Consider the following 113,728-nt stretch of genomic DNA (forward strand, 5'->3'; position numbering starts at 1 on the left):
CCGGGTTGGACGAGGACGGTGAGAGCCAAGGTCGCGAGACCGTGGTGGTGGAGGTCGGTGGCAAACGCCTCGAAGTCTCCCTCCCCGCCTCCCTCAGCCTCGCCGGTCCCCCCGCCCCGGCCAACGCGGGCAAGACCAAGCGCAAGAAGTCGAGCAGCGCCGGCGCAGCGGCCACCGGCGAAACGCTGGCCTCTCCGATGCAGGGCACCATCGTCAAGACGGCGGTCGAGGAAGGCCAGCAAGTCGAGGAAGGCGACCTCATCGTGGTGCTGGAAGCCATGAAGATGGAACAACCGCTCAACGCCCATCGTTCAGGAGTCATTACGGGACTGACGGCCGAGGTCGGCGCGTCCGTTGCCTCGGGCGCCGCGATTTGCCAAATCCAGGGCTGAGGGACCGGCCATTCCATAATCAGTAAGCCGCGCACCCACTGGGCGGCTCACGGGAGGAGAGCGACGCCATGGCAGGACCCACGGTTCGCAGAGACGCCGAGCCGGTAACCGAAAGAGCCGTCAGCAGCCTGGGGGGCTACGACCACGTGTCCACGGTGGCCGTCGATGTGCCACCCGACCGGAGCGCTGTCCACTTCACCCAGGCCATGATGAGCTCCCCACCGGGCTGGGTCGTCGGGCTCATGAAAACCCGAGACAAGCTCGTCAAGCCCTTCGGCCTGAAGGTGGGCCATGTAACGGCACCCAAAACCGTCAAATCTGGCGAGCGGCTCGGCCCCATGCGGGTGCTGACCGTCTCCGACGATGAAGTGATGGCGGGCAAGGACGATAAACACCTCAGCTACCGCTGCGTCTTCGTCGTACGCGAGGGCAAGCGCGGCCCGGAGGGTGTCTGCACCACCGTGGTCCGCTACCACCGCCCGGCGGGCCGGATGTACTTCCGTACGATCGAGCCCTTCCACCACATGATCCTGGCGGGCATGGCCAAGCGCGGAGCAGCCTGAGCCGGCCCCGCAACCGGCACAGCCCACAACCGGCACAGCCCCGCAACCGGCGCCGCTCAGCGGCCGGTTCGGGGTGCCGGCGCGGGGAGCCGGTTCGGGGCAGGGCTGGCCTTACAGGTCGAACTCCGAGGGGTCGATGCCGACCGCGAAGCACGCCTCGCGGACCGCGCCCTGTTCCGTCGTGTCGAAGTTGCCGTCCGCACCGCCGATGACGATGCCGATCTGGATGACGGCGCGGGCCTCGGTGGGCTTCTTGTTCACCTTGCCGATCGTCTGCAACACGCCGACCTTGCCCATCGCGAAGTCCCGGGTCAACTGGCCGACGTACTCGTCAAACCGTCGCTGGAGCTCGTCGGCGGGGAAGTTCCGCAGGACGTCGTTCGAGGTGATCAGCGAGGACACGCGCTGCCGCTCGGCCGGGTCAACGGAGCCATCGGCCGCCGCCACCAGTGCGCACATGGCCATGCTGGCGTCCCGAAAGGCCCCGCTTTTCAGTTCGGTCTTCTTGGCTTGCAGCTGGGTCTGCATCGTCTGGGCGGAGTCCTTCAACTTGTCCCACAGGGCCATGAGCTGTCTCCTCGCGCGATACGTCAGGGGCTGACCACACTAGATCCACAAGGGGAACCTCCGAACAGACCACAGAAGTTCCCCACGGGCCTGTTGGGCCTGTTGGGCCTGCTGGTTCTGCTGGGCATTTCGAAGCTGGGGCCGCGTCATCGTGCTAGCGGGTCGAGCCGAAGCGGCCTGACCCTGCCATCCAGCATGGCGCCCAATCCCTCGACGGCACACAGGTCGGGCCGCTCGGCGATCTGTGTGGGCATGCCGGTGCCCTCGGACAGCAGATCGTCGAAACCGGTCAGCCGAGCGCTGCCGCCCGCGACCATGATTCCCCGGTCGAGGAGGTCGGCGACCAGATCGGGTGGGCAGCGCCGGAGTACGGCCCGCAGGGCGTCCAGTACGCCCGCGAGCGGGGAGCACACGATCGCCCGTACGTCGGCGGTGTCCACCCGCACGGACTTGGCGAGCCCGGTGGACACGTCCCTGCCGTGCACCTCGGCGCCGCCGAGCGTCGGATCGGTGTCCTTCAACGCGTCATGCAGCGGGTGCCCGGACTGGCCCGGCAACAGCAGTTCATGCCGGATGCGTGCGTATTCCACCACGGCCCGGTCGATGATCTCCCCGCCCACCTGCACCTTCTCGGCGGCCACGATGGACCCCAGCGACAACACGGCGATGTGTGTCGTGGTCGCGCCGCACACCACGATCATCGTCGCCTCCGGCCGCTCGACGGGCAGCCCGCAGCCCACGGCGGCGGCGATCAACGTGTCCACCAACTCGACCCGGCGCGCACCAAGGCCGCCCAGCGTTTCGGCGGCGGCGCGCCGGGCGAGCGGGTCGGCGTCGTGCGAGACGCAGATGGCGGCGCGCAGCAGCGGCTTGCGGCGCCAGGCGCGGCAAACCTTGTCGCCGACGAAGAACCGCAGCATGCGCTGGGCGATGTCGATGTCCACCACGGTGCCGCCGCTGACGGGCCGCACGACGCGGATGTGCTGGGGGGTGCGGCCGGTCATCTGCTCGGCGAGTGAGCCAACGGCGATCAGTGAACCGGTGCGGGTGTTCACGGCGGCGACCGTTGGCTGATCGACGATGAGCCCGCCATCCTTGAGATAGACCCGCGTGCGAGCGGCGCCGAGATCGACGGCGACGGAACAGCGGCGCAATAGCTCAAGGCTGAGATTCACGGGGGGCGCTCCTTTATCCAGTTCATCCCGGGCGGGTCAGGACCGCCCGCCCGGCGGTCCTTCCCCCATGGTCCGAGCCCCCGCACTGCTCCGCGCGCTGAACTACTCCGCCCGTATGACCCGCCCCTTGCGCCATCTGACTGCCCGCCAGCTTCCGCGCCTGCCGCGGCACCCCACATTCCCCGCCCCGGCGACCCACCCTCGCCGACCCGACGTCCCACTCCCGCCGCCCCCGCCGCTCCCGCCACCCCCGCCGCCCCGGTCCTGCCCCGAGCGACCCACCCACCGGGCGCGGCTCACCCGACGCATCACTCCTTCGCATCCGCGTAGCAGGCCACCACCGAGGGGGTCAGCGGGAAGCGCACCGGTGTATCGCCGAAGGCGATCGTGCCCGCGAGGTCCGCCGCGGTCTGGATCGCCTCGTTGACCGCAGTGGCCTCCTGCGCCGGGCAGTGCACGATCACCTCGTCGTGCTGGAAGAACACCAGCTGGGCCTGGAGCCCGGACAGCTCACGCCGCAGCGCCGCGAGCATCAAAAGGGCCCAGTCCGCGGCGCTGCCCTGGACGACGAAGTTCCGCGTGAACCGCCCTCGGGCCCGTGCGCTCGCACCAGCGCCCCGCTGCGTCCCAGCCGCCTGCGACGGATCGACCAGCTCTTCCTGCGGCAGCCCCGCCTCGTCAGAGCCCGGGTCCGCCCCGCCCGATGCGGGTGGGCACGTGCGCCCCAGCCAGGTCCGTACGAGACGGCCTTCCTCCCCGGCGCGCGCCGCGTCGTCCACGTACCCCACGGCTGCCGGGAAGCGGCGGCGCAGATCCGCGAGGTGCTTCAGCGCGTCCCCGGAGGTCTGCCCGTAGATCGCGCCAAGCAGCGCCAGCTTGGCCTGCGCGCGATCGCCCGAGAACCCCCGGTCGGACAGCGCCGCATACACATCGCGCGCGCTGCCCGCCACCTCCATCAGCCCCCGGTCGCGCGAGACGGCGGCCAGCACCCGGGGCTCCATCTGCTCCGCGTCGGCCACCACGAGCCGCCACCCCGGGTCGGCGACCACCGCGCGTCGCACCACCTTGGGAATCTGCAAGGCGCCCCCACCGTGCGTGGTCCAGCGCCCCGAAACGGCCCCACCCGGCAGGTACTCGGGGCGGAACCGGCCCTCTCGCACCCACGACTGGAGCCAGGACCAGCCGTGCGCCGTGTGTAGTCGATAGAGCTTCTTGTACTGCAACAGCGGCTCCACAGCCGGATGGTCGATGTCCCGCAACTCCCATGCGCGCGTCGAGCCGATCCGTATGCCGGCTCGGGCGAACGCCTTGACGATCTCGGCGGGCAGGTCCGGCCGCACCCGGCTGCCGAACGCCTGCGAGACCTCGTCCGCCAACTCCGCCAACCGCCGCGGCTCCAGGCCACCCGGATACCGTTCGCCCAGGAGCTCATCCAGCAACTCCCGATGCACATCGGCCCGCCAGGGCACCCCGGCTTGCCGCATCTCGGCGGCGATGAGCATGCCCGCCGACTCCGCCGCGATCAGCAGCCGCAGACGCGCCGGGCACCCGGTGGCCTCCGTACGAGCCAACTGGTCCGCGTACACCGCGAGCAGCGCCTCCAACGGGTCGGTGCCGGGCGGCAGTGGCACCGGGCCCGCCTCGAACAGCGATGGCTGGGTGTCGGCCGTACGCACCGGCGGATCGTCGGGCACCGGCAACCCATGCAGCCGCGCCCACGCCGCCGCGAGCGAACGCGGCTGGCGCCCCCACTGCCCCTCATGGCCGAGCAGCAGCGTCTCGGCAACCTCCGCGTCGTAACACCGCTCGACCCGGATGCCCGCGTTGAGCAACCGGCCATAGATCTCGGCGCTGGAGCGCCACACCCACCGCGTCACTTCCGGCTGCTCGCGCACCGCCGCCACGATGTCGCGCGCGACGCGGACCGGACCGCTCGCCCGCCCCGCCTCGTCCAGGGGGCAGAGGCGAACACCCCCGTCGTCCGCCTCTGCCACCGCCCATCTCATGCTCATGAGTCTTACAGGGGGGTCTGACAATCGAGGTCTGGCAAGCGGGGCCCGGTGATCGAACCCGGTGATCGAACCCGACGATCGGGTCTGGCGCACCAGTTAGAAATGGGACTCATTTTCATATAGCGTATGGCCGCGTACCGTCACCGAGAGCCCTGGAGACCGACGAGCGATGGCCGTCCCCAAGCGCAAGATGTCCCGCAGCAACACCCGGCACCGCCGCTCCCAGTGGAAGGCCACTGCCCCACAGCTCGTGCCGATCACGGTCGATGGCCGCGAGATCCGGGTCCCCATCCGCCTCGTACGGGCCTACCAGCGCGGGCTCATCCAGCCCACGGACTGACGCCCATGACCACCCCGCCGCCACCCGGCCGCACTCGGTCGTCGCCCTCGCCCTCGCCCCTGCTCCCGGTGACCGTCCTGTCCGGATTCCTCGGTTCCGGCAAGACCACGCTGCTCAACCACCTCCTCAGCAACCGCGCTGGGCTGCGCGTCGCCGTGATCGTCAATGACATGAGCGAGGTCAATATCGACGCCGCGCTGGTGCGGGGTGGTGGCGCCGCGCTCTCCCGTACGCAGGAGCGGTTGGTGGAGCTGACCAATGGGTGCATCTGCTGCACCCTGCGGGACGATCTCCTGGTGGAGGTGGATCGGCTGGCCCGCGAGGGCCGGTTCGACTACCTCCTGATCGAGTCCAGCGGCATCTCCGAGCCGATGCCGGTGGCTGCGACGTTCGCCTTGCTGCCCGATGACGGCCACGACGGCCACGACAGCCATGACGGTGCCACGCTCAGCGCTGTGGCACGGCTCGACACCATGGTCACGGTGGTCGATGCGGCCGGCTTTTTGGCCGAGCTGGTTGGCGGCGACGAGCTGGCCGAACGCGGCCTCGACCAGTACGAGGACGATGAGCGCACGGTCAGCGATCTGCTCATGGATCAGGTCGAGTTCGCCGATGTCATCGTGGTCAACAAGCTCGACCTGGTGGACGCGGACCGGGCCGCCGAGCTGACCGCCACGCTGGCCCGGCTCAACCCGGTAGCCCGTATCGTCCCCGCCCGGTTCGGCCGTGTCGCCCCCACGGCACTGCTCGGCACCGGCCTCTTCGACCTCGAACGCGCCCAGCAGTCGCCGGGCTGGGTGCGGGAGTTGAACGGTGACCACGTCCCGGAGACCGAGGAGTACGGCATCTCCTCGCTCGTCTTCCGAGCCGACCGGCCGTTCCACCCGGAACGGCTGTGGGACTTCGTCACCGGCGGCCTCGACGGCGCGTACGGCACGGTCCTGCGCTCCAAGGGCTTCTTCTGGCTCGCCTCCCGCCCCCGGGTGACCGGCCTGTGGTCCCAGGCGGGCGCGGTCGCCCGTTTCGAACCCTCCGGCGTACGCGCTGCCGTACCCGCCGGCGTGCGCGCCGTCGCTTCCCTGCACCCCGCCGACCTCCCGAGCCGTGAACAGCCCGGCGGTCAAGAGCTGGTGTTCATCGGCACGGCCTTGGACGGCGAGGGGCTGCGTGCGGCGCTGACCGGCTGTCTACTCACCGACGCCGAGTGCGCCCACGGCGCGGCCCATTGGGCGACGCTCCCCGATCCGTTCCCTGACTGGGCCACCCACGGCATCGACGCCCCCCGTGAGCCCGTAGCGGGCTTGCCGGCGGCCAACCAAGAACGCGACGCCCAGACGAGGCAGGCAGCCATCGTCTGAGGTGTCGCACACGGCCGCGGTGCCCGCCCTGCCTGGGCGGACACCGCGGGCGGGATCGGCCCCGGCACCGGAGTGGGGGCCGATCCCGCGCGACGGGCCGCGGACCGTGGGGAACGGTCCACGGCCCGTCGCACGCGTCTGCTGTCTTCGATGCCGGTACGCCCCGGCCCCGGCCCCGCCCCTGGCACCGGCCCCGCCCATCGGCCCCCGGCAAGCAAGCGCCCGCCACCGACCGCCGTCAGTGGACGTACCAGCGAGGCGGTCGGCGCGGGCAATCACCTGGCTACCAGCTCGACTTGCGCACGCCTGGCAGATAGCCGGCGTGCGCCTGCTTGCGCAGATTGACCCGGGAGAGGCCGAAGGCGCGGAAGTAGCCGCGCGGGCGACCATCGGAGCTGTCGCGGTTGCGCAGCCGGGTGGCGCTGGCGTCGCGGGGCTGGCGGCGCAACTCGCCCTGTGCTGCGAGCCGTTCCTCAGCGCGCGCGTGCGGGCTGCCGATGATGGCCTTGAGGGCCGCGCGGCGGGCGGCGTAGCGCGCGACGACGATGCGCCGCTGCTCGTTCTTTGCGATCTTGCTCTTCTTCGCCATCAGACCTTCCCTCCTCGGGCACGGATGCGGGCCACGGCGGCCTCGATGCCCAGTGTGTCCACCGTCTTGATGCCCTTGGTGCTCAGCGTGAGCCGTACGAAGCGGTTCTCGCTCGACAGCCAGTAGCGCTTGCGCTGGATGTTGGGATCGAAACGGCGGGAGGTGCGTCGGTGCGAGTGCGAGATGGAGTTACCGAACGTTGGCTTACGTCCGGTCAGTTGGCAGTGGGCGGACACGGCTCAGCGCCTCCTTGTGTGCTGCGGCCCAGGTAGAGCCCTAATGAAAATGGAAATCATTTCTGTATAGTAGCCCCTATGGCCCGCAACGAGCTACGCCCTGTGATCAAACTGCGCTCCACCGCCGGCACCGGCTACACGTATGTGACGCGCAAGAACCGTAGGAACGACCCCGATCGGCTCCAACTGCGCAAGTACGACCCGATCGCCAGGCGCCACGTCCCCTTCAAGGAAGAGCGCTGAACCACCCTTCGGCCCCAACGGCCCCCGCCCGCCTGCGCGGCGCCCCCTTCGTCACCCAAGGAGTCCCAGCCCATGAAGCCCGGCATCCACCCCTCGTACCACCCGGTCGTCTTCCGTGACCGGGCCGCCGACTACGCCTTTCTGACCCGGTCCACGGCCACCAGCGAGAAGACCATCGAGTGGGAGGACGGCAACGCCTATCCCGTCGTCGACGTCGAGATCTCCTCGGCGAGCCACCCCTTCTACACCGGCACCGCACGCGTACTGGACACCGCTGGTCGCGTGGAGCGCTTCGAGCGCCGCTACGGCAAGCGGGAGGCCCGCTGATGAGCGAGGCCGCCGCCCTGCCGGTGGTGATCGTCGGTGGGCTGCACGCGGATGCCCGGCGATCGACCGTCGAACGGTTGCTGCGCACCGTGCCCAGAAGCGTCGCCCTCCATCACGACCTGGCCACGGCCGATGCGGGCACCGTGCGGCGCACCGTACGAGACTGCGTGGAGACGCTTGACCAGGGTGAAGCGCCGCTGGTGAACGACTGTGCGTGCTGTGCGCTGCGCGAGGACCTAGTGCCCGAGTTGGAGCGGCTCGCCGATGGCGGGCTGTGCCGGTTGGCCATCGTCGAACTGTGGGACTCGGTCGAGCCCAAGGCGATGGCCGAGGTGGTGGCCGCGCACGGCGCTGCCGGGCTGCGGTTGAGCGGCGTCATCACGGCCGTTGACCCGGCGTTGGTCCTGCCGTACCTCGCCTGCGGTGACGATCTCGCCGATACGGGCCTGGCGGCGGCAGCCGCCGACCAGCGGACGGTGGGCGACACCTGGGCGCGGCAGGTGGAGTACGCACCCGTGCTGGCCATCGTGCCCGGCGCGGAGCTGACGGCGGACCTGGCAGGCGCCGGCGCGAACAGCGCTGAAGGGGTGCGGGGCGTTGACCCGACCGGGCTCGCGCTGCTGTCCCAACTGCATCCGATGGCCCTGCTGGTGCACGCCGACGCGGACGATGACCTCGCGGCGGTGGCACTCGCCGGCTTCGACGTGGAGGCGGCGGCCGGGCGGCAACACCCGGCGTGCGCGCTGCTGCCCCAGGAGGCGGACGCGGACGGCGTCTCGACCCTGGTGTGGCATCGGGTGCGGCCTTTCCATCCGGAGCGGCTGTTTGCCGCTTTGGAGGACCTGACCTGTGCGGCGGCCCGCAGCCGGGGCCGGTTCTGGCTCGCGGACCGGCCGGACACCCTGCTGTCCTGGGAGGCGGCAGGCGGCGCGCTGTGCGTGGAGGGCGCCGGGCCGTGGCTGGCGGGGCTGCCGGACGCGGCATGGGAGATGGTGCCGCCGATGCGTCGGGTGGCCGCCGCGCTGGACTGGCACCCGGAACACGGAGACCGCGCGCAACATCTGACGTTCACCTCGCCCGGCCTCGACCGCGAGGGTCTCGTCTCGTTGCTTGAGTCCTGTCTGCTGACGGACGCCGAATACGCGGCGGGTCCTGCGGCTTGGCGTTCGCTGTCGGGGGCGTTCGATGAACTCCTTGACCCGGTTCTCTGAATTCGCACTCTTTTACCCGCGTTGCGCGTTCTCATGCCGGTGATACGCGTCTCAACCAAGAGCTCCATTCACAACCGCATGTGAATGTGACCGCACCGGGTGAGCTCGCATCCGCACTCCCGGTGATGGACTTACCCATTCCGGCCGTTGCGGCTCCACTCATGCCCCACCGATTTCCTGTGGCGCGCACAGGAACGCTTGTGCTGGCTGTGGCGCATGACGCCACCACGCGGAGTGCGCGCCCCGTACTTACCGTTCCGACCGCGGCCGACCACGGCCGGCCGCGGCCCCCACGCCTGCGCGCATGGGGCCTTCGTGCCGCTGAATTAGCCCGAACTCTCCCGAAAGGACCGCTCTTTCCCATGGCCCGCGCCCCGCATCCACACAAAAACTTGAAGCCCAAGCCCAACCCGTTGGACGTGCTTGGCGTCACTTATATCGACTACAAGAACACCGACCTACTCCGTAAGTTCATTTCCGACCGTGGCAAGATCCGCAGTCGTCGGGTGACGCGGGTGTCCGCCCAGCAGCAGCGGCAGTTGGCGCGGGCGATCAAGAACGCCCGCGAGATGGCGTTGTTGCCTTACGCCTCGCGGTGATCATTCGAGTACGCGGTGTGCACGTGCATCCGCTCATGCATCGGCAGATGAACGGGACTATGATCCGGGGTAGTTGACGACTGCAATCACCCACGGAGTGTCCTGTGCACCAGGCGTATAACGGCATGGCGGCGACGGACCTTCCCGGGGTCGTCTGGCAGAAGAGTAGGCACAGCAATTCGCAGGGTTCCTGTGTGGAATTCGCGAAGCTGCCGGGTGGAAACGTAGCCATGCGTAATTCCCGCTTCCCGGATGGCCCGGTGCTCGTCTACACACCGGCCGAGATCGAGGCGATGCTCCTCGGTGCGAAGGATGGGGAGTTCGACCATCTGACGGGCGATTGACCGGTCCGGGACGATGGGGCCCGGCCAGGGACGCCACACCCGTGGGGCTGCTGATTCCCCGCGTTGCTGGGGAATCCGATGGAATCCCGTACGGCAGCTGACCTTCCCCGTGGGGTAGCCGGGCGATTCCCGTCAGTGGTCTGGCGAATGCCGGGAGGCGGCCCAGCGGTTTTCCCTCCATGGTCTCCTACTCGGCCTGTTGCCTGGGCTACTCGGGCTGCCTGGCCTGCTCGGGCTGTTGCCCGGCCTGCTCGGCCTACTCTGTGGCCTAGCGGCGGTTTCGCGGGCCGTGGTCTTTCTCGTACGCCGCCATCCCGTACCGGCCGGCCCGCGACGCCCGGCCCCTGACGGCGCCTGTTCCGCGCCGCACGTCCCGCGGCGCCTGTCGCGCGCCACTCGCGGCCCGCCCTATGCGAGCACGCCGAGTGCGAGCCCGCCCACGTGGCCCGCCCCAAGTCGGCCGGAGCCGGCGTTACTCCGCGCTGCTACCGGTGGCCAGGGCCTGGCTGCTCTCGGTGGTCGGGCCCCGGGAAGGGTGGGTCTTGGGGTTCGGTCGGGGCTGCGCGGCGGGGGCTTCGTCGGGGCCTCGGTCGCTCGTTCGGACGCGCTGTGGCCGGCTAGGTGGACGTCTGCCCGGCGCGGTCCGGCGCAGATCATAGACAGCGAGACGGCGGTTTACACCGGGCATGCCCCGCCGTGTGTCTACCTCGGGTAGACGGGTTCGGACGTGGTGCGCCGCGTAGTCAGCCCCTGGGCACCGCCGTGACGCAGCCATCTCGCGGGCGGTGCGGTACGCGGAGGCGTCAACGCCGTGCCGGTCCACCCCATCGAGGGGATGCGACCGTAGCCGTGTCAGCCCGTCGGGGGACTGCCACCGCTGGTGGATCAGCCTGCCGGAGATCCAGCCTGCGCCGGCAGGGCCGGCCCTCGCTGAGGCACGCGACCTTGCCGGTGGACGGGATTCCGGGAGGCCCGTGTCATATGCGCCACATGCGTAGGGGCCTGAACCCACGCGTCCCGCCGCGACCCGTGCGCGCCTCGTACGCCGTATGCAGGCGCGTTAGTCCTCGTCCCGAGGTAGCCGAAAAAGCGCCCAGACGACCTTGCCCCGCAGCGTCCCCGCCAGGGGATGCCAGCCCCAGCTGTCGCTGAAGGACTCGACGAGGTAGAGGCCGCGGCCGGATTCGGCCGCCCCGTTGAGCTCGGGAAACATCGCCGTGTCGCCAGTGACCGGACTGACCTCGCTCGGATCGCGGACGGCACAAACCAGCCGCGAGGTCCAGCGCATCAGATGGAGCCGTACCGCTGGCTCGATGGTGGCCATGGGGCCGCCCCCGTAGCCGGCCCCATGGCCCGCTTCTGGGGGAGGCCCCGCCGCGCGGTCCTCACTCGGCAGTGCGTGTCGCAGTGCGTTGGTGACCAGCTCGGATACGACCAGCGCCACATCGTCGAAGAGTCCGGGCAGGTCCCAGCCGTGCAGCGTGGTGCGCGTGAACTCGCGAGCGCCCTTGACCGCGTCGTAGCGGGCTGCCAGCGCGCACGAGGCGGAATGCGAGAGCGCCGAGGGGTTGATGGGAGGCAGGCCCTGCCATAACGGCTCGACCATGGTCGATCCTTTGGTCCCCATGCGAGGCACTCCTGGCATTCGTGGCCGTGACGACCCTGGCTGGATCTGCAAAAAGCGTGCACGTGCGCGAGCTCCAGGATTCCCAATGACCGGGCCAGATGCAAGGGCAGATGCACGTGCACATGGCCGGTTTGCGACGGAGTGGACGTGTTCGCGAGGAATTCTTCCTGGGGCCACTTGTGTCCATCTCATGCCTGGGTAATGAGATGGGCACTCAACGGAGCCTAAAAGTGGCAGACTTCGCGGCCGGGGGTCCGTGGGGGACGCACCCGCGAGGGTGCGGAACGTACAGGGAGGGTCACGGAAATGGCCACAAGCGAGTCGAGTGGATCGGTTGTACGCCGCATCCTCCTGGGCTCTCAGCTCCGGCGGCTGCGTGAGTCGCGCGGCATTACGCGTGAGGCGGCTGGTTATTCGATCCGTGCTTCCGAGTCCAAGATCAGCCGCATGGAGTTGGGCAGGGTGAGTTTCAAGTCACGCGACGTCGAGGACCTGCTCACGCTCTACGGGGTTGCGGACGATGCGGAGCGCGGGGCGCTGCTAGGACTCGCCCGGGAGGCCAATGTGGCGGGTTGGTGGCACAGCTATGGCGACGTACTGCCCGGCTGGTTCCAGACCTATGTGGGGCTTGAGGGTGCTGCCTCGCACATCGGCGTCTATGAGGTGCAGTTCGTTCATGGACTGCTGCAAACCGAGGGGTACGCGCACGCCGTCGTCACGCGGGGCCAGCGCAATGCCTGCACATCCGAGGTGGACCGGCGGGTGGCGCTCCGTTTGGAACGGCAGAAACTCCTGGTGTCCGAGCGGGCACCGGACTTTCACGCCGTACTCGACGAGGCGGCGCTGCATCGACCGTATGGCGATGCCACGGTGATGCGCACCCAACTCCAGCATCTCTTGGAGGTGTCGGAACAGCCGAACGTGACGCTTCAGGTGATGCCGTTCAGTTTCGGTGGCCACTCAGGTGAGAGCGGGGCGTTCACCATGCTGAGCTTCCCGGAGCCCGATCTGCCGGACATCATCTATTTGGAGCAGTTGACCAGCGCGCTGTATCTGGACAAGCGCGAAGAGGTCGCCCAATACGAGCGGGCGATGGAACGGTTGCGTGCCGACAGCTTGTCTCCGGCCAAATCGAGAGATGTGCTGAGGGCCCGTCTCCAACTGATGTGAGTCCTCACTACGATGACGAAGCATCAGGAGCTCCGCCCAGTCACCGGGTGGCCAGCCGCCTCCCGGCCTTCAGATAAGGGATGGCATGTCCTACTTCTCCGAGTTGGCCTATCAGTACATCGACGGTGAGTGGCGGGTCGGGAGCGGCTCGTGGGACATCGTGGACTTCAATCCGTACAACGGAGAGAAGCTCGCCTCGATCACCGTCGCCACCGTCGAGGAGATCGACCAGGCGTACCGTGCCGCCGAGCGGGCGCAGCTCGCATGGGCGGAGACCAACCCGTACACCAGGCGCTTGGTGTTCGAGCGGGCGCTGCGGATCGTTGAGGATCGTGAGCAGGAGCTGGCCGAGGCCATCACGGCGGAAGTAGGTGGCACGCAGTTCAAAGCCGGGTTCGAACTCCAGATCGTGCGGGAGTTCCTGCGCGAGGCCATCCAGCTCGCGCTGCGCCCCGAGGGACGCATCCTGCCGTCTCCGATCGACGGGAAGGAGAACCGTGTCTACCGGGTGCCGGTCGGTGTCGTCGGCGTCGTCAGCCCGTTCAACTTCCCGTTCCTGCTGTCCATCAAGTCGGTCGCGGCGGCCATGGCGTTGGGGAACGCGGTCGTGCTCAAGCCGCACCAGAACACTCCGGTGTGCGGTGGCGGTCTGGTCGCCAAGGTCTTCGAGGAAGCCGGCCTGCCGCCCGGGGTGCTCAATGTCGTCGTGACCGACATCGCCGAGATCGGTGACGCGCTCATCGACCACCCGATCCCGAAGGTCATCTCGTTCACCGGCTCCGACAAGGTCGGCCGGCACGTGGCCACCGTCGCCGCCGCCGGATTCAAGCGCTGCGTCCTCGAACTCGGCGGCGACAGCGCGCTGCTCGTCCTGGACGACGCGGACATCGACTACGCCGTGGACGCTGCCATCGTCAGCCGCTTCGCGCACCAGGGCCAGATCTGTATGGCCGCCAACCGGGTGCTCCTCGACCGGAGTATCGAGGCCGAGTTCACCGAGAAGTTCGTCGCCAGGGTCAAGGCCCTCAAGGTCGGTGACCCCCGCGACCCCGCGACCCATATCGGCCCGCTGATCAACGAGGGCCAGGCCGAGACCATCACCGGCATGGTCGATCAGTGCATCGCCGACGGCGCCACCGCGCTGGTCCGCGGCAGTGTCAACGGCACGCTGGTGGGGCCGACGGTGCTCACCGATGTGCCCGCCGACTCCGTCGTGTACGGGCAGGAGTTCTTCGGCCCTGTGGTGATGCTGATCCCCTTCGACGGTGACGATGAGGCGATCCGGATCGCCAACGAGACCGACTACGGCCTCAGCGGCGGCGTACACACCGCCAACATCGAGCGCGGCGTACGGGTCGCCCGGCAGGTGCGTACCGGAATGATGCACGTCAACGACGCCACCGTGCACGACGAGCCGATCGTCCCCTTCGGTGGCGAGAAGTCCTCCGGTGTGGGACGGCTCAACGGCGAGGCCATGGTGGAGTCCTTCACCACCACCAGGTGGATCTCGATCCAGCACGGCCGGAGCACCTTCCCGTTCTGATGCCCGCGCGCTCCCGCGTGACGACGGGAGCCCAAGACGGTCGCAGCGGATTGCGGCGGGTGGCGGGCGAGGGATGGGGACATCCAGACGGGTCGCGGACGTCATTGCGGGCAGGCCAGGTCGCGATTGCGGACAGTGCCTGGCTGTGATCGCGGACCGTGGCCGGCGGGGTTCGCGGTCAGCACCTGGCGGGGATTGCGGACGGTCCATGGCTGGGATTGCGGACAGGACCTGGCGGGGATCGCGGACAGTACCTGGCTGGGATTGCGGACAGTACCTGTCCGCAAGGGCGTCTAATGTCATCTTCAACGAGGTCGGACACCGAACCGGCCCCCGTAGGAAGGCAGACCCCATGCCCACTTTCGTGGATGCCGAACCCCGTGGCGACGAGTGCACCGCGCTGCTGAACTACCTCGCCGCGCAGCGCGGTGGCATCCGGCGGGCCCTCCTCGGGCTGAGCGATGAGCAGGCGGCCCAGAAGGCGACCGTCAGTGAACTGTCCCTGTCAGGGTTGCTCAAGCACGTCGCCGAGGTGGAACAGGGCTGGATCATGGGCACGCTCGCCGGGCGACCGGAGGAGACCGTGCAGCGAGACTACGAAAACTGGCACGAGTCCTTCGCGCCGGTGGGCGATGAGACGGTGCAGAGCCTGCTCGCGTACTACGAGCGGGTCGCCCGGCAGACCGAGGAGTACATCACCTCGCTGCCGGACCTGGACGTCGTGGTGACGCTGCCCGAGGCCCCTTGGTATCCGCAGGACCGCGACCGTTCCGCGCGCTGGATCTTGCTGACGATGATCCAGGAGGTGGCCCGGCACGCTGGGCACGCGGACATCATTCGTGAGGCGATCGACGGAAAGACCGCGTTTGTCCTGGTGGACGAGGCGGGGGACGGGGCGGTGTGAGCCGGGTGACCTCGCCGGGCGGGCGTCAGGACATGACCTGGCAGCCCGCCCAGCGGTCGGCGGGACCAGCTCGGTTCTACGGGGCGCTCTCGCCCAGCTCCTCGCCTTCCAGCTCCGCACTGCCCAGTTCTTCACGCAACTCGTCCGCCCGGTGCAGCGCGTCGCGCAGCGCGACGCGGTCCGCCTCCGTCAGTACGATCTCAGCGGCCCGCCCGAGCAACGTCCTTGCCAGCTCCGGCTGATCCAACCGGATCGCCATATCGGCGCGTAGCACCAGCGCGGCCAGCAACTCCACCGCCGATGGACGCACCCCCGCCGCATCCGCCGCCGCGTCGCTGACGTCAGCCCCGCTGTCAGCCGCACTGCCGGCCCCACTGCCGGCCTCGGCGGCATCGGCCGCCGCCAACGCGCGGTCGAGCAAGCGCGCCGCCTGTCGGTGGTCTCCCTTCGCGTCACCGAGCAGCGCCGCCAGGTGCAGAGCGCGGGCGAAGGCCCTGGTGGGGGCCTCGCCGTGGGCGACGCTGTCGCCGTTCGGCTGGCCGATGCGCAGGCAGTTGCCGCCGGGGTCGGTCACCAGAAACTGCCGTACGCCGTACGTGGTGTCCCTCAGCGGCCCGATCCGAGGGATGCCGCGCGTGGGGACCCTCCCGTACGCCGCCTTGAGGCCGCTGCGGAACGCCTGATGCATGCCGTCCACATCGTCGGTCGAGATCAGGCACGTGCCGTACGACGCGGCCGGGTCATGGCGGCGCATGCCGAAGAAGTGCAGGTCTATCGCGCCGCGTTGGACCACCGCGTACGGATTGGGTTGGGTTTGCTCGAAGGTGACGTCGAAGCCGAGTGCGCGGTAGAAGGCGAGGATCTCCGGGACCGAAGGGCACGGCAGCATGGGTGTGGTCGTCTCCGTCATGCCGGTGAGCCTGACAGCCGTTGCCTTGCTAGTCAAAGTTGAGTAGCCCGTAGCGTACGACTAGCCTGGGTCGTGGAAGATCGAGTGGGTGGGCTGGGCGGAACGGAGTGGCGGGCTGATGTCGGCGATGCGGTTGTTGGTGCTCGGGGCGGTGCGTCAGCATGGGCGTGCGCACGGCTACATGGTCCGTAACGACCTGGAGTACTGGGGCGCGCACGAGTGGTCCAACGCCAAGCCCGGGTCGATCTACCACGCGCTCAAGCAGATGGCCAAGCAGGGATTGCTGCTCGCCCATGACGTCGCGCCCAGTACGGCGGGTGGGCCGCCGCGTACCGAGTACGAGGTGACCGAGCAGGGGGAAGAGGCCTACTTCGCGCTGCTTCGGGAGGCGCTGGGGAGTTGGCGGCCCCAACTCGACGTGCTGAGCGCGGGTGTTGGGCTCATCGTCGACCTGCCGCGCGGTGAGGCGATCTCCCTCCTCAAGCAGCGCCTTGAGGGCCTTGAAGGCTGGCGCACCACGGTGACCGACTACTACACCCCGGCCGATGGGCCCGAGTCGCTTGGCCATATCGGCGAAATCATGGAGCTGTGGGTGACCACATCGGACAGCGGTGCGGCCTGGACGCGCGCCCTGATCGAACGGCTGGAGAACGGTGCGTACGTGATGGCGGGTGAGGGCGAGCCGTTCAAGGGTGTTCTCCCGGAGGGCGTCGAAAACCCGTACGCCAACGGGCCCCACCCGGGCGACGGCAGTTAGACGAGCTCGCCCGCTCATCTCCTCCGTTCATCAATCTCCGCCATCGCCGTTGCTAATCAAGTTTGACTAATTGCTTGGATGGGCAGTACCTTCCTGTCGTAGTCAAGTTTGACTATTGGGCACCGGGTGCTCATCCCGGAGTCGGCTGCTGAAGGAGATGGCATTGACTGACCGCGATCACGCGATCGTTGTCGAGGGACTACGGAAGAACTACGGCACACACCGAGCGCTCGACGGGCTCGACCTGACCGTGCCGCGCGGCACCGTGCGCGGTGTGCTCGGCCCGAACGGTGCCGGCAAGACCACCTGCATCCGTGCGCTCGCCACGCTGCTGCGCCCCGATGGCGGCCGGGCCGAGGTCGCCGGATTCGATGTGCTGCGCCAGCCCAACGAGGTTCGGTACCGGATCGGCCTGTTGGGTCAACATGCCGCGGTGGACGAGGAGTTGAGCGGCCGGCAGAACCTGGAGATGTTCGGCAGGCTCTACCACCTCGGCGCGCGGCGGGCCGGGCAACGTGCGGACGAACTCCTGGAGCAGTTCGGGCTTGCGGACACCGGCCGGAAGGCGATCAAGCAGTACAGCGGCGGCATGCGGCGCCGGCTCGACCTCGCAGCCGGGCTCATCATGCGGCCCCAGGTCCTCTTCCTCGACGAGCCGACCACCGGCCTCGACCCGCGAGGCCGCAGGGAGGTGTGGAACGCGGTGCGCACGCTGGTCGGCGACGGAACGACGGTGCTGCTCACCACGCAGTATCTGGAGGAGGCCGACCAACTCGCGGATCGGATCTCGGTCATCGACCACGGCCGTGCCATCGCCGATGGCACGGCCGACGAGCTGAAGTCGGCCATCGGCGGGGACCGCATCGACGTGGTGCTGCACCGCGCGGACGAGCTGGCCGCCGCCGCATCCGTCGTGGGCATGGCGGCCCGCGCCGATGGCGTCGAGACCGACGCGGACAGCCTGCGGGTCAGCGCGCCCGTCGTGGACCGGGTCGCCGCACTGACCGAGACCGTACGGGCGCTGGCCGCGGCCGGGATCGAGGCGCGGGACATCGCGCTGCGCCGCCCGACCCTGGACGAGGTGTTCTTGCATCTCACGGGGGCGCGACCGCAGGAGCCCGGGGCGGTGGACGAAGGGCCGCCACCGGGCAAGGCGGCTGGGCCAAAAGCGGGGCAGGGCAGCCAGGGGACCAGCGGTCGGGAGGCGACGGTATGACGATGACGAGCGCAGTGGATCTCTCGGCCATGGCGCGGCCCACCGGTCGCGCCGCCCGGTTCGGCTGGGCGCTGGCAGACGCGTGGACCATGACCCGGCGCGAACTGGCCCACTGGGCGCGGCAACCGGTACAGCTCGTCGTCGGGCTGGCCTTCCCGGTGCTCATGCTGGTGATGTTCGCGTACTTCATCGGCGGCGGCATGCACGTCGCCGGGGGAGGGGACTACAAGGAATTCCTGTTCCCCGGGATGCTCGCGCTGACCATGGCGTTCGGGCTTGAGGCGACGATGGTCTCGCTTACCGCGGACCTCAACAAGGGCGTGGTGGACCGGTTCCGGGCGATGCCGATGAGCCGGTCGGCCGTACTGGTCGGGCGATGCGCGGCCGACATGATCGAGTCGCTGGTCAGCCTGCTGATCCTGCTCGGCGCCGGGCTGCTGATGGGCTGGCGCTGGCACGGCGGCTTTGGCGCGGGGGTCGCGGCGATCGGGCTGCTGCTTTTGCTGCGCTTCGCGATGCTGTGGATGGGGATCTACCTGGGCATGGCCGCGGGCAAGCCGGAGCTGGTGCAGACGGTGCAGATTCTGGTCTGGCCGATCGGCTTTCTGTCCAATGCGTTCACCTCGACCGACACCATGCCGGCCTGGTTGGGCGCGATCGCGGAGTGGAACCCGATGTCGGCCACGGCGACGGCGGTCCGCGACCTCTTCAACAACCCCGGCTGGGACAGCGACGCATGGGCGTCCGACCACGCGGGACTGCTGGCGGTGGCCTGGCCGCTGGTGCTGGTCGCGGTGTTCTTCCCGCTGGCGGTACGGCGGTACCAGCGGCTGAGTGGCTGATTGGCTGAGCGGGTGATCGGCCGAGTGGGTCGGTGCTGGGTGCTGGGTGCCGGGTGCTGGGTGCTGGGTCGCGTGGCGGTGCGCGGCGCGGCCTGGCCCGGCGCGGTGCGGCTGCGGTGCTCGGCCGGCGCGGCCCGGTGCGGCTGCGGTGCGGCTGTGGGGCGGATGGCGGGCGTCCGCGGGGGCGGGTGAAGGGGTTACGTTGCGAGGCCCTTCTTGATCGCTCGGGTGAAGCGGACCACCCGTTCCGCCTGGACGCGGGCCGCCGTACGCGCGTTGTCGTCGATGGAGGTGTCCGGGCCGCCGACGTGGGAGGTGCCGTACGGATTGCCGTCGATGAACTTCGCCGGGTCCGTATATCCGGGGGCGACCAGGATGCCGCCGAAGTGGTGGATGGTGTTGTAGAGCGCGAGCAGCGTGGACTCCTGGCCCCCGTGGGCCGTGGCGGATGCGGTGAAGCCGCTGTACACCTTGTCGGCCAGTTCTCCCTGCTGCCACAACCCGCCGAGCATGTCGATGAACTGCTTGAGCTGCGAGGTGACATTGCCGTACCGGGTGGGCGAGCCGAAGATCACCGCGTCAGCCCAGAGCATGTCGTCCGGCACCGCCTCGGGGATGTCGGCGGTCGCGTCCGCGTGCGCCGCCCAGGCGGGGTTGGACTCGATCGCCGCACGCGGGGCGAGCTCGGTAGCCCTGCGCAGCCGCACCTCAGCGCCCGCCTGCTCCGCGCTGTTCGCGATCGCCTCCGCGAGTGCGTGGACCGTACCGGTCGATGAGTAGTAGATGACGGCGACGTTGACGGATACGGGTGTGCTCATGGTCCGCTGCTCCCTCGGTCTGCGCTCCCTGTGCCGCAAATAGACAATACGGGCATATGGGAAATAAGGCCCGTCTTTTCGTGTGCCGGGGCGTGCTGCGCGTCCGGGTGTACGGGGTGTCACACGTCCGGTCGCAGGACCGTAGCGAGGTCTTGCTCGTCCTCACCCGGCGCGCCCGTGTGAGCGAGCGAAATCCCCGCCCACCAGGGCCGACGCACCGGGCCTGGCCCGAGGCGAGCTGTGCCCCGCTGACGGCCTATCGTGGACCCATGGATGACGTTGATCTGATCCGTATCGTCTCTCGCTCGTCGCCGATGGCGCTGGCCCAAGTGGAGCGCGTACGCACCGAGTTGAGCGCGCTGCGGCCAGGCATCCGTACCACGGTGGTGCCGGTCACCACCTCGGGCGACAAGTGGATGGGCGACCTGTCCAAGCTCGGCGGCAAGGGCGCGTTCACCAAGGAGGTGGACGCGGCGCTGCTCGCGGGCGAGGCCGATCTCGCGGTGCACTGCATCAAGGATGTGCCCGCTGACCGGCCGCTACCCGCCGGCACGGTCTTCGCCGCGTACCTCAAGCGCGACGACATCAGGGACGCCCTGGTGCAGCCCGACGGGCTGACCCTGGACCAGCTTCCCGAGGGCGCCCGCATCGGAACCTCGTCGGTGCGCCGGGTCGCCCAGCTCGCCGTCTCGCACCCGCACCTCACCTGCGTACCGATGCGCGGCAACGCCAACCGGCGGCTGGAGAAGCTGGTCGCGGGCGAGGCCGATGCACTGCTCCTCGCGGTGTCTGGCCTGGAGCGCATCGGTCGCCCCGACCTGATCACCGAGATCCTGCCGGTCGAGACGATGTGCCCGCCGATCGGCGCGGGCGTCCTTGGCCTGCAATGCCGGGAGGACGACACCGCAACGACAGAGGCCGTCGCCGGGCTCGGAGACCGGGACACCTGGCGCGAGACCACCGCCGAGCGGATGCTCCTGCATGTGCTCCAAGGCCACTGCAATTCCCCGATCGCGGGCTTCGCCAGGGCCGAACGCGATGGCCGCCTCTCACTGCGGGCGCGCGTCTTCACGCCGGACGGCAAGGTGGTCCTGGACGCCCACGAGTGGGCAGGCCCCCTTGACCCCGCGACGCTGGGCACATCGGTGGCCGTCGCGCTGCTCCGGCAGGGCGCACGCGAGCTGATCGACACGATCCCGCACTGAGCGGTTTCGTATGGCGGGTACGGGTTGCGCCGGAGTGGGCCGGGTGCTTCAGCGTCTCCGGTCGCTCGCTCGAAGCGTTGGGCGGCCGGGCGGCCGAAGCGAGTCAGAGCGCCCAGCGGCGGCGCGAAGAAATGTGCTGAACGTGTGCGCTGCCGTCCGGGTCACGGCGATAGCCGAACCGGTGTTGCGCGGGTCGGCCCTGTTCGTTCCACCACTGCCAGGCCTCTTGGACCCGTTGCCAGAGCTCGGGTGATCCGCCGTAGGTGACCGTCGAGGCCCCGGCGAGCGGGGTACGAGCCCAGGTGCCGTCAGGCTGCTGGAGCTGGAGGGCCATGGCGCCGGTGTCGGCGTCGGCGTGGTAGACGAGTTCGGCGCCGGGCAGCTGGAAGGCGAGAAGCAGCCGGAACGAGTAGTGCTCGCGGATGTCCTGCGCCGTGACGGTGGTGGGCCGCGTATCGGTGGCGGGCTCATACGGGGCGCGGTCCTTGACCGGGTAGGTGGCGGCGTTGCCGCGCGCGGCCATGAAGCGGCCACCCGTGGAGGTGAAGCTGCCGCACGCGCGTTCCCCATCGACCCTGACGCGGACGAGTCCCCCCTCGATGCCGAGGGCGATGTCCGTCAGGATGAGGCCACCGTCCCGGGTCCGCTCGATCCACGCCGCCGGGATGCGGGGCACCGAGCAGGTGGCGATGATGCGGTCGAACGTGACGTCGTCCCGAGCGGGCAACCCTTCGCGTGCGTCGCAGGTCGTGAGGTGCGGCTCATAACCGAGCTGAGCGAGGCGCGTACGGGCGGTGGAGATCAGCTCCGGATCGACGGTCGGGTGGGTGGAGAGATGGGGTGGGGTCGTCACTCACGTGGATACGGCCTTCGGGTAACTGGGCGGTCTGACGAGCGTGTTGGGGCTGTTGGGGGTGCTGGAGGCGGCGGAGCCGTGGTCGGCGGCCGGGCCGATGTCCTCGGTGGGGGTGATCTGCCAGCCGTAGGTGACGGTCGCGGTGTAGTGGAGGTGGCGGCCGTCTGGGTGGTGGTGGGCCGCATGGTCGCGGCACCAGCGTTGAGCCTCGCTGTGCTGCCCGGTCGGCCCCTCGGCTTCCGGGTCGGGTGACCGCTCGCCGCAGGTGGCGCACGTGGCACGGACGGTATACGGCGCGGCACCGGGGTCGGGCTCGATGGCCATGCCCACGTACCGGTAGGTGCTGCGGGTCATGACACCGCTCCTTCGATGGTGCAGCGGGCGCGTTGCGCGCAGGCGCGGTGGACGGTGAGCGGGCGTTCCATGCGGTCGTCGGGGTGGCGGCGGCCGAGCGCCGTCACGGCTTGCTCCCGCTTGAGGACGTTGTCGCAGAGCTGGCATTGCAGGGGCAGGGCGTCGCTGCCGTGTACGGCCAGGATTGCGACGGTCAGTACCCCCGACAGCAGATGCGGATGTGTGAGGAAGCGCCCCGACCCGGTGTCGGGCATCCGCCAGCGCAACCCATGGCCGGTGCGGGTGTGGGCGGGAGGTACGCCGACGTAGGTGGTGCCGGTGTTGGGCTCGGTGGGCAGGACCGTGGCGTGGGGCCGCAGCCGGTCCCACTGCGCCCACGGTGCCCAGCGGGCCTGCTGGGGCGGGACGAGCCAGTACGCGGTGTCGGTGCGGGCGTCGATGATCGCAGCCGAGTCCTCGACACCGTCCAGGGCGCCAAATGCCCAGTCGGCAACGGCTGTTGAGGTCCGCACGGCATCCCAGTGCCGCCCCGCCGGCAAGGTCATGACGTCGGGGCAGGGCGGCGGTGCCCAGTTCAGTTCCCGCACGCGGCGCCTCCGGTGGCCCGGCTGGCGCGGGCGGCGCGGTTGGCGCGGACGGTGGTGATGGCGTCGGTGAGGTGTTCCGCGTCGGTCAACAGTCGGTCGGGGGTCGGGGCGACCCGCCACCACACGAGGTCGGTGCGGGTCATCCCGGGAACGAAGACGTAGGAGTCGGCGTCGCCGGAGATCGTCATGGTGCCGTGGTCTGGCAGGCCCAACAGGGCGGGCGCGTGGGGTGCGGTCAGCCACGTCATCTGGGCGCCGATGTCCTCTTGGATCACCGCCCCACCCGCGTCACCGAGTTGAACCAGGACACGGTCGCCGAGGTAGGTCGGCAGGGTCAGCGTGTGCCAACCCAGTTCACCGACCCTGGTCCAACGCACCCCACCGCCGGGCGGAATCCAGTCGTGGGGCGAGGGGGTGGGTGTGCTGGCTTCGGGCGGCATGGCGCAGCCTCCGGTGTCATCGACAGTAATCGTGCGATGACTGACCGTATTGCCGAGTGAAAACTGTCTCAATGTCAGATGGCTGCGTCTTTTCGGTGTTGTGACAACGGGCGTTACAGCGGCACTCGCAGCGCCGTGGCCAGTGAACGCATTTCCGGTGTCAGCGTCCGCCGCCCGTCGATCACATCGGACATGATGTCCTGCGCATAGCGCTGCTCTTTTAGCCACTCTGGAGCGCGTTGGGAAATGTCGAGCAGTGCGTCGAAAGCCTCCCCGTACTGGTGAAGCATGAGGTGAGCTTTCGCCACATCGAGCCGGTGCCGGTCAAATTCTGTCCCTGCCACGGGGTTTGCCGCTGCTACGCGCTCGGCAGTGTTCAGCACATCGTCCGGTCGGTGCAGGACAATGCCCCTCTCTGCCTTTTTGTAAGCCACCGTGTATGGCCCCCAGGTGGCGAGCCGCGTGCCACCCGCTGGCAGTTCGCGCCCCGTCAGAACCGCGGCGGAGCGCGCTAGTTGCATGGTGTCGTGTGCTTCGGCCGTGCGTGCGTTGCGAAGGCTGGCGGCGGAAGCCTGCACCAGCAACCAGCCCCATGCGGCCAGTTCATCAGGTGTTGCCCGCGACATGCGCGGTTCGACGTCGTCGGCCCAGCGAATGGCGAGCGCGGCAGACTCCTCGAATCGGCCCTGCCGCACAAGCAGCCACGACCACGTGGTGATGATCGACGCAGCGCGTAGCCTGTCCGGGGCGTCGTCCAGCGCTCGCTGTAGCGCTGTCTCTGCTGCCGCGAACTGGCGTACTTGGGTGAGCGTGCTCCCTGCGATTTGCAGGAGGTAGGACCGTGCGCTGCGCGCCTCGTGATCGGCGTCGTCCAGCGCGTCAGCGTCCCGAAGTGCCGGGCCGAGTAGCGTAGACAGGTCGAGAATTCGCTTGGCGAAGTACGCGGCACGGATTTCGTGCACCGACGCGATGACTCCTGCCGCAGACGGCTCCTCGTCGATCTGTTGCGGGGGCGCTTCAATAGCCTCTTGCACTGGTCGCCATGTGTCAGCCGTAGATTCTCCCTCGGAACTGCGCTGAGGGATCAAGCTGCTGGTGGATATGCGAAGCGCCGCGGCCAGACGACGCACGGTCTCCATGCGTGTGTCACTGACGGCCTGTTGCTCCAATTTTCTGATGAGGGAGAGTGAAACGCCGGAGGCATCGTGTAGTTCCTGCTGAGAAAGTCCGCGCCTTTTTCGGACGCGTTGCAAGAGAGTTCCAATGGCCAGGTTCTCGGTCATGCTGTGACTCCTCGCTCGCGAGTTGCGCCACCTGAAACGGTACTCTCCACTGGGCGCGGTCGCTGGCGAGTGAGCCGCTACACACCGCTCCACTCGGCGAACTTTCGCAGCGGGCCGGCGACGCGCTGACGCGCTCTCAGAAGGGTGCCTACCGTCTGGTGCACCTCGGGGTGATACCGCGTCAACTGCGGGGCAACTCGGCGCGCATCGACCAGTGATGCCAGCGACTCGTCATGCCGCGCAGTCCATGCCTCCGCACTGGCCTTGCGGATCAGGAAACCCGCGACTCTGGTGGGTTGGTACGAAGCGGGCAGACAGACCTGCGACGCGACCCGCACTGCTGCCTCGTGGTCATCTTGGAGCATGGCCATGTCGAGACGGCCTAGGGCAACGTTCAACTCGCCGAAAGCCAGGGCGTAGCGGCTGCCGGGCGGGTTCGCTGCGGCGTCTGCCCGCGCCCCTGCCTCCGCCATCTCGGCGGCTTGTCCGAGCCAGTTCTCCGCCGAAGCGTGGTCCTGCTGCACTGCGGACAGGGCAGATGCGCGCAGCAGCAGAGTGCCGCACACGGCAGAGGTGTGGGGGTCGCCATCCTCGTCCAGGTCACGCAGCGCTTGCCTCATCAAAGCCACCCCTCGATCAGGTCGCGACGCTTCCGCATGTGTGATCACCGCCCGCTCGTACCGCTCCACGGCGACCTGCCGGGGATCGCCGGAGTGAGGTGCGGCGGCGGCCATGCGCGAGAGGGCGAGCCGGGCGAGACCCATATAACCGAGCCGATAGGCGAGGATGGCCGTGGTGCGTGCTGCCTCCGCTTGGAGGTAGTGCGCCCGTTCCCGGTCGTGGCCCGGCGTGGAGTGGGTCTGCACTGCGGTGGCCGTCGTGGCGATCACCTCGGGCAGCGCCTCGGCTACCTCACCGAACTCGCCCTGAGCACGTTGTCGGGAGAGCGCCGCCACCCGCGCGGCCACCTCATCCAGCGGCTGCGTTGGAATGTCGTCGTCCGGTGGGATGTCCCACGCGTCGAGGGCGCTGCTGATCGGTGTCAGCAGTCGATCGAGCTGGTCCTTCTGAAGCATGTGGATGTACGGCTGGCCGTGCAGGACAGAGAGAGTCACTCCGAGCGCACGGGCTACGGCGGCCATAACCGAGGGGCTGGCGGGCTGCTCGCCTTTTTCGACGCGGGAGAGTTGGCTGGTGGAAACGTGTGACCGCGTGCTGAGTTGGGCCAGGGTGTAGTCGCGAATCAGGCGGATCTCGCGAATGCGAGCGCCCGGGTGCTTGTCTGTGGTGTCGGGCATGCTGACTCCCCATTGCGTGCTGACACTCGCAATGTACGCCCGGTTGGCAACCGATTCCGCGCCTTTGAGACCGCAGCGGAATCGTAAGCGCGGGCCGCGCAACGGCGGTCTTCTGCCTGCCTGGTCCACGTACCACGGGTGAGAAGCAGCCAGAGCCGGGAGCGGTTAAGGCCAATCCCGCACCCGCGGGGACCACGACCAGCTCGACACCGGCCGCCTGCCGCTCACCGGACCACCCCCGCACCCGCGGGGACCACAGCGCCTCGTTGACCTCGGTCCACAGCGCGCCGGGACCACCCCCGCACCCGCGGGGACCACGATCTTTTCCAGCGCGACCAGGCGCGCGGCGAGGGACCACCCCCGCACCCGCGGGGACCACCCTTCGCGACCTGCGACGCTACCGCGCCCCACCCCGGTTTTTACTCACTTCCGCGAAGTCCGACAAAGCGCATGCAACCGCCTGGCTCTCCCTGCGGATTCGGCCAACAAGCCACCCCTAGGAAAAAATTAGGAAGAAAACCACCCCGGCAAGACAGCGCCCCGGCCCGCATTCCCCCGACACCAAGCCTCACCCCGCGCTCGCCAGCGACAGCTTCGCCGCGAAGCCGAGGAACGCGGCGCCCGCGCCTGCCGACAGGCTTGCCGTGAGCCGCTTGCGGCGGCGGAAGGTCGCCGCTAGGAACGTGCCGCTGAAGATCAGGATCGTCAGGTACGTGATGCTGAAGAGCTGCGCCCAGAGGCCGAGTACGACGAACGACAGCGCGGGGTGCGCGTAGTCCGGGTCAACGAACTGCACGAAGAAGGAGATGAAGAACAAGATCGCCTTCGGGTTGAGCAGGCTCACCACGAACGCGCGCCGGTACGGCCGCTCGGTCTGCTGCCGGCCCCCGTCTGCTGCCTCGGTGGCCTGCGTGGAGGTGGCGCCTGCCGCTCCATCTGAAGTCGCTGTCGCCCCCGCCGCCCCCGGCGCTTCGGCCGCCTGCTCGGTGCGTCGCCGCCACAGCGCCCACGCGCCGCGCAGCATGCCGATCGCCAGCCAGGTCAAATAGCCCGCGCCCGCGAACTTCACGATGCTGAAGGCCACGGGACTGGCCTTGAGCAGTGAGGCCACGCCGCCCGCCGACAGGACCATCAGCACCGTGTCGCCGCACAGCACACCGCCGGCCGCCCGGTAGGCGGTGCGCGGGCCGCGTCGGGCGGCGACGGAGACGACGTACAGCGAATTCGGCCCTGGCAGCAGGATGATCAGTGCGAGACCCGCGAGGTACGTCGAGAGATCCGTTATTCCGAGCATGCGTCGCAGGATGCCATCCAATTCGAACGGTGCCCAAGCAGTTTCCGATATCTGGACTTGCACCTCACGCGGCGTGAGGAAGCACCGTGGGCGGCGTACCGAAAAGCGAGGAGAGCGGGCAGTTCGATGAGCCATTCCGTGGGACAGGTCGCCGCGTTTGCCGGGGTTACGGTGCGGACGTTGCACCACTACGACGAGATCGCGCTGCTGACGCCGAGCGCCCGCAGCCATGCGGGTCACCGGCGCTACGACGATGCCGATCTCGACCGGCTCCAGCGGATCTTGTTCTATCGGGAGCTCGGCTTCCCGCTCGACGAGGTGGCGGTACTCCTCGATGACCCGGACGCGGACCCGCGGGAACATCTGCGCCGCCAGCACGAGCTGCTGACCGTCCGGATCGACAGGCTCCAAAAGATGGCCGCCGCCGTTGAACACGCCATGGAGGCGAAGAAATTGGGCATCAACCTGACTCCGGAAGAGAAGTTCGAGGTCTTTGGGGACGCCGACCCCGACACGTATGCGGACGAGGTGGAGCGCCGCTGGGGCGGCACACAGGCGTACGCGCAGTCGCAGCGCAGGACCGCCGCGTACTCCAAGGACGACTGGCTGCGGATCAAGGCCGAGGAAGGGGGCTGGGGGCGGCGCATGGTTGCCGCGCTCCGCGGCGGTCAGGGCCCCGCGTCCGATGCGGCGATGGACCTTGCCGAGGAGCACCGGCAGCAGATCTGTCGCTTCTACTACGACTGTTCGTACGAGATCCACACGGCGCTCGGCGAGATGTACGTCACGGACGAGCGTTTCACCGCGACGTATGAGGCGCTGGCGCCGGGGCTCGCCGGGTTCCTGCGGGATGCCATCGTGGCCAACGCGCGACGGCAGCACCCAACGACCCGCGAGTAGGGGCCCCTCGACCAGGGGCTTAGCGACCAGGGATAGCCGCGCGCCGCCCCGCGGCTGGGGGCGCGGGGCGGGGCGTGGGAACAGGCGGTCGGTGGTACGGGAGGTGTGACGAGGGCGGAGGTGGGGCGTGCGGTGACTGGTGGGAACAGGTGTGTCTTTTGGGACTTTTAGGGCCTGTGAGCTGCGTGATTACCGTTCGACGGAAATAACGCGGGAGCGACCGTGCCGGTTGGCCGGACTGGAACCGGTGCCGGACGTCTGGCGTTGATAGTTTTGGGCCGCACACCCGCAACCCCGCCGCACCTAGTCCGCCTCCCGCGGCAGGGCCGCACGCGCCGCCTGCACCCCCTGATCCAGGAGCCTCGTCACCCGTGACCACTCTCGCGCTCGGCCCCAGTTGGCTGGACCCGGACTACTTGATCGACCAGTTCGGCATCTACGGCGTGATCGCCATCGTTTTCGCCGAGTCGGGCCTGCTCATCGGCTTCTTCCTGCCGGGTGACTCGCTGCTGTTCACCACGGGTCTGCTGGTGACCACCAATGGGATCAAGCAGGACCTGTGGCTCGTCACCGTGCTGGTGGTGATCGCGGCCGTGGTCGGTGACCAGGTCGGCTATCTCTTCGGTCGCAAGGTGGGCCCCGCGCTCTTCAAACGCCCGGACTCCCGGCTCTTCAAACAGGAGAACGTGGAGAAGGCGCACGAATTCTTTGAGAAGTACGGGCCGAAGTCGCTGGTCCTGGCCCGCTTCGTACCGATCGTGCGGACGTTCACGCCGATCATCGCGGGCGTGAGCCAGATGAACTACCGGTCGTTCGTCATCTTCAACATCATCGGCGGCACGCTGTGGGGCGCGGGTGTCACGCTGCTTGGCGCGGCGCTCGGCAAGGTCGAATGGGTGCACGCCAACATCGAGGCGATGCTCGTCGGCATCGTGCTGCTCTCGGTGCTGCCGATTGTCATCGAGTTTCTGCGGGCCCGCAGCAAGTCGAAGAAGGCCGGCGCAGCGGGAGGCGGCGCGACCGCCATGACGACCGGCGCCCCCCAGTTCGGTGCCGGTGCCTCCCAGCCCGGCGCCGCGGGCGCCGCTGGCCGCGACGACGCGTACCGGGGGCCCGGCGGCGGCTCGCCCGGCGATGGCCCCGGCTCGGTCAGTGACGGCTCGCTCGGTGATGGGCCTGGAGCGCTTGGGGGCGGCCCGTCCGGGCCCGACCTGGGCGGTCCCGGCGGGGCGCGCGCCGATGTGTTCGGCCACCCGCGCGACGGTGCGGGCCCTCGCGGCCAGCACCCGCAGCAGGCCCAGCAGCCACGCCAGCCCCAGCGTTCGCAAGCGGGTCAGCAGCCGGGTCAGCAGCCGCAGCCGGGCCAGCAGCCGCCGCAGCGGGGCCAGCGCCCACAGATAGGGCAGCAGCCGCAGCCTCAGCCTCAACAGACCCAGCAGCCTCATTCGCCCCAGCAGCCGCGGCAGAGCCACCCGGGGCAGCGGCCTCAGGGCTACCAGCAGCCGCAGGCCCCGCAGGGCGGCGGCGAGGCCGGGCCCGGCTACCAGGACCCGCAGGCCCAACGGAGCTACCCGGCGAGCCACAACCAGCAGCCACCGGGCTTCCCGGGGCACGGCCACAGCCAGCAGGCCCCACAGGGACAACAGGCTCCACAGGGACAGCAGGGACAGCAGGGACAACAGGGACAGCACGGGCAACAGGGCCACCAGGCGCAGCCGGGGCAGCAGAGCTACCAGAGGCAGCAGGGCCCCTCAGGGCCGCACGAGCCCCAGCAGGGATATGGACAGCGCCCCGACCACGCGGCGCAGCCCGGCTCTCAGCCCACCCAGTCCTTCCAACGCCGCCCGCAGCCCGGCAACCCGTCCGCGCAGCCCGGCTACGCGGCACAGCCCGGTTCGGCCGGGGGCTACGGCGCCGAGGAGCCGTCGTACGGCCGCGACCCGAGGCAGCAGCCGCCAGCGGTCGGCGACCCGCAGGCGCAGTTCGCCAATCCGCAGGACCCGCCGCATGACCCGCAGGCCCCGGCGTACGACCCGCGGAACGACTCGTACGAGCCCCTGGACACCTACAACGCGCGGGACCCGCACAACCCGCAGGACCCGCCGCAGCCGCCGGGCCCGCGCGGTCGGCACGCCAAGCGCTGACCCACCGCCGCCACCACCCTGATCTGCGAGCCCGCGCGGCTTGCAGGTCAGGGCGCGGTCGCCAGCGTTCGCGGCTGCGGTCACCACAGCCCGGGGCCGCGGTCAGCAGCCCGGAGCCGCTCGCCGAACAGGCGGCTCCAGTTCCGTAAGCGGGCAGCGTCCCCGTCGATACCGGCAGCGGCCTTCCCGCGGTCAGCGTGATGCTCGCGACCATCGGCAGCCGCACGCCCGCGGCTGGCGCCGCCGCCGCACCGGCCGGGCGACCGAGCGCCCGCAATCGGAAGAAGCTGGCCTTCGGCGTCGCGGGCCTCGGCGTCCCGGTCGTTAGGCGTCTCTGATCACCGGCGCCCCGGTCGGTAGACGCGCCGCCTTCCACCTCCTGGGCGCATGCTCCCCACCTCCTGGGCGCATGATTTCCGGCCACCTGCCGCCCCTCGTCAGCTACCTGCCCTCTCGTTCATCCAGCCAGCAGGCTTATCGGGTCATATCGCGACGTGGCCGGCGGATGGCGGGTGACCTGTGCTCTTGAGGGAAGACGTTGCACACTGGGCGCCTCGGCTGATGATCAGGCATCGTGGCTGAAGGGGCAGGAAAGGCAGGCGAGGAGAGAGGGCACGTGGCGTCAAAGGCGCAGGGTAGGCAGGGCACGGGGCACGCGGGCGACGTGGACGAGGCGAGGGAGCACAAGCCGCAGTCGGACGAGGCGCACAGCGCGTTCACGGCGCCGCACGGCCTGCCGAGGGCGTCGCATTCGATCGATGGCGAGCATCCGACGTCGGAGTTCGCCATCCCGAGCGGCCTGCCGGCGGAGGTGGTGGACGCACCATCGGAGGCGGAAGGTTCGGCGTTCGTGCTGCCTGGCTCCACCACGTCCAGCACCCCGATTCCCGAGTCACCCGCGTCGGGGGCCCCGAACGGCAGCATCGCCTCCGGGCGCGGCACCACGCGCGGCCCGGCGTTCACGCCTCCGCACGGCATACCCGTCATCCGGCTGACCAAGGAGACGCCTTGGCAGGATCGGATGCGCACGATGCTCCGCATGCCGGTCGGCGAGCGCCCGGTGCCCGAGCGGGTCGAAAAGCACGCGGAGTCGGCGCTCGCCGTCCCCCGCGTGCTGGACATCACGCTACGTATCGGCGAAATCCTGCTCGCGGGCGGCGAGGGCGCTGAGGACGTCGAGGCGGCGATGTTCGGCGTGGCGCACGCGTACGGCCTGGAACGCTGCGAGCCGACGGTGACCTTCACCCTGTTGTCGATCTCGTACCAGCCGTCGCTGGTGGATGACCCGGTGACGGCCAGCCGGACGGTTCGCCGCAGGGCCGTGGACTACACGCGGCTCTCGGCGGTCTTCGCGCTCGTGGACGACATCACCTCGCAGGACGACTTCACCCTGGAGGAGGCGTACCGGCGGCTGGCCGAGATCCGTCGTAACCGCCACCCGTATCCGGGCTGGGCGCTGACCGTGGCGTCCGGTGCGCTGGCGGGCGCGGCGAGCCTGCTGGTGGGCGGCAGCTGGCTGGTCTTCGTGGCGGCGGCGGTGGGCGCGATGCTCGGCGACCGGCTCGCGTGGCTGGCTTCCGGCCGCGGCCTGCCGGAGTTCTACCAGTTCGTGGCGGCGGCGATGCCACCGGCGGCGATGGGCGTGGGGCTCAGTTTGGCGCACGCCAATGTGCAGGGCTCCGCCGTGATCACCGGTGGGCTGTTCGCGCTGATCCCGGGACGGGCGCTGGTCGCGGGAGTGCAGGACGGCCTGACGGGCTACTACATCACCGCGTCCGCCCGACTGCTTGAGGTCATGTACCTGATCGTCGGCATCGTGATCGGGGTGCTGACGGTGCTGTTTGTGGGGCTGCGGCTGGGCGCGAATTTCAATCCGGAGGCCGCGCTCAGAGGCGATGAGCGGCCCGTGGTGCAGTTGTTCTCGGCCATGCTGCTGGCCCTGGCGTTCTGTGTACTGCTCCAGCAGGAACGTTCCACCGTGCTGTTCGCCACGCTGAACGGCGGTGTGGCGTGGCTGGTGTACGGCTCGATGCACGATGTGGCGGGCATTCCGGCCGTGGCCTCCACGACGGCAGCTGCCGGCCTGGTCGGCCTCTTCGGCCAGTTGTTGTCCCGTTACCGGTACGCGTCGGCGCTGCCCTACGTCACGGCCGCGATCGGGCCGCTGCTGCCCGGTAGCGCGACGTACTTCGGGCTGCTCGCGCTGGCCCAAAAGAACCTGGACGCGGGCATCTCGTCCCTTACCCGCGCCGCCTCGCTGGCGCTGGCCATCGCCATCGGGGTGAACCTCGGTAATGAGATCGCCCGGCTGTTCCTTCGCGCACCGGGAGCGGAGACCGGCGGCCCGCTCCGCCGCGCAGCGAAGCGGACGCGCGGCTTCTAGCCGCCCCGTACGCCTCCGTACGCCCGCGTACGCTCCCGTACGCCCCGTACACCTGACGCATACGCCCCACGCGCACGCCGATGGGCGGAGCCTGCGTGCGCAGTGCTCCGCCCATCGGGGTTGTGCTGATCAGGGCCGCCGATCCGGCAGCGCCTAGGGGCGGCGCCTGCGGTCAGCGGTTGCGGTCAGTGGTTGTGGTCAGTGTCAACATGTGGCCCCGGCGTGGCTCAGTGGTGTGCGCCGCCGGACGCCTCAAGGCGCTTGACCGACGCCTCGACCTCGGCCTCAGCCTCGGCGCGGCCCACCCAGTCGGCGCCCTCAACGGACTTGCCGGGCTCCAGGTCCTTGTAGACCTCGAAGAAGTGCTGGATCTCCAGCCGGTCGAACTCGGAAACGTGGTGAATATCGCGCAGGTGCTCCACGCGGGGGTCCGACGCGGGGACGCACAGCAGCTTGTCGTCGCCGCCGGCCTCATCCGTCATCCGGAACATGCCAATGGCGCGGCACTTGATCAGGCAGCCGGGGAACGTCGGCTCGTCAAGGATGACCAGCGCGTCCAGCGGGTCGCCGTCCTCGCCGAGGGTGTTCTCCACGAATCCGTAGTCGGCCGGGTAACTGGTCGAGGTGAAGAGTCGACGGTCGAGGCGGATACGACCGGTCTCGTGATCCACCTCGTACTTGTTCCGCGAACCCTTCGGGATCTCGATGGTGACGTCGAACTCCACGGGTGGCTCCTCCATGATCAGCACATACTTCGGGTGGTTAAGTGTCCCTCACGCAGGTGTGTGGTTGCGAAAGGGGCTGCTCTGAGATGCCTGACGAGGCCAGATGGCGTTTTGGTTGGTGGCTCGACCAGTGGCGCGTCACCACTCGCGAGCAGCGCCGGACGGGGCTGCTAGCTGCGGGTTCCGCCCTTGTCGGCCTTGCGGTCGCGGCCACATCCGTGGTCGCTTCCGGTCCCTGGGACTCTGGCCAGCGTACGGCCGAGCGGCAGCGGGCCGCCTCCGGAGCCCGCACGGGAGGCGGGCAGCACGGCCCGGGCCCGGCGCCCGCGCCCAGCGCGGCGCTCGTCCTGGCTCCACTGGGCGCCCCCACCCAGTCGCCCACGCCGCGCACCGGTGAGCAGTCCGTCCCGATGCCCACCGGGCCCGGGCTCTCCGATGCCCTGGGGCCGCTGCTCAAGGACGACGCGCTCGGCCCGCTGCGGGCGGGCGCCGTCGTGGACGCGGCCACGGGGCGGCAGTTGTTCGATGCGAAGGCGAACAGCGCCGCCGTACCCGCCTCCGTCATCAAACTCGTCACCGGCGTCGCGGCGCTCTCCGCGCTCGGCCCTGGCCACCGGCTGACCACCACCGTCGCCACGGTGCCCGGCGATACGGGCCGCATCGTCCTCGTCGGCGGCGGCGACCCCACGCTCACGGCCCGCGCCACCCACGGCCCCGAGTCGGCGCGCCCCGCCAGCCTGCGGCAACTGGCCGACGACACCGCACGCGCACTCGGCGCCCGCGACCAGCGGAACGTCAGGCTCGACTACGACACCTCGCTGTACTCGGGCCCCGTACTGCATCCGATCGGACCCAACGAGAACCTCGCCCCCGTCACCGCGCTGATGGCCGACGAGGGCCGCCGCGACGACTCCGAGCGTGGCCCCGCCGATCGGGCCAAGGACCCGGCCGCCGACGCCGCCCGCACCTTCGCGGGGCTGCTGCGCGACCGGGGCATCAAGGTCACCGGCGACCCACGCCACCACCGGCGCCCCGGCGCCGCCGCCGAAGCCAACGATGCCAAGGGAGCCGCTGGTGGTCGGGGAGCCAACGGTGCCCAGGCCGGCGAGGACGACCAGGGCAGCGCGGATACGACGTTGGCCACCGTCCGCTCCCAGCCGCTGTCGGCCCTGGTCGAGCGGGCGCTCACCAACAGCGACAACGACATCGCCGAGGCGCTGGCCCGGCACACCGCACTCGCTACGGGCCGCCCGGCCAGCTTCGCCGGCGCCCGCGACGCGGTGACCGCCCAGCTCAAAAAGCTCGGCCTGCCGGTCGCCGGGGCCCGCTTCGCGGACGGCAGCGGCCTGGATCGCGACGACAAGGTCTCGTCCGCGCTGCTGGCCCAGGTGCTTGTACGGGCGGCCGACCCGGGCCAGCCCGCGTTGCGGCCCGTGCTCACCGGGCTGCCGATCGCGGGCTTCACCGGCACCTTGCGGGACCGCTACGCCAAGGACGCGGTCGGACGCGGCGTCGTACGGGCCAAGACCGGCACCCTCACGGGCGTGAACACCCTCGCCGGAACCGTCGTGGACGCCGATGGCCGCCTGCTGACCTTCGCCTTCGTCACCAACGGCACCGACGACCCGCACGCCGCCCAGCGAGCACTGGACCGCCTCGCCTCCGCGCTCGCCAACTGCGGCTGCCGCTAAGCCTGGGTACCCCTCGTGGCCTGGGGCGCGTCACAGGCCACGAGGAGGCAGCGAGTCCACCGCCGGTATGACCACCAGACGAACTGAAACATCGTTCACTACCCCACACCGGGGGCGCCCACGTACCGTGAAGCCATGACGAGCATCGGTGGTGTCGAGATGGTCGACTGGAATCTCGCGGTAGCGACCGCGACCCGGTTCGCGCGGTCGGGTCCCGAGGTGAGCCAGGACGAGGCGCGTGAGGTGGTCCAGGAGCTACGGCGGCACGCCAAGGTGTCGGAGGAGCACGTCCGCGCCTTCACCCGGATGATGGCGCCCGGCGGTGCGTACGCGGACACGCCGATCCTGGTCGTGGACCGGGCCGGCTGGGTGCGGGCGAACGTTGCCGGGTTCCGCAGTGTGCTCAGTCCCCTCCTGGAAAAGATGCAGGACCGCCGCTCCACCACGCCGGGCGGTGCCGTACTGGGCGCGGTCGGGGGCAAGGTGACCGGCGTAGAGCTCGGCATGCTCCTGTCGTTCCTCTCCTCCCGGGTGCTCGGACAGTACGAGACGTTCGCCCCGCCAAGCCGCGACCTGCCCGCCGGCGGCAGCGGTGGCAGCGGTGGTGGGCGGCTGCTGCTCGTGGCCCCGAACATCGTGCACGTCGAGCGCGAGCTGGACGTGGCCCCACACGACTTCCGGCTTTGGGTGTGCCTGCACGAGGAGACGCACCGTACCCAGTTCACCGCCGTGCCTTGGCTGCGTGACCACCTGGAATCCGAAATTCAGGCCTTCCTCGGCGAGACCGAGGTGGACCCGGCCACACTCCTGGAAAGGCTGCGCGAGGCCGCCCAGTCGCTGACCGGCAACCGCCCCGAGAACCCTGACGGCGGCCCGGCCGAACGCGGCGGACGCAGCATCGTGGAACTGGTGCAAACCCCGGCACAGCGCGAGATCCTGGCCCGGCTCACGGCCGTGATGTCGCTGCTCGAAGGGCACGCGGACTATGTGATGGACGGCGTCGGGCCCGCCGTCGTGCCGTCCGTCGCGGAGATCAGGGAGAAGTTCCAAAAGCGCCGGGCCAGCGGCGCGGGCCGGCTCGACCAGGCGCTGCGCAAGCTGCTCGGTCTGGACGCGAAGCTTCGGCAGTACCGGGACGGCGAGCGGTTCGTACGGGCCGTGGTGAACGAGGTCGGCATGGACGGTTTCAACCGGGTGTGGACCTCCCCGAACACCTTGCCGACGAAGGCGGAGATCCACAAACCGGCGGACTGGGTCGCGAGGGTGCACCGTAAGGCAGAGTCGTAGAGGACGCGCGCCAGGAGGCAGGTGAACGACCTCTCAATCACTCGTCTGAGGGACCCTCGGCAACGGGTAGGCGTGCGATGCTCGGGTAACAGCTCGGCTCTGTCACCATCTACATACTTAGCGTGACTGGAGCCCCACTGGCTCCCGAGGCACCCCCCGATTGCACCTCCCGATGAAAGAGATGGGAAACGGACATGGGTCCCCATCCAGCGGTCGCCGCGATACGCCTGGCGGTTCGCCGCGTACTCCAGGACGTCATCGCCGACATCGACCTCCCCTCCACCCACTCCTCCCTCCGCACCCCGGCCCGACCGCACGCCGCCGCCGCTCACGGCGACGCTCGCGCCGCTGCTCTCTCCCGCCACGACGACTCCGCCCGCCGCGACGCTCCTTACCGCGGCGGCGACGCTTCCTCCCGCAGCAACACCCCATCCCGGGACGACGCTTCCTCCCGCGGTGACGCTTCCTCCCGCGGCGACGATCTCCCGTGTGCCGCCGGCGCCCGCGGTGACGCCTTCCCGCACACCGGTGGGCCGGCGGTAGCCGCACACCGCACACCGGGACGCCCGCTGACCGACAGCTCGGCACCGGTGGCCGCAGCCGCGCAGCGACCGCTGGTGCTCGTCGCATGCTCCGGGGGCGCCGACTCGATGGCGCTCGCCTCCGCCCTCGCCTTCGAGGCTCCGAAGGTGGGGCTGCGGGCCGGCGGCATCACCATCGACCATGGCTTGCAGCCCGGCTCCGATGCGCGGGCCGCCGAGGTGTGCGACCGGCTGCGAGCGCTGCGGCTCGACCCGGTGGAGTCCATCGCCGTGGCTGTGGGCCGCGGCGGCGGCCCCGAGGCCGCGGCCCGCGACGCTCGGTACGCGGCACTTGACCTGGCCGCCGAGCGACTCGGCGCCAGCGCGATCCTGCTCGGCCACACCCGCGATGACCAGGCGGAAACGGTGCTGCTCGGGCTGGCCCGCGGCTCGGGTACCCGCTCGCTGTCCGGGATGGCCTACGTCTCCGGCACGGACGGGCGCTACCGTCGCCCCTTCCTGCAACTTGACCGCCAGACCGCGCGCAGGGCGTGCCTGGCCCAGTCGCTCCCGGTCTGGGACGACCCGCACAACGCCGACCCGGCGTTCACCCGCTCCCGGGTGCGGCACGAGGCGCTGCCGATGCTGGAGAAGGCGCTCGGTAAGGGCGTCGTCGAGGCCCTCGCCCGTACGGCGCAGCTCTCCCGCGACGACGCGGACGCGCTGGACGCATGGGCCGCCGAGGCGGAGGCCGCCGCGCGCGCCGCACACCCCGCCCCCAGGAGCCGCGCAACGGCCCCGCCCCCGGCCGGCATCCCCGTGCGCCCCGCTTCCTCGGCGGCCCATGCGGACTCGGGTGCCTCTGTGCGCCCGGCTTCCTCGGCATCCGCCGCGGGCTCCGGCGCGTCCGTGCGCCCCGCCGCGCCGGCACCCGCGGGCGCGCACGCCCGCTCGGGCGACGTCCCAGCCCCCGTCCCCACCCCCGTCCCCACCCCCACCCCCGCTCCCGCTCCCGCTCCCGCACGCCAGGCTGAGCCCGCTCCGGTGGCTACCTCTGCCCCTGCCGGCGCACCGGGCACTCCGGCCGCCCCAGCATCTCCAGCGCCCCTGGCACCCCCAGCACCGCCTGCATCTCGCGTATCTTCGGCACCCTCCGTGCCCCCAGTGCGACAGGTACCTTCCGCGCCTCCCGCATCTCCGGCGCCTCCCGTATCTCCGGTAGCTCACGGGCCTTCCGCGCCTCCGGTGGTTCCCCCGCCCCAGGCACCTCAGACATCCACGGCCCCCCCTGCGTCCCGCCTACCATTCGTCTCTGCTGCATCTGCCGTGTCGCCTGACGCTGTCAGTCCGCCGAGTTCCCTTGGCTCCGTCGCATGCTCTCGGCAGGGCAGCGCTGTGGAACCGTCCGATGCCATCGACTCCCTCGACGCCGCGGCGCTCGGTGAGTTGCCGGCCGCCGTGCGCCGCAGGGTGCTTCGCCGGGTGGCCATCGCGGCGGGGTCGCCTGCCGGTTCGCTCTTCGCCCGGCACATCGAGGAGGTGGACCGGCTGATCACCAGCTGGCATGGTCAGCGAGCCATCAACCTGCCCGGCCGCATCGAGGTTCAGCGGCAGGGTGGCAGACTGGTCATTCGGCAGGGCTGATTCGCCCGAGCCTGGTAAGCGTGAAACAAGCGAGAGTGGCACGGGTGGACGACAAGGACATGGGCACCGACCTCCAGTCGGTGCTCATCACCAAGGAAGAGATCGACGCGAAGCTAGCCGAGCTGGCCGCCAAGATCGACGTGGAGTACCAGGGCAAGGACCTGCTCATCGTGGGCGTCCTCAAGGGCGCTGTGATGGTCATGGCCGACCTGGCGCGGGCCCTGTCCACCCCCGTCACGATGGACTGGATGGCGGTGTCCTCGTACGGCGCGGGCACCCAGTCCTCTGGTGTGGTGCGCATTCTCAAGGACCTCGACACCGACATCGCCGGTCGCGATGTGCTGATCGTCGAGGACATCATCGACTCCGGGCTCACGCTGTCCTGGCTGCTGTCGAACCTGGGCTCCCGCGGCCCGGCCTCGCTCAACGTGGTCACGCTCCTGCGCAAGCCGGAGGCGGCCAAGGTGGACATCAACGTGAAGTGGATCGGCTTCGACATTCCTAACGAGTTCGTCGTGGGTTACGGCCTCGACTACGCGGAGAAGTACCGCAATCTGCCCTTTGTGGGCACCCTGGCGCCGCACGTCTACGGTGGTTGAGCGGCCGGACGACGGCCCTGGGCCCCGGCGGGAACCGGTCACCGTTTCCCGCCGTTGAAGCATGGGAAGGCCATTTCGTTAACCGCCCGTGGCGGCGCCTGGTGATGATGCTGGGGTACCGTCCGAAGGTCAGTCTTCTCAGACCGAGTAAAACACCGTACGCACAAGCAGCTCTCGCAAGAGGGTTCCGTGCCTCACTGTGGCAGGAGGGACGGGGCGATTCCGCCCCGTATGGATGGACGTGAAGCGCTACTTCCGTGGGCCGGTCATGTGGATCGTGCTGGCCGTCCTCGCCGTGGTCGTGTTGATGCAGGTCGTCGGTTCGTCCGGCGGCCACAAGTCGGTGGACACCAGCGAGGTCGTCAATGCGATCGATAAGAACCGAGTCAAATCCGCAGAGCTGACGACCGGCGATGAGCACAAGATCAAGGTCCAGCTAAAGGACGACGAGGACAAGGTCTCGGGCAGCAGGAAGCTCCAGGCCAACTACATTGGCGACCAGGGCGTCAAGATCGCGGCGACGCTTCAGGCCAATGCTGAGAAGGACCAGATTCCCGATGGGTACACGGTTTCTCAGTCGAAGCAGAATCCGTTTGTCGGCATCCTGCTGTCACTGCTTCCCTTCGTCCTAATTGTCGTCGTTTTCCTGTTCCTGATGAACCAGATGCAGGGCGGCGGCTCCCGAGTCATGAACTTCGGGAAGTCGAAGGCCAAGCTGATCACCAAGGACACCCCGAAGACCACGTTCACCGATGTGGCCGGGGCCGACGAGGCGGTCGAGGAACTTCACGAGATCAAGGAGTTCCTCCAGGAGCCCGCGAAGTTCCAGGCCGTTGGCGCCAAGATCCCCAAGGGTGTGCTGCTGTACGGCCCGCCTGGCACCGGCAAGACGCTGCTTGCGCGTGCCGTCGCCGGCGAGGCAGGCGTCCCCTTCTACTCGATCTCCGGTTCCGACTTCGTCGAGATGTTCGTCGGTGTCGGTGCCTCCCGTGTTCGCGACCTGTTCGAGCAGGCCAAGGCGAACGCCCCGGCGATCGTCTTCGTCGATGAGATCGACGCCGTTGGACGGCACCGTGGTGCGGGCATGGGTGGTGGCCACGACGAGCGTGAGCAGACGCTCAACCAGCTCCTCGTGGAGATGGACGGCTTCGACGTCAAGGGCGGCGTGATCCTGATCGCCGCGACCAACCGGCCCGACATCCTGGACCCCGCGCTGCTGCGCCCCGGGCGCTTCGACCGACAGATCGCCGTGGACCGGCCCGACATGCAGGGCCGCCTGGCGATCCTCAAGGTGCACCAGAAGGGGAAGCCAGTCGCCCCGGACGTTGACTTGAAGGCCGTCGCCCGCCGCACGCCCGGCTTCACCGGCGCCGATCTGTCCAACGTGTTGAACGAGGCGGCGCTGCTGACCGCTCGGAACGACAAGAAGCTGCTCGACAACTACGCGCTGGACGAGGCTATCGACCGCGTCGTGGCGGGCCCGCAGAAGCGGACCCGGATCATGAGCGAGAAGGAGAAGAAGACCACCGCGTACCACGAGGGCGGACACGCCCTGGTCGCGGCGGCGTCGCCGAACAGCGACCCGGTGCACAAGGTCACCATCCTTTCCCGTGGCCGGGCCCTCGGATACACGATGGTGCTGCCGGAGGACGACAAATACTCCACCTCGCGTAACGAGATGCTCGACCAGCTCGCGTACATGATGGGTGGGCGCGCGGCGGAGGAACTGGTCTTCCACGACCCGACGACCGGAGCCTCCGACGACATCGACAAGGCGACACGCACCGCCCGCGCGATGGTCACCCAGTACGGCATGACCGAGCGTCTGGGCGCGATCAAGTTCGGCTCGGAGAACTCCGAGCCGTTCCTCGGCCGCGACATGTCGCACCAGCGTGACTACTCGGAAGAGGTCGCCGCGCTGGTCGATGAAGAGGTCAAGAAGCTGATCGAGAACGCGCACAACGAGGCGTGGGAAATCCTGGTCGAGAACCGGGATGTGCTCGACAACCTCGTCCTCGCGCTCTTGGAGAGGGAGACCCTCAACAAGGAAGAGTTGGCGGAGATCTTCTCCACGATCGTCAAGCGCCCGCTGCGCCCGGCGTGGACCGGCTCTTCGCGGCGTACGCCATCGACCCGCCCGCCGGTGCTCTCGCCTCGCGAGTTGGCCCCGGCAAACGGCGCCGCGGCCACGACGATCAGCAAGGGCAGCACGTCCGAGGACACAACGGAGTTGCAGGACGAGCCGCCGCGCGGCGACGCCTGATGCCGCTTTGGCCGGACGCGGGATGCCGCGCCCGGCCAGAGTGGCACGGACCGAAGGCCGGTTTTGATCCGGTACTGACCGGTCCGCGTGGCCTTTATCACGGTGCCTCTCGGCGCCTATTGGCCCCGGAATGAAAGACGCGCCCCCCAGGTTCTAGCCTGGGGGGCGCGGCTTTTCAGCGAAGACACGGGTGAGCCCCGCCCGTACGGCTGGTGCGACGTCTGCAAGGCAGCACGGCAAGGCAGCACGGCATGAACGAGGAACGAGGCAATGCCCATGACCGACCCGGTCACCTTGGACGGCACAAGCATCATTGGTGACTTCGATGAGAAGCGCGCCGAGAATGCGATTCGTGAGCTGCTGATCGCGGTGGGTGAAGACCCGGACCGGGAGGGTCTGCGGGCGACCCCGGGGCGGGTGGCGCGTGCGTACAAGGAAATATTCGCCGGGCTGTGGCAGGAGCCGGAGGACGTCCTGACCACGACGTTCGACCTTGGCCATGACGAGATGGTGCTGGTGAAGGACATCGAGGTGTTCAGCACCTGTGAGCACCATCTGGTGCCGTTTCGCGGTGTGGCGCACGTCGGCTACATCCCCTCCAACGACGGCAAGATCACCGGCCTGTCCAAGCTGGCCCGGCTCGTGGACGTCTTCGCCCGCCGACCGCAGGTCCAAGAGCGGCTCACGACGCAGGTCGCGGATTCGCTGATGCGGATACTGGAGCCGCGTGGAGTGATCGTCGTCTTCGAGTGCGAGCACATGTGCATGTCCATGCGCGGCATTCGCAAGCCCGGCGCCAAGACGCTGACCTCAGCGGTGCGGGGGCAGTTGCGCGATGCGGCCACGCGCTCCGAGGCGATGAGCCTGATCATCGGGCGGTAGTGCGTACCATGCGGAGCGGGGCCGGTCCCGCGAGGGCGCCGTCAGGCGGGACGCCCAGGTGAGGGGGCCGTCAGGCGGTCGCCCATCCATTCCAGGGTGCCGGGGACCTCACGGCGCCAGGTGTTGAAGTTGTGGCCGCCGCTGTCGAGGATCATCGAGGAGATTCGTGTCGGCGCGCCGTCCTTGCGCAATCGTTTCACCTTGTCGATGAACTTCATCGTGTTCTTGTAGTTGTGCTCGCCCTCCTTGCTGCTGGTGACCAGGAGGGACACGGGCGGGGCAGGCTTGTGATCCAGCCGCCACAGCAGATTGTTCTCGCGCTCAAGCTGCTTGTCGCCGCCGAACAGATCGCCCGTGGTGCGGTCGATGGGCGCCTTGTACGAGGGCGAAAGGCCGGCCGCAGCGGAGAATGCCTCGGGGTGCCGCATCGCCATCTTGAGCGCGCAGTAGCCGCCGGTGGAGTTGCCGATGACGCCCCAGTTCTTGGCCTCGCGGCCGGTCCTGTAGTGCGCCGATATCGCATGCGGCAGGTCTTTGGTGAAGAAGGTCTCGGTCTGCGGGCCGCGTGGCACATCCACACACTCGGTGTCCCGTGGCGGGGCTACGGTCGGCCGCAGCAAGACCAACACCATCGGTTGCGTCGCCCCCTTCTTGACGAGCTTGTGTGCGGTCTGCGGGTACTTGAGCCCGTTGATCAGCGCCTCGGCCGTACCGGGATAGCCGGTGAGGATCACGGCCGCGGGGAAGATGCGGCGCGGCTCCGTGAAGTATTCGGGCGGCAGATAGACGTACGCCGGGCTGGCGATCCGCGAGGCCGGTCCTTGCACCGTGATCTTTTCTATTCGCCCGCCGATGTGCGGTCTGTCGCCGCCGGGCACGTTCACCCTGCGGGTGCTGATGACCTTGACCCGCTCGTGGGCGGGTGTGTCGTGATCCACGACCACGCCGAGGGAATCCTGGGTGCCGAAGAGGTCAGCCCATGATCCGTAGAAGCCGAAGGTTTGGTTGGCGAACAGCCCTATCGCGCAGAACACCGAGACCTGCGTGATCAGCAGTGTTCCGATGCGGCCGAGGACCGCGAGCGGTTTGCGCTGGGCCAGCCGCGGCCACAGCCACACGGTCATGGCGAAAAACAGCACAGCCGCGATGACCGCGAGCGTCACGACCTTGTTGCTGGTGAGACCCATGGCGAACTTTCTGACGGGCGACCGGTCACCCGTGCCGCGGAAGGGAACCCCGTGCGGTGAATCACCGTCCTAGAGGGCGCATTTACCAAAGCTGTGACCAGCGGGCAGCAGATCCTCTTGACAGGGGCGACGGGAAGTACATGTCTGCAAGGCAAGACGGTGAAGAGTCCAAAGTGGTTGCCACCAGGCTGCGACGTGTGGCACGGGGCCCGCGGCCCGAGACCGTTCCCTCCGTGATCGGCACCGCCTGTGCGTTGATCGGTCTGCTCGACATCGCCGCGGGCGTCTTCCCGCGGTTTCGCCATAGCTGGGCGCACTCCCTGGCGGAGATATTGCCCGGCGCGGTGAGCCCGTTGGCCGCCGCCGCCTCGATCGTGGTGGGCGTGCTGCTCCTCATGCTCGCCCACGGTCTCAAGCGTCGCAAACGGCGCGCATGGGTCGCGGCGGCTGGGCTGCTGCCGGTCGGCGCTGCCGCTCAGCTCATCTACCGGCACTCCATCGGTGGCGCGATCTTGTCGCTGGTGCTGCTCGCGCTGCTTGTGCGGCACCGGGGCGAGTTCGCCGCGCTGCCCGACCCGCGCACCCGGTGGAAGGCGCTGGCCAACTTCGTGCTGCTCGGCGGCGCGAGCTTCGGGCTTGGGCTGGTCATCGTCGGCTCGCACCCGAGCAAGGTGGTCGGCGATCCGTCGATCAGGGATCGGTTCGAGCATGTGCTGTGGGGCCTGTTCGGCTTTGAGGGCCCGATGGACTACACCGGCGGCGTTGACTACACCGTCGGCTACTCCCTGGGCGCCCTCGGCCTGCTGACCGTCGCCACCACCGCGTACCTCGCCTTCCGGCCCGAGCAGCCGGTGGCCCAGTTGACCTCCGAGGACGAAGACCGGCTACGGGAGCTGCTGGCCCGGCACGGCGGGCGGGACTCCCTTGGCCACTTCGCGCTGCGCCGCGACAAGGCGGTGGTCTTCTCGCCCAGCGGCAAGGCCGCCGTCTGTTACCGGGTGATCTGTGGCGTCATGCTGGCCAGCGGCGACCCGGTCGGTGATGTGGAGGCGTGGCCCGGGGCCATCGAGCGCTTCATGGCGGAGGCCAAGGCGCATTCCTGGACGCCCGCGGTGATGGGGTGCAGCGAGACCGGCGGCGAGGTGTGGACCCGTGAGACCGGGCTGGACGCGCTGGAACTCGGCGATGAGGCCATCGTGGAGGTGCCGGACTTCACCCTGAGCGGGCGTTCGATGCGTAACGTGCGGCAGATGGTGGGGCGCATCAAGCGCAACGGCTACGAGACCCGGGTACGGCGGGCGTCCGAGCTCAGCCCCATCGAGATAGAGCAGATCCAGCGGGCGGCGGCCGACTGGCGCGGCACCGACACCGAACGCGGCTTCTCGATGGCGCTCGGCCGCATCGGCGACCCGGCGGACGGCGACGCGGTGATCGCCACAGCGCATCGCAGCGGCGAGGAATGCGGCGCGGACGGCGCGACCAGTACGGCTGGTACGGGTACGGGTACGGGTACGGGTACGGGCACGGGGCCGTACGGGGACTTGAAGGCCGTGCTGCACTTCGTACCGTGGGGCACCGATGGCATGTCGCTCGAACTGATGCGCCGCGACCGGACCGCCGACCCCGGCATGAACGAGCTGCTGATCGTGGCGTCCCTCCAGGCCGCGCCCGAGCTGGGCGTCAAGCGGGTCTCATTGAACTTCGCGATGTTCCGCTCGGCCCTGGCCCGCGGTGAGCGGCTGGGCGCCGGGCCGGTGTTGCGCGGCTGGTGCGGGTTGCTGATCTTCCTTTCGCGCTGGTTCCAGATCGAGTCGCTCTACAAGTTCAACGCCAAGTTCCAGCCGCGTTGGGACCCACGGTTCGTGGTCTTCCGCAACACCCGTGACCTGCCGCGTATCGGCCTGGCCGCGATGCAGGCCGAGGGCTTCGTGTCGCTGGCGCTGCCGCGTATCCCGTGGCGGGGCCGGGGTTCCGGTTCCGCTCCCGGGGGCGGGTCGGCGGCGGTGCGACGGGACGCGGTGGCTCCGGTCGCCGCGGCGACGGAGGCCGATGCCGCGGCGGAGCCTGGGGCCGGCACTGCCGCGGAGGTCGGGGCCAGGGGCCGGGCCGTGTTCGGCCGGATGCGCGCGGCGGGTGCCACCAGGTCGGCGGGCGCCAGGTCTGGTGGTGCCAGGGCCGAAGGTGCCAGGTCCGCAGGCACCAGTACATCTGGTGCGGGCGCAGCTGGTGCGGGTGCATCGGACGCAACCGGCATCCCCGTGGGCGCGGGAGTACCTGGCGCACCCACGGGCTAGCTGTTGCATCACCGAGCCCTACCGGGTGGCTCTGGCAGCGGCGGGGCCGTCGGGTGGGGCGGGCGCGGATCAGGGTGCGCGGCGCGCGGGCCGCGGGCGCTCGCTGGCCCGCGCGGGCGTAGCCGCTGCGATGACTCCCGGTGCTCAAGGGGACGTACGGCGGGCCCTGGCTGAAACTGTGGCGCGCCGGGTCTACGAGGGGGCGCGCAGTCCGCGCGCGGGGCGGCCGGACCCCCGCACGAGCGGCCCGCCGGTGCGGGCGGCCTAGGCTGGAGGCATGAGTACGTTGCGTGATCACGGTGGACGGACGGGTCGGGGCGGCCTCGTCGGGCTGCCGACGTGGGACCGGTGCGCCGTGATGGGCGTAGTGAACGTCACGCCGGACTCGTTCTCGGACGGTGGCAAGTGGTTCGATACCGAGCTGGCCGTCAAGCACGGCCTGGACCTGGTCGCCAGTGGCGCGGACCTGGTGGACGTGGGCGGCGAGTCCACCCGCCCGGGTGCGGCCCGGGTCGATGAGTCCGAGGAGTTGCGGCGCGTCGTGCCCGTCGTGCGGGAACTCGCCGCGGCGGGGGCCATCGTCAGCGTGGACACGATGCGGGCGACGGTCGCCGAGCGTGCGGTGGAGGCCGGGGCGACGCTGGTCAACGACGTGAGTGGCGGTGGCGCCGATCCGGCGATGGTGCCGGTGGTGGCCGCCGCCGGGGTGCCGTTCGTGGTGATGCACTGGCGCGGCCAATCCATCGACATGAACAACCGGGCCGTCTACCGGGACGTGGTGGGCGAAGTGGTCGCCGAACTCCGGGACAGCGTGGAGCGCGCGGTGGCGGGTGGTATCGCACCTGATCACATCATCGTCGACCCGGGCCTTGGCTTCGCGAAGAACGCGGAGCACGACCTGGCGCTGGTCGCCAACCTGGCCAGGCTGCGGGAGTTGGGGCGGCCCCTGCTGGTCGCGGCGTCCCGCAAGCGGTTCCTCGGCCGGGTGCTCGCTGGCGGGGTGGGCAGTCCCCCGCCGGCCCGGCAGCGGGATGCGGCGACGGCCGCCGTCTCGGCCATCGTGGCCAGGGAAGGCGCCTGGGCAGTGCGGGTGCACGAGGTACGGCCGAGCGCCGACGCGGTACGCGTTGCCCGGGCGATCGAAAGCGCGGCCACGGCAGCCGCCGCAGAGGCGGCTACGGCTGCGCCCGCTCATGGGGTGGCCTCGTCGGCGGTCGGCGCTGGGCCGCATCGGGCGACCGGCTCCAAAGCGCCCGGCTCGGGGGCGACCGGCCCCGGGGCGACTGGCAGCGGCCGGGGTGCGGGAACGCATGACGGGTACGCACCCGGGGCGGGTGATACGGGCGCGGACCGAACTGGGACGAACCAGGTAAAGACAGACAGGACAGACAAGGCAGGCAGGACGGGCGAGGCAGGCAGGGTGTGCGAGACGGACGGGGCAGGTGGGGCAGGCGTGGCCAACGCAGAGGGAGCGGTGTGACTTCCCGTACGGACAGTGAGCTGGTGGAACTGGCGAACACCGCCCTCTACGAGGCGATGGAGCGCGGTGACGCGGTGGCGCTCGGCAGAATGTGGCTGGATGACGATGTGAGCTGTGTCCATCCCGGCTGGCCGGTGCTGCGCGGGCGAAGCGAGGTGCTCCGTTCGTACACGCTGATCATGGCGAACACCGAGTACATCCAGTTCTTCCTGACCGACGTCGAGGTGTCCGTGCTCGGTGACACCGCGCTGGTCACCTGCACGGAGAACATCCTCAGCGGCGGCCCGGCCGAGGAGGAGGGCGCGCTCGGGCCGCTGGTGGGCCAGCTCGTGGTGGCGACGAACGTGTTTCGGCGCAGCGCGGACGGTTGGAAGGTCTGGTCCCATCACGGCTCCCCGGTCCTGGCCGAGCGCGATGACGAGGACGATCTGGGTGAGGCCCTCGACGACGGCATCGGCGGCAGCCCGGCAGGTCTGGGCGACTGACACGCCGGGCGGCCCGCGGCCGTGCTGCCGCGCCGGGCTTGTCCCTATGAACCGCTCCCACCGCATGAGCCGCGCCGTACCGGGCCGGCGCGGTGGGAGCGGTTGTTTTCCGACTGCCTGTCGGGATTGCTTCCTCCCCGTACGGGCGTGCTTCCTCGTCAGCGCGGGCTCGCCAGCGCATGCACGACTGTTCACTCGTTCGAGCTGCGTGGCGGGAGGGTAAGGAGGGGGGACGTAGAACAGTGGCCGGCGCGCCAACAGTGTGCATCTAGCAGTCGGACGCTGTGCTGTCCATAGCCCCCGCGGGCGAGCGGGGTCGGCGCTCGCAGGTAGATTCGATAACGGGGGTATTCCCGTCTCACCCAGGGAGGGTGGCGCGCCGGCGCGAATCGGTGCCCGCCCGTACCGATGATCAGCAGGAGTGATTCGTGTGGACCGTGTCGCGCTGCGGGGCCTGAGGGCCCGGGGGCACCACGGCGTGTTCGCCGAGGAACGCGAGAAGGGCCAGACCTTCGTCGTTGACCTGGTGCTCGGCCTGGACACGCGGCCCGCGGCTGCCGATGACGATCTGACGAAGACCGTGCACTACGGGGTCGTGGCCGAAGAGGTCGTGGCCGTGGTGGAGGGCGAACCGGTGGACCTGATCGAGACCCTCGCCGAGCGGATCGCCGACCGATGCCTGCGGCACGCGGTGGTGCGCGAGGTCGAGGTTGTCGTGCACAAGCCGGAAGCCCCGATCACCGTTCCTTTTGATGACGTGACCATTACCATCACGCGGAGCCGAGTATGAGCAGCAGCGATCCGACCGTGCAGCCCGTTCCCGCCTCCGTGGTGGAACGGGTGGACGCCGCGGATATCACCTTGAGCAATCCGAAATGGGCGGTGCTTTCGCTCGGCAGCAATCTGGGCAACCGCCTGGAGACCCTGCAAGGCGCGGTTGACGCCCTTGAGGACACGCCTGGCCTGCGGATCAAGGCAGTGTCGCCGGTGTACGAGACCGAGCCATGGGGGGTGGCGGCGGGCTCGCAGCCCTCCTATTTCAATGCCGTCGTGCTTCTTAAGACCACGCTGCCGCCGACGTCGCTGCTGGACCGCGGCCATGCGATCGAGGAGGCTTTCGAGCGCGTACGAGACGAGCACTGGGGTCCGCGTACGATTGATGTGGACATTTTGACGTACCAGGACGTCGTCTCCGACGATCCGGTACTCACCCTTCCGCATCCGCACTGCCACGAGCGCGCCTTCGTCCTCGTACCGTGGCATGACGTGGAACCGGAGGCAGTCATTCCGGGCCGGGGTACGGTCGCCGAATTGCTGGCCGAGGTGGATCGTGCTGGCGTGGTGCCGCGGGTGGACCTGGAACTGCGGCTGCCTGAATAGACGTTGACAGGTTGGTGCCGCTGGTGGGCGGCGCCGGCACATTGTGCAGGAGAACGACGATGAGGGGCGACCGCTCGGTGAAGCAACTTCGGATCGGGGTGCTGGTCGGCCTCTTCGCCGTGGCCGGTGTTTTGTCGTGGGCAGGCGCCCGGCTATGGGACACGCTCGGCACCCTGCCGAGCGTGCCGCTCGCGGCCCCCGTCGTGCTGGCGCTGATCGCCGTGGTGCTCGGTGCGACGGCCCTTTCGCTACGGTCTCGGCTGACCGCCCAGCGCGAGCGACGGCCCGGCGCGAAGGGCGTTGATCCGCTGGTGGCGGCCCGCGCGGTGGTCTTCGGGCAGGCCAGCGCCCTGGTGGCGGCGCTGGTCTCGGGCATGTACGGCGGGGTGGGCCTCTTCCTCGTCCTCAGCGAACTCGATATCCCGGCCCGCCGCGACCAGGCGATCTACGCCGGAGCTTCGGTGGTCGCCGGTGCGGCGGTGGTCGCGGTGGCGTTCTTCCTGGAGCGGGTGCTGAAGCTGCCGGAGGACGACGACGATGACCCACGGGGCGCGGCCCGCGCGTAGCCACCGCCCCCCACGAGCGCTCCCCGCCAGGGGCGCTGTGCGGGGCTGGGCGGCGCTGTGTCGGTGCGCGGGGTGCTTCTCCCGCGCTCTCCCGCGCGAGGTTGCCCACCCGCCTCCCGCCCGTGCCAGGTCGTCCGCCCCGGCCCGTGCCAGGTTGCCCGTATGCCCCCAGCCCGTGCCAGGTCGCCTGCCCGGCCAGGGCCTACGCGTCGGCGATCGTCTGGAGTTCGACCTCCGCGCGCGGGATCGCCTGGGCGTCCGCGTCGATGGAGCGGCGGAGTGCCTCGTGCAGGCGGCCCGGGGTGAGGACGCCGAGGAAGCGGTCGCCGTCGAGGACCGCGATCCAACCTGCATCGTTTTGCAGCATGCTGCTGAACGCCTGCTTGAGGGACGAGCCAACCGGAAGCCACGCCTCCATCCGGCGGGCATGCTCCTTGACCGTCCCGCTGCTCTTCGCCAACGCCGCGTCCGCCAAGATCCAGCCGTGCAGATTGTCCCGGTCGTCCAGGACAACGGCCCACCGCGCGCCCTCCGCCGCGAGCCGGGCCGCGGCCTTCGGCAGCGGGTCATCGAGGTGGACGACGGGCGGCTGTTCCAGATCGCCGGGCTCGATCGGGGTGACCGTGAGCCGCTTGAGGCCGCGGTCGGCGCCGACGAAGTCGGCCACGTACGGGGTGGCGGGCGCGCCGAGCACCGCGGCGGGGGCGTCGAACTGCTCGATCGTCCCGCTGCCGTACACCGCGATCCGGTCGCCGAGCCGTACCGCTTCCTCGATGTCGTGCGTGACGAACAGCACCGTCTTGCGGACCTGTGCCTGAAGCCTGAGGAACTCGTTTTGCAAGTGCTCGCGTACGACGGGGTCCACCGCGCCGAACGGCTCGTCCATCAGCAATACCGGTGGGTCGGCGGCGAGGGCGCGGGCCACGCCGACGCGCTGGCGCTGGCCTCCGGAAAGCTGATCGGGGTAGCGGTCACCGTAAACGGAGGGGTCGAGTCCGACCAGATCGAGGAGTTCGGTCGCCCGCTCACGGGCCTTGGCGCGCTGCCAACCGAGCAGGTGCGGCACGGTGGCGGTGTTCTCCAGGACGCTCTTGTGCGGGAAGAGTCCGACCTGCTGGATGACGTATCCGATGCGCCGCCGCAGCTGCACCGGGTCGATGGTCGCGATGTCCTCCCCGTCCAGGAAGATCTGGCCGCTGGTCGGCTCGATGAGCCGGTTGACCATCTTCATGGTGGTGGTCTTGCCGCAGCCAGACGGCCCGACGAGCGTGACCAGCTCACCTTCCGCGACCTCGAAGGAAAGGTCGTCCACCGCCGTGGTGCCATCGGCGTAGCGCTTGCTGACGTGCTCGAAGCGGATCATGGGTCCCCATTGTCGCCGTGTTCGTTGAAGAACATATTGCGCTCTCGTGGCGGTCGAGCTCGATTGTCAGTGCTCGGGGTTAGGGTCGCCAGGCATGGGACCGGCGCGTTCGAAAACGTGCGGGGCATGGGACTGGTAGGCACGGGGGAGGCGGGCGGTCATGAGCGCGAAGGGCTGTCTAGCGGCGAATGAATGGATCTGCGGCGAGTACGTGCGCACGCGGAGCCAGGAGCTGACGGACGCGACGGTGCAACATGTGTGGATCACCGCAGTCTCCGTGGGCATTGGCCTGCTCGTGGCGTTTCCGCTGGCGCTGCTCGCCCGGCGTTGGCGCGCCGCCGCCGGACCGATCCTCGGGCTGACGACAGTGCTGTACACGGTGCCGTCGCTGGCCATGTTCGCCCTGCTGATGCCGGTGTTCGGGGTGTCAGCGGCGGTGGTGGTCACCGGACTTGTGCTGTATTCACTGACTGTTCTCGTGCGGAACATCTTGGCCGGGCTCGCATCCGTGCCCGCCGACGCGCGTGAGGCCGCCCGCGGCATGGGGTACGGGCCGACGCGCCTGTTGTTCGAGGTGGAGTTGCCGCTGGCGCTGCCCGCCGTGATGGCGGGCGTGCGGATCGTCACGGTCTCCACCGTCTCGCTCACCACGGTCGGCGCGATCGTCGGCTTCGGGGGCCTGGGCAACCTCATCTACGACGGCATGGACAGCTTCTTCAAGGCCCAGGTGCTGACGGCATCGGCTCTTTGTGTGCTCCTTGCGGTCGTCGCGGATGTGCTGTTGCTCGGCGTGCAGTGGCTGCTGACCCCGTGGACCAGAGGGCGCGGGCGAGCCGGTGACGGGGCTGGGAAACGCATCGGAACCCGGCGCGTGGCGCGCGTCGCGAAGGCGGGCTGAGGACGATGGACGAGATCACCGGCGCGTATGACTGGCTGACCACCAGCGCCAACTGGGCCGGCACGAGCGGCGCCTGGCAGCGGCTCGGTGAGCATGTGTACCTCACCGTGGTGTGCCTGGCCATCTCCTGTGCCATCGCACTACCCATCGCGCTCTACCTGGGCCACATCGGCAAGGGCGGCGCGCTCGCGGTCAACATCTCCAACGCGGGGCGCGCGGTGCCGACGTTCGCCGTCCTCGTGGTGCTGATGCTCACGCCGCTCGGCAAGCACGGAGACCTGCCGACCATCATCGCGCTGGTGCTGTTCGCGGTGCCGCCGCTGCTGACCAACGCGTACGTCGGGATGCGCGAGGCCGATCGGGACGTTGTCGAGGCGGCGCGTGGAATGGGCATGTCCGGTTGGCAGTTGCTCGGCAGGGTCGAGCTGCCGCTGGCCTTTCCGCTGATCATGACGGGGGTGCGGACGGCCGCCGTGCAGGTGGTGGCCACCACAACGCTGGCCGCGCTGCCCGGTGGCGGCGGGCTCGGCCGGATCATCACGGCGGGCTTCAACACCTACAACCCGGACCAGGTCATCGCTGGCGCCGTGCTGGTCGCCGGGCTTGCGCTGCTGATCGAGGGCGTGTTGATCGTGGCCGAGCGGCTGCTGAGCCCGGTGCCGAAGCCGGTGCGTGCGGCCAACCGGCGGGCCGAGCGCGAACGCCGGTCGGAGGAGCGGGTGGCGCCGGCGACGGCGGTGAAGTTCGCGGCGGGCGGCACGGCCGCGGTGGTTGCACTCGGTGCGGTGGTCATCGGATATGGCGGCAAGAGCTTGGAGGAGTCCGGCGCCCGTGGTGGTGGGGGCAAGGGCTCGGTGGTGGTCGGAGCGGCCGGTTTCACCGAGTTCAAGGTCATGTCGGAGCTGTACGCCCAGATACTGGACGATGCCGGTTTCCGCACCTCGATCCAGCCATTGAAGGCCCGCGAACTGTACGCACCGGCCCTGGAGAAGGGCCAGATCGACGTGGTCCCGGAATACGCGGCGACGCTCGCCGAATTCCTCAACGCCAAGAAGAACGGTCCCGACGCGCCGGCGAAGAATCCCGTCGCTTCGGATGACACGGACAAGACCGTCGCGGCGCTGAAGAAGCTTGCCGAACCTCGCGGGCTCAAGGTGCTTTCCGCGGGAGACGCCATCGACCAGAACGCGTTCGCGGTCACCAAGGAGTTCGCCGAGAAGCACGACCTGTCCACGCTCTCGGATCTCGGCGCGTCAAACCTCAAGATCAAATTGGCGGCGGGTGATGAGTGCAGCCAGCGCCCGTTCTGCTCACCCGGACTGAAGAAGACGTATGGCATCAATGTCACGGATGTCGATCCCAAGGGCGTGGGCACCGTCCAGTCCAAGCAGGCGGTCAAGGACGGCACCGACGACATGCTGCTGACCACGACAACGGACGCCACACTGGACGACTTCGGTCTCGTTCTGTTGAAAGACGACAAGGGCCTGCAAAACGCCGACAATGTCCTTCCCGTGGTCAACAAGAAGGACGCGGGCGGCGCCAAGCTGGAAGCGGTACTCGACAAGCTCACTCGGGTTCTGACAACCCAAGACCTGGCCGACATGAACCGTGCGGTGGACGCGGAACGAGAGAAGCCAGCGGATGTCGCCAAGGACTATTTGGAGAAGAAGGGTCTGCTGAAGAAGTAACTGGCAGGGAACAGATTGCGGGGCGGGCAGCGAACCACACCGTACGCACGGTAAGTTTCAGGCCATGCCACGTGGACGCCATCGCCATTCCCTGCCTCTGCACCGGCTGCTCCCACCGCTGGCCGTCGCAGGTGTCTCAACCGCCTGTGCCGCGGCTGCCTGGCTCGTCGGTGAACCTGTGCTGGTCCGCTCGCTGGCCACGGCCGCGGCGGTGGCCGCGATCGTCGGAGCGGTACTGCTGCGCTACTGGGACGCTGTGGCCGGCAAGCGCATCGCGGACCTGAACAGCGCCCGGTTGCGCGAGGAATGGCGAACCGAGGAACGCGCAGCGGAGCTGGAGGCCGAGGCGGAGCAGGACCGCGCCGTACGCACCAAGTTGGAGGCGAAGCTGCGGGCCAAGCGCGCCGAACTGGCGCGGCTGCGTAACGAGCACGCGGCACTGCTGCGCCGATACGCCACCGCCGAGACCGAGCGCGCCAAAACGTTGGAGGAACGCCGCCGCCTGACCCTGGGCGCACCGGCGGCAGCGAGCACTTCGGCTGCGGCGTCTTCGGTTGCGGGCGCCTTGGGCGCGTCTTCGGTTGCGGGCCCTGCGGCCGTGGCGGCTTCGTCGCCGGCCTCGGCCGTGGCCGCTGGATTGATTGGATCAGCGGGCCCGGTGGAGACGGCCGGTGCTGCGGGCGAGCTGGCCTTGACCTCCGGTGCGTACCGGCAGGCGGCCCTGGCCCTGCGCAACCTCGCACAAAACGCAGCCCGGCAGCGCGGCGCCGACCCGGCCGCCGAGCGCGGTGGTGAGCGGGCCGGGCTTGGGGAGCAGCGTGTGCTCGCCGGGGCTGTTGCCGAGGAGGCTGCTGCGGCGGCCGTCGCGGATGAGGTGCGGGTGCCGGCTGTCGCGGATGAGGTTCCGGCCGGGGCCGCACTCGAAGGGGCGCCCACCCAGCACAGTCGGGCGCGGGCGGTCCCCTCTGGCGCTGCTGCGGCGGTCATGCCCCAGCCGGCGCCGGGTGGCGCCCAGATCGCCGGGCACCACCGCCCCGCGTCCCGGGCCATCGGCGGCTTCGACTTCTTCGGCAATGCGCAGTCATCGGCCGCCGTCCGCAGCCCCGTCGCTCGCCGCTCCACCGCTGGGCTGGAGGAGGACCTTGCGGACGTCGTCGGCGCGGAGGCCATCGCCGCTCACGCGGCCCACGCGGAGAACACGCCAGCGGACGTCACGGCCGTGCACGCCATGTCCGTGGATGCGATGCCCGTAGACGCCATGCCTGTGGATGCCATGCCCGAGGACGCCACGGTCGAGGACGTTGCGCCCGAGGACGCCACGCCCGGGGACCCTATCGCCGTGGGAAGCAACGGGGTCATCGACCTCACCGCCCACGACGAGACGGAGCAGATCAGCCTCGCGGAGTTGCGCGGCGCGATCTCGTAGCGGCTGCGGCAGTGACGTAACGCCTGCTTGCCGACGTGGCCACTCGCCGATGTGGCCTACTCGCCGACGTCGCCTGCTCGTCGGTGTCGCCTGCTCGTCGGCGTTACCTGCTCGTCGGTGTCGCCTAGTTGCCGGTGTCACCTGCCTGCCGGCGTCGCTTACTTGTCGATGTCGCCGACGACGAAGAACAGCGAGCCGAGGATGGCGACCATGTCGGCGACCAGGGTGCCGGGGAGGAGCTCCGTCAGCGCCTGGATGTTGTTGAACGAGGCGGAACGCAGCTTGAGCCGGTACGGGGTCTTCTCGCCCTTGGAGACCAGGTAGTAGCCGTTGAGGCCGAGCGGGTTCTCGGTCCACGCGTAGGTGTGGCCCTCCGGGGCCTTGAGCACCTTGGGCAGCCGCTGGTTGATCGGGCCGGGGGGCAGCTCGACGATGCGGTCGAGGCAGGCGTCGGCGAGGTCGAGCGAGTTGTGCGTCTGATCGAGCAGGCACTCGAAGCGGGCCAGGCAGTCGCCTTCGACGCGGGTGACGACGCGCAACGTGTCGCGCAGTTCCCCGTACGCGAGGTACGGCTCGTCCCGCCGTAGGTCGAAGTCCACGTCGGAGGCGCGGGCGATCGGACCGCTGACCCCGTACGCGTGGACGGCCTGGGCGGAGAGGGCGCCCACGTCACGGGTGCGGCCCCGGAAGATCTCGTTGCCGAGAACGAGGTCGTCGTACACGTCCATCCGCGACCGTGCCTCGGCCACCGCGTCGCGCGCGCGGCCGAGCCAGCCGGCGGGCAGGTCCTCCTTGAGGCCGCCGACCCGGTTGAACATGAAGTGCATCCGGCCGCCGGAGATTTCTTCCATGACGGCCTGGAGCTGCTCGCGCTCGTGGAACGCGTGGAAGACGGGGGTGATGCCGCCCAGTTCGAGGGGGTAGGAGCCGAGGAACATCAGGTGGTTGAGGATGCGGTTCAGCTCGGCGAGCAGGGTGCGCGTCCACACGGCGCGCTCGGGCACCTCCATGCCGAGCATCCGCTCCACGGCGAGCACTACGCCCAGTTCGTTGGAGAAGGCGGAGAGCCAGTCGTGCCGGTTGGCGAGCATGATGATCTGCCGGTAGTCGCGCGCCTCGAACAGCTTCTCCGCGCCCCGGTGCATATAGCCGATCACCGGCTCGGCGTGGACGATCTGCTCCCCGTCGAGCACCAGCCGTAGCCGCAGCACACCGTGGGTGGACGGATGCTGGGGCCCGATGTTGAGCACCATGTCGGTGCTCTCCGCCGCTCCGCCAATGCCGACTGTCGTCTCCGTCATGCGCCCTAGTGTGTCAGCTCGCTCTAAGGCGCCCTGCGCGGTCCCAAGGCGGCTACCCACGCCGTCCTGAGTCGGCTACGCGAGCACGTCGGCCAGGGCTGCGGGCCCGACCGGTTGGCACAGCCACAGGAAGCCGCCGAGCCCGGCGGGGTCGGTCAGTTCGGCTGCGTCACCGGCCGCGCTCAGGGCCCGTACGTATCCGGCGGGGTCGGTGCTGGCCAGCGCCAGCGGTGGCCGTCGCCCCGTGACGCCGAGCGCGCGCAGCGCGTCCCGCTGGGTGCGGATGCGGGGTGTCGCCCCCGGTCCTTGGTCGGTCGCCGTCCCGGGGCCGTGGTCGTCCGTCACCTCGGGGCCGTGGTCGGTCGGCGTCGTACGGAGGCGGTGTGGCGGCGCTGTACGGCGATCTGTCGCCGCTCGTGCGCCCGCCGCAGCGCACGCGTCCAGCGCGACATGGGTGGTCAGGTCGCACGTTCCATCCGGTACGGGGCGCACCTCGCGGCCGTTGCGGAAGCCGGTCAGGGTGCCGTACGGGGGGCGGCTGCCGCGTGCGTGGGCGTAGTCGATGGCCACGGCGAGCCCGGTGTCGAGGGTGCATACGGCCCGTGCCCAGGCGGCGTCCCTGGGCGGCCCTGGCTCGGCGCGTAGCCCGGGTTCCGCGTCCAGCGGCCACCAGTCGGCCAGCCACGCGGCGTCCTCGCCGGCCAGCGGATCGCCCAGCCGCTCCGTACCGTTCGCTGAGACCAGCACCTGGCGCGGCACACCGTCCGCGTCCACCTCGGCGACGTCCACCGGCACGTTGTCCAGCCATTCGTTGGCGATCAGCAGCCCCGTCAGCGAACCGGGCGCCGGGAGATCGTCGAGCCAGTCGATCCGGGGATCGAGCCCGGCCGGTCGGGCCGCGCGTTCGACGGCGTACGGGCGCAGCCGCTTACCGATGCCATCGGCGTCGTCGCCCAGGGCGCTCAGCACGCCGGTGAGGAGTTCGCCGCGCCCGGCGCCCACGTCCACGATGGCCAGTTCGGCGGGGCGGCCGAGGGCCGCATCGACGCGGGCGAGCAGTGCGGCGATGGCCTGCGCGTAGAGGGGGGAGGCGTGCACGGAGGTACGGAAGTGACCAGCGGGGCCTTCGGGGCGGCGGTAGAAGCCGTTGGGCCCGTACAGCGCCCGCTCGGCGGCGGCCCGCCAACCCCTCCAGGGCCCGACTCCGGGCCCGTCCTGACTGTGCGAACCAACCCGTTCCCCGTCCGAGGAACCGCCCCACTCCCCGCCCTGTGAACCGTCTGGTTCCCCCTTGCGAGAACCGGCTCGTTCCCCGCCGCGTGAGCCGTCCTGTGCCTCGCTCCGGGGCGAGGCCGAGTCCTTCGCCATGTCGTCGCCCGCCATCGGCGCACCACCTTCCGCATTCTTGCCCGGGCCGGCAGGCCCAGCCTCGATCATCTACGTCGCTGTGGTCAGGTAGGGCTAAGCATCCCGTTCGGGTCGTCGCTGACCTGCGGCTGCGTGGAGAGATGGGGGCTTTGAGGAGGATACCGAGCGGTCGGTCTCCACCTTGGGGAGTACGCGCGGGGCTACCGGATCGACCGTCCGGTTGACCCCCACACATCCTTCCTCTGCCTACGCTGGGTAACGTGCAGCGTCTCTACGATTTCCTCCGCAGGCACCCGACCGGTGTGGACAGCTTCTGGGCTGTCATGCTGGCGGGCTTCGCCCTGGTGTGGTTCGTAGAGGCGGACATGGGCCGCGAGCCGCGCATCGCGGCGGTTCCCATCTGTGTCACGTTGTGCCTGGCCAGCGCGCTGCGCCGGCGGGCGCCTGAGCACATGCTGCTGGTGGTGGCGGGCTGCGGCCTCGTCCAATTGGCAACGAACGTCGAGATCAACCCGGCCGATTTCGCCATGCTGGTGGTCATCTACACCTGTGCTGCCAACGGTGCCCGCTGGTCCTCCTGGTTCGGGCTGATCGGCGGCCTGTTGGCACCGACCATCGCCGGCGTGCGCTGGCACCCACAGGAACAGACCGAATGGCAGGCCATAGTCGGCATCTTCTTCGCGACCATCCCGTTCGCCCTGGCCTGGGTCCTCGGCGACTCGCTGCGCACCCGCCGGGCCTACTACGCCCAGCTTGAGGAGCGTGCTGCGCGCCTGGAGCGGGAGCGTGAGGCACAGGCGAAGGTGGCGGTAGCGGGGGAGCGCGCCCGAATAGCGCGCGAGCTGCACGATGTCGTCGCGCACAACGTGTCGGTGATGGTGGTGCAGGCAGACGGCGCCGCCTACGTTTTGGACGCCGCTCCCGAACAGGCCAAACAGGCTCTGGAGACCATCTCGGGCACCGGCCGACAGGCCCTCGCCGAGATGCGACGGCTGCTGGGCGTCCTGCGCACCGGGGAACAGGCGGAGGGCGGCGAGTACGTGCCGCAGCCCGGTGTCGAGCAGCTTTCGGAGCTCATCGAGCAGGTGCGGGGCGCGGGCCTACCGGTCGATTTCAAGGTGCAGGGCAGCCCGCGCCCGCTGGACAGTGGAGTGGAGCTGACCGCGTACCGCATCGTGCAAGAGGCACTGACGAACACCCGCAAGCACGGGGGTGAGCACGTGGGAGCGACCGTATGGATCACCTACGACGAGGCCGCACTCGCCCTGCTGATCGAGGACGACGGCCGGGGCGCGGGACGCGAACTGTACGAGACGGGTGGTGCCGATGGGCTCGGTCATGGCCTGATTGGCATGCGCGAGCGCGTCGGGATGGTGGGGGGCAGTTTGGAGGCGGGGCCGCGTAGGGGCGGCGGCTTCCGGGTGAGCGTGGTGCTGCCGGTGAAACGTTGAAGCGTTGGGGCGCCGAGCGGCTCGGTGGGTGGTGCGGGGTACGCCGTGCGCGCTTCCCGGTTGGTGAGTGGGGCAAGCCTTGGCACGGTGACCGGTGTGGGCTCCGTGCGGCGAGTGATACGAGCCCGCGTACGGTGAATGGTGCCCCCGCCGCCCAGAACCTCACAGCCCCCGCAGCCCTCACAGCCCTCACAGCCCTCACAGCCCTCACAGCCCTCACAGCCCCCGCAGCCCTCACAGCCCCCGCAGCCCTCACAGCCCCCGCAGCCCTCACAGCCCCCGCAGCCCTCACAGCCCCCCGTAGCCCCCGAGCCACCAGAACGCAGCGGGCTTACGAGCCACCGCCTCAAGAGCCCCGAGAGAGGGACCGAATCAGATGCGTATCCGCATCATGCTCGTCGACGATCAAGCTCTCCTCCGTACCGGCTTCCGCATGGTGCTTGCCGCCCAGCCGGACATGGACGTCGTCGCCGAGGCGGGTGACGGTCTTGCGGCGCTTGAGGTGCTGAAGACCGCGGAGGTGGACGTCGTGCTCATGGACGTCCGGATGCCGCGGCTGGACGGGGTGGAGGCGACCGCCCGCATATGCCGGACCGAGGGCGCGCCGAAGGTGCTCATCCTCACCACGTTCGACCTCGATGAGTACGCGTTCTCCGCGCTCAAGGCCGGGGCGAGCGGCTTCATGCTCAAGGACGTGCCGCCCGCTGAACTGCTCACCGCCATCCGCGCCGTGCACAGCGGCGACGCGGTGGTTGCGCCGAGCACGACGCGCAGGTTGCTCGACCGGTTCACGCCGATGCTGCCGAGCACCCATGCTGCCGAGCCGGTCCGCTCCGAAGTCGGCAAGCTGACCGAGCGGGAGCGCGAGGTGATGATGCTGGTCGCCCAGGGGCTGTCGAACGGCGAGATCGCGGCCCGTCTGGTGCTCTCCGAGGCGACCGTGAAGACCCATGTCGGCCGCATTTTGACCAAGCTCGGGCTGCGGGACCGGGTGCAGGTGGTGGTCCTCGCGTACGAGACGGGTCTGGTGCGCGCGGGCGGCACGGCCCAGTAGCGGCCGGCCGGTCCGCACTCAGCGCAGCACGCTCTCCAGGAAGTCGCTGCCGAGGCGGGCCACTGCCGTCAGGTCGAGCTGGTGCAGTACGTACCGGCCGCGCCGCCGGGTGGCCAGCAGCCCGGCCTTCTTCAGCACCGCAAGGTGCCGGGAGACCTCGGGCGATGTGATGCGGTGCGCGGCGGCGAGCTCGCCCGTGGTGTGTGTGCCGCGCGCCAGCGACCTGCACAGGTTCATCCGGACCGGGTGGGCCACCGCCTCCAGGCGCCGCTGTACGAGTTCGAGCGCCTGCGGGCGGGGCAGCTCCGGGGAGGCCACCGGGTAATGGACGACGGGACGCCAGCCCGGGGTGTACAGCACCATCAGATGCGGCCAGCCGAAGGCGGTCGGCACGAAGGTGACCCCGGCGCGGTCGTTCGGCAGCAGGGCGGTCGTCTGGCTGGTCGCCAGCTTGTCCACGACGATCCGTCCCCGGTCGGCGTCGAGCGAGAGGGCAGGCGAGACCGCCGCCAGCGCCTCCGCCAGCCCCTTGTGGCGCAACACGTCTGCCTTGTGCCGGGCGTCGGCCGCGAGCTGGACGCGTACCCGCTGCCAGGTGTCGGCGAAGAACGCCTGCTCACAGTCCTCGAACAGGCGGCGCAGCCAGGCTCGTACGGTGGCCGGGTCGGCCAGCATTCGTTCCACGAACGCCGCCTGGCACGGGCCGCGGGCGGCGGCGCGCTCTCTGGCCCGGTCGCGTTCGTACGCATCGCGCAGCGGGTTCGCCATGCGCCCGTAGTCGGCCGAGCAGGAGATCTCCAGCGCGGCGATCACGAACTGCTCCTGCGGCATCTGGTCGAGGCGGTCCAGGTCCTCGGCGAGGGTCGAGCCCGGTGTGCCGGGCAGCAGTATGTCGGAGCGCGTCGTACGCCATAGAAAGTCCGCCTCCTGGAGCCGATCGGCCAAGTCGGGCTTGAGCGAACATGCGGTGGCGGTCGTCCAGTTGTGCAGGCCCGGGTGGTGTGCGGGCTCGGACAGCGCGTGCAGCGCCGCACCCAACTCGGCCAGCGGTGATGGGGCGAAGACGATGCGTTCTGGGGGCAGGCCCGCGATGTCGATGGTCACACTCACACAACCACTGTGCCCTGCCTGTGCCCCAGGTCAAGAGACGCTTGACAGCCTGCGTCAATCGAAGCGCCCCGCCAGGCTGGACCGTCGCAGGGTGAAAGGCATGAACATCACCCAGCAGTACGCACTCGACCTCTACCGCAGCGCACAGCACGGCGAGCCCGCACCGCCCGCACCCGGCCGCCACGACTGGCGCACGGTGCGTGAGCTACGCGAGCACCACACGTTCCAGACGGTGGTGGCGGAACGCGCGGTGGGCCATGGCCCGGCGTCCCGCTTGCTGCGCGCGGCCCGCAGCACACTGATCCGCTGGCTGCGGCCCGCGACGATACGCGGCAGCGCCGGCAGTCCCACGGCAGCGGCCGAGACGGCGGCAGCCAACCACTTGGTGAAGGGAGCGGGGCCGTGGGCGGTGAACTCGCGTGGTGAAGGGGCCGGAGACGGGTGCGGGGTGCGGCCGTAGACCGGTCTGAACTGGCGCTTGGTGGGCGGCTTGTGGGCAGCCCGCAAAGTTATCCACAGGCGCTGGACATGCCTGGGGATCACCGAAGGCACTCGCGTAGCATGGCGCTAAATCGTCCGGTACCCCTCGCGGACTGGAACGGAAGGCCGTCGCTCCGTGAACCCTCAACAGCTCACCGATCCCCAGGACAGACCCGCACGGCTCACCGTCGGGGTCGTCGGCGCAGGCCGCGTCGGGCCCGCGCTCGCCGCCGCGCTGCGGATGGCCGGGCACCGTCCGGTCGCCGCATCCGGCGTCTCCGACACCTCGATGCGCAGGGCCGCCGCCCTGTTGCCCGAGGTTCCGCTCGTCACCCCGGCCCAGGTGCTGGCCCGCGCCGACCTCGTGCTGCTCACGGTGCCTGATGACACGCTGCCCGGCCTCATTGAGGGGCTGGCCGAGACCGGCGCGGTGCGCCCTGGCCAACTCCTGGTGCACACCTCGGGCCGGTACGGCACGAGCGTGTTGCAGCCGGCGCTGCGGGCAGGTGCGCTACCGCTCGCGTTGCACCCGGCGATGACGTTCACCGGTACGGCGGTGGATGTGGACCGGCTGGCGGGGTGCTCGTTCGGCGTCACGGCGCCCGAGGAACTGCGGCTGGCAGCCGAGGCGCTGGTCATCGAGATGGGCGGCGAGCCGGAATGGATCGCGGAGGAGGCCCGCCCGCTTTATCACGCCGCGCTCGCCATCGGCGCCAACCACCTGGTCACGCTGGTCGCCCAGTCGATGGAACTGCTCCAGGAGGCGGGCGTGGCTGCGCCGGGCCGGATGCTGGGGCCGCTGCTCGGTGCCGCCTTGGACAACGCGTTGCGCAGCGGCGACGCCGCGCTGACCGGACCGGTTGCGCGCGGCGACGCGGGCACGGTCGCCGCGCATGTCACGGAGTTGCGCCGGCACGCGCCGCAGGCCGTGCCGGGCTATCTGGCGATGGCCCGGGCGACGGCGGACCGGGCCCTTGCTCATGGCCTGCTCAAGCCGGAGTTGGCCGAGGACCTGCTGGGCGTGCTCGCGCACCAAGATGAGGACGGGCCGGGCGGCACGGGCGGCGGAGCGGACAGCGCGGACGGTACGAGCGGAGGCGGCCGATGAGCCCGCGACGGTGGACCGAGCCCGGCGCCGGGGAGCCGGACGTGGAGCTGTGCACGAGCGTTAGCGACTATGACGAGGCGCTGTCTCCCCATGCGATCCACGGCCGCACGGCTGTGGTGATGACGATGGGCGCTCTGCACGAGGGGCATGCCTCGCTGATTCGCGCCGCGCGGGCCCAGGTCGGTGACGAGGGCCTGGTGACGGTGACGGTCTTCGTGAACCCGCTGCAATTCGGCGCAGGCGAAGACCTGGACCGCTACCCGCGCACGCTCGAAGCCGATCTGAAGGTGGCGGCGGAGGCTGGTGCGGACATCGTCCTGGCCCCCCCGGCGCACGAGGTCTACCCGGGCGGCGCACCCCAGGTGCGGATCGCGGCGGGACCGATGGGAGAGCGGTACGAGGGGACGACTCGGCCCGGCCACTTCGACGGGATGCTGACCGTTGTCGCCAAGCTCCTCCACCTCACCCGGCCTGACGTGGCCTTCTTCGGCGAGAAGGACGCGCAGCAACTCGCGATGATCCGGCGGATGGTCGCCGATCTGAACTTCCCCGTGCGCATCGTGGGCGCCCCGACCATCCGCGAACCGGATGGCCTCGCCCTCTCCAGCCGTAACCGCTACCTCTCGCCCAGCGAGCGGATCACGGCGCTGTCCCTGTCCCGGGCACTGTTCGCGGGCCGCGACGCACTCGCCGCGGCGAGCGTGGCCGCGCTGACGGGTGCGGGTGCGGGTGCGGGCGCTGGTGCGGGTGCTGGTGCTGGTGCGGGTGCTGGTGCTGGTGCGGGTGCTGGTGCTGGTGCGGCGGTGCGCGAAGGCGCGCCCGCCGCCGGCGCCGCCCTCGGCGGGGAGACCTCCGTCGAGGCGGCCGGGCGACCTCGACCCGGTACCCCGAAGCCGGACGCGGGCACGGTCGCCGGGCTGGCCGGCGCACCGCTGCCGGGCGTCGTGCGGGACGCCGCGCGGGCCGTGCTCGCGGAGGCAGCCACTTACGACCCACCGTTGGTGCTCGACTATCTGGCCCTGGTTGACGCCACCGACTTCACCGAGGCCGGCGACACCTTCCACGGTGCGGCCGTGCTCACGGTCGCCGCCAAGGTCGGCAGCACCCGCCTCATCGACAACGTCCGCCTGGAGTTCGCGGAGCGGGGAGTCACGCCATGACGAGCAGCGGCAACAGCAGCGCGACCGCAGGCAGGGACGCGGGCCCGGACAGTGGCGCGCCCCAGGCCGGCGCGCCCCAGGCCGGCGCGGCCGAGCCCGGCGCGGGTGCAACCGATGGGGGCGTAACCGATGCGCGTGCCGTCGGCAGCGGCGTACGTCTGCACGCGTCTGCCCCCGGTTGGGCGATGGACGCCGATGTGGTGGTCGTCGGCTCCGGCGTCGCTGGGCTGACGGTCGCGCTGCGCTGCGCAGCGGCGGGCGCTTCGGTCACGGTGGTCACCAAGGCCCGGCTTGACGACGGCTCGACGCGTTGGGCTCAAGGCGGCATCGCCGCGGCGCTGGGCGAGGGCGACACACCTGAGCAGCACCAGCACGACACGCTCGTCGCGGGCGCCGGGCTCTGCGACGAGCACGCCGTACGCGCCCTGGTCACCGAGGGCCCCGGCGCCGTGCACCGGTTGATCGCCACCGGCGCGCGCTTCGACAGCGACACCGACACCGGCCAGATCCTGCTGACCCGCGAGGGCGGCCACCACCGCAGCCGCATCGCGCACGCGGGCGGCGACGCCACCGGCGCGGAGATATCCCGTGCACTGGTGGACGCGGTCCGCGCGGCAGGCTCGGCCCCCTCGCCGGCCTCTTCGTCTGCCCCCGCCGGCGACCCGGCCACGCCCACCGCCGCCTCCCAAGGCCGCATCGAGATCATCGAGAACGCGCTCGTCCTCGACCTGCTCACGGACGCCAAGGGGTGCGCGGCGGGCGTGACGTTGCATGTGATGGGGGAGGGGCAGCGGGACGGGGTGGGGGCCGTGCGGGCGCGTACCGTCGTCCTCGCGACCGGCGGCATGGGGCAGGTCTTCTCCGCCACCACCAACCCCGCCGTATCGACGGGCGATGGGGTCGCGCTGGCCCTGCGCGCCGGGGCGGAGGTCTCCGACCTGGAGTTCGTCCAGTTCCATCCGACGGTGCTGTGGCTCGGCTCGGACGCCGAGGGCCAGCAGCCGCTGGTCTCCGAGGCGGTGCGGGGCGAGGGCGCGTACCTGGTGGACGACGAGGGCACCCGCTTCATGGTCGGCCAGCACGAGCTCGCGGAGCTGGCACCGCGCGACATCGTGGCCAAGGGCATCATGCGCCGGATGCAGGAGCGCGGCGCGGAGCACATGTACCTGGAGGCCCGGCACTTCGGCGCGACCATGTGGGAACGGCGCTTCCCGACCATCCTCGCCGCGTGCCGCGCGCATGGCATCGACCCGGTGACCGAGCCCATCCCGGTCGCGCCGGCCGCGCACTACGCGAGCGGTGGCGTACGGACCGACCTGCGTGGCCGTACGACGGTCCCCGGGTTGTACGCGTGCGGCGAGGTCGCTTGTACGGGGGTGCACGGCGCAAACCGGTTGGCCTCCAACTCCCTCCTAGAGGGCCTGGTCTTCGCCGAGCGCATCGCCGCCGACATCGCAACCCTGGACGCGACCGACCCGCACCGCGACCCCAACGACCGTTCGCCCAGCCTCAATGACCCTTCCCTGCGCCCCAACGACCGCTTCCCCAGTCCCAACGACCGTTCCCCCAGTCCCAACAGCCGCGCCCCGATCGGCAGCGGTCAGGCCGCGCTTGGCGAAGCCAGTGACCACGATGCGCTTGGCCAGCCCGGTGGCCCTGCGCCCGCCACTCCGCTCCTGGCGCCCGAAGCGCGGTTCGCCGTGCAGCGGATCATGACGTTGGGCGCTGGAGTGCTGCGCTCCGCGGAGACGCTGCGCCGGGCCGCCGAACAACTCGATCGCATCCACCAGGACGCCGCTCAGGCACTCGAAGCCGATGGCAAGACCGCCGAACCGGGCGTCGAAACCTGGGAGGCCACGAATCTGCTGCTCGTGGCCCGGGTGCTGGTGGCTGCCGCGCTGCGCCGCGAGGAGACCCGCGGTTGCCACTGGCGCGACGATTGCCCCGCCCAGGACGACGAGGTGTGGGGCCGCCACCTGCTAGTTGCCCTGCGGCCGGACCGCTCGCTCGCTGTGCGTACCACGCAGACCCCGGCCTTCCCGCCCGTACGACGTGGCCCCGCCGAAAGCCTCTCCGCCAACCCTCCCCCCTCCCAGGCACCTTCCGCAGCTTCCTCCGCCGTATCCGCAACTTCCGCTGGAACTGCTGGTGCTGCTGGAGCTGTCGAATGCAGCCCCATCCTTCCCACCCAGGAGCCGTGATCGTGAGCACCCCCGACGACAGCCCGCAGCCAGCGGACCTCCCGCTGCTGCACATCGACGGCTCGGCCGCCGGGGAAGCCGGCGGAGCAGGCGGCTGCGGTGATGCCTGCGGCTGCGGCGTCCCCGCGGGCGCGGAACAAGACGGCGCGTACCTGCTCGACCCGTTGACCTGCGGGCTCGACCCCGACCTCGCGGCCCTGCTGGTCACCGCGGGCCTCGACCCGATCCAGGTTGAGGACGTCGCGCACCTGGCGATCGAGGAGGACCTAGACCGCGGCGTGGACGTGACCACCGTCGCGACCATCCCCGAGGACGCGGTCGCCACCGGCGACTTCACCGCCCGCGAGGCGGGCACGGTGGCCGGGCTGCGGATCGCCGAAGCGATCTTGTCGGTGGTGTGCACCGACGCGTTCGAGGTCGAGCGGCACGCCGAGGATGGCGACCAGGTAGCCGCCGGCGACCGACTGCTGACCGTCCGCACCCGCACGCGCGACCTGTTGACCAGCGAACGCAGCGCACTCAACCTGATGTGCCGACTGTCCGGCATCGCCACCGCGACCCGCGCCTGGGCCGACGCGCTCGCCGGCACCGGGGCCGCCGTGCGCGACACCCGGAAGACGACGCCGGGACTGCGCGCCCTGGAGAAGTACGCGGTGCGCTGTGGCGGTGGCGTCAACCACCGCATGTCCCTCTCGGACGCCGCACTGATCAAGGACAACCATGTGGTGGCGGCGGGTGGCGTGGTGGCCGCGTTCAAGGCGGTACGGGACGAGTTCCCCGGGCTGCCGATCGAGGTCGAGGTGGACCGTATCGATCAGATCGAGCCGGTGCTCGCCGTAGGCGCCGAGCTGATTTTGCTCGACAACTTCACGCCCGAGCAGACCCGGCAGGCGGTCACGCTGGTCGCGGGCCGCGCCAAGTTGGAGGCCTCGGGCCGGCTGACGTTGGCCAACGCCCGTGAGTACGCCGACACCGGCGTGGATTACCTCGCGGTCGGTGCCCTCACCCACTCCTCGCCCATCCTCGACATCGGCCTGGATCTGCGGGAGGACGGCTGATGCTGCTCACCATCGACGTGGGCAACACCCACACCGTCCTTGGCCTGTTCGACGGCGAGGACATCGTCGAGCACTGGCGCATCTCCACCGACGCCCGTCGCACCGCGGATGAATTGGCCGTCTTGCTCAACGGCTTGATGGGCATGCACCCGCTGCTCGGCGAGGAGTTGGGCGACGGCATCGAGGGCATCGCCATCTGCTCCACCGTGCCCTCGGTGCTGCACGAGTTGCGCGAGGTGACCCGCCGCTACTACGGCGACGTACCGGCCGTACTGGTCGAGCCCGGCATCAAGACCGGGGTGCCGATCCTGATGGACCACCCCAAGGAGGTCGGTGCGGACCGGATCATCAACGCGCTGGCTGCGGTCGAGTTGTACGAGGGGCCGTGCGTGGTCGTGGACTTCGGCACGGCGACGACGTTCGACGCGGTCAGCGCGCGCGGCGAGTACGTCGGTGGCGTCATCGCCCCCGGCATCGAGATCTCCGTCGAGGCGCTGGGCGTCAAGGGCGCCCAGCTCCGCAAGATCGAACTGGCCCGTCCGCGCAGCGTCATCGGCAAGAACACCGTCGAGGCGATGCAGTCCGGCATCATCTACGGCTTCGCAGGTCAGGTGGACGGCGTCGTGACCCGCATGGCCCGCGAACTGGCCGATGACCCCGACGACGTGACCGTCATCGCCACCGGGGGACTCGCCCCGCTGGTCCTCGGCGAGGCATCGGTCATCGACGAACACGAGCCGTGGCTGACCCTGATCGGCCTGCGCTTGGTCTACGAGCGCAACGTCTCCCGTACGTGAGCTACGTGATCCCGTGAGGTACATGGGGCACATGCGGCACACGTGAGGTACGTGAGGTAGGGGCCGCGCGGGAGGGTGGCACGAGGGGAGCCGCCGGCACCTGCCATGAGGAGGTTGCTCCCGTGCCGGCCCCTGCACACGCGGGACCGCGTACGCGCGCCTCCCCCATCTACGTACGCGCGCCTCGCCGCCGCTGCGCCACGCCCGCCTTCGCGCGAGGGCGCCCGCCGCTACCCGAACGCGTGCTCAAGCGGCGGTATCACCGACCGGGCGTCCGCGCCGCCGAACCACAGGCCGATCACGAACAGGGCAGCCGACTCCAACAGGTCCGCCCGGTCCAGGCCGCCCGCCGGGATCGCCGCGCAGCCCACGGCCTCGGCCAGCGTGCGGGCGGTGGCGAGGGCCTCCTCGTCGTCACCGCAGAGCGGCACCCTTCCTCGCCGATTGCCGCGCCCGTCTCACGTTCGATCTGCTCTCCAACACCTGGACCGCGGTCACTCTTTGGGCGCTGCGCGAGGGAGCGTTGCGCCACGGTGAGTTGCGGGCGCGCATCGGTGGCATCAGCGCCAAGGTGCTGACTGAGACGCTGCGGCGGCTGGAGTACAATGGCCTGATCCTGCGCCGTTCGCCTGCGCGGACCCCGCCGCACGTCACGTACGAGATCACCGAACTGGGGCGCATCCTGCTCGAACCCATCGCGATCTGCGGCGGCTGGGCGTTCCAGCACGGCCACGAGGTGCTTGACGCGCAAGAGCGCGCTGAGGCCCGGGCACACGCGGGGGCGCAAGCGGGCGCGTGAGCGACACATGCTCATCCGCACCGCACCGCAACCCGCCACCGCAAGCCGCCACCTCAGACCGCCGCACCGTGGCGCACCTCGACACACCGCCTCCCACCAGCAAGCGCGGAGGCGCGGCCCGGCTACGGGCTCGTGCCAGGCAGGGCTCCAGCCAAGGGCACGCCCGACATGGCGTGCTGAGCGGTATTTGTCCGCTTAGCACTTAAAGTCGTTCCATGCCCACGCCCTATGGATCGCGAGGCGGTATGGCGTTCAGCGCCGAAGAATTGCGCGTGCTGCAACGCGCCCTCGCGCTCGTCCTCCAACCCGCCACCGCCGTCCCCTCCGCCGCGCCCGGCCCCCGAGCTACCGCGCCCCACCCCAGGGCCGCCGCGTCCCACTCCAGTACGGGCCCGTCCACCCCCGGCCAGCGCGGCGCGCCGGCCTCAGCCTCAGCCTCAACCCCAGCCCCAACAGCGGCCACGGCCCGAGCCGATGAGGTGTGGGCGTTCCTGCGGCTGGCCCAGGCCGTGGACGAGGCGGCCCGCGAGGGCGGCCGGCTCAGGGCCTTTGTGCTGGACGAACTCGCCCGCTACCGGGCCGCGCTGCCCGGCGCCGCCACGAGCTACCTAGAGCAGTTGCGAGGCGCCCTAACGGCCGGGTACGCGCCGAGCGCCGATGACCTGACCGCGCTCCGCGCGCTGTGCGCCGATCCGGTGAGCCGAGCGGAGTCGGAACGCAGGTGCGCACTGCTGCGCCGTTGTGAACGTCTGGCGCAGCGAGGCGTACTGGCCCGCCCGATCGCCTTCCCGGGCAGCAGATCAGCTTCGCGCCCCGCCGCCGGGCCCCCACCCGACAAGTCCCCTGGCCGGGCCCCCGCCAAGGCTCCGGGACCGGTCAGGCAGCCTCCCGGCGATGCGGAGCCCAGCGGGCCGCGCCGGCCGGTGCCCACGCCGGGCGAGGCATTCCCGCCCAAGCGCCCCTCGTCACCGCCGCCACCGTCCCCTTCGCCATCGTCAACCCCGTCAACCCCGTCAACACCGGCATCGCCAGCCGATGAACGGTTGGCCACCCCGCCGACCATCCGATCGGCCTGACCGTCCGCGCCTCCACGCGGCCCAGCTACCAGGCGCTGCGTGCGGCACCAGCTACCGGGCGCCGTGTACGGCCCAGCTACCGGGCGCTGCATGCACCCGTATGGTCCTGCGCTGCGCACGCCATGGCCGGTTTGTCGGCCCCTGCCAAGGTCGCCCGTGGCCCACCCCGTAACCTGGGGGCCTCAAGCACAGGGAGGCCGACACTCATGGATTACGTCTCCGCGCTGGTCCCGCCCGCCGTGATGGCCGTGGCCTTTGTCGCGCTGATCAAGACCATCGTCAAGAGCCAGGGCGGCGCCAACAAAAACAAGGAAGACGCTGCCGTGGACGCGGCGCTGGCGCGAGCGGAGCCGACCCGGCAGGGCGGCACCACGGGGAGCCACGGCGCCTGACCACTGGCCCCGCCGAGGGCGTACGAACCGAGCCGACCGGCCGGAACGTGCGCCCTTTTCTGTTCTTAATAAACGGGCATTTACGGCATCTCCCACTATTATTCACATGTGCCTCGACCATTGGGAGAGCTAGAAGACGCGGTGATGACGCGGGTGTGGAAGTGGAACCGCCCGGTCACTGTCCGAGAAGTGCTGGAAGACCTTCAGCGGGAACGCTCCATCGCGTACACGACCGTCATGACGGTAATGGACAACCTTCATCAGAAGGGCTGGGTGCGGCGCGAAGCAGAAGGCCGTGCCTATCGATATGAGGCCGTCTCCACCCGGGCTGCATACGCTGCCGCACTCATGAACGAAGCGTGGTCCGCTAGTGACAACCCGGCAGCCGCCCTCGTGGCGTTCTTCGGGATGATGTCCGAACAGCAGCGGGAAGCGCTGCGTGATGCCATGCGGGTGGTACAACTCGATGGGCCCGGCGACACCTCAAGTGAAGCGGGGCGATAGCGTCCGGCCATGTCCGCACTATCAAAAGTCGTCACTGTACGCCGAGCCCGCACCTCCGATGTTCGTGCGGTACGGCGCCTCATCGACGTGTACGTGGGTGAGCGCATCCTGCTCGACAAAGCGACCGTGACGCTTTACGAGGACATCCAGGAGTTCTGGGTCGCGGAGCGAGACGAGGACGGTGAGGTCATTGGCTGTGGCGCGCTCCATGTCATGTGGGAAGACCTGGCCGAGGTGCGCACTCTCGCCGTGCATCCAACACTGACGGGTAGCGGCATCGGGCACCAAGTGTTGGACAAGTTGTTGCAGACGGCTCGATGGCTAGGGGTTCGGCGAATTTTTTGCCTCACCTTCGAAGTCGAGTTCTTCAGCAAGCATGGCTTCGTAGAGATCGGGGAGACGCCGGTCGATGGTGATGTCTACAGCGAGCTGCTGCGTTCCTATGATGAGGGCGTCGCAGAGTTCCTTGGCCTCGAACGGGTGAAGCCGAACACCCTTGGCAACAGCCGGATGCTTCTGCAACTGTGATCGCCGGCCTCTATGTCCGAATCGCTCACCTATCACATAGCTCCGCAACGGAGTGTTCCCACGCGGATGCGTAGCTGAACCTTCGCTGGGGGTTTGTGTTTTCTCGGGAAAAGCGGTTTGCTAATGCCTCGTAATCCCTTATCCATGAAAGGAATCCTCAATGGCACAGAAGGTTCAGGTCCTTCTTGTCGATGACCTCGACGGTGGCGAGGCCGACGAGACCGTGACGTTCGCGCTGGATGGCAAGACGTACGAGATCGACCTCACCACGGGTAACGCGGACAAGCTTCGTTCCGCTCTTGAGCCGTACACCAAGAGTGGCCGTCGCACGGGAGGCCGTGCCGCCGGTGGCCGGGGTCGCGTTCGGGCGGGTGCGAGCAGCAGCCAGGACACGGCGAAGATCCGTGCCTGGGCGAAGGAGAACGGTTACGAGGTCAACGACCGCGGTCGCGTTCCGGCCACCGTGCGCGAGGCGTACGAGAAGGCCAACGGCTGAGCACGGCCGGCATCATTTCGCCGTACGCGCAGCAGTCGGGCTCGGTGGCATTCCGTCGCAACGGCGCTGACCAACCGGACCAGATTCGGGGCATGGAGATCGCTCTGAAAGCCGTCCATTCCCGCACTGTCGGGAAGGCCGTGGAACCCTCGGGCTCCCTCCCCGTGCCGGAGGCCGAGGGACGGCAGTGCTTCTTGTGCTTGTCGCGGTTGCTGCGGTTGCAGCGCTTGTCGCGGTTGCTGTGCTTCCCGCGGCGGGGGTGTCTGCCCCGCTTCGCACCCCGGCCTGGGAGGCCGCACCCAGGTGGCGGTCTCCCGCGAGCCGAGTCGTTCCCCCACGATCGCGGGGATGGGTGCGGGGGCGGCCATACGGCCCCCGATGCCCAGTGCGGTCAGTTCCAGGGGGACGCCGCCCCACTCCAGCCAGTCGAGCAGCCCAGGCAGCTCGTCCGCGCTGCCTGGGGCCACCAGAAAAAGCATCGTCGGCCCGTGCACGGCCACGGGGCCGGTGCGCGGCACCCGGCGCAGTACGGCATCTCCCGCGTCGGCAGGCAGCGCCAGAACGTCGAAGCGCAGCCCGGTCAGCAACTGGACCGGCCCCTCGCACGCCGGGGATGCGGGCCAGCCCAATACGCGCTCGTACCACTCCCGCACCGCGTGCTGGGAGGCGTGGGGGCCCACCGCACAGGGGTGGCTAGGGGGCGTACGAGTAATGGGAAGTGGCGCGGCGGCCGGGTCGGATGCTGCCATATTCGAGGCAACCTGCCGAACGACTAGGGGGTTACGGTCGGTTGGCATGCCGTCGCCTTCTGTGGTCGGCCTGGGGTTGCGCGAGGAGTATTCGGGGTGTGCTGTAGGCGCGAGGTTGTTCGCCCGTAGCGGATGGAACAGACCCGCGCGGCATGGACTGTCAGTGCGTGAGGGTAAGACAGACCTAGTGGGAAGGGGCGGCCCGGCGGCTGGGACAACGGCGCGTTCGCCATCGGCGTAGTGGTGGTGTGCGTAGAAGCTTGGCCTGCGGGAACATCGTCTCGCACCATCGGGTTGGAGCAGGTGTCGGCTGTACGGGGCAGGAATCCCTCCCCACCGCTGTGGGGGAGATCCCGGGTGTCGGCAGTTGGAATGAGCGGTCCCTGCTTGCGGGACTAAGCTGCGGAAGGACAGGGAGGGGATCGTCCCCGATCTTTCTGACCGCTCTGAGGAGCGATTAACGATGTTCGAGAGGTTCACCGACCGCGCGCGGCGGGTTGTCGTCCTGGCTCAGGAAGAAGCCCGGATGCTCAACCACAACTACATCGGCACCGAGCACATCCTCCTGGGCCTGATCCACGAGGGTGAGGGTGTCGCCGCTAAGGCCCTGGAGAGCCTCGGGATTTCGCTCGAGGCGGTCCGGCAGCAGGTGGAGGAGATCATCGGTCAGGGCCAGCAGGCCCCGTCCGGTCACATTCCCTTCACCCCCCGTGCCAAGAAGGTGCTGGAGCTGTCGCTCCGAGAGGCTCTTCAGCTCGGCCACAACTACATCGGCACGGAGCACATTCTGCTCGGCCTGATTCGCGAGGGTGAGGGCGTCGCCGCCCAGGTCCTCGTGAAGCTCGGCGCCGATCTGAACCGGGTCCGGCAGCAGGTCATCCAACTGCTTTCCGGTTACTCCGGGGGCAAGGAAGCCGCCACGGCTGGCGGCCCCGCCGAGGGCACGCCCTCGACGTCCTTGGTCCTGGACCAGTTCGGTCGGAATCTGACGCAGGCCGCCCGCGAATCCAAGCTCGACCCGGTCATCGGGCGCGAGAAGGAGATCGAGCGGGTCATGCAGGTGCTTTCGCGCCGCACCAAGAACAACCCGGTTCTCATCGGCGAGCCCGGCGTCGGCAAGACGGCGGTCGTCGAGGGTCTGGCGCAGGCCATCGTCAAGGGCGAGGTGCCCGAAACCCTCAAGGACAAGCACCTCTACACCCTTGACCTGGGCGCGCTGGTCGCCGGTTCTCGTTACCGCGGTGACTTCGAAGAGCGCCTGAAGAAGGTACTCAAGGAGATTCGCACTCGCGGCGACATCATTCTGTTCATCGACGAGTTGCACACCCTGGTTGGTGCCGGTGCCGCCGAGGGCGCGATTGACGCCGCCAGCATTCTCAAGCCGATGCTGGCCCGTGGTGAGCTCCAGACCATTGGCGCTACCACGCTCGATGAGTACCGCAAGCACCTGGAGAAGGACGCGGCCCTTGAGCGCCGTTTCCAGCCGATCCAGGTTGCGGAGCCGTCGCTGCCGCACACCATCGAGATCCTGAAGGGTCTGCGCGACCGGTACGAGGCGCACCACCGCGTTTCCATTACCGACGCCGCCCTCGTGGCCGCTGCGCAGCTCGCCGACCGTTACATCTCCGACCGCTTCCTGCCGGACAAGGCCATCGACCTCATCGATGAGGCCGGTTCCCGGATGCGTATTCGCCGGATGACCGCTCCGCCGGACCTTCGTGAATTCGACGAGAAGATCGCCGATGTGCGCCGGGAGAAGGAGTCCGCGATTGATTCGCAGGACTTCGAGATGGCCGCGGGGCTGCGCGACAAGGAGAAGCAGCTCCTGGCCGGGAAGGCGAAGCGCGAGAAGGAATGGAAGGCCGGCGACATGGATGTCGTCGCCGAGGTGGACGAGGAGCTGATCGCCGAGGTTTTGGCGACGGCCACCGGCATTCCGGTCTTCAAGCTCACCGAGGAGGAGTCCTCCCGGCTGCTGCGCATGGAAGACGAGCTACACAAGCGCGTCATCGGCCAAAAGGACGCCATCAAGGCGCTCTCGCAGGCCATCCGGCGTACGCGGGCCGGCCTTAAGGACCCGAAGCGCCCCGGTGGTTCGTTCATCTTCGCGGGCCCGTCCGGTGTCGGTAAGACGGAGCTGAGCAAGACCCTCGCCGAGTTCCTCTTCGGTGACGAAGACGCGCTCATCTCGCTTGACATGTCGGAGTTCAGCGAGAAGCACACGGTCTCGCGACTGTTCGGCTCGCCCCCCGGATACGTGGGGTACGAGGAGGGCGGCCAGCTCACCGAAAAGGTGCGCCGTAAGCCGTTCTCCGTGGTCCTCTTCGACGAGGTCGAGAAGGCCCACCCGGACATCTTCAACTCGCTGTTGCAGATCCTGGAGGACGGTCGCCTGACCGACTCCCAGGGTCGGGTTGTGGACTTCAAGAACACGGTCATCATCATGACGACCAACCTCGGCACCCGGGACATCTCCAAGGGCTTCAACCTCGGCTTCGCCGCCGCGGGCGATGTCCGCACCGGGTACGAGCGGATGAAGAACAAGGTCAACGAGGAGCTCAAGCAGCACTTCCGGCCCGAGTTCCTCAACCGTGTCGATGACACCGTGGTGTTCCACCAGCTCACCGAGGAAGACATCATCCAAATTGTTGACCTCATGGTGGACAAGGTGGACGAGCGTCTGAAGGACCGCGACATGGGCCTTGAGCTCGACGCGGAGGCCAAGGCGCTGCTGGCCAAGAAGGGTTACGACCCGGTCCTTGGCGCCCGGCCGTTGCGCCGCACGATCCAGCGGGAGATCGAAGACGCACTGTCGGAGAAGATCCTCTTCGGCGAACTGCGCGCTGGTCACATCGTGGTCGTCGGCGTCGAGGGCGAGGGCGAGCCCAAGGACAAGCAGTTCACCTTCCGCGGCGAGGAGAAGACGGCCCTGCCGGACACTCCTCCGATCGAGTCCGCTGCGGGTGGCGGCCCGAACCTGACGAAGGAAGCGTAGGCCCGCTGGCGCGTGCACGCCGGACCCGACCGTCCGACGCGCTCCGCGGCATCGCGGGTGAGCTCACAGGCTGCCCCCGGAAACCACCGCAACGGTTTCCGGGGGCAGCCTTTTCGCGCGGTGAGCGCCGCGCGGTGACCAGCCGTCGTCGGGGCGGCGGCTGCGCGCTGCCGTGGGGCGGCTCCGCGCTGCGCTGTGTGGGAGGCAAGAGGGGGCGTTAGGCGCCGGAGCCGGCGAGGATTTGATCGGTGGTCTCGGCGGGGCGCACGAGGTGGAAGTGCACGTTCCCCGTGGCGTCTACTCGAACGCCGTACACCGCGGGAACAGGCAGGCTGTTGTAGCGGAAGGGCGTGGAGAAGTAGTAGGCGCCCGTGTCGAGCAGCGTCACGATGTCACCGGGCGCGAGCGGCGGCAGCGGCCGGGCCTCGGCGACCATATCGCCCGCGAAGCAGCACGGCCCGGCGATGTCCTGTTCCACCAGTTCCCCGCTCTTGGTGACGCCCGTGGGGTGGTGGGCGCCGATGCGTAGCGGCCACGAGTCGGGCATGAACACCGTCCGCACGGCGACCTGCGCCCCAGCGTGAGTGATCGCGATCGATCGGCCGCCGGATGACTTGGTGTACTCCACGTAGGCGGCCATAAAGCCGTTCTTGGCCAGCAGGGAGCGGCCGAACTCGGTGACCACCTGGTACGCGCCCGTGAACAGGCCCGGGGCATATTTTTGCAACCGTGCCACGTACGCCTCGTACGTGGGCGACGTCTCGTCGCTGGCGAAGTTCACCGGCATCCCGCCGCCGATGTCGATGCCGACCACCTGGCGCCGGCCCAGTGCGGCGTTGACCTCGTCGGCGAAGTCCACGGCCTTCGCGACACCCCGCGCGATCAGGTCAGGCGGGCAGCCCTGCGAACCCACGTGGGCATGCAGCCACGTGAGCCACGGCCGCTGCTGGAACGCGTGGAGCAGCCGCTTGCGATTCCCCTCGTCCTCCAGGGCGATGCCGAACTTGGACGTTTGCGTGGCCGTGCTCATGGCGCCGATCGACCCGCCACCGACCTGCGGGTTGATCCGTACGCCGAGCCGTGAAGGGGACGGGCGCGATGCGATGAGCTCGTCGATGCGGTCCAGTTCCTGGAAGTTGTCCGCGTTGACGGCGATGCCCAGGTCCAGGGAGTGGACGAGTTCCGCGCGGGTCTTGGCCGGCGAGTCGAAGACGATACGGTCCGGCGCGAAGCCGGCCGCCAGTGCCTGGGCCAACTCGCCGGGGCTCGCCACCTCACAGCCCATGCCGAGGGTGCGGAGCTCCTTGAGCACCGGAACCAGGCAGTTCGCCTTCGCCGCGAAGGTGTGGAGCGCGGGCAGCGAGGCCGGGAAGGCGGCGTGCAGCGCCGCGACGCTCGCGGCCATGCCGTCCAGGTCCACGAATCCCGCCAGGAGCGCGTTCTCGGGGTCGATCAGTCGCCGCCGTACCGCGGCGCGCAGGATGTGCTCGCGTCGTTTGGCCGCCTGAGTCAGGGTCATCTCACGCCTTCCGGTTCGTCCCGTCCGAGCTGCCCAGCGCCTTCCCGGGGGATGTGACCAGGCTGCCCGCGGGGCGCTGGCATGTCTTCGTCCAGATGCCTGACGTTCGCGGAGGCGCCCCGCGCCGCACGCCAAGGGCGTGAGCGTCCGAGCGGCCATTTGGTGCGGAACGCGGAGCGCCGCCCTGTTTTGTGCTGCGATCCGACGGGGTGGCGGATGGGGGAGTCCCGCAGCGGGGGAGCGGGCGTCGCGGAGCGGGGCAGGGCAGGATGCCCTTCGACGGAGGGTGGGGCGAGTGCGGGGCAGACGGCTCAGCCGCTGTCAGTGTTGTGGTCTGTCCTGGTCCAGCAGGCGGAGCTGCATATGGGCCAGCAGCCGGGAGTCCGGGTCATCCACATCGATGCCGCACACCTCACGTAGCCGCTTGATGCGATAGCGCAGGGTGCTGACGTGGATGCCCAGGGCCTGGGCGGTGGCGGCGGTGTCCCCGAAGTGGTCGAGGTGGGCGCGGAGCGTGGCGACCAGGGCGCCACCACCGTGCCCCGCGTCGTACGCCGCGAGCCGAGCGACCGGGGTGCCCGGCGGCAGTTCCACTTCGCGCAGCGCGTCCAGCGCCCAGAGCAGCGCCACCGCCTCGGCCAGGTCCGTGGCCCGGGCCACGGTCAGCACGGGAGGCTGATCCGCCCGGAACAGCAGGGCGCGCAGCGCCAGTTCGGCCGTTTCTCGTGAATCGGGTGCCTGGTCGAGGCGCGGCCTGGCCTCGCCGAGCCCCACCCGTAACGCCGTACCAAGGACCGCGGACACCTGCCGGGCCAGGGCCTCGCCTAGCCGCGTCACCTGGGAAGCCGCCTGCTCGGGGTCCTTCGCCAGGCCACCCACCAGTACCAACGCGCCTCGCCCCGATGGCACCACCACCGCTTGGCGCTCCTGCGCGGCACAGTGCAGCACCAACTGGTCGGTCAGCCTGGTGGCGAGGTCGGCGGCGCCACCATCGGTCCCCTGGCGGGAGCCCGGGCCGCAAGCAGCTCCGGAGCCAGTTCCAGAGCCAGAGTCAGCTCCGGCGTCAGGCTGGGCTGTCGGGCCGCACACGGCCAGGACCGCGCAGTGGCCCTCCACCGGCAGCGCCGTGCGCGCGCTCAGCGCCTCCGCCGACCCCCGCCCCTCCAGGAGAGCGCGCGCCGCGTCCAGCACCAGATGTGCCTGGCCCGCCCGGCGAAACCGGTGGTGCAGCAGATGCGGAGCCGCCGCCCGCGCCGCCGTGCGCAGCGCTTGCCGCGCGGTCGGCGGCAGCGGTTGCCCGGCGGCGGCCACCCAAAGCGACCCGAGAATCTCGCCGCCCGCGGAGATGGCGATGGCCAGCCGCTCGGGTACGTTGCCCGCGGCCGGCCGGTGGATGACATCGCCCGAGCCCCACAGCGCCGGGAGCAACCCGTTCCGCTGCATGTCCGCCACCCGCGGACGCGGCACCTGGCGCCCCAGGATGGTGCGCTGCCGGAACTCGTCCACGGCCTCATCGGTGGACGAGTACGCGAGGACCCGCGACTGCGGGTCCTCGATCGTTACGGAGCCACCCACCAGCGCGGCCACCGCCTCGGCCAGCCGATCCAAGTCGCCCAGCGCGACCGTGGCGAGGTCGGGGTCGGTCGGTACGCCCGCGGCCACCAGGCCCGCGCGCAGTGCCCCCACCAGCCGCGCCCAGTCCACCCAGGCGGTACGAAAGAGGATGGCGGTACCCGCATCGGCTGCGGCTGCCCGCAGTGCCGCGCTCGGTTGCCCCGTGCCGTCCTGTCGGAAGACCACGGCCACCGCTCCGGCCCGCCCCGAGCTCCGTACCAGCTCGACGGCGTCGGCCGACCGCGGTTCCACTCCGACCGCGAGCAGCAACTGCCCTGTCACAGGGCCCGGTTCCTGTGCGTCCAGTACGACGACCCCGTGCACGGGAACTTCGAGGCCAAGCGGCGCCGCGAACAGCTCAAGCGCCCCCGCCCCGACCACGGTCAGGAGCCGCTCCAACGTCAGGGCGGGTTCCTCACGCACCACGGTGTTGAACGAATCCGCTGATGGCATCGGCGTCCCCCGGCGCTGCGCTGCGAATCGAAGTGGCCCGGGCACGCGCTTCCGCTCGGCGCGGGCCGGGCCCCGCCAGCGTACTGGCTGGGCCGCTTTCCGGTACCGGGTTGCGGGCACCCGCCCACGGAGCAGAACCGGCTCTTCGGGGCGCGGCGCTGCACGGTCGAAGGTCAGTTCTTCAGTAGCTCGTCGCGCACCCGCATCCAGTCCAGCGCGGACCGGATGCCGTCCTCCAGGGAGAGTTTCGGCACCCACCCCAGCAGCTCGGCCGCCCGGTCGCTCTTGGTGTAGCCACCGGCGACGTCACCGGGCCTGGGGTCGGCGTCGATGGTTGCCACAGGGGTGCTCACGACGGCGTTGAACGCGGCGCACAGCTCCCGGACGGTGGTGCCGGAGCCGGTTCCCAGGTTGATCGCGATCGAACGCTGTGACGTCGTGAGGATGGAGTCGAAGCGCTCGACCGCCGCGATGTGGGCCGCGGCGAGGTCCCAGACGTGCACGTAGTCCCGGATGCCCGTGCCGTCGCGCGTCGGGTAGTTCGTCCCGGTGATCGGGAACGGGCGGCCTTCCTGGTGCGCCTGGATGAGCACCCCCAGGGCGTGGCTCGGCCGCTTGAGCTGGAGACCGGTACGCAACTTGGGGTCGGCCCCGACCGGGTTGAAGTACCGCAGCGACAACACGCGCGGCCCGGCCACGGCGATGTCCGCGAACATCTCCTCGCACACGGCCTTGGTCCGCGCGTAGGGGCTCTGTGGCGCCAGCGGCGAGTCCTCGTTGACCGGCGAGCCGTCCTCGGCCTGGTAGATGGAGCCCGAGGAGCTGAAGATGAGGCGGTCGCAACCGTTTCGGTGCAGGTGGCTCACGAACGCCAGGCTCTTGCTGACATTCGCCTCGTAGTAGCCGATCGGGTCCGCCACGGACTCCGGCACCACGATCAACGCCGCACAGTGCACCACGGCGAAGATGTCCGGGTGCTCCGAGAAGATCCGGTCGATCAGCGTGCCGTCCGCGATGTCGCCCTCGTACAAGGTGCGGCCCTCGGTGAACTCCCGGCGGCCTCGCACATGGTTGTCGAGGATCACGGGGGTCATGCCCGAGTCCAGACAGGCCGAGGCAACAGTGCTGCCAACGTAACCGGCTCCTCCGGCGATAAGGACCTTCATGGTTTCTCTCCCGGCCTCGTGCCAGCCCCAGTTGGCGACTGGCAGCAGGCTAGCGAAGAAACCAGGCAGGGAGCGCTGAACCGTCCAGGGCAACGCCGACTCGGCCTTTGAGCACGCCGGAGGCGACGGGGGCGCTGCGTCAACGGGCTACGGAGGCATGGCGGGTACGGGGAGGAGCGGGCGTCTGCGCCGAACCTGACCGGTACCCCGGGCGGCAGACGGTGTGGCTGGACGACCCCGGCAATGGCGTACGAGCAAGCGCGCGCTGAGGCCGCCCGGCCGATGACCCTAGCTGGCTGCGAGGTGGTCGAACTCGCCCTGTTTGATGCTGCCGAGGAGTGCGGCTAGGGCATGGGGCGAGGTGGTGAGGTGGGTGCGGGGGGTGTCGCTCTCGCGGAGGTGGATGTCCGTGTGAGAGGTGGCTAGTTCTACGCAGTTGGCCTGGTCGGTGCTGTACGAAGATTTCTGCCAGGGGCGCCGGCCGGCGGGGGAGGAGGCGAGTTCTACGCAGTTGGCTCCGGCTGCTTCGCTGTAGGTGGATTTCCGCCAGGTGAGTTGGTACATGCCGCCTGCTTTCAGTGCGTGTACAGGATGTGGTGGATGAGCCCCCATGAGTCGCGCTCTTCATGGAGCTCTGGAGACTCGTTCGCCACCACGGGCGGCAGTGCATTTTTGCTTAGGCCCGAGAAAGTAGCCCGGTACTGGGCGATGGCTTCGGCGTCCCTCAGCCAGAGGCTACCGGACGGTTGTTCGGTGGAAACTGTTTCAAGCTCTGGGACTACCGCTCCGAGGATCAAGAATGGAGTGCTGAACCAGGACCGTACTCCCATGTCGAAGGGCAGCACCTGAATGGTTACGCCAGGGTTCTTGGACATGCGGATGAGGTGAATGAGCTGCCCCCGCATGACGTGCGAGCCGCCTACCATCATCCGAAGCGCCGCTTCGTGGATCACGGCATGGAACGTGGTAGCCGACTCGCGACGCACCACCTCTTGGCGGGCCGAACGAAATCGGACCAGATCTTCTACCTCATCCGATGAGGTGTGAGGTACCAGGCTGCGGAACAACGCCCGCATGTATGACTCGGTCTGGAGCATCCCCGGGATCAGTAGCGTCTCGTACGACTGGAGACTCGTGGAACGGAACTCCAACTCGGCCAGATCGCGCACGAACTGCGGGAAGGTTTTGCGGTACTCCGTCCACCAGCCCTTCCCGTTGCTCTCCGACATGCTGACGAGAGCGTCAATGTACGGGTCATTCTTGCACCCGTATGCGTGCACCAGCTTGCGTAGCCGTTCTGTGGGGATTGCCGTGCGGCCTGCCTCGATGTGGCTGAGGTGCGGCGTTCCCATGCCAATGAGCTCGCCGCCCTTGGCGATGGATAGGCCCGCCGCCAACCGCAACCTCTTCAGTTCCACACCGAGTCGGCGCTGCCTCTCGGTGATGTGTGTTCGCAGTGCCACGTACGGGTTCCTCCAGAGGGTTCGGAACCCACAGTGTGCCCTGCGGAACACAGCGTGGTCTATCGAACGCTCTGTACGGTTGCAACTTAGCTGAAGCTGCATCTACCGTACGTGTTGTACCGATCACACAGGGGTGTCGGCGGCGTAGTCGTCAACGCGCCCTCAACCGCCCAACTCCGGAAGCGCACCGCCCGATTCACAGCCGCGGGGGCGGCAGGCCACCGGAGTGGGTAGCCCTCTCACTTACGAACGCCATGGAGCCTGTCATGGGAGTACGTGCCGAACCGGGAGCGCAGAGCACTCGTCTGGCCCTGCTGGACGATGAACTTCCGCATACCTATGTCCTGTTGACCCCCGCGAGCCAGATCGCGCCCAAGGTCTGTCGGGACTTCGTCACTAGCGTGCTTTCGGCATCGGAGTTGGCCGGGCTCGTGGACGCCGCCGCCCTGTGCGTATCGGAGTTGGTCACCAATGTGCACCAGCATGCCGTTGGGGACGCCCGGCTGACCGTGACCGTCGAGCCTGCCCGCGTGCGGTTCGCCGTGCACGATGAGGACCCCCGACTACCCGCACCACGCACGGCGACGACGGCCGACACCCATGGCCGCGGGCTGTTCCTGGTAGCGGCCCTCGCCGACCTGTGCGGGACGTCGGCCAGTGGCGAGGCCGGGGACGAGCCGGACGCTGACGAGCCGGGCAAGACCGTGTGGTGCGAGTTCAACGTGCCGTTGGGCGGCGCCTCGTGAGCGAGGTGGCGCCGGAGCACCCGGCGGCGCAGGTCGCCGAGATACTGCGATATGAGTTGGCGGCTTACGGGGTGTGGTCCCCCGAGCTGCGGGCCGAGGAGAGCGACGGTACGTACCGGCTCCGGGTGGCGGGGCCCATCCCGTTGGGGGCCGGGTTCGCCTTGCTGCGCGTGTTGGGGGACTACGAACGGTTGCTGAGGGCCGAACGCGCCCGGCTGAAGCGTGAGCAGCGGGCCGGGCGCCGACACGGTCAGCGAAGTTCCGAAACCGGCCCGATCTCGGAGTGGAATGAGGGGCCGGCTGGGTGGGAGTGACCACTAGGACGCGTACTCGGGTGGCAGTAGGCCCGGGGGGAGTGCCTCGGCGCCCATCAGGCGGATGCCCCGCGGAAGGTGGAGGATGGTGAGGCCAGGGAGGCTGGCGAGGGGCGAGACGTCGTAGGCGGTCTCGAAGAAGATGGAACCGTTCAGCTCCAGCCAGCGGAGTCCGGGGCAGAACGCGGGGAGCTTCGACAGGTCGGGGATCTCGCCGCCGAGGTTGATGAATAGGCGGCGGAGGCAAGGCAACGCGTGACCGGGCGCTAGGTGGTCGAGTGACGAGGCCGTGACGTCCAGGTACTCCAGTTGCCCGAGCGCGGTGACCGCGTCCCACTCCGCTTGGCTTGTGGGGCTGCTCGGTCCGAGAGCCAAGGTGCGCAGCAGCGGCCAGCGGGCGATGGCCTCACTGCCGCCCCTGGCGCGCGCGGTGAACTCGACGTTGAGGCCGATGAGCGGGGCCTCCGGTGGCAGTTGGTCCATGCTCCAGTCCCTGTCCTGGCGTATCTCCAGGTTGAGCGACCGGAGGAGGCGCAGGTTGCGTAGCGGGCTCAGGTCGATACGGTGCACGTCGAGCGCCAGGTCGGTCAGCGGCAGTCCGCTGAGTGGCTCCAGATTGTGAACCGATGGGCAGCGCTGGAAGCTGAGGGAGCGCAGCTTGCTCTGGCCCGCGAGGAAGCTCAGGTCCCGTAGCGTGTCGTGGTCCCGTACCCGCAGATGGCTGAGCTGGTGGCTGCGTACATAGGTGGCCAACGCCTCCGGATCGATGTCGCCGCGCGTCTCCAACCTCGGCCGCCCGCCGAGTTCGTGTAGCGCATGGAGGTGTTCGACCGACGTTGCCAAGTAGTACAGGCCATCCGGCTTGAGATGGGCGATGACCTCCCGTGCGTACTGCTGCGTATCGAAGCGCGACCAGGCCCACACCAGTTGCGACCGTACGGGGATGGAGTCGTGGTCCCGGAACTTGGCGAGTACCGGGAGGGCCGCGTCCGATTCGATATGTGAGGCCGTGACCGTTACGCGGGTGGCCTCCACGTCCGTCAGCCCCTCCGGACCTGGCAGCAGCTCCAGCACGAGGGGGCCCACCACCGCCAGTGCCCGCGCTGCCTCGTTCGTCGCGGGCGGGATGAGCCTCGCCGTACGCTCCTCCACCTGTTCCCGTACGCCGGGGTCCACCTCCGTCGCGTGTTCCAGGCAGGCCATCGCCAGCAGGTGGACGCGCATGCGGGTGTGGTCGTCCTCGGCCTGGTCCCCGGCCCGCACCAACTCGGTGAGGAGTTCCGCGCGTTCGCGGGGGCGGGCATGGGCGACCGCCATGCGGATGACGTCCTCCCACTGGTCGTCGGCCGCGTGGTCGATCAGGACGCCGATGTCCCACTCCTCGACCGCGCGCTTGGCGCCCAAGTAGTCCTGAAAGGTGCGGTGCACGAAGTCCACGGCACCCGGGCCGGGCTCGCGCAGCAGGCCGCTGCGGTGCAGTAGATGACGGAAGACCGCCGCCGCGTCGCCCTGGGCGGCAGCGGCGGGGACCGCGGGCAGCGCCTCGGCGATGATGCGCTCCGCGCGGTCGCGGTCCAGTTCGGTGCGGCCGTTGCGGATCAGCCAGTAGGCGAGCCGCTGGAGGAGTTGGACCTGCGGCTCCTCGTGCAGCTCGATGCCGTACGGACCGCTCATGTCGCGCTCCCGATCGCGCCGGGCGAGCAGCATCGACAGGGCCGCGTCGTACAGCTCCTTGCGGCCGTGCGGGAGGTAGCCGCGGCGGTCGCGGTGCAGGGCGCAGATCAGACCACACAGCAGGGGGTTGGTCGCGAGGCGGCCGAGGTCCTGCTTGGTGCGCACGGCGGTGAGTAGCGACTGCTCGTACGCGTCGAGGCGGATCGCCTCATCGCCTGCGCCACCGCCCGCGCCCGTGGCCGCTGCCTCTGAGCGGGCGGCCGTGTGCCAGCGGTTGATGAACGCCCTTACCTCGTCGCGGCCCATCGGCGAGAGCGTGAGCTCGTCAAAGCCCTCCTGGCCCAGCCAGTCATCGCGTACGGCGGAGGGGCGGGAGGTGACGAGGTAGCGGCTGTCGGGGTACGTGTCGAGCAGGTCGCGCAGCCAACGGCGGGTCTGCTCGCGCTCGCGCTCGGGGATCTCGTCGATGCCGTCGATGAGGACCAGGCCGATCCCAGCGCTGAGCACCCGGTCCGCCCAGCCGTCCGGCTGCGAGTCCGCGAGCGGGCAGCCCACGGCGGACAGGAAGCGGCCCGGGGTGGGGAGCCGGGCGCCGCCGCGGGTGAGGGTGCGTAGCGGGAGGACGAAGGGGATGCGGCCGTAGAGGTGCACCAGGCGCTCGTCGTAGTGCCGCCGCGCCGCGACCACCGCGAGCCACTGCACCAGCGTCGTCTTGCCGGACCCCGCGATGCCGCGGACCAGCACCCGGTCCCGGTCGGCTAGGGCTTGGTCCGCTGGGAGGGGGAGGGCGGTTTCGTAGGGGAGGGGGCCAGGAGTTTGCAGATTGCGAAGGGTCACCGGCCGGTTGGCCTCCCAGTCCGCCGTGCCCGCCCGCGTCGCCTGGAGGCTCAGGTACGTCGCGTCCAGCGGCCACCGGTCCGGGGACGACGTCAGGTCGATGCCGTAGATGGTGAGGGTGCCGTGCTTGCTGGCGATATAGCGGGCGTAGCGCTCCTCGAACTGGGCGTCGGCCGTGGCGTGCGAGGGGTGGCGCTCGATTAACGCGTCCACCTTCGCCACCAGCCCGGATAGCTGTTCGCTCTGCTCTACGAGGGTGCGCGCGACAAAGGTGGAGCGCTGTGTGAAGAAGTGCAGGATGTGCAGGCAGGCCGTTTCCAGGACGCTCCTGTAGAGCGTGGTTGCGTCGGCGCTGAGGTGGGTGGGGCAGCCCCCGTCGGGCGAGCCCTCGTTGAGGCGCTGCGCGAGGCTGCGTGGGCCGTGTCGTACGGCCTCGACGTCGCTGATGGTGAGGTCGCCCAGGCCATGCAGGGTGCGGGCCAGCGCGTCGATGACGGCGGTCTCATCGCCGGGTGACACCGGGCGCTCATGCGGGCCGGCCGATCGGATGCTCCTGCGTACCAGCTCGGTCGCGAGTTTGTGCAGGTCACGCTCGGTGAGGGTGCGTTTTTCGCCGCGGAAGGAGACCAGCGCGGAGACCCGTACCGGCTTGTCCACCAGCCCGGCGCCCGGCCCCTCCGCCACGAACAGCTTCTTGATGAGCGGCACGATCGCGCTCGATACCAACCGCGTGCCGATGGCTGCGGGCTCCACTCCCCGTCCCCCTTGTCTCCCCGTATCCCTGTGCGCCCCAAAGCTTTCCCGGCCCCCGGCCACCCCCCGTGCGCCCGGGCCATAGCCGCCGCGCGCCGCCGCTCGCCGTCGCGCGCACAGGCTACTGCCGGGCGGGGGCCGATGGTCCCGGAAGGGCCGGCGAAGGCCCAGGCCACAGGGCCCGCGTGGGGCGGGGAGGAGCGGTGCCCCGGTGACATGGGGCACAGGCGTCGTTTGGCCTACTAGGCCCGATAGCGGGTAGCGGAGGGGGCCGCCCGGGACCTTTGGCCTGGGCGAGCGGGGCCTTTCGCGAGGGTGGGGTGGGGCCCTTTCTCTTAGGGCGCGGAAGGCCCGAAAAGAAAGGGCAGGAGCGGGTTCGGTTATGCCTTTCGGCGGTGAGTGACGGGCTTTGTGGATGATCGTTCACGGTGCCGGGGAGTCATATTTCCCCGGCTTTCGCTACGAGATTGGATAGTAGAAGCGCCTCTTGGCAGAAAGCCGGGCCCGGGTTACCAAGGTAGAGCGATCCCGGTGCACAGCAATCGTTTCTCAGCCGGGACTGATTCATTTCCTGGATTTCCCCGGAGGTAGTTCCGTATGACGCAGCACACCAAGGCCACCCAGTCGAGCAAGTCGGTCCTGCGCACCCGCGCCACCGTGCTGGCCGTGGGACTCGGCGGCTCACTTGCGCTGGGGACCGGTGTGGCGCTGGCAGCGGCACCGCAGTCCGATGTGTTCCCCGTGGCTTCGGCCGGTTCGCTGGAGAAGTCGGTTCAGGCGCAGGCGGACGCGCAGCAGAAGGCCGCCGACGCGGCGAAGAAGGGCGAGAAGGACGGCAAGAAGTCCGGCAAGGACAAGAAGGCCGACCACCGCGGTAAGGGCAAGCACGCGGACCGCTCCAAGCGTGGCCCGCTGAATGCCGCCTCGTGGATCGCCCCGGTCGGCGACGTGCCGCTGAGCGCGCCGTTCGCGGCCGGCGGTGCCCGCTGGGCCCACGGCCACTCCGGTCAGGACTTCGTCGTCTCCGTCGGCACCTCGGTGAAGGCCGCCCACGGCGGCACCGTGGTCAAGGCTGGCGGCAACGGTGGCGGTGACGGCCCCGCGTACGGCAACGCCATCGTGATCAAGCACGGCGGCAACACGTACTCGCAGTACGCCCACCTTTCCAAGGTGAAGGTGAACGTGGGGGAGACCGTGCGCACGGGCGAGCAGATCGGCCTGTCAGGCAACACCGGTAACTCCTCCGGGCCGCACCTGCACTTCGAGGTCCGCACCGGCCCCAACTACGGCTCGGGCATCGAGCCGATGGGCTTCCTGCGTCACCACGGCGTGCGCTTCTGAGCCTGCCCGCGGGCTTGCACCCCATGCCTGACCTCATGCCTGACCTGCGGGTCCGCCTCCTGAGTGGTGCTCGATGCGCTGCTCAGGGCGGCGGCCCCCGCAATGAGCCGTCCTTCGTGACGGCTCCCCCGTGACAAGAGCGGCGGCCCGGTCGAAGAGACCGGGCCGCCGCTTTTTTGTCTGTGGTGTTGTCGGTCCGTGCGCAGGAGCGCGAGGGCTGCGTCCTTAGACGCGCTCGCGGTGTGGCGCCCAGCCGCCCGTGGGGCCGCCCGTCTCCGCGATGCCAAGCGGCCTCGCCAGGGCCGCGGAGAGCGCCGCGCACAGCGGAAGCTGGAGCGTGAACAGCGCGATGATCAGCATGACGAACCCGTAGTCCACGGCCTGGCCGACGCCATCGCCATCGGCCAGGGACTGGAGCACGCTGACGACCAGCAACACCACCGCGTACGCGACGGTGCTCTGCGCCGAGATCAGCCACCGGTGCGGGGTCGGCCGTAGCCGGGTCAGTACGCCGATGACCAGTGCGGCGGCCAGCGGAAAGAGGAGCGCGGAGGCGGTGAGCCAGTCCCCCGAGAACGTCTCCCACGAGCTGTCGCCGTCGTCGTCGGGATAGCCGCCCGCGTAGATCAACACGAACGACAAGAGCGCACCCACCACCCATGGACCGAACGAAGCCGCTACGGCGAACGTGGCTGCCTTGGGAAGAGGTGCGCTCATGAGTCGTGCCAATCGTCAAAGAATCAGACGGACGGCTTGGATACCGTGCAGTGCGTCAGTATCCGCCGTTGTTGCCAATCGTAGCCGCGGGGCAAGCCGGCTTAAACAGGCACAGCGGGCTGGCCTGCTTGCTGGTGTGCAGGAACTTCGTGTACGTCTTCATCGGGGACCGAGTGAATCCGCTGATGATGATCTCGTGGTCGGGCATCCGCTTGTGCCGACCCGAAATGTAGAAGTCGCCGCTGCGGCTGATCCGGGCGTTGTAGTAACCGGAAATGCTGCCGACGCCGCAATACGGGTTACCGGCCTCGGTGATGCCCCGAACCTCGGCGGACTTCGAGTTCTGCGACATCACGCGGAAGGACATCTTCTTTCCGCTCGCCGTCTTCTTCGCGACGAACTTGCCATTCGTCTTGTAGACGTGCGTCGTGCCGATGTGCTTGCTCCACGACGAGCTGCCCTGCGGCCAGTAGACGGTGCCGGTCAGATCGGTGCGGTGGCTCTTGCTGTCCGCCTTGCTGAAGCCGCGGTTGTCGCCCGCGTACTTGTAGCCCTTGGTGTACTTGCAGCCCGTTGGCGCGGTGACCCACTTGCTGCGGATGAAGGTGCGGTACTTGATCGTCGTGGAGTGGTACGACTTGGCCTTGGCCTCCGCCGACCGCGCGGCCGTCTCCAGCGCGGCGGTGTTGGCCGACTGCGGCACCTGAACGTTCAGGCTCCAGGTGTGCCCGTTGACCGGCACCTCGCCGGTCCGGTTGAACGTGGCCTGCTCGCTGTCCGTCCACTCGCTCGCCGGGGCCTTGGCCGTCGTGGCGATGCGGTACTCGCTGGCGGCACCGGGGCGAACCCGGGTGTCCCGCAGGTTGGTGCCCTGCGTGGTGCCGATCAACTCGCCGTCCCGGAACACCTGGTACCGGTCGGCGTCGCGCACGCCCGGCCAGGAGAGGTCAACGAACTTGGAGTTGGAGGCCCAGGCCGCCCGCGCGGACGCGGTGGAGGTGCTGGCCAAGGTGGTGCCGGCCAGCGTCGGCCCGTCGCTGCCCTTGCCCTTGAGCAGGGTGAAGTCGGTGGCCGCGCCCTTGATGTGGCGCAGCGCCTGCGGGGCCTGGCCGGCGCCGGTGAGGAAGCGGCCCTGCGCGGCGCTGAAGCGGTAGCCCGCGCTCGGGGCGGCGCCGGTTAGCGCGCTGCCCTCGGCGGTGTGGTGCGCGGCGGTGCGCGCGGCGTCCACCCCGGGCGCCTGCGCGCCATCGGTCAACGGGCTCGCCACCGCGCCGGTGGTGCCGCCCGTCACCAGGGCCAGCGGCAGCGCGACGGCCGCCAATGTCCTGGGCAGCGAACGGCGGGAGCGCGCCGCGCCGGTGGGCTGTGTCGGGTTGGTGGAAGAGGTGCGTATGGAGCGCATGAAGTGATGTCCCCCAGAATGCCCAGCGGCCTAGTTTCGGCCACCGCGGTATCGGTCGTGACGGGTCCAAATGCGACCGCGCCGCAGGTCACCCTATCTTTGTTGGCGCGTACAGGCCACGTATGGGGTGGCGGATAACCGGTGATGGCTGGGTGGGTGGGCGAGTGGTCGGCCGGCCGGCTGGCTGGGTTGCCGGGCGGCCGGCCAGTGCACCGGGTGGGCAGGTATCACGCGTTCGGGAGTAGGTGGCGGTAGCTGTTCGGGTGCTCGCGGAGATAGTCCGCGAAGGAGCGCGCGGGACTGCCGGTCAGCCGGGGCACCGCGTCGGAGACGGCGCTCATCTCGTTGGCGGCGATGGCCTCGTACGAGCTGACCCAGCCCGCTAGTTCCCAGGCCGCCGCGTCGTAGCCGGCCCGTGAGGCGTACGCCTCGTCGTGGCTCTCGGCGACGTAGCGGATCTCCCGCCCGGTCACGCGGCCCAGCGTGTCGGCGACCTCGGCAAGCGAGAGCGATACCGGGCCTGTGACGTCGTAGGTGACTCCGTTGTGCTCGCCAGCGTCGGAGGTCAGCACGGCCGCGGCGACCCCGGCGACGTCCTCGTGCGCCACCGCCGCGACCCTGCCCTCGCCCGCCGGGCCTCGGATCACCCCATCGTCGCTGGTCATCGCGGGGAAGGCGGCGAGGTAGAAGCTGTCCCGCAGAAAGGTGAAGGGCAGTCCGCAGCCGCGGATGTGCCGTTCGGTGTGCCAGTGGTCGCGGGCGAAGGTGAAGGTGGCGTCCGGCGCGGCGCCCTGGAAGGACACGTACACGATGCGCTGAACGCCCGCCGCCACCGCGGCGTCCACGGCGGTGATGTGCTCGCGCACCCGGTCCGCGCTCTCCCGGGCCGAGACCAGGAACAACGTGTCCGCCCCCTCGATGGCGCGGCGCATCGCCACACCGTCCCCGTATTCGGCGGCCGGCGCCGCAATCGCGCCCGGCAGGTCGGGGAGCTTGGCCGGGTCGCGGGCCAGCAGGCGCTGGCTGACACCTGCGGTGGCGAGCCGTTGCGCAACGCGCCCACCGATGCGGCCGGACGCTCCACTGACGGCGATGACTGGGGGCATGGCGGGTGAGTCCTCTCCTCGCGTGCGGTGAGTGCCAGTGTGCGCGCGACGGGTGCGCCGCGTGGCACTCGACGCGGCCCGGGCGCCGCCGTCAGACCCCCGTGCCACGATCGGACGCGTGCGGCGTCACCTCGGGCGGGGCCGCACACAAGCGCAGGATCAGTCGGGCACGTGGATGATCAGCTTCACTTCGGTACCTCGATGATCGGGATCGCTTCGGTACGTGGACGGTCAGGACCAGTTCGGTGCATGGACGGTCGGGATCGGTTCGGTGCGTGGATGATCGGGATCAGTCCGGTACGTGGACGGTCGGGATCAGTCCGGTACGTGGATGATCGGGAAGCTGCCCGTGTTGGTGGGGGCGGAGTCCGGGAGCCACAGCAGCGCGACCGCGCCTCCCCGACCCCCCTCCGCGGTCGGCTCCGCGTTACGGAAGGTGAGGCGGGCGCCAAGAACCCGGGCCTGCCCTTGGGCGATGGTCAGGCCCAGGCCGTGGCCCTTGCCGGAGCGGTCGCTCGCCCCGGTGCGAAAGCGGCTCGGCCCCTCCTTCAAGAGCTCATCGGGGAAGCCAGAGCCGTGGTCGCGGACCCGGATCATCCGACCCTCGATGGTGACCTCGAACGGCGGCTTGCCGTGTTTGGCCGCATTGGCGAGCAGATTGCCGACGATGCGCTCCAGCCGGCGCGGGTCGGTGGTCACATAGGCGTCCCATATGACCGTGATGCGCGCCTCGGGTGCCACCATCCGCACCCGGCGGGCGATGAACTCGCCCAGCTCGATGTCCTCAAGCTCCGCACGCTCGGCGAAGCCGTCGAGTCTGGCCACCTCCAGGACGTCCTCGACCAGCGTGCGCATGGCCTGAGCTCGGTCCCGTACCAGCTCGGTGGGGCGGCCGGGCGGCAGCAGCTCGGCCGCGGTGAGCAGCCCCGTGACGGGGGTGCGCAGCTCGTGCGCGATATCGGCGGTGACCCGGCGCTCGGCCTCAAGACGTTGCCGTAACGCGTCGGCCATGCCATCGATCGCACGGGCCAACTCGTCGGTCTCGTCCCGTACGCGCCCGCCGATCTCCTCCCTTACCCGTACCTGGCTGTCGCCCTCGGCGACCTTGCGGGCCGCGGCGGCGGCCTTGCGCAGCCGGCGGGAGAGCTGGTCGCCGATGAGTACGCCGAGTGCCACGCCGCCGAGCACGACGGCGAGCGAGCCGACGACCAGCACCCGATCGAGGTCGTCCAGGACGGCGAAGCGGTCCAGGAACTGGCCGTGCACCGACAGCACCCGGCCATCGCTGACCGGCACCGATGCCCACACCTCGGGCGTGCCGGAGCCGTTGTCTTGCAGGTAGGTTGCGCGCAGGCCGCGCGTGGCCTCGTCCTTGAGCTGTTGCGGCAGCGCGGGGTCATCCAACTTGGCCTGGAACAGCAGCCGATGTGTGGACTCGTAAAAGCGCTGCGCGACCTGTACGCGCTCGTCCATGACGTCGCGGCTGTTGTCGAGCATGGACACGCGGGCGGCGTTGTGCACGACGAGGCTGAGCGAGGTGGCGATCAGGGCGCCCACGCAGGCGATGGCCAGGCTGACCTTCCAGCGCAGCCCGGTGCGAAAGGCGAACCTGGCCATGTGTCAGCCCTTGAGCTTGTAGCCGAAGCCGCGGACCGTCTCGATCCGATCCTGACCGATCTTGCCGCGCAGCCGCTGCACATGGACGTCCACGACACGGGTGTCGCCGCCCCAGCCGTAGTCCCACACGCGCTCAAGCAACCGATCGCGCGAGAGCACGGTGCCGGGCGCCGCCGAGAACTCAAGCAGCAACCGCATCTCGGTCGGCGTCAGCGCCACCGGTACGCCGCTCTTGCGGACCTCCATGCCCTCCGGGTCCACCTCCAGGTCACCGAAGCGCAACGGCCCCTCGCCACCCCCGGCCTCCGCCGACCGCGCCGCACCGACGCCACCGGGGCCGCTGGCGTGCCCGAAGCGGCGCAGCACGGCTCGGATGCGGGCAACGAGCACGGCGCCGTCGAACGGCTTGGTGACGTAGTCATCGGCGCCCGCCTCCAGGCCGAGCACCACATCGATGGAGTCGGCGCGAGCCGACAGCATGATCACCGGCACCGTGGACTCATCGCGGATACGACGGCACAGGCTCACCCCGTCCAGGCCAGGCACCATCACATCGAGCAGGGCGATGTCCGGCTGGTTCGCCCGGAACCGCTCCAGGCCGGTCAGCCCGTCAGGCGCGGCCGTCACGACGAAGCCGTCTCGCTCCAACGCGAGCTGGGTGGCCTCGCGGATCACGTCGTCGTCCTCAACGAAGAGGACGTGGGTTTCCGCCACGGTCGCCGTCAGCCTTCCGTTCCGTCGTCGTCACTGGGCAGGTCGTCGTCGTCCACGGTCTTGCTGAAGTCTGTGTGCGTACGTCCGGACTCGGCAAAACGCTGCCCGGACCAGCGGTAGTGGATGACGTCCTCGCCCGAAGGGCAGCACAGCGCGTCCCCAGCGTCGTACACCTGCTGGGTGACGCGTAGCTCGTTCTTTTCGATGTCGGTAAAGACTGGTGCCTGCTCGGAGAGGAAGACGTTCGTGTAGTCCTTGCCCACCTTGCGGTAGACGTACGAGCCGATGCCGAAGCCATCCGCGCAGGTCATCACGTTGACGACCACATCGGCCACGGATGCGCCGGTCAGCTTGCCGTAGCTGACCTCCACCGGGTACTCGTCCTTGCCGCAGGGCTTGAGATCCCGCTTGAGGTCCTTATCGACCTTCGGGTCTGCCTTGATCAACGCTACGGGGTCCACCTTGGCCGGCGACGGCGCCGCGGACGAAGTGGTACTGGTCGAGGGAGCGGCGCTGTCCCGGGAGACGGTCTCGCGCTTCGCCTCGCCTTCCTTACGCACGCCATCGCTGGCGGTGTTGCATCCTGCCAACACCAGGCCGGCCGCGGCGGCGAACGCCGCGACCGTGCCCCCGGTGAACAGGACGGTCTTGCTGGGAGCCGCCTTGATCAGGCCGCGCACCTGTCCTGCCCCCGATCGTGGCGTTCGCTGTGCTCGCTTCGGTCGCCGTGCTCGTGGCCGGTGCCGGAGTTAGAGGCAGCGCCGGTGCGTACGGTACGTCGGTCCCGGTCGGCGCGCACGGCCAACACCGGGGCGCGGCCCGAGCGCTGGTCCTGCGGCTGCCGCTGGCGGACCACCCCGGGAAGCGGGGCTGCGCTGGTGAGCGGGTTTGCGCTGGTGCTCACACCGCGGCGTCCGCCGACGCTCGCGCTCAGGTGTGCGGCGATGCGCGGGCTCGCTTGTGCGGGGATGCGCGGGGCCGCTTGTGCGGGGATGCGCGGGGTGCTGGTCTTCGGGCGGGCGCTGACGCCGGGGCCCCCGTTGACGCGGGCGTTGGCGCCGGCGCTCGCGCTCACCGTGCGCTGCGCGGCGCTCCCGGTCGCGCGGGCGTTCGCGCTGCTGCCGTGCGCGCGGATGCCCACGTTGTCGGCGCTGCCGCTGTCGCTGCTCGGGCAGCCGCGCCCCTGGCGCTCGGCGCGCTCCAGCGCGATGGCATCCAGGTCACGGCTCTCCAACTCCTGCCGCAGCCGGGCCAGAGCACGGTGCAGCGTGCTCTTGACGGTGCCGGTGGACATGCCCAGCGCCTCCGCGGTTTCCTCGGTGCTCATCTGTTCCCAGTGTCGCAGCACGACAACGCTGCGTTGCTTCGGAGCCAGGCACGAGAGGATGTCCATCAGCAGCTCACGGTCCGCGTGCTGCTCGGTGCCGTCCTCGACGCGCGCGTCCGGCAGCTCCTCGGTGGGCACCTCATCCAGCTTGCGGGCGCGCCACCACTCCGTACGCGTGTTGATCATGACACGACGGAGGTAGGCGTCGGCCAGTGACTTGTCGGCGATGCCGTCCCAGCGGCCGTATGTGCGTACCAACGCGGTCTGGAGAAGGTCCTGCGCCTCGATCGGGTCGGGGACTAGCCGGCGGGCGCTGCGAAGCAACGCGTCCTGCCGGTTCCGCACGTAGTCCTCGAAATCCAGTACCTCGCCGCTGCTGGCCATCGCGCAGCCTCCATTCCACGGTGTTCCCCACGTCACGCCACCGGTCAAGTGGCCTGTTACCGAAGAAGCTACGGAGGCGCTGTTGCGGCATCCCGTACGACAGCACTGCCGCAGGTGCACAGCTACCCATAGGTTCTGTAACAGTGGCCGCCAAGGCTCCGCAACACGCCGCCGAGCTCACGGCCCGCGCCCGCGCCCTTACGCAGTGCTGCACGCGGCGGCAAGCCGGGCACGCTGACTCGACCAATGCCCGGCGGCAAGCCCGGCGAGCCCGGCGGCAAGCCGGGCGCGCTGGTCTGACCGTTGGGTCGGATCAGGACTGCGGGAGTCGGTAGACGCCACCGGCGAGAGGCTCCACCAGGCCATCCGCCACCAACCCGTCCAGCGCCCGGGCCCGCTGCACCGGCTCGTGCCAGACCTGGTCGAGCGCCGTCTGCGGCACGGGGGTGACCGCGTCTCGCAGCACCGCGAGCAGCTTGCCGCGAACCTGGCGGTCCGTGCCGGCGTACGTCTGGCCGCGGCGCGGCGGCCCCTCGTGCGCGGGTGAGCCGGCCAACCGCCAGGCGCAGCGCGTGGCGATCGGGCACCGCCCGCACTCGGGCCCGCGTGCGGTGCACACCAGCGCACCCAGCTCCATCGTCGCGGCGGCCCAGCGCGCGGCGGTCGCCTCGTCGTCGGGCAGCAGTGAACGGGCCAGCTTGCGCTCGGCGGCGGTGGTCGCGTTCGGCGGATACTGCTTGCCGCTCACGGCCCGCGCGAAGACGCGGCGGACGTTGGTGTCGAGCACCGGGTGGCGTTGCCCGTACGCGAAGGAGGCCACGGCCGCCGCGGTGTACTCGCCGACGCCGGGCAACGCGAGGAGTTGGGCGTGCTCGCGCGGTACGTCGCCACAGTGCCGCTCCTTTATGGCGGAGGCGGCGGCGTGCAGCCGCAGCGCGCGGCGCGGATAACCGAGACGGCCCCAGGCGCGGACCGCTTCGCCGGGCGGGTCGGCGGCCAGGTCGGCGGGGCGCGGCCAGCGGGCCAGCCACTGCTCGTACACCGGGAGCACTCGGCTGACCGGCGTCTGCTGGAGCATGAACTCGCTGATCATCACCCCCCACGGCCCTGCCTCGGGGCGCCGCCACGGAAGGTCGCGTGCGTGCGTGTCGAACCAGGCGTTGACGGTGGTGTGCAGGGCTGCGGTCGGGTTGGACTCGGCGGCTTCCGGGGCGTGCGGCGGTTGCGCCGCTGGCTCGGTTGACTCCGAGGTGCTCGGCGCGTGCTCGGCGGACTTTGGGGCTTCGACGGATGGCGCGGGTGTGACAGTCATGGCACAACCGATCCTGGCACGCTCCCGGCTCGCGACGAAACGGCCCGCGCCGGGCGGGCGGGTGACGGCCCGCGCCGGGCAAGCGGGTGCGGCGAAACCGCCGGACGGACCATCGAGCACACCGGCGGGCTTGTGTGTGTCGGCGCGTCGGCGCGTCGGCTGGGGCACGCGGTGGGTACGCGGCAGGAGGTGCGCGGGCTGCGGTGGGGTACGTACCGGGGGATGAGGCCGGGGCGCGGTGAGGTACGTACCAGCGTCACGGCGAGTCGCGGCCGGAGCACGTGGTGGGTTCGGCGGGATGAAATCGTGCCCGGAAAGCCGTGTCCGGGCAGATCATGAGAAAAGTCGGCCCGGAATGCGGCGGGTACTGGCGGGTCTCCTAACGGATCTCTCGTAGGATTTCTGCGTGGGATCTCTGCGCAATCCGATCGGTCCGCTCCCTTCCTCCATCTACTGGCGGCGAAGGGCAGTTGCGCTGTCCCTCGCCGCGCTGCTCTTCGTGCTGGTCATCTGGGCCGTCAGCCTGGGTGGCGGCGATGGCGGTGGCAAGGACAACGCCAAGGGCAACAGCGGCGGTAACGCCACCACCACCATCACGCCCGGGCCGTCCGCGTCCACGCCCGTCAACAGCCAACGGCCGGGCGGACGAGACGAATCGGAGGAAGGGGACGACAGCGGCGGCTCCGGCGGCGACGCCGGCTCCAGCGGCAGCAACAACGCCGGCGGTACGGGAGGTACGGGCGGCAGCGGCGGAAACGCCGGCAGCTCTTCGGGCGGCTCCGGCGGCAGCGGCACGACGGGCGCGACCGGGGGACTCGGCATCGGCGACGGCGCGTTGGAGCCGTCCGACTCGACGCTGGGGGACTGCGAGGCGGGTGCGGTGGAGTTGACGCTGCGAAGCGTCAAGAACTCCTACGAGCCCGGCGAAAAGCCCGAGTTCGAACTCATCGCGAAGAACTCCGGTGACGGCGCCTGCAAGCTGGACCTCGGCCGGGCGTCGGCGGCGCTCACCATCACGGACGCAGCGGATGACCACGTATGGGCATCGGATGACTGCCCGCGCGGGAGTGCGGTGTCGCTGGTACGGGTGCCGGGTGACGGCAAGATCAAGCGCATGGTGGAGTGGGACCGCAAGGTCACCCAGAGCAACTGCGCATCCCCCTCCGGTACCGAGTCGGCCAAGGCCGGCACGTATCTGGTAGAGGCCAAGGTGGAAGGTCTCGGCACGGCCCGCGTCTCCTTCGTCCTGGCGAAGGACTAACTGAGGCCCGTTAGGGCCGGGGACGGGTTCCCGTGGGGGCCGGGGAACGGGTGCCCGTTGGGGCCGGGAGGCGGCGCCCGCCAGTGCCCGTGGGCCGGCGGTCTGCAACCGACGGTTATGGGGCGACTAGGCCTGTTTCGTAGGCGATGATGACGAGTTGAACCCGGTCGCGTGCGTCGAGCTTGGCGAGCAGCCGCGTCACGTACGTCTTGGCGGTGGCGATGCTGATGGAAAGCTCGGCGGCGACCTCGGTGTTGGACCGGCCGCTTCCGATCAGGGTGAGCACCTCGCGTTCTCGATCGGTGATGCCGGTGACCTCGCGCCGGGTCCCCCGTGCCGACCCGGTGCCGCCGCGCCGTGCGCCGGCCGGCTGCCCAGGCCGATCGGCGAACTCCTTGATCAGGCGGCGGGTGACGCTCGGCGCGAGCAGCCCGTCCCCGGCGGCGACGACGCGGATGGCCGCAAGGATGTCGTCCAACGCCATGTCCTTGACGAGAAATCCGGCGGCTCCGACGCGAAGCGCGCCGTAGACGTAGTCATTGTCGTCAAAGGTGGTCAGGACGATGACATGGGCTCTGCTGGGGCCCGTGGTGATGCGCCGAGTGGCCTCGATACCGTCCATGCCGGGCATCCGAATGTCCATGACCACGACGTCGGGTTCCACGGCCTCGGCCAACTGCACGGCCTCGGCGCCGTTGCCGGCCTCTCCGACGAGTTCGAGGTCGGGGGCGTCGGTGATGACCATGCGCAGCGCGGCACGGACCAGGGGCTGATCGTCGGCCAGTACGACGCGGGTGGTCAACGGGTCACCGCCGCGGTACGGGCTGCTGCCAAGGTGGGCTGTGCGGGTGGGGACTTGGCTGGTATGGGCTGGGCCGGTGCGCTGAGGGGCTTGGCGGGGGCGGGGAGGGGGAGGCGGGCCAGCACGCGGAAGCCGCCGCCGGGGCGCGACTGGGCGGAGAACTCGCCGTGCAGGAGGCCGACCCGTTCCCGCATGCCGAGGAGGCCGTACCCGTGCCCCGCACCGGGGGCCCTGCCGTGCTCGTGCGCGGAGAACAACCGGGGGAATCCGGCGCGCCCATCGCCGCGTCGGTCGCCGTGCCTGTCGCCGCGTCCCGCGCTGCACATGCCGGCCTCGCTTACCTCACCCGCCCCACTCACCGTGACGTCTTCCCCGTCGATGACCTCGATGGCCAACGCGTCGGGTTGGCAGTCGATGGCCACCCGGCAGGAGCGCGTGCCGGCATGGCGTACCACGTTGGTGACCGCCTCCTGAACGATGCGGTACGCGGACATATCGATCTCTGGGGGGAGCGGGCGCGGGACGCCCCGCCACCGGACCTCGACCTGAACGCCCGCGGCCGTCGTCGTCGCGGCCAGCCGCTCAATGGCTGCAAGACCGGGCCCTAGGCCGGTTGCCGCACCTCCCACCGCCTCTCGGTCTGCCCCGTCCGGACCCTCGTCCGCCGCCCTCGCACCTGCCCGGTAGGCGGCCTCGCCCGCGGCGTGCGTCGCCTGCTGATGGGTGGTCGAGTCCGGTGGCTGCTGGTCGGGCTCGGCCGCCTGACGGAGCGCGCCGAGCATCCGGCGTAGCCCGGACAGGGTCTCCCGTCCGGTGGTTTCGATGGCGCTCAGCGCATCGCGTGCCGCTGCCGGCTGGGAGTCGATGACCCGGCGTGCCGCGCCGGCCTGGAGGGCGACGACGCCGATGCTGTGCGCGACCATGTCGTGCAACTCGCGGGCGATCCGCAGCCGTTCGGCGGTGACGGCCTGCGCCGCCACCTGGGCGCCCAACTTCTCGGCGTACTTCGTGGCCTGGTGCGCGGAGTTGCCGATGAGCCACGCGATGACCGTGGTCATGGCCACGAGCAGCTCCGTCGAGGTGCCGACGTGCCAACCGAGCAGCGTGCGCGTGGCCAGATAGCCGGCCAGCACGGCGAGCGACAACGCGGCGGCAACGATCCCCGTTGCGCGCGGCCGGGTGGCCGCGATGAAGCACACCGCCACGTCCACCGCCAGGAATTGCAGCAGCGGGATCTCTCCCACGCTCAGCGCTATCGGCGCGGTGGCGGCGGCGGTGAGCAGCAGACACAGGGCTGTCAACGGTCGGCGGTGCAGCAACCCCCCACCGACCAAGGTGAGCGCGCTGGCCACCGCGAGCGAGATCCAGCCCTCCCACTGGACGAGCGGGGCCCCGATGCGCTCGGCGGCTTCCCCCTCACCGGGCAACCTGACGCGCATCAACAGCGTGAGGGCCGTGCCCGCCCACCAGGCCAGGGCCACCCAGACGCTTGGCGGCACCTGCTTGAACCGGGGCGGCGGCGGTATGGCGGACATGCGCCGATGGTAGCTACGCGGTCCTCGCCGAACATCGAACCGTGGTTGTACAGCCACGGTCGCCCCCCTTGGCGGCGCCATCGACGGTACGGTCACGCCGGCGCAGCTGAGCCGGCGGGTAGGGGCGTCGGCGGCAGTTCCCACCGGACCTCTTCCTCCTGCCGATGCGCGGTGGGGGCCAGCCCGGCCGCGGCAGCGACGGCAGCGGACGCCCGGTGGTCCGGATGGATGTGGGCGAAGATGGCCTGCACGCCGTGCCGCTGCAAGCAGGCGATCAGCCCGCGGGTCGCCTCGGTGGCAATCCCCCGACGCTGCCACGGAGTTCCCACCACCCAGGCGATCTCGGCCGCAGCGGCGCGCCGGCCGGTGGCGATCGTTGCCTGTACGGTGCCGACCAGGCGCCCTTCATCGCGGAGTTGGATCACCCAGTTGCACCAGGTCTCGGATGGCTCGGGCGAGCCGGCGACCAGGCGTTCGTACCGGGAGCGCAGAGCAGGCGGGGTGTGCGGGGCCCCGCCGATGAACGTGTGCAGCTTCGGATCTGACAGCACCTCGGCCATCTCGGCCGCATGCTCGACGGCAAGCGGCAGCAGATGCAGCCGGCCGGTTCGGATGGCCCTCAAACCCACGGCTTGCACGCTGTCTCCTGTTTGCATGCCCGACACCTTTGATCTGCGTCTTCGGTCTGCGTCTTCGGACTGGGTTTTCAGTCTGGGTGTTCAGTCTGGGTGTTCGGTCTGGGTGTTCGCTCGGGGTCTTCGATCCGAGTCGTTTCGGCAGCGGATTGCCTTCCCGAGATTACGGTGCTGCCAGCACCCTGCACGGACGACCGGTCCAAGGCGCGAGAACGCACAGCCGCGACACAAGAACGTACGGCCGCCCGGCCGCAGTGACACCAGGAGATCGAAGACCCCATGCCGACCGCCCACCTGCCCACCGGCCATCGGATGGCCACCCGGCCCCGCGCCGCGCTCGCCATGGCGCCCGACGCGGCCGATGGCATCCTCGACGCGGGATCGCTGGCCGCGCTCGCCGAGCTCACCGAACTCGCCCCGCTGCCTGCCCTCACCGACCTCACGACGGCACGCGCCCGCCGGGTGCTCGCCGACACCGAACTGCTCATCACCGGGTGGGGCTGCCCGTCCATCGACGAGCGGGTGTTGGCCATCGCGCCGAGGCTGCGGGCGATCGTGCACACGGCCGGTTCGGTACGCGGCCACGTCGGCAGCGCCTGCTGGGAGCGCGGCATCGAGGTTTCCTCCGCTGCGACGGCCAACGCGCTGCCGGTGGCCGAGTACACGCTCGCCATGATTCTGCTCGCCAACAAGGGGGTGCTTGAATCCGCCCGCGACTACCGCGCCGCCCGCGCCCGCGAGCACTGGCAGTATGCGGGCCCTGGCCAGGGCAACTATCGGCGCACTGTCGGCGTCCTCAGCGCGTCGCTCATCGGCCGTCGGGTGATCGAACTGCTGCGCCCGTACGACCTGGAGGTGCTGCTGTACGACCCGTACGTGAGCGGGAACGAGGCGGCGGCCCTCGGCGTACGGGCGACCGGGCTCGCTGAACTCTTCGCGCTCAGCGACGTGGTGAGCGTGCATACGCCGCTGCTGGCTGAGACGCGCGGGCTGGTCAGCCGGGAACTGCTTGCAGCGCTACGGCAGGATGCCACTCTCATCAACACCGCGCGCGGCGCGGTCGTGGACCAGGACGCCCTGACCGAAGCACTCCTCGCGGGCCGCATCAGGGCGGTACTGGACGTCACTGACCCGGAGGTACTGCCACCTGACCACCCCCTGTGGACCTGCGACAACGTGCTGCTTACGCCGCACATCGCCGGCTCCCAGGGCGCAGAGCTGAGACGCCTGACGGACCTGGCCATCAGTGAGGTACGCCGCTGGGCGCGCGGCGACACCTTCGCCCATCGGATCGCCCCCGACCGCGCAACGTTCCTGGCCTGACCCGGCAGCCCGCAACCCCGGCAGGCACAGCAGCCCCAGAAGCCGCCGAATCTGCCGGCGGCCCGGCAGCCCCCGCAGCCTTCGAAGCTAGCCCCCCGCGATAACGCGGAGCGGCCCAGCGGCGAGCTACACGTACCGCTCCAGGATGGACGATTCCGCCAGTCGCGACAGGCCCTCGCGGACCGAGCGGGCGCGGGCCTCACCGACGCCATCGACCATTTGGAGGTCATCCACGCTGGCGGCGAGCAGCTTCTGTAGGCCGCCGAAGTGCTCCACCAGGCGTTCGATGATCGCGCCTGGTAGCCGCGGGACCTTGGCCAGGAGGCGGTAACCGCGGGGTGAGACCGCCGAGTCGAGGGTCTCGGGCGAACCGCTGTACCCCAGGGCGCGGGCAACGACCGGCAGTTCGAGGAGTTCGGGGTGGGTGAGCGCGTCCAGTTCGGCGAGCGCGTCGGCGACCGTACGGGAGCGCTTGGCGGTTGGCTCGGGCACGTAGTCGCGTACGACCAGCTCACGTTCCGGTTCGACGCCGGCGATCAGCTCGTCGAGCTGGAGGGAGAGCAGCCGTCCATCGGTGCCCAGCTCCACCACGTACTCGGCGATCTCGGTGGCGATGCGGCGGACCATCTCCAGCCGCTGGGCGACCGCCGTCACGTCCCGGACCGTCACCAGGTCCTCGATCTCCAGTGCGGAGAGCGTGCCAGCGACCTCGTCCAAGCGGAGCTTGTACCGCTCCAAGGTGGCCAGCGCCTGGTTGGCCCGCGAGAGGATCGCCGCGGAGTCTTCGAGCACTCGGCGCTGGCCGTCCACGTACAGCGCGACCAGTTGCATGGACTGGCTGACCGAGACCACGGGAAAGCCCGCCTGGATGGAGACCCGCTGCGCCGTGCGGTGCCGGGTGCCGGTCTCCTCGGTGGGGATCGATGCGTCGGGCACGAGTTGGACGCCCGCTCGCACGATCTTGGTGATGTCCTTGTCGAGGATCAACGCGCCGTCCAACTTGCACAGCTCGCGCAGTCGGGTCGCGGAGAACTCGACATCGAGCACGAAGCCGCCGCTGCACATTGACTCGACGGTCTTGTCGATGCCCAGGACGATGAGTCCGCCGGTGTTGCCGCGGAGAATGCGCTCAAGGCCGTCCCGCAGCGCCGTGCCTGGCGCCACCGCGCTCAGGGAGGCGCGCATCAGACGATCGGAACCGGAGCTTCCACCGGCCCTGCCGGGAGCTGTCGCCCGGTCGTTGGCTGCCACTGCACTCCTCCGTCGCCAGATCTGGTCGGTGCCGCAGGCCGCCCTGCCGGATGTACGTCGATTGGGTACGTACGGGCGTGCGGGCGAGACCAGGGCAAAGTCTACCGGCGGTCGGACGACTCGCGGGGGGCCTGGGGCGCCTCTTGCCGTGGTCGCTTAGGCAAAGCGCGCAACGCTTCCCCGATGTCGGCCACCTCAAGCACCCGCATACCGGGCGGAATCTTCCCCGGATCGCTGGGCACCAGGGCGTGGGTAAAGCCCAATCTGGCCGCCTCGGAGAGTCGGCGCTGCACTCCGGTCACCCGCCTGACCTCGCCTGCGAGGCCCACCTCGCCGATCGCGACCAGGTTCATCGGCAGTGGCGTATCAGTGGCGGCGCTGGCCAGAGCGAGGGCGATGGCCAGGTCGGCCGCGGGCTCGGTGAGTTTCACGCCGCCGACCGTCGCGCTGTAAATGTCGCGCTTGCCGAGGGCGTTGATGCGACCGCGCTGTTCGAGCACCGCCAGCATCATCGACACGCGGGAGGTCTCCAGGCCGGAGGTGGTGCGGCGGGGCGAGGGAATTTGGGTGTCCACGGTGAGCGCCTGCACCTCGGCCACCAGCGGGCGGCGACCCTCCAAAGTGACGGTCAGACAGGTGCCGGGCACGGGCTCGGCACGGCGGGTGAGGAACAGGCCCGAGGGGTCGGTCAGCCCGGTGATGCCCTCGTCGTGCAACTCGAAGCAGCCGACCTCATCGGTGGCCCCGTACCGATTTTTGATGCCCCGTACCAATCGCAGCCGCGCGTGTCGGTCGCCCTCGAAGCTCAGGACCACGTCCACCAGATGCTCAAGGAGCCGGGGACCAGCGATGCTGCCGTCCTTGGTCACATGGCCGACCAGGACCGTTGCCAACCCCCGCTCCTTGGACGCGCGAATCAGGGCGCCCGCAACCTCACGTACCTGCGCTACGCCGCCGGGCGCGCCGTCGATCTCCGGCGACGCCACGGTCTGTACCGAGTCCAAGACGAGGAGGGAGGGCTTGACCGTGTCGAGATGGCCAAGGACCGCCGCGAGGTCGGTCTCGGCAGCGAGGTAGAGATGTTCGGAGAGCGCGCCGATCCGGTCGGCCCGCAGCCTGACCTGGCTCGCGGACTCCTCAGCGGTGATGTAGAGCGTGCGGTGCTCTTCGGACGCGGCCTTCGCTGCGACGTCGAGCAGCAGCGTGGACTTGCCGACGCCCGGCTCTCCTGCGAGCAGCACGACCGCGCCGGGCACCAGACCGCCACCGAGCACCCGGTCCAGCTCAGCGACGCCGGTGCCGCGGACCGTGGCCTGGCGGCTGTCCACCTGGCCGATGGGCACCGCGGCGGAGGTGACCCGGCCGGGCGCCGTCGTCCGCACCGCGGGGGCGGCGCCGAACTCCGCGATGGTCCCCCACGCATGACACTCCGGGCAGCGGCCGAGCCACTTGACCGTTGTCCAGCCGCACTCACTACAGCGGTAGGAGGGGCGGTCCTTGGCGGACGATCGCGAGCTACGGGTGGCCATGCGCTTCACCGTAACGGTGCGCACTGACATCGTCGGTCGGAGGGTGGGCGGCAGCGGGGTGCGGGAGCTGAGGCGGGGAGCGGTCGCGGGCTGCTGACGGGATGGAACGGGGCGCGACGGGATGCGACGGGGTGCGACGGGGTGCGACGCGGTGCAGCTGGGGGGAAGAGCCAGACGCATATGTCAAGGTCAGGCCCTAGGAATCACGCTAGGTAAGAATTCTGTCCCCTTTCGAGGGAGATGGTCACCCGTACGAGTTAAAGGTGGCCGTGGCAGGTGGGTGACCCGGTGTGATCCCCCTACCGTCGCCAGGTGATGAGCAGCAGGCCCGAGCACCCCATGCATCCCACCGGCGCACACCGCGCACAACGACGCGGCGCGCACGCTCCCCGTACCGTTGCCGAGCGCCCTCCCGCATGCTACGAGCCCTATTTGGACGGCTTGTTCACGTACTGCCTGTCCGTGCTGTGCGACCACGACGCCGCGACCGCCGCCCTCGGCGATGCGCTCGTGGTCGCGGAGCGCCGGCGGCAGCGTGGACGGGCCACCGGGTTCACGGCCAAGGACAGCGGTCCGTGCGACGCCGAACCCGAACCGGCCGCGCCGGCGCACCCCGCGATCCTGACGCCCGAGGAAGCCCTGATGGCAGAGTTGCCGGGGCTGCCGGGGCTGCCGGGGCTGCTGGGGACGCCGGGGACGCCGGAGAGGTCCACGCCGCACCGGCGAACCGGGTCGGCCGGGCACACCAAGCGCTCCGGCACCAACGACTCCGGACTGCGCCGCCCTTGGCTGTACGCGCTGGCCCGCTGGGCCTGTCTGTGCAGGCTCACCGAACTGCGAGCGGAGCACGCGGGCACGTCCCGTGGCCGGTCCGCCCGCCCCACGCACACTCCGCACGTCTCCACCGCTCCCGCCCAGCGCCGCCGCGACCTGGTCGCGCTCGCCTGGCCGGAGGCCGCGGGCACCACCCCCGAGCAGCGCGAGGCGCTGGAGCTCGCGGTGCGCCATCAACTCTCACCGCACGAGGTCGCGGCCGTCGTCGGGCTCGACCCGGACGACACCAGGGCACTGCTCGCCAGCGCAGCCTGCGAGGTGGAGCGCACGCGCGCCGCGCTCGCCGTCGTGGAACTCGGCCGCTGCCCCACCGTCTCCCGGTTGGCCGGCGACGCGCAGGTGCTGCTGTCCGCGGCGCTGCGGCGTGAGCTCGTACGCCATGTCGATGACTGTGGTCAGTGCCGCAGGACCGCGGAGCGGGCCACGGCGGGCGGGCCCTGGCCGGGCACGGCCGCGGCCCCCGCCGCGCTGCCGATCCTGGAGGCGCCGCGCGCCGCGGTGTACGCCGCGGTGCAGTGCGGGTTGCGTGCCAGGCCGGCGCGGTCCGCGGCCCCCGGGCCGCGCTTCGACCGGCGCGGCTTCCCGATCGACCCGAAGGACCGCGCCGCTCGGCGCAGTCGGCTCCGCAGCCGCGCGGTCACCACGACGGTCGTCGCAACCGTGGTGGCCGCACCGGTGCTCGCGCTGTGGGCCGCCTACCGCGGTGCCCCGCCGACCGGCGAGAGCCAGGCGGGCACCGGCGGGGTGTCCGCACCCGAGCGGGACGACCTAGGCGGCCAGCCGTACGAGAAGGCCGGCAACGCCCACGGGGAGAACCACCCCGATGGGAAGGCGGGCCGGAGCTCATCCGACGTGTCGATCGATGCGGACGGCTCCAACGGCGAGCGGCCTGGCAAGCGGGACCAGTCGGGCAAGGTGCCTGCGGCGAGCCCGTCCGGCGCGCCAGGCACCGGTACTGACCAGCGTCCGCCGGAGCCCGGCACAGGGCGACCCGAGCCAGGCCCCGGGCGGCTCACGGTCTCGGCCCAGCCGAGCGGTGAGACGACCCTGATCACGCTCACCGCATCGGGCGGCGCCCCGGTGCGCTGGTCGGCGACGGCTCAGGTGGCGTGGCTGCGGCTGAGCCAGACGGCCGGCGAGTTGCACCCGGGCGAGTCGGTGACGCTCACGGTGTCCGTTGACCATGACCTGGAGCCGGCAGGGCCCTGGGTGGCCCGGGTCTCGGTGGCGCCGACCGGTTCGGTGGTCATCATCGAGGGCGAAGGCAAGCCCGGTGGCACGGACCCGACCCCCATCCCGACCGACCCCACGCCAACCCCCACCCCCACCGAGCCGACCCCGGACCCGAACCCGCCGAGCACCGCGCCCGCGCCATAGGAGGCCGTACGTAGCCGAGCCGCGGCCGGGGCGGTCAGCTCGCGTTCGGTTCGCGGTCAGCCCGCGGTCGTGCCAGTCGAAGGCGTGCCCGTTGCAGGGGCAGGGGCCGGGGCCGGGGTGGGGGTGGGGTCGGCCGGGTGGGGGGCCAGGGGGAGCAGGGAGGCCAGCCGTGCCTCGCACAGCTCGACCAGCGTGGCGTAGGCCGCCTCGCCCATCAGCTCGGTGAGTTCGGGTCGGTACGACTCGTACACCGGCTTGCCCGCGCCGTGTGCCGAGGTCGCTGACGTGCACCACCAGTGCAGGTCATGGCCGCCGGGGCCCCAGCCGCGACGGTCGTACTCGCCGATCGACACGACCAGCACCCGGGTGTCATCGGGCCGGTCCACCCAGTCGTACGTCCGCCGGATGGGGAGCTGCCAGCACACGTCCGGCTTGGTCTCCAGCGGCTCGCGGCCCTCACGCAGCGCCAGGATGTGCAACGAACAGCCCGCGCCACCCGCAAAGCCGGGGCGGTTTTGGAAGATGCACGAGCCCTCGTAGCGGCGGGTCTGGCGCTCCCCGTCGTCATCGGTCTGCACCCAGCCGGTGCGCGTGCCGACGTCGTGGAACTGCCACACCTCCGGGGTGAGCCGCGCGGCGTTCTCGGCGACTCGCTTCTCGTCGTCCTCGTCGGAGAAGTGGGCGCCGAGCGTGCAGCAGCCATCGTCGGCCCGGCCGGCCTCGATGCCCTGGCAGCCCTGGCCGAAGATGCAGGTCCAGCGGGAGGTCAGCCAGGTCAGATCGCAGCGGAAGACCTGCTCGTCGTCGGCCGGATCGGCAAACTCCACCCAGCCCCGCGGGAAGTCGAGGCCCACCTCGTCCGAGGGCCGCTCCAAGGCGGCCACGGCTCCCGTCTTCGACTTCTTCAGCGACTTCTTCGACCCCTGCTTTGGCGCTTTGTCCTGCTTCGCCTTGTTCGTCTTTGCCACTACTCCAGCGTATGCGCCAGGACGTCCCGCACCGACCGCCCGGTGTCACTCTGGTCACTCTGACCATCTTCAGCACCTCATGTCACACGCGTACGCCCGTATGTCCGTACTTCCGTATGCCCCGCTGTTCGGATGTCCGTCCACCTAGGCGTCCGTGGAACCCTCGCTCGCAGCCCTGCACCCGTGTCGTCGCCGCATCGTGACCAGCCACTGATCGGCTGGTTTGTTATGCGCAGTAGCGTTCTGGCATGAGACTCGGTGTCCTGGATGTGGGTTCGAACACGGTGCATCTCCTGGTGGTGGACGCTCACCCCGGTGCGCGCCCGCTGCCCGCGCACTCCCACAAGGCGGAGCTGCGACTGGCCGAATTGCTCGACGCGAACGGCGCGATAGACACCGACGGCATCGACCGGCTGATCGGTGTCATCAGGGATGCGCTGCAAGCGGCCGAGGACAAGGGCTGCGAGGACGTATTGTCCTTCGCGACCTCCGCCGTGCGCGAGGCGTCCAACGTCGACGAGGTGCTGGCCCGGGTCGCCGCCGAGACCGGCGTGCGGCTCGCGGTACTGACCGGCGACGAGGAGGCCCGGCTGACCTTCCTCGCGGTGCGCCGCTGGTTCGGCTGGTCGGCGGGGCGGTTGCTGGTGCTCGACATCGGCGGCGGATCGCTGGAGATCGCGTACGGCCTGGACGAGGAGCCCGATGCGGCGGTATCGCTGCCGCTCGGGGCGGGGCGACTCACCGGCGGTTGGCTGCCGGGCGACCCGCCGGGCTCGGACGACGTACGGGCGCTGCGGCGGCATGTGCGCGCGCAGATCGCGCGCGTCGTTGGTGACTTCAGTCGCCTGGGCGCGCCGGACCACGTGGTGGCCACCTCCAAGACGTTCAAGCAGCTCGCGCGGCTGGCGGGCGCGGCGCGCTCGACCGATGGGCTGTACGTGCAGCGCGCGCTGAGCCGCACGGCGCTGGCGGAGTGGGTGCCCAAGCTCGTCGGGATGCCCACGGCCGAGCGCGCGGAGCTACCCGGCGTTTCGCTCGGCCGCGCGGGACAGCTTGTGGCCGGTGCGCTGGTGGCTGAGGCGGCGATGGAGCTGTTCGACGTGGAGGAGCTGGAGATCTGCCCCTGGGCCCTGCGCGAGGGTGTCATCCTGCGGCGGCTGGACCACCTGCCGGCGGAGCAGGCTGCGGTGGGTCAGCTTTCGACGGGTTGACGGGTTGACGGGGCGGGTGGGGCGAGCAGGGCAGTGGGGCGGCGGGACTCCTGCGGCGCGTCGCCCAGGGGCCTCCAGTGCGGTTACTTCCGAGGCCGGGTGATCCGTTCCTCGGCCGGGCAGCCTGCTGTCAGGGCGGCGACACGCCGTACCCTGTCCCTCGTGACAGAGCCAGAGCCAGTGGTGCGCATTCCGGCTGCGAAGGTTGCCCTGTCCACGGCCTCCGTCTACCCGGAGTCAACGGCGACGGCCTTCGACATCGCGGCACGCCTTGGGTACGACGGCGTAGAGGTCATGGTGTGGACGGACCCGGTCAGCCAGGACATCGACGCGCTGCGCAGACTCTCCGACTACCACCAGGTGCCCATCCTGGCCGTGCACGCACCGTGTCTCCTGATCACCCAGCGCGTATGGTCCACCGACCCCTGGATCAAGCTCAAGCGTGCCCGGTCCGCGGCCGAGCGGCTCGGTGCCTCCACCGTGGTGGTGCATCCGCCGTTTCGCTGGCAGCGCTCGTACGCCCGTGACTTCGTCAGCGGCATCTGGCGGATGGCGGACGAGACGGACGTGCAGTTCGCCGTCGAAAACATGTACCCGTGGCGCTATCGGGACCGCGAGATGCTCGCGTACGCCCCGGACTGGGACGTCACCAAGGACGACTACCGGCACTTCACGGTCGATCTCTCGCACACCGCCACCGCCCGCACCGACGCGCTGGAGATGGTGGACCGCATGGGCGACCGGCTGGCCCATATCCACCTCGCCGATGGCGCGGGCTCGGGCAAGGACGAGCACCTGGTGCCGGGCCGCGGCACCCAGCCGTGTGGCGCGCTCCTGGAGCAGCTCGCCGGCAAGGGGTTCGCCGGCCATGTGGTCGTTGAGGTCAACACGCGGCGCGCGATGTCGGTCGCCGAGCGCGAGGCCGACCTCGCCGAGGCGCTGGCCTTCACCCGGCTGCACCTGGCCTCGCCGTCCCGGGTGGCCGGGTCATGAGCGACGACGTGGCCCAGGTGGGGCAGCCACGCAGGCGCGGGCGTCCGGCCCGGTCGGCGGCCGGCGCCGAGCCGGCAGCGCGCGACCGCATCCTGACGGCGGCGCGCAGCGAGTTCGCCGAGCGCGGCTACGACAAGGCGTCCATCCGCGGCATCGCCAAGGGCGCGGGCGTGGACCCGGCGCTCGTGCACCACTACTTCGGCACCAAGGAACAGGTGTTCGCCGCCGCCATCGAACTGGCCTTCGGGCCCACGTTCCAGGTTCCGGAGCTGATCCCCGCGGGCCCGCCCGAGCAGCAGGGGGAGCGGCTGGCCCGCTTCTTCTTCGGCGTCTGGGAGAACCCGGTGCAGCGCGAGCCGCTGCTGGCGATCGTGCGGTCGGCCGTGGGCAACGAGGCGGCTGCGGCCGTCTTCCGCGATCTGATCTCCAGCAAGCTGATGGTTCGGATCGCCGCCGAGCTCAACGTCCCCGACCCGCAACTCCGCTCGGAACTGGCCGCTGCCCAACTCGTGGGGATCGCGCTGCTGCGGTACGTGATCAAAATGAAGCCGCTGGCGGACGTCGATCCGGAGTATGTGATCGCGCTCGTCTCACCGGGTGTCCAACGGCTCCTGACCGGCGACGCACCGGCGGGCGACGCACCGGCGGGCGGCACGCCGGGCCACGCGAGTAGCTGAGCGGGGCTAGCGAAGCGCCGCGCACGAGTTGGCACTCGCGCGATGTGCGCGGGAGCGTGGGAGTGGCATGGCAGGCATGGGCCTGGCGTGGCCTCGTCCGCCATCGGGTCCGGATTCCGGGCGCCTGTCTCACATCGCGGAAACGCTGTCCGGATCTTGGAGCCGGCGCGTAGGCTCGTACGACACCGTACGCATGCACCGCCGTACGCACCGCTGTACGCGCCACCGCACATCCGTACGCGTCACCGCATGCACCGCCGTACGCGTCACCGCATCACCAGGGAGTGAGCATCGTGCCCGAGCTGAGGTCCCGCACCGTCACCCATGGCCGCAATATGGCGGGTGCCCGCGCCCTGATGCGCGCCTCCGGGGTAGCGAGCGAGGACATCGGCAAGCCGATCGTCGCGGTCGCCAACTCCTTCACCGAGTTCGTGCCAGGTCACACCCACCTCCAGCCGGTCGGCCGGATCGTGAGCGAGGCGATCAAGGCGGCAGGCGCGGTGCCGCGCGAGTTCAACACCATCGCCGTGGACGACGGCATCGCCATGGGCCACGGCGGCATGCTGTACAGCCTGCCATCGCGCGACCTGATCGCCGACTCCGTCGAGTACATGGTGGAAGCCCACTGCGCCGACGCCCTGATCTGCATCTCGAACTGCGACAAGATCACCCCGGGCATGCTGATGGCAGCGCTGCGGCTGAACATCCCCACCGTCTTCGTCTCCGGCGGCCCGATGGAGGCCGGCCGGGCCACCCTGGTGGACGGCACGGTCCGCAAGCTCGACCTGATCAACGCGATCAGTGACGCGGTCAACGACAGCGTCTCGGACGAGGACATCCTCCGTATCGAGGAGAACGCCTGCCCGACCTGCGGCTCGTGTTCCGGCATGTTCACCGCCAACTCGATGAACTGCCTGACCGAAGCCATCGGCCTCTCGCTGCCGGGCAACGGCTCGGTGCTCGCCACGCACACGGCCCGCAAGGAGCTGTACGAGCGGGCCGGCGCCACCGTCGTCGAGATCACCCAGCGCTACTACTACGACGACGACGCCAGCGTGCTGCCGCGCAACATCGCCACCCACGCTGCCTTCGAGAACGCCATGGCCCTCGATATCGCCATGGGCGGCTCGACCAACACGATCCTGCACCTGCTGGCCGCGGCACAGGAGGCCGAGGCCGGGTACGACCTGGCTGACATCGACGCCGTGTCGCGCCGCGTGCCCTGCCTGGCCAAGGTCGCCCCGAACGTCGCGCCGCAGGGCACGTACTACATGGAGGACGTGCACCGCGCGGGCGGCATCCCGGCCATCCTCGGCGAGCTGTACCGCGCGGGGCTGCTCAACGAGGACGTGCACACCGTCCACGCCGCCGGCATCAAGGAGTGGCTGGAGGCCTGGGACATCCGCAGCGGCTCCACGGCCGAAGAGGCTTTGGACCTGTGGTACGCGGCTCCCGGTTGTAAGCGCTCCGCCGAGGCGTTCTCGCAGTCCGAGCGCTGGGACTCGCTGGACACCGACGCCGCCGGCGGCTGCATCCGCGATGCCGCACACGCCTACTCCCAGGACGGCGGCCTCGCGGTGCTGCGCGGCAACCTGGCCGAGAACGGTTGCGTCGTGAAGACCGCGGGCGTCGATGAGTCGATCTGGACCTTCGAGGGGCCTGCCGTCGTCTGCGAGTCGCAAGAGGAGGCCGTCGAGAAGATCCTCAACAAGGGGATCACGGCGGGCGACGTCGTCGTCATCCGGTACGAGGGCCCCAAGGGCGGCCCCGGCATGCAGGAAATGCTGTACCCGACGTCCTTCCTCAAGGGCCGGGGCCTGGGCAAGACCTGTGCCCTGGTCACCGATGGCCGGTTCTCCGGCGGCACCTCGGGCCTGTCCATCGGGCACGCCTCGCCCGAGGCGGCCTCCGGCGGCACCATCGCGCTGGTCGAGAACGGCGACCTGATCCGTATCGACATCCCGGGCCGCACCATCGAACTCCAGGTGTCCGACGAAGAGTTGGCGGCCCGCCGCGTAGCACTGCTTGACCGGCTCGGCACGTACCGCCCGGTCGCCCGCGAACGCAAGGTCTCCCAGGCGCTGCTCGCGTACGCGGCGATGGCGACCAGCGCGGACAAGGGCGCGGTGCGAGACGTCAGCAAGCTCAGCGCACTGGGCTGAGCCCCAGCAGGCCAAAGAACCCCGCGGTCACCAGCGGGACGGGACCCGGTCGTCCACCGCGAAGACCGTGCCGTCCGGCGCCGCGGCGAAAACCTTGCCCTCCGCAGCCACCGGCGCGGGCAGCCGGTCCAGATAGCCGTTCGTGGCCCGCCCCGGGCGCGGCGGCGTCTGGCCCAGCAACTCGCCGCCCATCGCATCCACCGCCAACAGTCGCCCATCGGCGGACGAGAAGAACAGTCGATCCCCGGACGCGGTCAGCGGCGACGCATTGCCGACCGAGGTCTCAAGGCGCCACAACTGCGCCTTCGCCGCGCCACCACCCCGCCGGGCATCCATGGCGACCAGCCCGCCGTCGTAACCGAGCAGGTAAACCACCTCATCGCTGACCGCCACGCTCGACACGTGCAGCGGCGTCGTCAGCGGCGCCCGACGCTCCTGGCGGCGTGCCGGGTCGTACCGTACGACCGCCGTGGTCTGCGACTCCAGATCGCTTTCCACCAACCGCACCACCCCGTCCGCCCCGGCGCCCACCGGCGTGAGGTTGCCCGTCAACGAGCGCTTCCACCGCACGTCGCCGCTGACCGGATCGAGCGCGCTGAGCAGCGTGTGCGAGCCGTCCGGCGCGGTGCTGACGGCGTAGGCGAGGTCCCCGGCGCCGAACGCGACGAAGGTGGGTAGCTCGTGCCCGTCGATCCGTTGGCTCCAGCGCGGCTTGTCGGTGGCGGCGTTGACCGACGTCACGGTGCCATCGGCGGCGACGAGCAGAACGCAGTCACCCGCGTGGTAGACCCGACCGCCGTACGCGGACACCTCGCGTGTCCACCGCTGCCGCTTGGTGCCGGGATCGATGGCACTGAGCCGCTTTCCGTCCGGCGAAAGCGTCTGCACCAGGCCTGCCGCGAACACCGGCGCCGATGGCACGCTTTCCGTACCTTCCCCGGTGCTTTTCTCGCCGGCTTCCTCGGTGCTTATTTCCTGGCCTTTTCCACGGCCTTTCTCGCGACTTTCCTCGCCGTTTTTCTCGCGGCTTCTTTCGCCGCTTTCCTCGGTGGTGAGGTCGCCTCCTTCGGCGGTGCCGTCACCGCTCTCGACCACTCCCTCGCTGGCGCCCTCGCCCGACGTCCACAGCACCCGCCCGCGGCTCGGCTCGATCCTGACCGCCGCGATGCCCTGCTGCGCGCAGTACAGGGCGCCCTTTCCGTACGCGCAAAACGA

The 113,728-nt window shown here is 69.9% G+C and carries 99 protein-coding genes and 6 pseudogenes (1 of these 105 cut by a window edge); 61 read left to right on the forward strand and 44 right to left on the reverse strand.

Annotated elements, in window-relative coordinates:
* Together FHS42_RS30670 and FHS42_RS30675 are read left to right on the forward strand one after the other, a co-directional pair.
* On the forward strand, positions 1-392 hold a 392-nt coding region (locus FHS42_RS30670), incomplete at its 5' end, for a biotin/lipoyl-containing protein (RefSeq protein ID WP_184578265.1).
* A 68-nt stretch (positions 393-460) separates the two neighbouring features.
* On the forward strand, positions 461-955 hold the full coding sequence (locus tag FHS42_RS30675) for a DUF2867 domain-containing protein (protein ID WP_184578267.1): 495 nt from the start codon (positions 461-463) through the stop codon (positions 953-955).
* 111 nt (positions 956-1,066) lie between these two features.
* Here FHS42_RS30675 and FHS42_RS30680 read toward each other — a convergent pair whose 3' ends face one another.
* The 3 genes from FHS42_RS30680 to FHS42_RS30690 all read right to left on the reverse strand — a co-directional run bounded on the left by FHS42_RS30680 (position 1,067) and on the right by FHS42_RS30690 (position 4,709).
* Positions 1,067-1,522 carry a tellurite resistance TerB family protein gene (locus FHS42_RS30680; protein ID WP_184578271.1) on the reverse strand — a complete coding sequence of 152 codons (456 nt, stop codon included), beginning with the start codon at positions 1,520-1,522 and terminating at the stop codon, positions 1,067-1,069.
* A gap of 146 nt (positions 1,523-1,668) precedes the next feature.
* Positions 1,669-2,697 (reverse strand): rod shape-determining protein, encoded by a 1,029-nt coding sequence (locus tag FHS42_RS30685; RefSeq protein WP_184578273.1) that lies wholly within the window; start codon positions 2,695-2,697, stop codon positions 1,669-1,671.
* A 308-nt stretch (positions 2,698-3,005) separates the two neighbouring features.
* Positions 3,006-4,709 (reverse strand): bifunctional 3'-5' exonuclease/DNA polymerase, encoded by a 1,704-nt coding sequence (locus FHS42_RS30690; protein WP_221477023.1) that lies wholly within the window; start codon positions 4,707-4,709, stop codon positions 3,006-3,008.
* A gap of 169 nt (positions 4,710-4,878) precedes the next feature.
* Here FHS42_RS30690 and rpmF point away from each other — a divergent pair, with 169 nt between their 5' ends.
* Positions 4,879-5,049 carry a 50S ribosomal protein L32 gene (rpmF, locus tag FHS42_RS30695; protein WP_184578278.1) on the forward strand — a complete coding sequence of 57 codons (171 nt, stop codon included), beginning with the start codon at positions 4,879-4,881 and terminating at the stop codon, positions 5,047-5,049.
* A 5-nt stretch (positions 5,050-5,054) separates the two neighbouring features.
* On the forward strand, positions 5,055-6,407 hold the full coding sequence (locus tag FHS42_RS30700) for a GTP-binding protein (protein WP_184578280.1): 1,353 nt from the start codon (positions 5,055-5,057) through the stop codon (positions 6,405-6,407).
* Between the two features lie 283 nt (positions 6,408-6,690).
* Here FHS42_RS30700 and rpsN read toward each other — a convergent pair whose 3' ends face one another.
* Both rpsN and rpmB read right to left on the reverse strand, forming a co-directional pair.
* Positions 6,691-6,996: a 30S ribosomal protein S14 gene (rpsN, locus tag FHS42_RS30705; protein WP_184578283.1), complete on the reverse strand. Its 306-nt coding sequence runs from the start codon at positions 6,994-6,996 to the stop codon at positions 6,691-6,693.
* A complete protein-coding gene (gene rpmB / locus FHS42_RS30710) occupies positions 6,996-7,232 on the reverse strand; it encodes a 50S ribosomal protein L28 (protein ID WP_184578286.1) in 237 nt (78 codons plus the stop codon). The genes rpsN and rpmB overlap by 1 nt, the downstream gene beginning before the upstream one ends.
* Positions 7,233-7,310: 78 nt before the next feature.
* Between rpmB and rpmG the strand changes: the two genes are divergently transcribed.
* The 5 genes from rpmG (at position 7,311) to FHS42_RS30735 (ending at position 9,956) form a co-directional block, all read left to right on the forward strand.
* Complete coding sequence (gene rpmG, locus FHS42_RS30715) at positions 7,311-7,475, forward strand: 50S ribosomal protein L33 (protein ID WP_184578288.1); 165 nt, start codon at positions 7,311-7,313, stop codon at positions 7,473-7,475.
* A gap of 72 nt (positions 7,476-7,547) precedes the next feature.
* Positions 7,548-7,802: a type B 50S ribosomal protein L31 gene (locus FHS42_RS30720; RefSeq protein WP_184578291.1), complete on the forward strand. Its 255-nt coding sequence runs from the start codon at positions 7,548-7,550 to the stop codon at positions 7,800-7,802.
* Entirely contained in the window at positions 7,802-9,013 is a 1,212-nt protein-coding gene (locus FHS42_RS30725; RefSeq protein ID WP_184578294.1) for a GTP-binding protein, read from the forward strand. Before FHS42_RS30720 ends, FHS42_RS30725 begins: the two co-directional genes overlap by 1 nt.
* 362 nt (positions 9,014-9,375) lie before the next feature.
* Complete coding sequence (gene rpsR / locus FHS42_RS30730) at positions 9,376-9,612, forward strand: 30S ribosomal protein S18 (RefSeq protein ID WP_184578297.1); 237 nt, start codon at positions 9,376-9,378, stop codon at positions 9,610-9,612.
* A 104-nt stretch (positions 9,613-9,716) separates the two neighbouring features.
* Entirely contained in the window at positions 9,717-9,956 is a 240-nt protein-coding gene (locus FHS42_RS30735) for a DUF397 domain-containing protein (protein WP_184578300.1), read from the forward strand.
* A gap of 1,060 nt (positions 9,957-11,016) precedes the next feature.
* Here FHS42_RS30735 and FHS42_RS30740 read toward each other — a convergent pair.
* Complete coding sequence (locus tag FHS42_RS30740; RefSeq protein ID WP_184578303.1) at positions 11,017-11,583, reverse strand: ATP-binding protein; 567 nt, start codon at positions 11,581-11,583, stop codon at positions 11,017-11,019.
* A 306-nt stretch (positions 11,584-11,889) separates the two neighbouring features.
* Here FHS42_RS30740 and FHS42_RS30745 point away from each other — a divergent pair, with 306 nt between their 5' ends.
* The 3 genes from FHS42_RS30745 to FHS42_RS30755 all read left to right on the forward strand — a co-directional run bounded on the left by FHS42_RS30745 (position 11,890) and on the right by FHS42_RS30755 (position 15,200).
* Positions 11,890-12,753: a Sco1979 family transcriptional regulator gene (locus FHS42_RS30745; RefSeq protein WP_184578306.1), complete on the forward strand. Its 864-nt coding sequence runs from the start codon at positions 11,890-11,892 to the stop codon at positions 12,751-12,753.
* A gap of 85 nt (positions 12,754-12,838) precedes the next feature.
* Positions 12,839-14,296 carry an aldehyde dehydrogenase family protein gene (locus tag FHS42_RS30750; protein ID WP_184578309.1) on the forward strand — a complete coding sequence of 486 codons (1,458 nt, stop codon included), beginning with the start codon at positions 12,839-12,841 and terminating at the stop codon, positions 14,294-14,296.
* 352 nt (positions 14,297-14,648) lie between these two features.
* Positions 14,649-15,200: a DinB family protein gene (locus FHS42_RS30755; protein WP_184578313.1), complete on the forward strand. Its 552-nt coding sequence runs from the start codon at positions 14,649-14,651 to the stop codon at positions 15,198-15,200.
* A 76-nt stretch (positions 15,201-15,276) separates the two neighbouring features.
* On the opposite strand, the gene FHS42_RS30760 is transcribed toward FHS42_RS30755, so the two are convergent.
* Entirely contained in the window at positions 15,277-16,110 is an 834-nt protein-coding gene (locus FHS42_RS30760; protein WP_184578316.1) for a bleomycin resistance protein, read from the reverse strand.
* Positions 16,111-16,228: 118 nt separating this feature from the next.
* On the opposite strand from FHS42_RS30760, the gene FHS42_RS30765 reads away from it, so the two are divergent.
* The 3 genes from FHS42_RS30765 to FHS42_RS30775 all read left to right on the forward strand — a co-directional run bounded on the left by FHS42_RS30765 (position 16,229) and on the right by FHS42_RS30775 (position 18,925).
* Positions 16,229-16,867: a PadR family transcriptional regulator gene (locus FHS42_RS30765; RefSeq protein WP_184578319.1), complete on the forward strand. Its 639-nt coding sequence runs from the start codon at positions 16,229-16,231 to the stop codon at positions 16,865-16,867.
* Between the two features lie 157 nt (positions 16,868-17,024).
* Positions 17,025-18,083: an ATP-binding cassette domain-containing protein gene (locus FHS42_RS30770; RefSeq protein ID WP_281392905.1), complete on the forward strand. Its 1,059-nt coding sequence runs from the start codon at positions 17,025-17,027 to the stop codon at positions 18,081-18,083.
* Positions 18,080-18,925 (forward strand): ABC transporter permease, encoded by an 846-nt coding sequence (locus FHS42_RS30775; protein ID WP_376772756.1) that lies wholly within the window; start codon positions 18,080-18,082, stop codon positions 18,923-18,925. Before FHS42_RS30770 ends, FHS42_RS30775 begins: the two co-directional genes overlap by 4 nt.
* Positions 18,926-19,122: 197 nt before the next feature.
* Here FHS42_RS30775 and wrbA read toward each other — a convergent pair whose 3' ends face one another.
* Positions 19,123-19,743, reverse strand: a complete 621-nt coding sequence (gene wrbA, locus FHS42_RS30780) for an NAD(P)H:quinone oxidoreductase (protein ID WP_184578326.1) — start codon at positions 19,741-19,743, stop codon at positions 19,123-19,125.
* 269 nt (positions 19,744-20,012) lie between these two features.
* Between wrbA and hemC the strand changes: the two genes are divergently transcribed.
* Positions 20,013-20,948 carry a hydroxymethylbilane synthase gene (gene hemC, locus FHS42_RS30785; protein ID WP_184578329.1) on the forward strand — a complete coding sequence of 312 codons (936 nt, stop codon included), beginning with the start codon at positions 20,013-20,015 and terminating at the stop codon, positions 20,946-20,948.
* Positions 20,949-21,051: 103 nt separating this feature from the next.
* On the opposite strand, the gene FHS42_RS30790 is transcribed toward hemC, so the two are convergent.
* The 7 genes from FHS42_RS30790 to leuE all read right to left on the reverse strand — a co-directional run bounded on the left by FHS42_RS30790 (position 21,052) and on the right by leuE (position 27,060).
* Positions 21,052-21,801: a protein-L-isoaspartate O-methyltransferase family protein gene (locus FHS42_RS30790; protein ID WP_184578332.1), complete on the reverse strand. Its 750-nt coding sequence runs from the start codon at positions 21,799-21,801 to the stop codon at positions 21,052-21,054.
* Positions 21,802-22,158, reverse strand: coding sequence for a DUF7848 domain-containing protein (locus FHS42_RS30795; protein ID WP_184578335.1), 357 nt, complete (start codon positions 22,156-22,158; stop codon positions 21,802-21,804).
* Positions 22,155-22,745: a hypothetical protein gene (locus FHS42_RS30800; RefSeq protein ID WP_184578338.1), complete on the reverse strand. Its 591-nt coding sequence runs from the start codon at positions 22,743-22,745 to the stop codon at positions 22,155-22,157. Before FHS42_RS30800 ends, FHS42_RS30795 begins: the two co-directional genes overlap by 4 nt.
* Positions 22,733-23,185 carry a hypothetical protein gene (locus FHS42_RS30805; RefSeq protein ID WP_184578341.1) on the reverse strand — a complete coding sequence of 151 codons (453 nt, stop codon included), beginning with the start codon at positions 23,183-23,185 and terminating at the stop codon, positions 22,733-22,735. Before FHS42_RS30805 ends, FHS42_RS30800 begins: the two co-directional genes overlap by 13 nt.
* Before the next feature lie 113 nt (positions 23,186-23,298).
* Positions 23,299-24,468, reverse strand: a complete 1,170-nt coding sequence (locus tag FHS42_RS30810; protein WP_184578343.1) for a helix-turn-helix domain-containing protein — start codon at positions 24,466-24,468, stop codon at positions 23,299-23,301.
* Between the two features lie 77 nt (positions 24,469-24,545).
* Positions 24,546-25,766 (reverse strand): helix-turn-helix domain-containing protein, encoded by a 1,221-nt coding sequence (locus FHS42_RS30815; protein ID WP_184578347.1) that lies wholly within the window; start codon positions 25,764-25,766, stop codon positions 24,546-24,548.
* Between the two features lie 568 nt (positions 25,767-26,334).
* Complete coding sequence (gene leuE, locus FHS42_RS30820; RefSeq protein WP_184578350.1) at positions 26,335-27,060, reverse strand: leucine efflux protein LeuE; 726 nt, start codon at positions 27,058-27,060, stop codon at positions 26,335-26,337.
* Positions 27,061-27,186: 126 nt separating this feature from the next.
* On the opposite strand from leuE, the gene FHS42_RS30825 reads away from it, so the two are divergent.
* From FHS42_RS30825 to FHS42_RS30835, 3 genes are all read left to right on the forward strand, one after another.
* A complete protein-coding gene (locus FHS42_RS30825; RefSeq protein WP_184578353.1) occupies positions 27,187-27,960 on the forward strand; it encodes a MerR family transcriptional regulator in 774 nt (257 codons plus the stop codon).
* Positions 27,961-28,331: 371 nt separating this feature from the next.
* Entirely contained in the window at positions 28,332-30,104 is a 1,773-nt protein-coding gene (locus FHS42_RS37750; protein WP_312867110.1) for a DedA family protein, read from the forward strand.
* Between the two features lie 616 nt (positions 30,105-30,720).
* Entirely contained in the window at positions 30,721-32,487 is a 1,767-nt protein-coding gene (locus FHS42_RS30835) for a threonine/serine exporter family protein (RefSeq protein WP_376772758.1), read from the forward strand.
* A 227-nt stretch (positions 32,488-32,714) separates the two neighbouring features.
* On the opposite strand, the gene FHS42_RS30840 is transcribed toward FHS42_RS30835, so the two are convergent.
* A complete protein-coding gene (locus FHS42_RS30840; RefSeq protein ID WP_184578525.1) occupies positions 32,715-33,212 on the reverse strand; it encodes an inorganic diphosphatase in 498 nt (165 codons plus the stop codon).
* An 86-nt stretch (positions 33,213-33,298) separates the two neighbouring features.
* On the opposite strand from FHS42_RS30840, the gene dacB reads away from it, so the two are divergent.
* From dacB to folE, 7 genes and pseudogenes are all read left to right on the forward strand, one after another.
* Complete coding sequence (dacB, locus tag FHS42_RS30845) at positions 33,299-34,903, forward strand: D-alanyl-D-alanine carboxypeptidase/D-alanyl-D-alanine endopeptidase (RefSeq protein WP_184578356.1); 1,605 nt, start codon at positions 33,299-33,301, stop codon at positions 34,901-34,903.
* Between the two features lie 135 nt (positions 34,904-35,038).
* Entirely contained in the window at positions 35,039-36,190 is a 1,152-nt protein-coding gene (locus tag FHS42_RS30850; protein WP_184578359.1) for an Rv3626c family coenzyme F420 biosynthesis-associated protein, read from the forward strand.
* Positions 36,191-36,384: 194 nt separating this feature from the next.
* A pseudogene (gene tilS / locus FHS42_RS37755) lies at positions 36,385-37,473 on the forward strand (tRNA lysidine(34) synthetase TilS); the annotation flags it as partial.
* A gap of 675 nt (positions 37,474-38,148) precedes the next feature.
* Positions 38,149-38,355 (forward strand): annotated as a pseudogene (locus tag FHS42_RS30860) (TilS substrate-binding domain-containing protein); the annotation flags it as partial.
* Positions 38,356-38,414: 59 nt separating this feature from the next.
* A complete protein-coding gene (gene hpt, locus FHS42_RS30865) occupies positions 38,415-38,954 on the forward strand; it encodes a hypoxanthine phosphoribosyltransferase (RefSeq protein WP_184578528.1) in 540 nt (179 codons plus the stop codon).
* 235 nt (positions 38,955-39,189) lie between these two features.
* The gene (ftsH, locus tag FHS42_RS30870; protein WP_184578362.1) at positions 39,190-41,217 is read left to right on the forward strand and encodes an ATP-dependent zinc metalloprotease FtsH; all 2,028 of its coding nucleotides are present in this window, start codon (positions 39,190-39,192) and stop codon (positions 41,215-41,217) included.
* A gap of 276 nt (positions 41,218-41,493) precedes the next feature.
* On the forward strand, positions 41,494-42,099 hold the full coding sequence (gene folE, locus FHS42_RS30875) for a GTP cyclohydrolase I FolE (protein ID WP_184578532.1): 606 nt from the start codon (positions 41,494-41,496) through the stop codon (positions 42,097-42,099).
* Positions 42,100-42,140: 41 nt separating this feature from the next.
* Here folE and FHS42_RS30880 read toward each other — a convergent pair whose 3' ends face one another.
* Positions 42,141-43,286 carry an alpha/beta hydrolase gene (locus FHS42_RS30880; protein ID WP_184578365.1) on the reverse strand — a complete coding sequence of 382 codons (1,146 nt, stop codon included), beginning with the start codon at positions 43,284-43,286 and terminating at the stop codon, positions 42,141-42,143.
* Between the two features lie 140 nt (positions 43,287-43,426).
* Here FHS42_RS30880 and FHS42_RS30885 point away from each other — a divergent pair, with 140 nt between their 5' ends.
* The 6 genes and pseudogenes from FHS42_RS30885 to FHS42_RS30910 all read left to right on the forward strand — a co-directional run bounded on the left by FHS42_RS30885 (position 43,427) and on the right by FHS42_RS30910 (position 49,491).
* Positions 43,427-45,580 (forward strand): phosphatidylglycerol lysyltransferase domain-containing protein, encoded by a 2,154-nt coding sequence (locus FHS42_RS30885; protein WP_246495656.1) that lies wholly within the window; start codon positions 43,427-43,429, stop codon positions 45,578-45,580.
* A 277-nt stretch (positions 45,581-45,857) separates the two neighbouring features.
* A pseudogene (gene folP / locus FHS42_RS30890) lies at positions 45,858-46,736 on the forward strand (dihydropteroate synthase); the annotation flags it as partial.
* Positions 46,737-47,056: 320 nt separating this feature from the next.
* Positions 47,057-47,545 (forward strand): nuclear transport factor 2 family protein, encoded by a 489-nt coding sequence (locus tag FHS42_RS30895; RefSeq protein WP_184578368.1) that lies wholly within the window; start codon positions 47,057-47,059, stop codon positions 47,543-47,545.
* Positions 47,546-47,975: 430 nt separating this feature from the next.
* Positions 47,976-48,335 carry a dihydroneopterin aldolase gene (gene folB / locus FHS42_RS30900; protein ID WP_184578371.1) on the forward strand — a complete coding sequence of 120 codons (360 nt, stop codon included), beginning with the start codon at positions 47,976-47,978 and terminating at the stop codon, positions 48,333-48,335.
* Entirely contained in the window at positions 48,332-48,925 is a 594-nt protein-coding gene (gene folK / locus FHS42_RS30905) for a 2-amino-4-hydroxy-6-hydroxymethyldihydropteridine diphosphokinase (RefSeq protein ID WP_184578374.1), read from the forward strand. The genes folB and folK overlap by 4 nt, the downstream gene beginning before the upstream one ends.
* A 77-nt stretch (positions 48,926-49,002) precedes the next feature.
* The gene (locus FHS42_RS30910; protein WP_184578535.1) at positions 49,003-49,491 is read left to right on the forward strand and encodes a DUF3180 domain-containing protein; all 489 of its coding nucleotides are present in this window, start codon (positions 49,003-49,005) and stop codon (positions 49,489-49,491) included.
* Between the two features lie 202 nt (positions 49,492-49,693).
* Here FHS42_RS30910 and FHS42_RS30915 read toward each other — a convergent pair whose 3' ends face one another.
* Positions 49,694-50,854: an ABC transporter ATP-binding protein gene (locus FHS42_RS30915; protein WP_184578377.1), complete on the reverse strand. Its 1,161-nt coding sequence runs from the start codon at positions 50,852-50,854 to the stop codon at positions 49,694-49,696.
* Between the two features lie 160 nt (positions 50,855-51,014).
* Between FHS42_RS30915 and FHS42_RS30920 the strand changes: the two genes are divergently transcribed.
* From FHS42_RS30920 to FHS42_RS30935, 4 genes and pseudogenes are all read left to right on the forward strand, one after another.
* Complete coding sequence (locus FHS42_RS30920) at positions 51,015-51,752, forward strand: ABC transporter permease (protein ID WP_184578379.1); 738 nt, start codon at positions 51,015-51,017, stop codon at positions 51,750-51,752.
* A 5-nt stretch (positions 51,753-51,757) separates the two neighbouring features.
* Positions 51,758-52,309 (forward strand): annotated as a pseudogene (locus FHS42_RS30925) (ABC transporter permease); the annotation flags it as partial.
* A 210-nt stretch (positions 52,310-52,519) separates the two neighbouring features.
* A complete protein-coding gene (locus tag FHS42_RS30930) occupies positions 52,520-53,443 on the forward strand; it encodes an ABC transporter substrate-binding protein (protein WP_376772763.1) in 924 nt (307 codons plus the stop codon).
* Between the two features lie 64 nt (positions 53,444-53,507).
* Positions 53,508-54,869: a hypothetical protein gene (locus FHS42_RS30935; protein ID WP_184578381.1), complete on the forward strand. Its 1,362-nt coding sequence runs from the start codon at positions 53,508-53,510 to the stop codon at positions 54,867-54,869.
* A 158-nt stretch (positions 54,870-55,027) separates the two neighbouring features.
* On the opposite strand, the gene FHS42_RS30940 is transcribed toward FHS42_RS30935, so the two are convergent.
* Together FHS42_RS30940 and FHS42_RS30945 are read right to left on the reverse strand one after the other, a co-directional pair.
* On the reverse strand, positions 55,028-56,170 hold the full coding sequence (locus tag FHS42_RS30940) for an NADH-quinone oxidoreductase subunit D (RefSeq protein ID WP_184578384.1): 1,143 nt from the start codon (positions 56,168-56,170) through the stop codon (positions 55,028-55,030).
* A gap of 75 nt (positions 56,171-56,245) precedes the next feature.
* On the reverse strand, positions 56,246-57,553 hold the full coding sequence (locus tag FHS42_RS30945) for an SAM-dependent methyltransferase (RefSeq protein ID WP_184578387.1): 1,308 nt from the start codon (positions 57,551-57,553) through the stop codon (positions 56,246-56,248).
* Between the two features lie 245 nt (positions 57,554-57,798).
* On the opposite strand from FHS42_RS30945, the gene FHS42_RS30950 reads away from it, so the two are divergent.
* Positions 57,799-58,989, forward strand: coding sequence for a sensor histidine kinase (locus FHS42_RS30950; RefSeq protein ID WP_184578390.1), 1,191 nt, complete (start codon positions 57,799-57,801; stop codon positions 58,987-58,989).
* A gap of 376 nt (positions 58,990-59,365) precedes the next feature.
* Positions 59,366-60,043 (forward strand): response regulator transcription factor, encoded by a 678-nt coding sequence (locus tag FHS42_RS30955; RefSeq protein ID WP_184578393.1) that lies wholly within the window; start codon positions 59,366-59,368, stop codon positions 60,041-60,043.
* 18 nt (positions 60,044-60,061) lie between these two features.
* Here FHS42_RS30955 and FHS42_RS30960 read toward each other — a convergent pair whose 3' ends face one another.
* The gene (locus tag FHS42_RS30960) at positions 60,062-61,147 is read right to left on the reverse strand and encodes a DUF5937 family protein (RefSeq protein ID WP_184578541.1); all 1,086 of its coding nucleotides are present in this window, start codon (positions 61,145-61,147) and stop codon (positions 60,062-60,064) included.
* 106 nt (positions 61,148-61,253) lie between these two features.
* Here FHS42_RS30960 and FHS42_RS30965 point away from each other — a divergent pair, with 106 nt between their 5' ends.
* From FHS42_RS30965 to FHS42_RS30990, 6 genes and pseudogenes are all read left to right on the forward strand, one after another.
* A complete protein-coding gene (locus FHS42_RS30965; RefSeq protein ID WP_184578562.1) occupies positions 61,254-61,613 on the forward strand; it encodes a hypothetical protein in 360 nt (119 codons plus the stop codon).
* Positions 61,614-61,769: 156 nt separating this feature from the next.
* Positions 61,770-62,741 (forward strand): Rossmann-like and DUF2520 domain-containing protein, encoded by a 972-nt coding sequence (locus FHS42_RS30970; RefSeq protein WP_312867111.1) that lies wholly within the window; start codon positions 61,770-61,772, stop codon positions 62,739-62,741.
* The gene (gene panC / locus FHS42_RS30975) at positions 62,738-63,901 is read left to right on the forward strand and encodes a pantoate--beta-alanine ligase (RefSeq protein WP_184578396.1); all 1,164 of its coding nucleotides are present in this window, start codon (positions 62,738-62,740) and stop codon (positions 63,899-63,901) included. The genes FHS42_RS30970 and panC overlap by 4 nt, the downstream gene beginning before the upstream one ends.
* A gap of 185 nt (positions 63,902-64,086) precedes the next feature.
* Positions 64,087-65,943 (forward strand): annotated as a pseudogene (locus FHS42_RS30980) (L-aspartate oxidase); the annotation flags it as partial.
* A 125-nt stretch (positions 65,944-66,068) separates the two neighbouring features.
* On the forward strand, positions 66,069-67,160 hold the full coding sequence (gene nadC / locus FHS42_RS30985; protein ID WP_184578399.1) for a carboxylating nicotinate-nucleotide diphosphorylase: 1,092 nt from the start codon (positions 66,069-66,071) through the stop codon (positions 67,158-67,160).
* Complete coding sequence (locus FHS42_RS30990; protein ID WP_184578401.1) at positions 67,160-67,957, forward strand: type III pantothenate kinase; 798 nt, start codon at positions 67,160-67,162, stop codon at positions 67,955-67,957. Before nadC ends, FHS42_RS30990 begins: the two co-directional genes overlap by 1 nt.
* A 230-nt stretch (positions 67,958-68,187) precedes the next feature.
* Here the strand turns inward: FHS42_RS30990 and FHS42_RS30995 are convergent, their stop codons facing one another.
* Positions 68,188-68,388, reverse strand: a complete 201-nt coding sequence (locus FHS42_RS30995; RefSeq protein ID WP_184578404.1) for an NAD(P)-binding domain-containing protein — start codon at positions 68,386-68,388, stop codon at positions 68,188-68,190.
* A 38-nt stretch (positions 68,389-68,426) separates the two neighbouring features.
* On the opposite strand from FHS42_RS30995, the gene FHS42_RS31000 reads away from it, so the two are divergent.
* The 6 genes from FHS42_RS31000 (at position 68,427) to FHS42_RS31025 (ending at position 71,752) form a co-directional block, all read left to right on the forward strand.
* A complete protein-coding gene (locus tag FHS42_RS31000; protein WP_184578547.1) occupies positions 68,427-68,756 on the forward strand; it encodes a winged helix-turn-helix transcriptional regulator in 330 nt (109 codons plus the stop codon).
* A gap of 215 nt (positions 68,757-68,971) precedes the next feature.
* Positions 68,972-69,832, forward strand: a complete 861-nt coding sequence (locus tag FHS42_RS31005) for a hypothetical protein (RefSeq protein ID WP_184578565.1) — start codon at positions 68,972-68,974, stop codon at positions 69,830-69,832.
* Positions 69,833-70,038: 206 nt separating this feature from the next.
* Complete coding sequence (locus FHS42_RS31010) at positions 70,039-70,224, forward strand: hypothetical protein (RefSeq protein ID WP_184578407.1); 186 nt, start codon at positions 70,039-70,041, stop codon at positions 70,222-70,224.
* Positions 70,225-70,332: 108 nt separating this feature from the next.
* Positions 70,333-70,728 (forward strand): BlaI/MecI/CopY family transcriptional regulator, encoded by a 396-nt coding sequence (locus FHS42_RS31015; protein WP_184578410.1) that lies wholly within the window; start codon positions 70,333-70,335, stop codon positions 70,726-70,728.
* 9 nt (positions 70,729-70,737) lie between these two features.
* Complete coding sequence (locus FHS42_RS31020) at positions 70,738-71,256, forward strand: amino-acid N-acetyltransferase (protein WP_184578414.1); 519 nt, start codon at positions 70,738-70,740, stop codon at positions 71,254-71,256.
* Between the two features lie 160 nt (positions 71,257-71,416).
* Complete coding sequence (locus FHS42_RS31025) at positions 71,417-71,752, forward strand: histone-like nucleoid-structuring protein Lsr2 (RefSeq protein ID WP_184578417.1); 336 nt, start codon at positions 71,417-71,419, stop codon at positions 71,750-71,752.
* On the opposite strand, the gene FHS42_RS31030 is transcribed toward FHS42_RS31025, so the two are convergent.
* Positions 71,683-72,549, reverse strand: coding sequence for an SCO3374 family protein (locus tag FHS42_RS31030; RefSeq protein ID WP_512700946.1), 867 nt, complete (start codon positions 72,547-72,549; stop codon positions 71,683-71,685). The two genes, FHS42_RS31025 and FHS42_RS31030, sit on opposite strands and share 70 nt — an antisense overlap.
* A 415-nt stretch (positions 72,550-72,964) precedes the next feature.
* On the opposite strand from FHS42_RS31030, the gene FHS42_RS31035 reads away from it, so the two are divergent.
* Complete coding sequence (locus FHS42_RS31035) at positions 72,965-75,496, forward strand: ATP-dependent Clp protease ATP-binding subunit (RefSeq protein WP_184578420.1); 2,532 nt, start codon at positions 72,965-72,967, stop codon at positions 75,494-75,496.
* A gap of 217 nt (positions 75,497-75,713) precedes the next feature.
* On the opposite strand, the gene FHS42_RS31040 is transcribed toward FHS42_RS31035, so the two are convergent.
* The 5 genes from FHS42_RS31040 to FHS42_RS31060 form a co-directional block, all read right to left on the reverse strand.
* Positions 75,714-77,015 (reverse strand): type III PLP-dependent enzyme domain-containing protein, encoded by a 1,302-nt coding sequence (locus FHS42_RS31040; RefSeq protein ID WP_184578423.1) that lies wholly within the window; start codon positions 77,013-77,015, stop codon positions 75,714-75,716.
* A gap of 321 nt (positions 77,016-77,336) precedes the next feature.
* Positions 77,337-79,082, reverse strand: coding sequence for a PucR family transcriptional regulator (locus tag FHS42_RS31045; protein ID WP_184578426.1), 1,746 nt, complete (start codon positions 79,080-79,082; stop codon positions 77,337-77,339).
* 173 nt (positions 79,083-79,255) lie between these two features.
* The gene (galE, locus tag FHS42_RS31050) at positions 79,256-80,248 is read right to left on the reverse strand and encodes a UDP-glucose 4-epimerase GalE (protein WP_184578429.1); all 993 of its coding nucleotides are present in this window, start codon (positions 80,246-80,248) and stop codon (positions 79,256-79,258) included.
* Positions 80,249-80,536: 288 nt separating this feature from the next.
* Positions 80,537-80,812, reverse strand: coding sequence for a DUF397 domain-containing protein (locus FHS42_RS31055; protein ID WP_184578432.1), 276 nt, complete (start codon positions 80,810-80,812; stop codon positions 80,537-80,539).
* A gap of 11 nt (positions 80,813-80,823) precedes the next feature.
* Entirely contained in the window at positions 80,824-81,711 is an 888-nt protein-coding gene (locus FHS42_RS31060; protein ID WP_184578435.1) for a helix-turn-helix domain-containing protein, read from the reverse strand.
* 266 nt (positions 81,712-81,977) lie between these two features.
* Between FHS42_RS31060 and FHS42_RS31065 the strand changes: the two genes are divergently transcribed.
* The gene (locus tag FHS42_RS31065) at positions 81,978-82,457 is read left to right on the forward strand and encodes an ATP-binding protein (protein ID WP_184578438.1); all 480 of its coding nucleotides are present in this window, start codon (positions 81,978-81,980) and stop codon (positions 82,455-82,457) included.
* Complete coding sequence (locus tag FHS42_RS31070) at positions 82,454-82,771, forward strand: hypothetical protein (protein WP_184578441.1); 318 nt, start codon at positions 82,454-82,456, stop codon at positions 82,769-82,771. Before FHS42_RS31065 ends, FHS42_RS31070 begins: the two co-directional genes overlap by 4 nt.
* Before the next feature lie 3 nt (positions 82,772-82,774).
* On the opposite strand, the gene FHS42_RS31075 is transcribed toward FHS42_RS31070, so the two are convergent.
* Positions 82,775-86,035: an NACHT domain-containing protein gene (locus FHS42_RS31075; protein WP_184578444.1), complete on the reverse strand. Its 3,261-nt coding sequence runs from the start codon at positions 86,033-86,035 to the stop codon at positions 82,775-82,777.
* 597 nt (positions 86,036-86,632) lie between these two features.
* On the opposite strand from FHS42_RS31075, the gene FHS42_RS31080 reads away from it, so the two are divergent.
* Positions 86,633-87,376, forward strand: a complete 744-nt coding sequence (locus tag FHS42_RS31080; protein ID WP_184578447.1) for a M23 family metallopeptidase — start codon at positions 86,633-86,635, stop codon at positions 87,374-87,376.
* 225 nt (positions 87,377-87,601) lie between these two features.
* On the opposite strand, the gene FHS42_RS31085 is transcribed toward FHS42_RS31080, so the two are convergent.
* The 8 genes and pseudogenes from FHS42_RS31085 to FHS42_RS31120 all read right to left on the reverse strand — a co-directional run bounded on the left by FHS42_RS31085 (position 87,602) and on the right by FHS42_RS31120 (position 95,955).
* Positions 87,602-88,093, reverse strand: a complete 492-nt coding sequence (locus FHS42_RS31085; RefSeq protein ID WP_184578449.1) for a hypothetical protein — start codon at positions 88,091-88,093, stop codon at positions 87,602-87,604.
* Positions 88,094-88,148: 55 nt separating this feature from the next.
* Complete coding sequence (locus FHS42_RS31090; RefSeq protein ID WP_184578452.1) at positions 88,149-89,495, reverse strand: hypothetical protein; 1,347 nt, start codon at positions 89,493-89,495, stop codon at positions 88,149-88,151.
* A 227-nt stretch (positions 89,496-89,722) separates the two neighbouring features.
* Positions 89,723-90,601 (reverse strand): NmrA family NAD(P)-binding protein, encoded by an 879-nt coding sequence (locus FHS42_RS31095; RefSeq protein WP_184578453.1) that lies wholly within the window; start codon positions 90,599-90,601, stop codon positions 89,723-89,725.
* 315 nt (positions 90,602-90,916) lie between these two features.
* On the reverse strand, positions 90,917-92,218 hold the full coding sequence (cseC, locus tag FHS42_RS31100) for a two-component system sensor histidine kinase CseC (protein ID WP_184578456.1): 1,302 nt from the start codon (positions 92,216-92,218) through the stop codon (positions 90,917-90,919).
* Between the two features lie 3 nt (positions 92,219-92,221).
* Positions 92,222-92,932, reverse strand: coding sequence for a two-component system response regulator CseB (gene cseB / locus FHS42_RS31105; RefSeq protein WP_184578459.1), 711 nt, complete (start codon positions 92,930-92,932; stop codon positions 92,222-92,224).
* An 8-nt stretch (positions 92,933-92,940) separates the two neighbouring features.
* On the reverse strand, positions 92,941-93,612 hold the full coding sequence (locus FHS42_RS31110) for a hypothetical protein (RefSeq protein WP_184578461.1): 672 nt from the start codon (positions 93,610-93,612) through the stop codon (positions 92,941-92,943).
* Positions 93,613-94,115: 503 nt separating this feature from the next.
* A pseudogene (locus FHS42_RS31115) lies at positions 94,116-94,643 on the reverse strand (SigE family RNA polymerase sigma factor); the annotation flags it as partial.
* 313 nt (positions 94,644-94,956) lie between these two features.
* Positions 94,957-95,955: an HhH-GPD family protein gene (locus FHS42_RS31120; protein WP_184578464.1), complete on the reverse strand. Its 999-nt coding sequence runs from the start codon at positions 95,953-95,955 to the stop codon at positions 94,957-94,959.
* A 406-nt stretch (positions 95,956-96,361) separates the two neighbouring features.
* Between FHS42_RS31120 and FHS42_RS31125 the strand changes: the two genes are divergently transcribed.
* Positions 96,362-97,216, forward strand: coding sequence for a hypothetical protein (locus FHS42_RS31125; protein WP_184578467.1), 855 nt, complete (start codon positions 96,362-96,364; stop codon positions 97,214-97,216).
* Between the two features lie 115 nt (positions 97,217-97,331).
* On the opposite strand, the gene FHS42_RS31130 is transcribed toward FHS42_RS31125, so the two are convergent.
* The 3 genes from FHS42_RS31130 to FHS42_RS31140 form a co-directional block, all read right to left on the reverse strand.
* Entirely contained in the window at positions 97,332-98,018 is a 687-nt protein-coding gene (locus tag FHS42_RS31130) for a response regulator (protein ID WP_184578470.1), read from the reverse strand.
* Positions 98,015-99,553 carry a sensor histidine kinase gene (locus tag FHS42_RS31135; RefSeq protein ID WP_184578473.1) on the reverse strand — a complete coding sequence of 513 codons (1,539 nt, stop codon included), beginning with the start codon at positions 99,551-99,553 and terminating at the stop codon, positions 98,015-98,017. The genes FHS42_RS31130 and FHS42_RS31135 overlap by 4 nt, the downstream gene beginning before the upstream one ends.
* A 92-nt stretch (positions 99,554-99,645) precedes the next feature.
* The gene (locus tag FHS42_RS31140; protein WP_184578476.1) at positions 99,646-100,209 is read right to left on the reverse strand and encodes a GNAT family N-acetyltransferase; all 564 of its coding nucleotides are present in this window, start codon (positions 100,207-100,209) and stop codon (positions 99,646-99,648) included.
* Positions 100,210-100,467: 258 nt separating this feature from the next.
* Here FHS42_RS31140 and FHS42_RS31145 point away from each other — a divergent pair, with 258 nt between their 5' ends.
* Entirely contained in the window at positions 100,468-101,511 is a 1,044-nt protein-coding gene (locus FHS42_RS31145) for a hydroxyacid dehydrogenase (protein ID WP_184578479.1), read from the forward strand.
* 126 nt (positions 101,512-101,637) lie between these two features.
* Here the strand turns inward: FHS42_RS31145 and disA are convergent, their stop codons facing one another.
* Together disA and radA are read right to left on the reverse strand one after the other, a co-directional pair.
* On the reverse strand, positions 101,638-102,762 hold the full coding sequence (gene disA / locus FHS42_RS31150) for a DNA integrity scanning diadenylate cyclase DisA (protein ID WP_184578482.1): 1,125 nt from the start codon (positions 102,760-102,762) through the stop codon (positions 101,638-101,640).
* A gap of 101 nt (positions 102,763-102,863) precedes the next feature.
* Positions 102,864-104,291: a DNA repair protein RadA gene (gene radA / locus FHS42_RS31155; RefSeq protein WP_184578485.1), complete on the reverse strand. Its 1,428-nt coding sequence runs from the start codon at positions 104,289-104,291 to the stop codon at positions 102,864-102,866.
* A gap of 315 nt (positions 104,292-104,606) precedes the next feature.
* On the opposite strand from radA, the gene FHS42_RS36390 reads away from it, so the two are divergent.
* Positions 104,607-106,502: a BACON domain-containing protein gene (locus FHS42_RS36390; RefSeq protein WP_246495673.1), complete on the forward strand. Its 1,896-nt coding sequence runs from the start codon at positions 104,607-104,609 to the stop codon at positions 106,500-106,502.
* A 56-nt stretch (positions 106,503-106,558) separates the two neighbouring features.
* Here FHS42_RS36390 and FHS42_RS31165 read toward each other — a convergent pair whose 3' ends face one another.
* Positions 106,559-107,470, reverse strand: coding sequence for a DUF3109 family protein (locus tag FHS42_RS31165; protein ID WP_184578488.1), 912 nt, complete (start codon positions 107,468-107,470; stop codon positions 106,559-106,561).
* A 248-nt stretch (positions 107,471-107,718) separates the two neighbouring features.
* Here FHS42_RS31165 and FHS42_RS31170 point away from each other — a divergent pair, with 248 nt between their 5' ends.
* From FHS42_RS31170 to ilvD, 4 genes are all read left to right on the forward strand, one after another.
* Positions 107,719-108,681: a Ppx/GppA family phosphatase gene (locus tag FHS42_RS31170; RefSeq protein WP_184578490.1), complete on the forward strand. Its 963-nt coding sequence runs from the start codon at positions 107,719-107,721 to the stop codon at positions 108,679-108,681.
* A gap of 183 nt (positions 108,682-108,864) precedes the next feature.
* Positions 108,865-109,674, forward strand: coding sequence for a sugar phosphate isomerase/epimerase family protein (locus tag FHS42_RS31175; RefSeq protein WP_184578553.1), 810 nt, complete (start codon positions 108,865-108,867; stop codon positions 109,672-109,674).
* Positions 109,671-110,351 (forward strand): TetR/AcrR family transcriptional regulator, encoded by a 681-nt coding sequence (locus FHS42_RS31180; protein WP_184578493.1) that lies wholly within the window; start codon positions 109,671-109,673, stop codon positions 110,349-110,351. Before FHS42_RS31175 ends, FHS42_RS31180 begins: the two co-directional genes overlap by 4 nt.
* 293 nt (positions 110,352-110,644) lie before the next feature.
* A complete protein-coding gene (gene ilvD / locus FHS42_RS31185; protein ID WP_184578497.1) occupies positions 110,645-112,513 on the forward strand; it encodes a dihydroxy-acid dehydratase in 1,869 nt (622 codons plus the stop codon).
* Positions 112,514-112,540: 27 nt separating this feature from the next.
* Here ilvD and FHS42_RS31190 read toward each other — a convergent pair whose 3' ends face one another.
* On the reverse strand, positions 112,541-113,728 hold the 3' portion of the coding sequence (locus FHS42_RS31190) for a serine/threonine-protein kinase (RefSeq protein WP_184578500.1). Its footprint extends 1,635 nt past the window's final position; the window shows 1,188 of its 2,823 coding nt (coding positions 1,636-2,823); its start codon lies off the right edge, out of view; its stop codon occupies positions 112,541-112,543.

Source organism: Streptomyces zagrosensis, from assembly GCF_014203645.1.
GTDB classification, from domain to species: Bacteria; Actinomycetota; Actinomycetes; order Streptomycetales; family Streptomycetaceae; genus Streptomyces; species Streptomyces zagrosensis.

What these genes read in the sequence shown, in the direction of transcription:
- FHS42_RS30675 (WP_184578267.1), top strand. Translation starts at nt 461, where the DNA reads ATGGCAGGACCCACGGTTCGCAGAGACGCCGAGCCGGTAACCGAAAGA.
- FHS42_RS30680 (WP_184578271.1), bottom strand. Translation starts at nt 1,522, where the DNA reads ATGGCCCTGTGGGACAAGTTGAAGGACTCCGCCCAGACGATGCAGACC.
- FHS42_RS30690 (WP_221477023.1), bottom strand. Translation starts at nt 4,709, where the DNA reads ATGAGCATGAGATGGGCGGTGGCAGAGGCGGACGACGGGGGTGTTCGC.
- rpmF (WP_184578278.1), top strand. Translation starts at nt 4,879, where the DNA reads ATGGCCGTCCCCAAGCGCAAGATGTCCCGCAGCAACACCCGGCACCGC.
- FHS42_RS30700 (WP_184578280.1), top strand. Translation starts at nt 5,055, where the DNA reads ATGACCACCCCGCCGCCACCCGGCCGCACTCGGTCGTCGCCCTCGCCC.
- rpsN (WP_184578283.1), bottom strand. Translation starts at nt 6,996, where the DNA reads ATGGCGAAGAAGAGCAAGATCGCAAAGAACGAGCAGCGGCGCATCGTC.
- rpmG (WP_184578288.1), top strand. Translation starts at nt 7,311, where the DNA reads ATGGCCCGCAACGAGCTACGCCCTGTGATCAAACTGCGCTCCACCGCC.
- FHS42_RS30720 (WP_184578291.1), top strand. Translation starts at nt 7,548, where the DNA reads ATGAAGCCCGGCATCCACCCCTCGTACCACCCGGTCGTCTTCCGTGAC.
- FHS42_RS30725 (WP_184578294.1), top strand. Translation starts at nt 7,802, where the DNA reads ATGAGCGAGGCCGCCGCCCTGCCGGTGGTGATCGTCGGTGGGCTGCAC.
- rpsR (WP_184578297.1), top strand. Translation starts at nt 9,376, where the DNA reads ATGGCCCGCGCCCCGCATCCACACAAAAACTTGAAGCCCAAGCCCAAC.
- FHS42_RS30740 (WP_184578303.1), bottom strand. Translation starts at nt 11,583, where the DNA reads ATGGGGACCAAAGGATCGACCATGGTCGAGCCGTTATGGCAGGGCCTG.
- FHS42_RS30745 (WP_184578306.1), top strand. Translation starts at nt 11,890, where the DNA reads ATGGCCACAAGCGAGTCGAGTGGATCGGTTGTACGCCGCATCCTCCTG.
- FHS42_RS30750 (WP_184578309.1), top strand. Translation starts at nt 12,839, where the DNA reads ATGTCCTACTTCTCCGAGTTGGCCTATCAGTACATCGACGGTGAGTGG.
- FHS42_RS30755 (WP_184578313.1), top strand. Translation starts at nt 14,649, where the DNA reads ATGCCCACTTTCGTGGATGCCGAACCCCGTGGCGACGAGTGCACCGCG.
- FHS42_RS30760 (WP_184578316.1), bottom strand. Translation starts at nt 16,110, where the DNA reads ATGACGGAGACGACCACACCCATGCTGCCGTGCCCTTCGGTCCCGGAG.
- FHS42_RS30765 (WP_184578319.1), top strand. Translation starts at nt 16,229, where the DNA reads ATGTCGGCGATGCGGTTGTTGGTGCTCGGGGCGGTGCGTCAGCATGGG.
- FHS42_RS30770 (WP_281392905.1), top strand. Translation starts at nt 17,025, where the DNA reads ATGGCATTGACTGACCGCGATCACGCGATCGTTGTCGAGGGACTACGG.
- FHS42_RS30775 (WP_376772756.1), top strand. Translation starts at nt 18,080, where the DNA reads ATGACGATGACGAGCGCAGTGGATCTCTCGGCCATGGCGCGGCCCACC.
- wrbA (WP_184578326.1), bottom strand. Translation starts at nt 19,743, where the DNA reads ATGAGCACACCCGTATCCGTCAACGTCGCCGTCATCTACTACTCATCG.
- hemC (WP_184578329.1), top strand. Translation starts at nt 20,013, where the DNA reads ATGGATGACGTTGATCTGATCCGTATCGTCTCTCGCTCGTCGCCGATG.
- FHS42_RS30795 (WP_184578335.1), bottom strand. Translation starts at nt 22,158, where the DNA reads ATGACCCGCAGCACCTACCGGTACGTGGGCATGGCCATCGAGCCCGAC.
- FHS42_RS30805 (WP_184578341.1), bottom strand. Translation starts at nt 23,185, where the DNA reads ATGCCGCCCGAAGCCAGCACACCCACCCCCTCGCCCCACGACTGGATT.
- FHS42_RS30810 (WP_184578343.1), bottom strand. Translation starts at nt 24,468, where the DNA reads ATGACCGAGAACCTGGCCATTGGAACTCTCTTGCAACGCGTCCGAAAA.
- FHS42_RS30815 (WP_184578347.1), bottom strand. Translation starts at nt 25,766, where the DNA reads ATGCCCGACACCACAGACAAGCACCCGGGCGCTCGCATTCGCGAGATC.
- leuE (WP_184578350.1), bottom strand. Translation starts at nt 27,060, where the DNA reads ATGCTCGGAATAACGGATCTCTCGACGTACCTCGCGGGTCTCGCACTG.
- FHS42_RS30825 (WP_184578353.1), top strand. Translation starts at nt 27,187, where the DNA reads ATGAGCCATTCCGTGGGACAGGTCGCCGCGTTTGCCGGGGTTACGGTG.
- dacB (WP_184578356.1), top strand. Translation starts at nt 33,299, where the DNA reads ATGCCTGACGAGGCCAGATGGCGTTTTGGTTGGTGGCTCGACCAGTGG.
- FHS42_RS30850 (WP_184578359.1), top strand. Translation starts at nt 35,039, where the DNA reads ATGACGAGCATCGGTGGTGTCGAGATGGTCGACTGGAATCTCGCGGTA.
- hpt (WP_184578528.1), top strand. Translation starts at nt 38,415, where the DNA reads ATGGGCACCGACCTCCAGTCGGTGCTCATCACCAAGGAAGAGATCGAC.
- ftsH (WP_184578362.1), top strand. Translation starts at nt 39,190, where the DNA reads ATGGACGTGAAGCGCTACTTCCGTGGGCCGGTCATGTGGATCGTGCTG.
- folE (WP_184578532.1), top strand. Translation starts at nt 41,494, where the DNA reads ATGACCGACCCGGTCACCTTGGACGGCACAAGCATCATTGGTGACTTC.
- FHS42_RS30880 (WP_184578365.1), bottom strand. Translation starts at nt 43,286, where the DNA reads ATGGGTCTCACCAGCAACAAGGTCGTGACGCTCGCGGTCATCGCGGCT.
- FHS42_RS30885 (WP_246495656.1), top strand. Translation starts at nt 43,427, where the DNA reads ATGTCTGCAAGGCAAGACGGTGAAGAGTCCAAAGTGGTTGCCACCAGG.
- folK (WP_184578374.1), top strand. Translation starts at nt 48,332, where the DNA reads ATGAGCAGCAGCGATCCGACCGTGCAGCCCGTTCCCGCCTCCGTGGTG.
- FHS42_RS30915 (WP_184578377.1), bottom strand. Translation starts at nt 50,854, where the DNA reads ATGATCCGCTTCGAGCACGTCAGCAAGCGCTACGCCGATGGCACCACG.
- FHS42_RS30920 (WP_184578379.1), top strand. Translation starts at nt 51,015, where the DNA reads ATGAGCGCGAAGGGCTGTCTAGCGGCGAATGAATGGATCTGCGGCGAG.
- FHS42_RS30935 (WP_184578381.1), top strand. Translation starts at nt 53,508, where the DNA reads ATGCCACGTGGACGCCATCGCCATTCCCTGCCTCTGCACCGGCTGCTC.
- FHS42_RS30940 (WP_184578384.1), bottom strand. Translation starts at nt 56,170, where the DNA reads ATGACGGAGACGACAGTCGGCATTGGCGGAGCGGCGGAGAGCACCGAC.
- FHS42_RS30945 (WP_184578387.1), bottom strand. Translation starts at nt 57,553, where the DNA reads ATGGCGGGCGACGACATGGCGAAGGACTCGGCCTCGCCCCGGAGCGAG.
- FHS42_RS30955 (WP_184578393.1), top strand. Translation starts at nt 59,366, where the DNA reads ATGCGTATCCGCATCATGCTCGTCGACGATCAAGCTCTCCTCCGTACC.
- FHS42_RS30965 (WP_184578562.1), top strand. Translation starts at nt 61,254, where the DNA reads ATGAACATCACCCAGCAGTACGCACTCGACCTCTACCGCAGCGCACAG.
- panC (WP_184578396.1), top strand. Translation starts at nt 62,738, where the DNA reads ATGAGCCCGCGACGGTGGACCGAGCCCGGCGCCGGGGAGCCGGACGTG.
- nadC (WP_184578399.1), top strand. Translation starts at nt 66,069, where the DNA reads ATGCAGCCCCATCCTTCCCACCCAGGAGCCGTGATCGTGAGCACCCCC.
- FHS42_RS30990 (WP_184578401.1), top strand. Translation starts at nt 67,160, where the DNA reads ATGCTGCTCACCATCGACGTGGGCAACACCCACACCGTCCTTGGCCTG.
- FHS42_RS31005 (WP_184578565.1), top strand. Translation starts at nt 68,972, where the DNA reads ATGCCCACGCCCTATGGATCGCGAGGCGGTATGGCGTTCAGCGCCGAA.
- FHS42_RS31010 (WP_184578407.1), top strand. Translation starts at nt 70,039, where the DNA reads ATGGATTACGTCTCCGCGCTGGTCCCGCCCGCCGTGATGGCCGTGGCC.
- FHS42_RS31020 (WP_184578414.1), top strand. Translation starts at nt 70,738, where the DNA reads ATGTCCGCACTATCAAAAGTCGTCACTGTACGCCGAGCCCGCACCTCC.
- FHS42_RS31025 (WP_184578417.1), top strand. Translation starts at nt 71,417, where the DNA reads ATGGCACAGAAGGTTCAGGTCCTTCTTGTCGATGACCTCGACGGTGGC.
- FHS42_RS31030 (WP_512700946.1), bottom strand. Translation starts at nt 72,549, where the DNA reads ATGCCAACCGACCGTAACCCCCTAGTCGTTCGGCAGGTTGCCTCGAAT.
- FHS42_RS31035 (WP_184578420.1), top strand. Translation starts at nt 72,965, where the DNA reads ATGTTCGAGAGGTTCACCGACCGCGCGCGGCGGGTTGTCGTCCTGGCT.
- FHS42_RS31040 (WP_184578423.1), bottom strand. Translation starts at nt 77,015, where the DNA reads ATGACCCTGACTCAGGCGGCCAAACGACGCGAGCACATCCTGCGCGCC.
- FHS42_RS31045 (WP_184578426.1), bottom strand. Translation starts at nt 79,082, where the DNA reads ATGCCATCAGCGGATTCGTTCAACACCGTGGTGCGTGAGGAACCCGCC.
- galE (WP_184578429.1), bottom strand. Translation starts at nt 80,248, where the DNA reads ATGAAGGTCCTTATCGCCGGAGGAGCCGGTTACGTTGGCAGCACTGTT.
- FHS42_RS31055 (WP_184578432.1), bottom strand. Translation starts at nt 80,812, where the DNA reads ATGTACCAACTCACCTGGCGGAAATCCACCTACAGCGAAGCAGCCGGA.
- FHS42_RS31065 (WP_184578438.1), top strand. Translation starts at nt 81,978, where the DNA reads ATGGGAGTACGTGCCGAACCGGGAGCGCAGAGCACTCGTCTGGCCCTG.
- FHS42_RS31080 (WP_184578447.1), top strand. Translation starts at nt 86,633, where the DNA reads ATGACGCAGCACACCAAGGCCACCCAGTCGAGCAAGTCGGTCCTGCGC.
- FHS42_RS31085 (WP_184578449.1), bottom strand. Translation starts at nt 88,093, where the DNA reads ATGAGCGCACCTCTTCCCAAGGCAGCCACGTTCGCCGTAGCGGCTTCG.
- FHS42_RS31090 (WP_184578452.1), bottom strand. Translation starts at nt 89,495, where the DNA reads ATGCGCTCCATACGCACCTCTTCCACCAACCCGACACAGCCCACCGGC.
- FHS42_RS31095 (WP_184578453.1), bottom strand. Translation starts at nt 90,601, where the DNA reads ATGCCCCCAGTCATCGCCGTCAGTGGAGCGTCCGGCCGCATCGGTGGG.
- cseC (WP_184578456.1), bottom strand. Translation starts at nt 92,218, where the DNA reads ATGGCCAGGTTCGCCTTTCGCACCGGGCTGCGCTGGAAGGTCAGCCTG.
- FHS42_RS31120 (WP_184578464.1), bottom strand. Translation starts at nt 95,955, where the DNA reads ATGACTGTCACACCCGCGCCATCCGTCGAAGCCCCAAAGTCCGCCGAG.
- FHS42_RS31135 (WP_184578473.1), bottom strand. Translation starts at nt 99,553, where the DNA reads ATGTCCGCCATACCGCCGCCGCCCCGGTTCAAGCAGGTGCCGCCAAGC.
- FHS42_RS31140 (WP_184578476.1), bottom strand. Translation starts at nt 100,209, where the DNA reads ATGCAAACAGGAGACAGCGTGCAAGCCGTGGGTTTGAGGGCCATCCGA.
- FHS42_RS31145 (WP_184578479.1), top strand. Translation starts at nt 100,468, where the DNA reads ATGCCGACCGCCCACCTGCCCACCGGCCATCGGATGGCCACCCGGCCC.
- radA (WP_184578485.1), bottom strand. Translation starts at nt 104,291, where the DNA reads ATGGCCACCCGTAGCTCGCGATCGTCCGCCAAGGACCGCCCCTCCTAC.
- FHS42_RS36390 (WP_246495673.1), top strand. Translation starts at nt 104,607, where the DNA reads ATGAGCAGCAGGCCCGAGCACCCCATGCATCCCACCGGCGCACACCGC.
- FHS42_RS31170 (WP_184578490.1), top strand. Translation starts at nt 107,719, where the DNA reads ATGAGACTCGGTGTCCTGGATGTGGGTTCGAACACGGTGCATCTCCTG.
- FHS42_RS31180 (WP_184578493.1), top strand. Translation starts at nt 109,671, where the DNA reads ATGAGCGACGACGTGGCCCAGGTGGGGCAGCCACGCAGGCGCGGGCGT.